This is a genomic window from Actinosynnema sp. ALI-1.44 (assembly GCF_001984155.1).
Classification (GTDB): domain Bacteria; phylum Actinomycetota; class Actinomycetes; order Mycobacteriales; family Pseudonocardiaceae; genus Kibdelosporangium.
The window spans coordinates 1-97,691 of sequence record NZ_MTQO01000027.1; the positions used below are offsets into that span (position 1 = coordinate 1).

Below are 97,691 nucleotides of genomic sequence, written 5' to 3' on the forward strand. Positions count from 1 at the left end.
CGTGGTGCAAGCAGGGGCCCGGCGGCTTACCCTGTCCAATCTGGACAAGCTGATGTACCCGGCGACCGGGTTCACCAAGAGCGCGGTCATCCGTTACTACACCCTGATCGCCCCAGCACTGCTCCCGCACGTGGCGGGTAGGCCGATCACGACTATCAGGTTCCCGGACGGTGTTGAGGGGCAGCGGTTCTTCGAGAAGAACGCGCCACGCGGCGCACCCGACTGGCTACCCACCGCCCGCCTGCCCAGCAGTGGGTCACGCGGCAGTGGCGACGTGATCGAGTATCCGCTTTACGACGAACTGGCCGCGCTGGTCTGGGCTGCGAACCTCGCCGCGCTGGAACTTCACGTACCACAGTGGACAGTAGGAGCCAATGGGCAACGGCGGATGCCTGACCGGCTCGTATTCGACCTCGACCCCGGGCCGGGCGCGTCGATTGTCGAGTGCGCGCGGGTGGCCGAGCGGCTCTACGACGTCCTCGTCGACGACGGTCTGACGCCGGTGGCCAAAACCAGCGGCTCCAAGGGAATGCAGGTTTACGCCAGCGTGCGCACCCGCACACCGGACCGCACGTCGACCTACGCGAAAGCCATCGCGCAGCGGTTCGCCCGCGAGACGCCGGACCTGGTCACCGCGAAGATGACCAAGTCCCTGCGCCAGGGGAAGGTGTTCATCGACTGGTCGCAGAACAACCCAGCCAAGACCACCATCGCGCCCTATTCGCTACGCGGCCGTGACCATCCCACCGTGTCGACCCCGGTCGCCTGGGACGAGGTCCGCGACTGCACCCGGCCAGCCGATCTCGTGTTCACCGCCGACCAAGTCATCGACCGGGTCACCGAACACGGTGACCTGTTCGCCGTGCTCACCACGACCCACGCCACACTCCCACAGCGGTAACACCCGCCCGGCAGGTGCGTGTCGTGTACCCGCCCGGGCGCATCACCGTCCGGTAGCGGGGCCGGGGTCGGTGATATGACAGGGATGCCAAGACTTACTGGCAAGGACTTCCGTACGGTCGGCCGCATTCACCAAAGTTCGGGTTTGCGGACCTGGAAGTTTCTCTGCACTCGTCAAGCGAGCGGCTGTGAATCCGTCGGATCTTGCTGGCTGAGCGTGACCGCCTTCGCGGCCGACCTCCCGACCACCGTCAACCAGATCCTGGCGGCGATGAGACACCTGACGAAGACCCCGTCCACTTGAAGCGAGTGGCTCCGTGGCGTTCGACCACCTGGCGGGAACGCAGGTCATCGCGGCGCCGCGATGACGGGTACGCCGAGGTCGACCGGCGCGACGCGGGCGAGGCGTTCGGTCTCCTCCCGTTTCTGCCTCAGGTAGGTGAGGGTGAGGTCGATGCCCTCGATCTCACCGCGCCATGCCTCATCCAACCGATGCTCGTCGTGGCCCCCCGACCAGGAACTCGGGTACCGCTCCGACGAAGTGCCCATCGGCGGTACGGCAGCCGGTGAGCTGGGCGGTCAACCTCGCCGCACTCGCGCTCCACGTGCCACAGTGGACGATCACAGTGGACGGTGTGCGCGGCACGCCCGGTCGGCTGGTGGTCGATCTCGATCCCGGTGCAGGCGACCATCTCGCCGTACTCGTTGCGCGGCCGGGCCGAACCGACCGCGGCGGCCCCGCTGACCCGGGACGAAGTCGACGGGTCCGAGGGCGAGAACGATCTTGTGTTCACCGCGGGGGACGTCGTCGAGCGCGCGGGCCGGTTCGGCGATATCCTCGCCGGGCGGTCGGAAACCAGGGCCCGTCCACCCTGACGAATCACGACACGCCGACCGGCCAGCGAAGCCTCGGCGACACACCGCGAAAAGTCGAATGTATGTTCGACCAGGGCTACGATCGATTCCATGACGATGCCTGTGACCAGCACCAACAGCCCCGCGACACCACACGGCCCCGCTCGCTACCGAACCACCGCTCACGGCATCCAAGTCGTCATCCCCACCCGCTGCCCGAACGGCGTGCACCGGCTCACCACCACCACGTGCCGCATCTACGAAACCGAGAACACGCTGCACGTCACGTGCCTGGCGTGCGCGGAAGCGGCGAACTCCGAGCACACGTGGTCGTTGTCGACCCAGGGCCGGGCCGCGCTGTCCGCTGAGTTCGACGACCAGCCGTACCTGGATCTGCTGCGCCCCCGATCGTCCTGACGAAACCCGGAGGTGGCGGGGATCGTCATGCCGGTCCCCGCCCCGCCGCGCCGAGCACCCGGCCGAGCATCCGGTCGACCAGTTCGTCGGCGAAGTCCTCGGTGAGCGGTCCCATCGCGAACAGCGAGCGCACGTAGACCGGCGCCAGTATCTGGTCGACGAGGTACGCCACGTCAGGCGCCTGCTCGCCGCGTGCCCGAGCACGCTCGAGCATCGTCCGCAGTTGACGGCTCCGCTCGGCGAGGAACTGGTCCCTCGCCCGCGCTCCCGCCTCCCCCGCCGCGCCCAGTGCGATCACCAGCCCCAGCACAGCGGGACCTTGTGGACCGTTGGCCTCCCGCACGACGTTCGCGGCGTACGTGCGCAGGTCGCCGACAAGCGTGCCCGTGTCAGGCACGGGGCAACACGTGGTCAGCCAAGTGATCACGACATCCGCCGTCAGCTCCTCAAGACCTCCCCAGCGCCGGTAGACGCTGGTGTCCGCGACACCGGCACGCGCGGCAACCTCGGCGACGGTGAACTTGCCGTAGCCGCGTTCCGCCGCCAGCTGCGTGACCGCTTCGTGCACCGCAGCACGGACACGGGCACTGCGTCCGCCCGGCCGCCGTGTCACCGTGTCCGCACCGGGTTCATCTCTGTCCACGTTGGACCAGCCTGCGGCGCATCTTGCCGCTCTCGGTGCGGGGCAGCTCGGCGACGACCTCGATCCGCCGCGGCACCTTGAACCGCGCCAGCCCGTCCCGGCAGAACTCGGTCAACCGGTCGGGCAGTGTTTCGTCGCCGAACTCCACGGGCTGGACGTACGCCACGACGCGCTGGCCCCATTCGTCGTCCGGTTCGCCGACCACGGCGGCGTCGGCGACGCCCGGGTGCGCCAGCAGCCGCGCCTCCACCTCGGCCGGGTAGATGTTCACGCCGCCGGAGATGATCAGGTCCGTCCGCCGGTCACGCAGGAACAGCCGCCCGGACTCGTCGAGGCAGCCGAGGTCGCCGACCGTGACGAACTCGTCGACCCGGGCGGCGGCCGTCTTCTCCTCGTCCCCCACGTATTCGAAGCTCGGAACCGCCAGGCTGTGGTAGATCGTGCCGACGTCACCCGACGGCACGTCCCGGTGGTCGTCGTCGAGGATCCGCAGCTGGACGCCGGGCATGGCCGTGCCGACCGTGCCGGGGGCGGCGAGCCATTCCGCCGAGCTGGTCCCCGTCACCAGGCCGCTTTCGGTGGCGCCGTAGTACTCGAACACGACGGGCCCGAGCCAGTCGATCATGTCCTGCTTGACGTGCGGCGGGCACGGTGCGGCGCCGTGCACCACGCTGACGAGACTCGACAGGTCGTAGCGGCGGCGGACCTCCGGCGGGAGCCGCAGCATCCGGTGGAACATCGTCGGGACGAGGTGCGTGGTGGTCACGCGGTGGCGTTCGACGAGCCGCAGCACCTCCTCGGCGTCGAAGTGGTCCATCATCAGCACGGTCTGCCCCAGGCTGAGGCCGCGCATGGCGAAGCCACCCGGCCCGGCGTGGTAGATCGGGCAGGCGACCAGGTGCACACCGGGACCGGGCAGGTAGCCCAGGCGCGCCGACGTCGCGATGGCGTTCGGGTCCATCGGCCGTGGCGGCCCGTCCGGCAGGCCGCGGCGGACCGCCTTGGGACGGCCGCTGGTACCGGACGTGTAGATCATCAAGCCACCGGCGGGCCGGTCGACCGGCTCGTCGTCGGCGAGGCCCGCGCCCAGCTCCTGGTAGTCGCGCCAGCCGTCGACCGGGTCGAACGCGAACCGCCGCCGCTCGGATATCCCCAGCTCGTCGAGCATGCCGGTGGTGGCGGCCGCGATGTCGGGCTCGGCGATCACCACGACGGGACGGCTGTCGGTGGCGAAGTGCCGGAACTCCTCGGCGGACGATCGCCGGTTGACCGGGACGAAGTAGAGCCCGGACTGCGCGGTGGCGGTCGTGAGCTCGAGGAAGGCGGGCCGGTTGCCCACCAGGCACAGCACGCGCGCACCCCGCCGCGCGCCGAGCTCGGCCAGCGCACGGCTGATCTGGTTCGCCCGGCGGATCAGGTCGCCGTAGGTCGTCTCCTTGCCGGACGCGTCGATCACGGCCGCCCGGTCGGGGTGGCGCCGCGCCTGGTCGAAGACCGACAGGGGCGTGTCCACATCCGCCTCCCTAAAGCAGCTAACGACTGCGTTAAGTCGACCATACGATCACTCGTGCACCACCGCAAGGCGCTACGTTGATTGCGGCGAGTGGCACACGCCCGTCCCCCTCGGCACAGTGAACGAGTCATGGTGTGACAGGGAAAGCACTCCTGCGACAACTCCCCCCGGGACACGGCCGCCGCGTGCGTGTCGCGACAGCCCGCGAAGGTCGTGAACGCTGTCGCCAGGAGGAACCATGTGGTCGCTGCCGCCCCTCGATCCGGATGGCGCCGGAGGAAGAACCGCACCCTGGTGGAAGGGACTGCGTGCCGCGCTCAGCGTGCTGGGCGCGATCGCGGCGGTCCGCGGAAACCACGAGGCCCTTGCCGAGGTGGCAAGGGCTCTCATCGCGGTAGGTGACGCGATCGTCGACGCTGGCAGGCCCAGGCGATCGTGACACCCGGCCCGGCTGCCTCGGCAGTCGGGCCGTACCGGTCCAGGAAACAACGCCGTGTGGCCGTCTGCCAAACCGCGCTCACCGACCAGCTTCGAAAAGCGCGGCACGAAACCCGTTTCGTGCGCATACCCTGACTCCCGGGGAGGTGTTGACCCGTGCCCGACTGTCCCGAATGCGGCAAACCGCTGCCCGAACCGCCCGGCGCGGGCCGTCCCCGGCAGTTCTGCTCCACCACGTGCAGGTCGGCCGCGCGCCGGACACGGGAACGGGAACGCAAGGCAGCCGAGTCGGCGCGGTCGCGACGCTGCGCGGCTGCTTTCGCCGGACGCCAGTGCGAACGGGACGCCGTCGTCACCATCACCCTGGACGGCGGGGAAAGCCGCGTCTGCCCCGAATGCCGCGACACCACCGTGTCGTTCCTCGTCCAGCAGGGCGTCCCGGCCGGGTCGATCGAGGTCTCGGCCGCCGAGGAGCGGCCGACGGCCGTCGCCGCGGCGGTTGCCCCGCGCAGGAAACCCACCAGGGTGGTGTTGATCGAGGACAACCCCGGAGTCGGCCACGCCGTCAGCACCGCGTTGGCCAGGAACGGTTACCACGTCGAGTGGAAGGAGACCGGCCGCGCCGGGATGACGGCTGCGTACCTGACCAAGCCGGACGTGATCCTGCTCGACCTCGGCCTGCCGGACATCGACGGCATCGAACTGCTGCGGCAGTTGCGCCTGGTCAGCGACGTCCCGGTGATCGTGGTGTCGGCCCGCGGCGAGATCAACGACCGCACACGCGGCCTGAACATCGGCGCGGACGACTACCTCGTGAAGCCCTACAGCCTGGCCGAACTGTGCGCCAGGATCGACAGGACGCAGGACACCCGGGGCCCGGCGAAGTGGGCGCCGGAGGTCTACGACGACGGCCTGCTGCGGCTGGACTCGGCGCGGCTGGAAGCGCGTGTGGCCGACGACCCGCTCGACCTGACGCCGTTGGAGTTCCGGTTGCTGGAGACGCTCGCCCGGCAGGCGGGCAGAGTGCAGCCGATCGCCACCTTGCTGGTGAAGGCGTGGCACGACGGCAGCGGGAAGGCCGACGACCGGGTCAAGTTCGCGGTGTCCCGGCTGCGCGGGAAACTGGCGGGAACGGCGCTGGGCAGCGAGGCGATCGTGTCGGTGCGGGGCGTCGGCTACCTGTACCAGGGGCCGGAAACCGCGGACGACCGCGTCTCGGTGCTGGAAGACCGTGAGCGGATCGCCCGGGACTTGCACGACGTCGTGATCCAGCGGCTGTTCGCGATCGGCCTCGGCTTGCAAGGGCTGACGCGCCGGGCGCCTTCGATCTCGGACGCGCTGTCGTCGTACGCCAACGACCTCGACACCACCATCCGCGAGATCCGGCAGACGGTGTTCCAGTTGCAACAGCGCAACGGGTCAGAAGGCCTGCGGGAGAAGCTGGTGCGCCAGGTGGGCAGGACCGAGAACATCCTCGGCTTCGCCCCGAAACTCGAGTTCTACGGACCGCTCGACACCGACGTTCCCCGCGACGTCGAACACGACCTGCTCGCCGCACTGGGCGAAGCGCTGTCCAACGTAGCCAGACATGCCCGGGCGCGGAACGTCATCGTCGCGGTGTGGGCCAATCGCAAGGGGCGGGAACTCGTCCTGCACGTCGGTGACGACGGGGTCGGCCTACCGGAGGACGTCGTTCGCCACAGCGGCCTCGACAACCTCGAGACGAGGGCGCGTCGGTGGGGCGGCCGATTCGCCGTGCGGCGCAGCCCAGGCGGTGGAACAACACTGACCTGGACCGTGCCGCTGGTTGCCGAACACCAGGTGTAGCCGAACTATTCGGTTCGAACGAGTCGTTGACGGCCTTGTCGGCGTGCTTGCCCGGCCAAGGCCGTCAACGACTCCCTCTTCAGTCCCGGAGGATCAGTCGCGGTGTGACTGGATCGCTTCGATGATCCGCGGCCGCAGTTCCGAGGCACGGATGACCGCGTCGACCGAACCGACCTCGACGGCGCGCTGGATGTCGTGCACGCGGTCGAACTCAGCGGCCACCTCGCCGAGTTTCTCGGTCCGGACCGACGAACGCAGTTCCTCCAGTTCGGCGGTCAGCGCAGCGCGGGCGGCACCGGAGGCAGCGGCGACGCGTGCTTCCAGGTCCCGTACGCGCAGGTCGGCCGCCGTGCGGGCGTTGACGTCACCGGCGAACACCACCGCCGCGGCCGGGGCGCCGCCGAGCACCGAGGCGAACGAGCCCTCCAGTGCCAGCACCGTCATGTTCGGGTTCAGCTTCTTCGAGAACACCACGAACGCACCGCCGTGGTACCGCGAGATCACGCAGAACACGATGGGGCCGCGGAAGTTCACGATCGCCCGGCCGATCTCGGCGCCGTACTCCAGCTGCAGCTTGCGCATGGACTCCGGGGAACCGTCGAAGCCCGACAGGTTCGCCAGCACCACCAACGGCCGGTTGCCGCTGGCCGCGTTGATCGCCCGCGCTGCCTTCTTCGACGACCGCGGGAACAGCGTGCCCGCGGTGTAGGCGTCCGGGCCGTCGGTCGGGGGGAAGCCGCGGCGCGGCACCGACCGGGACTCGATGCCCAGCAGGCACACCGGGATCCCACCGAGGTGGACGTCCTGCACGGCCGCGGTGTCCGCGTCCGCCATGCCCGCCCAGCGTTCCAGCACCGGGTGGTCCTGGTCGGACAGTGCGCGCATCACCGTGCGGATGTCGAACGGCTTCTTGCGGTCCGGGTTGAACTCCGCCGAGAAGATCTGGCCGACCGTGGTGAAGTCGCTGCCTTCGACGGTGTGCGGGAAGTCGGTGATGTCCCGGTCGACCGGGTCGTTGGTCTTCGCCCGGCGTGGCGCGGACTCGCCCGGCGCGATGTACGTGTGCTCGTAGTACGACATCAGCACGTCGCGCGCGGCGGTCAGGTTCGGCGCCCAGTACTGCGCCTGGCCGTTCGGGCCCATCACGCGGTCGTAGCCGCCGATACCGAAGTTGTCCTCGGCCGACACGCCACCGGAGAAGTCCAGTGCCTGCTTGCCGGTCAGCACCATCGCGGAGTCCGGCGTCATCACCAGGATGCCCTTGGTGTGCATGAGCATCGTGGCCTCGGCGTTCCAGTACGGCTGCGCGCCGACGTTGATGCCGACGACCACGATGTTGATCTCGCCGCCGTCCTGGGTGAACTCGACGATCCGCTTGAGCGCCGCGGCGACCCAGTCCATGTTCTCCGTACCGGACTGCATGGAGATGCGGGCGCCGGAGGACAGCGTGTACCACTCCAACGGCACCTGCATCCGCTCGGCCAGGTCGAGCGCGGCGATCACGCGACGGCACTCGGGCTCGGACAACGCGCCCAGCGACTTCGTCGGGTCACCCAACAGCACCACGCGGGTGACGCCGTCGGGGTGGCGCCTGGTCTTCGTGGTGACCACACCGGCGACCATCGCCGCGGTGTTGCGCCCCTTCGGGCGGTCGACCGGAACCAGCGCGTGGTTGTCGTCGAGGTCGTACTCGGTGAACGCGCCGAGCCTGTCGGTCAGCTCGTAGGGGTACACGGTGTTGCGGCTGGCGGCGCGCAGCACCTTCAGGCGGTAGTCGTCGAGTGGCTCGATCACGTCGTCCGACGGGTAGCCGACCTTGAGTTCCGTGCCGCCGGTGGCGTCGAACGTCAGCCGCACAGCGACTTTCGTCAGGTCACCGGTCGACTTGTCGCGCTGCCGCGCGATGAACTCGATCTCCTCGAGCCCCGCGCCCGCCGTGGTCGGCAGCACGCGCTTGACGATCATCTCCAGCTCTTCGCGGGTGATGTCGCTCGGCGGCCAGACGTACACCACGACACGGTTGGTGTTGAACCGCGTCTTGGACGACTGCCGTGCCCGCGCGCGGCGGATCGAGTCGAGGCACGCGGCGATGGCGTCCTCGGCCGTGGGCAACGCGACGAGCCTGCCGTCCTGCTCACGCAACTCGGTCAGGTCACGCACCTGCGTGAACGCCGTGAGGCGTTCGTCGGACTGGTTTCCCCGTGCCACGCAACGGAAGAGGTAGACCTCCTCGTCCGACGACGGCAGCCGGGTCAGGTCGAACTTGGTCAGCCGCTCCATCTGCATCCGCTGCGCGATGTACGGGTGCAGCCCGCGGATCAGCCGCTCCTCGGCCATTCCGGTGGTCGACGGGCGGAACGTGACGTGGTGGTGCATGACCGCGCCGCCACGGCCCGCGACGGTCGCGGTGAGCCTGCGGACCTGGTCGGGCAACGGATGCGCGCTGACGACCTCGTGCAGCGCGGCGACCATCGCGTCCGAGTCCGCCGGCTGCTTCTCCCACGCCAGGTAGATGTCCGCGTCGATGGCGTCCTCGCTGACCGTCAGCTCCGCGAGTCCGTCGAGCGCGTTGCCGAGGGCGTCGAAGCTGACCGCGGCGGACACGACACACGAGTCCGCGCGTTCGGCGACCACGAACGTGCAGTCCGCGACCCGGCTGGTGCGGACGCTCTTGAGGCCCTTGTTGCCGTAGTAGCGGCGGGTCAGGACTTCGAGCATGACCGCGTTGTCCAGGGTGTCCCGGACGAGCCGCTGGCCGAGCAACCGCACCAACGGCTCGGTGCTGCGGACCATCTCGGCGATGCGCTCGGAGCGGTCCGACGCGGCCGGGTTCGCGTCCAGGTGACGCAGGTGCTTGCGGATGTCGGCGTACACGCGGGCCCGGTTGCGGCGGAACAGCGGCTGGCCGAACCACGCGAACACCACGCCGCGGGCGAGGTCGGACACGATCGGGAACCGGACCTGGGTCGCGGCGACGAGCCGCTCCAACGCCAGGCCGACGGGCTCGCGCAGGGTCTCGTCCGGCGGAGCCTCCTGCAGCCACGAGCGCAGCAGGGTCGTGATGATCAGGACGTCGGCGGACACACGCTGCTGGGCGAGGAAGATCCGGAACACCGCGGCTTCGAGTTCCGGCGAGCGCTCCAGCTCCGTCACGCCGTAGTGGCCGAGTGCCTTGGCGAGCTTGGCCTGGAACGACTCCGGCAGCCCGGCCCGCTCGACGTCGAGGCTTTGCAGGTAGGTGTGGAAGTACTCGCGGGCGCTGTGGACGTTGCTTTCCTCGGCCGTGTCGCCGCTGGGCCGGTTACGGCTCAGCTCGGCGAGGTCGGCGAACACGTCGATGAGCTCGAGTTCCTCGGCCAACGGCCGGTCACCGTGCTCGGCGACCGCGCGCCGGGCGCCGAGGTAGTCGTCGAGCACCCGCCGCTCGTCGTGCGGGTCGACGTCGAAGCCCAGCAGCAGGCTGCGCAGGTCTTCCTGGCCGCGGGCGACTCGCCGCGCCGCCGGGACCGCGTCCGGTGCGGCGGGCAGGTCCAGCTCGACCGCCTCGGTGCCCGCGGTCTCCTCGGCCCCGTCGTCGGCCAGCGGTTCCAGCCGCAGCAGCGGCGCGCCGGTCGCGACCTGGCTGCCGACGGTCACGGCGCATTCCTTCAGCCGTGCTTTGAAGGGCGCGCGCAGCACCGTCTCCATCTTCATGCTCTCCAGGACGAGCACGGGCGCGCCCGCCTCGACCTCGGCGCCGACTTCCAGCGGCGTGGCGACGACCAGCGCGGGCGCGGGCGAACGCACGACGCCACCTTCGTCACGGCTGACGCGGTGGGTGACGCCGTCGACTTCCACCAGGTGGATCGGGCCGTGGGTGGCCGTCAGGACCCGGTAGCGGGTGCCGTCGACGACGATGCGGCCGGTGTGCCGGTCGAAGCGTTCGAGCTCCACGTCCGCGGCGCGGACGTCCTCGCCCGCTTCGACGCCGACGCGGAACCGGTCGGCCCCGACCCTGGCCACGCGCACGCGGTAGCCGACGCCGCGGAGTTTCAGGTCCAGCGGTCGGCCGCTTTGGTGCTGCACCTGGGGGCGCCCGCCGAACGCGGTGGACAGCAGCCGCTGCCGCTCGGCTCGTTCCTCGTCCTCGTAGGCCTCGATCGCGGCGGCGATCAGCGCGACGGCGGAGTGCCGGTGCGACACGAGCCTGCCTTCGCCGCGGACGCGGTCGATCCAGCCGGTGTCCGCGCTGGCGTCGATCACCTCGGGCTGGTCGAGCAGGTCGAGCACGAAGCTCTTGTTGGTCGCGCCGCCGTCGATGATGACCGTGGTCTCGGTCATCGCGCGGCGCAGCCTGGCAAGCGCCTCGTCGCGGTCACGGCCGTAGGCGATGATCTTGGCGATCATCGAGTCGAAGTCGGCGGGGATGGTGTCGCCTTCGCTGACACCGGTGTCCACGCGGATGCCCGGGCCTGCCGGGAGGTCCAGCCGGGCGATCCGGCCGGGCGACGGCGCGAAGTCGCGGTCGGGGTCCTCGGCGTTGAGCCGCGCCTCGATGGCGTGCCCGCGCTCGACCGGCGGCAGTCCTTCGAGCTTCCCGCCGGACGCCACGTGCAGCTGGGCCCTGACCAGGTCGACCCCGGTCGTCGCCTCGGTGATCGGGTGCTCGACCTGTAGCCGCGTGTTGACTTCGAGGAACGCGAACAGCTGGTCGCCGGGGTGGTAGAGGAACTCGACGGTCGCGGCGCCGCGGTAGCCGACCTTGATGGCCAGCCGTTCGGCGGACGACTTGAGCTCGGCCGTCTGCTCCGGGCTGAGCACGGGCGACGCCGACTCCTCGATGACCTTCTGGTTGCGCCGCTGCACCGAGCAGTCACGCACACCCAGCGCCCAGGCCGTGCCCTGGCCGTCCGCGATCACCTGGACCTCGACGTGCCGCGCGCCTGTGACGAGGCGCTCGAGGAACACGACGCCGCTGCCGAACGCACGCGCCGCTTCCTGGCTGGTGCGTTCGTAGGCGTCGACGAGCTCAGCCTCGCTGGTGATCACGCGGATGCCACGGCCGCCACCACCGGCGGTCGCCTTGAGCATCAGCGGGTAGCCGACCTCGGCCGCCGAGGCTTTGGCCGCTTCCAGCGTCTCCACCGCGCCGCGGCTCCACGGCGCGACCGGCACGCCGACCTCCTCGGCGATCAGCTTCGCGCCGATCTTGTCGCCGAGTTGGCGCATGGCGTCGGCACCCGGGCCGACGAAGGTGACCCCGATCCGGTCGCAGAGCTCGGCGAACGCCGGGTCCTCCGCGACGAAGCCCCAGCCGACCCACGCGGCGTCGGCTTTTGTCTCGACCAACGCGCGCTCGAGCACCTTCAGGTCGAGGTACGGACGCGACGCTGCCGGGCCGAGGTCGTATGCGACGTCGGCTTCGCGGACGAACGTGGCCGTGCGATCGACATCGGTGTACAGCGCGATGGTCTCGATCGGTGTCGCGGATTCCGCGGCCAGGTCCCGGACTGCGTGGATGAGCCGCATGGCGGCCTCTCCACGGTTGACAATGGCGACACGACTGAACACCCGACCAAGCCCTCCTAGTTCTGTGCGCGCTTCCCAGCGACGCTCCTCGCGCCCGTACAGCCTGTACCGCTACCGGTGGGTATGGATATGTCGCGAGGGGAGCATGCTAGCGCCCCCCAATTGTGGGGAACCACCAAAAGCCCACTTGCCGCCGGGTCGCTACGCTGGACCGGGTGACGCGTTTCACCCTGTTGTACAGGCCTTGCTCTGATTTTCCCGGCGTGTCCTGACCAGGGCAACCCGCGCTTGGACGTCATACCCCTACAAAAGCACCCCTAAAAAGCCCCAGTCCGCGCCGCGTGGGCCGCCGTACCGGTACCGGACGCCCCACGAGGAACCTCAGTCCACGAAGGACACTTCGCCAGACGTCCCCTTGCTGCGCTTTTGGGCGTTATGTGACGGCAAGTTGCCCCGAACAGCGTCTGGCTATGAGGTCTAGACCACTTCACACTCGGGTGCGTCAAGTTCATGGGTCGAGGCGCGACGACATCATGACCTCCCCTGCACTGGAGCACACCCATGAGAAGACTGTTCTCCCTGGCGGCGACCGTGGTCACCGCCCTCGGGCTCACGGTCGCCACCAGCACACCCGCCACCAGCACACCCGCGAACGCCGCGCCACTGCCCAGCCACGTCTTCGCCCCGTACTTCGAGGCGTGGACCGGTGAGAGCCCCGCCGCACTGGCCCAGCAGTCCGGTGCCAAGCACCTGACCATGGCGTTCCTGCAGACCGCGACCGCCGGGTCCTGCACGGCGTACTGGAACGGCGACGCCGGGATGCCGATCTCCCCCAGCACGTTCGGCGCCGACATCACCACCATCAAGTCCCGTGGCGGCGACGTGATCCCGTCGTTCGGCGGCTACACGGCCACCACCACCGGTACCGAGATCGCCGACAGCTGCACCAACGTCAGCCAGATCGCGGCCGTGTTCCAGAACGTGATCACCACGTACGACATCAGCCGGATCGACCTGGACATCGAGGCCGACTCGCTGACCAACGCGGCGGGCATCGACCGCCGCAACAAGGCGATCAAGCAGGTCGAGGACTGGGCCGCGAGCAACGGCCGCACCATCCAGTTCTCCTACACGCTGCCCACCACCACGCAGGGCCTCGCCGAAAGCGGCCTCGCCGTGCTGCGCAACGCCGTCAGCAACAACGCGCGCGTCGACGTGGTCAACCTCATGACGTTCGACTACTACGACAACCAGCCGCACGACATGGCCCGTGACACCCAGACCGCCGCCGAGGGCCTGGTTCGCCAACTGGGCGCGCTGTACCCGGGCAAGACCCAGGCACAGCTGTGGGCGATGGTCGGCGTCACCGAGATGATCGGGATCGACGACTTCGGCCCGGCCGAGACGTTCACCACCGCCAACGCGACGACCGTCTACAACTGGGCGGTGGCCAAGGGGATCAACACCCTGTCGTTCTGGGCGCTGCAGCGCGACAACGGCAACTGCCCCGGCACCGGCGGCCGCAACGACTGCTCGGGCATCGAGCAGGACACCTGGTACTTCAGCCGCACCTTCGCGCCGTTCACCGGCCAGAACCCCAATCCCGGCAACGACTTCTCGGTGGCGCTGAACCCAGGCACCGGCGCGGTGGACCCGGGCGCGGCGACCACGGCGGCGATCACCACGGCCGTCACCTCCGGCACAGCGCAGACCGTGAACTTCACCGTGACGGGCACGCCGCCCGGTGTCACGGCGACTGTCAACCCGTCCTCGGTGACCGCGGGCGGCTCGGCGACGCTGAACATCTCCACCACGTCGGCGGCACCGCCGGGGTCCTACCCGCTGACGATCACCGCCACCTCACCGGCCGCGAGCCACAACGTGGTCTACACGTTGACAGTGAACGGAAGCGCGCCGTCCGGTGGCATCCTCAACGCGGGCTTCGAGTCGGGAGCACTGACTCCGTGGTCGGGTCAGGGTGACGCCGTCGTCAGCTCGCCGACGCACTCCGGCACGAAGGCGTTGCAGGTCAACGCGACGGGGTCGTCGACCGGTCAGGCGTCGCAGGCCGTGACCCTCGAGCCCAACAAGAGCTACACCCTGAAAGCCTGGGTGCAGGGCAACTTCGCGTACCTCGGCGTCAGCGGTGGCGCGACCGCCAGCGCGTGGACGTCGTCCACCGCGTGGAAGCAGTTGTCGGTTCCGTTCACCACCGGCGCGTCGGGCGCGGTGACGGTGTACGTGCACGGGTGGTACGGCCAGGGCACGGTGTACGCCGACGACTTCACCGTCAGCTAGCCGCGTTGTCTCCCACCCGCACACCGGGTGGGAGACACCTCAACTCCCGCGGTATCCGCAGAACAGGCGATGACACGTACTCGACCGTGGCGTGCTGGAGGCGGCACCCGCGCAGCGCTTCGAGTACCCCTTCGACGATCGCGACCGCGCGTGCCTGGCCGGGACACTGATGTGGCCCGGCACCGAACGGCCGTGCGGTCCGCCTGACTCCTGACGGCGAACGCGCACTGCACGACCTCCTCGGAATCGACGCGGCCACAACCGTCGGCTAACGCCGTGTTCACCCGCAACCAATGTGGCCTTCGTTGCGTTTCGCGCAACGAAGGCCACATTGGTTGCACGGGTCAGCACGCTGTGGTGGGCGGTGGGAGTGTCCGGGTGATGAGGTAGTCGACCGTTCGAGCGTTGGCGCACTCGTTGTGCATCGGCCATGCGGTGTGACCGTCGCCGTCCCACCGCACCAGCATGCTGTTGGGCAGCTCGCGGCGGGTGTTCTCGGCCCACGGCCGGGGCGTGGCCACGTCGTGCGCGCCGGAAACCAGCAGTACCGGCGGTAGTTGTGCGGCGGGCCGCCACGGGTGTGGTTGCCATCGGGCCGGTATCGGCCAACCCACGCAGCCGGACATGATGTCCCAGAATTCCGAGTAACCCCTTAGCGCAGGCGCCGCTTCACGGACCGTGCGCCCGAGTTCCGGCAGGCGCGCGGCGATGCCCCGTGTGTCGACGTCCTGGCAGATGATCGACCGATACGCGCCGTAGCCCCAGGAATCGCTCTGGTCCAGTGCGGTGCCGTCGCCCTGTCGCGCGGCCTTCAGGGCTTGGGCCAGGTCCGGGTACAGGCCTGGCGACTGCAGGCGCGCGTTCACGCCCATCTGCACTTCCCGCGCGGTCACGTTCGCCTGTCCGGCTTTGAGCTCACCGCGGTCGGCCATGTCCTGGATCGACCGCAGGGCGTCCGGCACGTCGACACCGCACCCGTCCTGCCCGGCACACCACTCGGCGAACCAGTTCACGCTGTCCTGCACGGCTTTCGCGTCGTCGACGGCGAGTTCGTCCGCGCCCAGTGACCGGTCGACGATTCCGTCCAGCACCAGCGCGCGCAGCCGGTCCGGGAATCGTTCGGCGTAGGCACGGCCGAGCATCGAACCGTAGGACACGCCGAGGAAACTGATCTGCTGCTCCCCCAGCAACGAACGCACGGCGTCCATGTCGTGGGCCACGCTCATCGTGTCCAGGTGCTCCGCGGACGTCCCGTGGCACGATTCGGCGAACGCCACATTCGCCGCCATGAGATCCCGGACACCCTCGGCATCGCTGGGGAAGCGGTCCACCGCCGGGTCGTGGGCCGGTTCGGAGCACTGGATCGGTTCGCTGCCCGCGACCCCGCGCGGATCGATCCCGACGACGTCGAACCGTTCCATCAGGGACTTTCCGATGTACTGGTCGGCGTACTGGGGCTGGGTCAGGTACCCGACCGCGCCCGAGCCAGGCCCGCCCGGGTTGAACATCAGCACGCCCACCCGCTTGGCCTCGTCCGCCGCCGACAGCCGGGCTATCCGCAGGGTGACCTGTCCGCGCCCGGTCGACCAGTCCGCGGGCACGCGCACGGTCGCGCACCGCACCGGATGGTCCTTCGGCGCCTCCGGGCACGTCCGCCAGTCGATCGCCTCCCTGGCCTGTGCCTGCGCGCACGTGAACATCGTGCTCGCCACGACCACCGCGAGCATGACAGATTGGATCTTGGTCACCCGGCCATGGTATTCCCTACGGGACCACACGCAACGCCGCTGATATCCGCTGGTCGGCGGTCGTCCACGGCCGTGGGTGCAGGACGGGCACGCCGTGCTGGGCGGCCTGCTCGGCGAGCCACACGCCGTAGGCGAGGCTGCATTCGGCCCGTTTGCGCTGGATCCCTTCCTCGGGTTCACGGGCGGCGTAGTTGCCGACCAACTGCTCGAGGTCCGGTTCGTGCACGACGACCGCCCGTACCGCGTCGTCCCAGCCCGTTCCCAGTTCAGGAACGATGTAGTCACCTTCGATGACCACCGGCGTGGCGGTCTCGACGTGGTTGGCGATCACCGCGCGCACAGCGGGCGCCAGCACACGGGCGGTGGCGATCTGCATGTCGACGATCTCCTGGACCGAGAGCCGCCGCTCCGCGTCGGGATGGTCCTCCCAGTAGTGCAGTTCCGGCTGGTGCGCCGCTGTGGTGAGCCGCTGCGCGGCGATCACCAGATCGTCCACTTCGACCAGGGCGGCGCCCGTCCGGCGGGCGAGCGGGTAGCTCAGCATCGTCTTGCCCGCGCCGGACGGGCCACTCACGAGGAAAACCTGTGTCACCGGACCATCTTGCCGTCCGGCCGCGTCCTACCTGAGCACCCGCACGGTCAGCCGCGGGTCACGGGCGATCTCGGCGTCGGTGAACAGCCCGGTCACCCACTGTTTGCCCGCGTACAGGCGGGCTTGGTCGGTGTGGTGCGGTGACGCCTCGTCCACCGACTGGCCGTGGATCAGGATGCTGCGCATCCGCGGGCCGCCGCGGGTCAGCTCGGCGGCCATGATGAAGCTGGACCCGTGCCGGATGTCCGGGGCCTGGCCGACGGGCTCGCGGCTGTACGGGCCGTTGATGACGTTGAAGCAGCCTTCCACCCCGTTGCAGCCGTGGATCGGGATTCCCGCGTACCGCTGGACGGTGTCCAGCGGCAGATCCACCGGCACCCCGGCGGCGGCGAACGCTTTCACAGTGTCGGCAAGCGCTTGCTTGATCCGGGGGTGGTCGGCGTTGATGTCCCGCGGGGTGCGCGCCGGGTCGGCCGGGTCGAACGGCACCCGCCACATGTCGGGCCCGCGCATCCCGCTGTTGCCGTAGACACGCCAGAAGTACGCGCCTCGGCCGCGTTCACCGGTCTCGCCTTTACCGTCCCACGCGGCCAAGGCGGCGCACGCGGCGCGGACGTCGACCGGGGTGCCGTCCTTGGCGGTCAGCACCGGATTCGCCTGGCACATGGCGACGATCGCCGCACGACCCTGTTCCGCGGTCAGGTTGCGGTTGCCGAGCATGGTCGCCTGCAGCGTGGGCAGGGTGAAGCCGGGCGCGCCGAGGCCGTCGCTGCCGTCGAGCCGATCGGCGATCATGTCCAGCCCCAGCCGAGTGCGGGGCGACCGTTCGGTGCCGACGTTGCCGACGATCGACGGGTAACCGGTCAGCGGCTGCGCCGGATTGGCCAGCCACGGGCTGTTGTTCATGTTGCTGACGTGGTCCTGCCGCACGAGGCTCGGCAGCCTGCCCGGTCCCAGCCGACCGGGCACGACGGCGTCCGGGTCGCTCCCCCAGCCACACGACGAACGGCTGCCGTCGAGTACCAGCCTGCCGATCTGCGGGGTGGTCGTGCAGCGGGCTCGCATCTCGTCGGTGACGTGCGGAACGACCTGGATGTCGGCGTAGTACGCGGTTCCGCCGCTGTCCGCGGCGATGGTGTTCGTCCACGGCAGCCCCTGGTGGCGTTTGAGCGCCGCGTGCACGTCGCGGACGTTGCCGGATCGGGCGATCGCCAGCCATTGGTCCACCAGACGCAGGTTGTCGGCGTTGGCGTCGCGGAACACGTACGCCGTGCTGTCGGTCCACTCCCCTGGGCCGGGCACCTCGTAGAGCGGGCCTTCCGGTGTGCGGTAAAGGGTTCTGGTGACCGGGCGGACGCTGCCGTCGGGTTGGCGGGCCGCGACGGTCACCTGCTCGCTGGTCATCCGGTGCGTCCGGCCGTCCACGACGTAGCTCGTGGGGTCGCCGGGCACGAGCGCCAGTTTGCTCAGCGTTGTCGTTTCCGCGTCGGATGTGGTGTGACTCCACGCCATCCGGTCGTTGTGGCCGATCACGACGAACGGCGCACCGCCGATGGCTGCGCCGCTGACGTTCAACTCGCCCGGGATCGTGAGGTGCTGCTGGTAGAACCGGAAGTCGTCCTGCCACAGGAAATGCGGGTTGCCGAGCACCATCCCGGTGCCGCCGCTCGTCGCCGCCTTCCCCAGGCCGATCGCGTTGCTGCCGATGTCCTCGGGGCGGGCCACCGGTGTGGCGGGCGGCACGGGTGAGCCGGGCGGTTGTGCCGACACGAGGTTCTCGGGTGCCGACTCGCCGCCTTCGAAGGTGGCGACCTGGTAGATCCGCCGCCACATGTCGATCTCGGTGAGCGGCCGGACCCACTGCGCGCCACGGCATGCGGCGTCCGGCAGGTTCGAGGCGCCTTTCTCAGCGAGATAACGGTTGTAGCCGTCGGCGTAGCCACGCATCAGGTCACGAGCCTGGCGTGACGGGCCGTTCGGCGCGGCCAGCAGCCGTTCGACCACACGCGACTGGTTGACCCGCTGGTGGTAGAGGTCACTGACCAAGTTGTTGTCGCCGCTCAACGTGGTCGCGTCCGGGCCGTACCACCGGGACCGTTCACCGGACAACGTCACCGCGATGTCGGCGAGAGCACACGCGTTGTCCTCGGCGTACGCGTATCCGGCGCCCAGACCCAGGCCACGGTGGTCGGCTGCCTTGATGTGCGGGATCCCGTAGGACGTCCGCCGGATCACCGTCCCCTGCCCGTCCGGGCTCGCGGCAGCGGGCACACCCACGAGCAGCCCCGCCAGCAACGGCAGGACACCCCAGTATCTTTTCATTCCAGTCCTTTTCATTCGTTGTGCAGGACCGCGGCGATCGAGATCCGCGCCGCGCCCCGCGCCGGGACGAGAGCGCCGAGAACGGCGATGAGGATTCCCACGAGGGCAAGCAAAGCGAGCACAGGCGCGTGGTAGACGTCCATGATCACGTCGACCGCGTCGGCCTGCCCCGCACGTGCCATCGCCGGAGCGACGACTTGGTGGACGGCCACCCCGAGCGGCAGTCCGACCAAGCCGCCAACCACCCCCAGCGCTCCCATGGAGGTCACCAGCATCACCGTGACCTGCCGCGGGGTCATCCCGATCGACTTGAGCATGCCCAGGTCACGCCTGCGTTCACGGGCGTTGAGCAGCACGGTGTTGAACACGCCCAGCGCCGCGACCGCACCGAGCAGGACGGTCAGGATCGTGGCCGTGCTGGTGATGATCACAGCGGTGGACGAGGCACCTTCACGGGGCGGCAACGCCCGCAGGCCCGGGTCCTTGGCCGTGACGGCGGACGTGAACGCCTGCCTGTCCGTACCGGGCCGCAGCCCGACCTGGTACGACTGCGCACGGGTACCCGGCATCAGCTGCTCAAGGGTGTCCCACGCGGCGAAGATCTGGTCGGCGTTGTTGGTCAGCACGACCCCGACGATCGTCAACTGGGTCCGGTTGCCCCGCAGTTCGGCCGTGAAGGTGTCACCGAGCTTGAACCCGCGCTGGTTGAGGAACCGCGACGGGGCCGCCACCTGCCCAGGCCCGTCCGGGAAGTGCCCGGCCAGCACGCGCGGCCCGAGCGCGGCGGTGTCACCGCGGTGGAAGCCGATCTCGGCCTCCTGGGTGCCACCGGACACCTGCGTGGTCAATCTGGACACGGCGAGCACGGAGGCCGTGCCGGGCAGCGAACGCAACATCGACTCGTCCTCGGAGTCGCTGAGCGTCGCGGCCGGGAGCGGGGGTCCGCCCGGTTCCACCATCGCGGGCATGCCGGGCGGGCGTCCCGCCAACAACTCGACCCGGTTGTCGTAACTCGGCCTGACCGCGTCGTTGTACGCGATCACCGACATCGTCACGCCCACAGCGAGCGTCACGATCGTGACGCCGAGGACGACCGCGGCCATCGTCAGGAAGGACCGGGCGGGACGGGCGAACGGCATGCCGAGGCCGAGGCTGACCGAGCGCGGCAACCGCAGTCCGCTGAGCCACCGCTGAACCCGCAGAGCCCTGCCGACGCGCTGGGTGCTGCCCGCGCTGATCGCCTGGGCGGCCGACAGGCGGCGCGCCCGCAGCGCCGGGAGCAGCGCGGCCAACGCGACCAGCACGGGCATCCCCAGCACCGCGACGACGTTCACCCAGGGTGCGAAGCTGATGTTCTCGACCCCGAAGCCCTCGATGGCGTCCGCGACGACCGGCTGGGTGAAGACGTTGCCGGTGATCGTGCCGAGCACGCAGCCCGCGACGGCCGGGACCGACACCATCGCCAGGTAGACCGCCATGACCTGGTTGGGCGTGAAGCCGAGCGCCTTGAGCACGCCGATGTGCCGCAACCCCGCGACGACCGCTCCGCTGACCACGTTGGCGACGATCAGGACCGCCACCACGACCCCGAGGATGCCGAAGACCATCAGGAACGGGATGAACACGCCCATCTCGGACGTGGCCTTGTCCCGCACGGTCAGGTACGACAACGACCCGAGCACCCCGTCCATACCCGCGACCGCGGTCTGGCCCGCGCTGATGTCGGCGGCAGTTGTCGCGTGGGCGAACCGGTACAGCATCTGGTACGCCGTCGGCCGCAGGTCACGCACTTGGCCGGGTGTCACCCAGGCGTCGGCGGATCCGCTCACCGAGTACGCGAACCCGACGACCGTCAGCGCCGGGCCACGGGGAACGGTGATGCTAAGGCCGACCTTGATCCGGCCCGAGTCCGCGCCGGGTGTCCGGTTCAGCACGATCTCGCCCGGTGCGGTCGCCCACCGGCCGTTCCACACGTTCAGCCGGTCCACCGGCCCGCCGGGATCGGCACGGCCGACCGTGGTCAGCGAGCCGAGGAAGGTGTCGCTGTCGGACGTGTCGATGCTGGCCTGGCCGAACGGGCCCGCCGACGACTCGGCGTGCCGCGCGGCCTCGGTGAGCCGGGCCTCGGTCACCTTGGCCTGGTCGAACGCCACGACCAGATGCGCGCCGCTCTGCTGGGCGAACGCACGGTCGAACGGCGCGGCCGACGCGTCCAGCAAGCCGAGCGCCATCACCGTCGTGGCCGTCGCGGCCCACACCACGACGCCGATCACGATCGTCTGCAACTTGCGACGCCTGATCGCGGCCCGTGCAGCAGTCCAGACCGCGTTCACAGGGTGCGCTCCAGGCTGTTCTCCCGCGCGATCCGGCCGTCGACGACCTCGACCACCCGGCTGGCGCACCGGGTGGCCAACCGTTCGTCGTGGGTGACCAGCAACAGCGTCTGGCCGATCTGGTTGAGGTCGAGCAGCAGGTCCATCACCTGCTCGCCGGAGCGGCTGTCCAGTGCGCCGGTGGGTTCGTCGGCCAGCAGCAGCGCGGGCCGGTTCATCAGCGCCCGCGCCACGGCGACCCGTTGCCGCTCCCCGCCGGACAGCTGGGCCGGGTAGATGTTCCTGCGGCCCGCGATGCCGAGTTCGCCGAACAGCTCCACCGCGCGTTTGCGGGCCTGACCCGCCGGTGTCCCGGTCAGCTGGGCGGCGAGCGCGACGTTGTCCAGCGCGGAGAGGTCGTCGAGCAGGTTGAAGAACTGGAAGATCATGCCGATCTTGTGCCTGCGGAACACCGCGAGGCCGGTTTCGCTCAGCGTGGTCAGGTCGTTGCCGTGCACGACCACCGACCCGGACGTCGGCCGGTCGAGGCCCGCGACCATGTTCAGCAGCGTCGACTTGCCGCTGCCGGACGGCCCCATCACCGCGACCGCCTCGCCCGCCTCGATCGTCAGCGACACGCCGTCAAGCGCCACAGAGTCGCTGTACTCCTTGCGCACCGCCGTCAGTCGAACGACCGCGTCGTGCTCGTCCTCGCTCCGCATAGCGGTAATCCTGCGTGCCCGGCGGGAAACCGGCATCAGTCCGGGGAGGTAACCCGCCACGCGGGTCATCCCGGGGATGTAGGCGCTGCATCCGGGGAGTGATGCAGGGATCCGAGTCCCTCTGGGAGAGTGGTGTCATGTGGCACCTCGGGGAAGGCTGGCTGGCCGTGGCGGTCCTCGCGTGCCTGGCGGCGGTGTTCTTCGCGGTCCGGCTGGCCAGGGCCGAACGCGCCCACACCCGCGCGGTGCAGGAGCGCGGCTGGCTGCTGGAGCGGGAACGGCAGACCGCCGCGGACAGCGCCGTCGACGCCGAGCGCGCCAGGATCGCGCGGGAGCTGCACGACATCGTCAGCCACAACGTCAGTGTCATGGTCGTGCAGGCCGGAGCGGCCCGCCGGGTGCTCGCCACGGAAACCGACGAGGCCACGGACGCGTTGCTGGCGGTCGAGACCGCGGGCCGTGACACCATGACCGAGCTGCGGCACATGCTCGGCCTGCTGTCCCCCGCGGTCGAGGGCGACGAGGTGGACCGCCTGTCGCCGCAGCCGGGCCTAAGCAGGCTCAGCTCGTTGGTCGACCGGATCAGCTTCGCCGGGCTGCCGGTGGAGGTGCGCGTCTCCGGCAAGCCGGTGCCGCTGCCGTCCGGTGTGGACCTCACGGCGTACCGGGTCGTCCAGGAGGCGCTGACCAACGCGCTCAAACACGGCGACGGGCGGAAAGCCGAGGTGACAGTGCGGTACGCGGAGCACTACCTGCGCGTCGAGGTGCTCAACAGCGGGCCGAGCGTGTTGTCGGGGACGGCGGTGGAACTGCCTGCTGACCCCGGTGAGGGACGCGGGTTGCTGGGGTTGCGGGAACGGGTGGCGGTCCTCGGCGGGGACCTGGACGCGCGGCGGCGGCTCGGCGGCGGGTTCCGCGTCCGCGCCAAGATCCCGATCGAGCAGTCGTGACGGGCGCGGCGCCGCGTGTCGTCATCGCGGACGACCAAGCCCTTGTCCGCACCGGGTTCCGGATGATCCTCGCCTCGGGCGGCATCGACGTGGTCGGGGAGGCGTCCGACGGCGCCGAGGCCGTCGCGGTCGTGCGCGACCTGCGACCCGACGTCGTGCTGATGGACATCCGGATGCCCACTATGGACGGTCTGGAGGCGACGAGGCGGATCCTGCGCGACCCGGCCGCGTGCCGCGTGGTGATCCTGACGACGTTCGACCTCGACCGGTACGTCTACGACGCGCTCGCCGCCGGAGCCAGTGGTTTCCTGCTCAAGGACGTCACCCCCGAGCACCTGGTGGCCGCGGTCCGGCTGGTGGAGACGGGCGACGCGTTGCTGGCGCCGTCGATCACCCGGCGGCTCGTCGAGCGGTTCGCGGCCCGTGCCGAACCGGTGCCGAACCCGCCTGCCGTCCACCGCGACCTCGCCGCGCTGACCCCGCGGGAACGGGAAGTCCTGACCCTGATCGGGCACGGGCGGTCCAACTCGGAGATCGCCGACGACCTGACCCTGAGCGAGGCCACGGTGAAGACCCATGTCGCCCGCGTCTTCGCCAAGCTGGCGTTGCGCGACCGCGCACAGGCGGTCGTGCTGGCCTACGAGACGGGGCTCGTCTCGCCCGGCGGCTGAAGGAATTCACCACGCGGTGGCCCACGATCGGGGGCCATGACTGGACCACGCGCGCGGCGCGCGCGGCAGTAACTTGGGCGACATGCTCCCTATTGGACCGTCAAAGACGAACGAATTCGACGTCCTGTTACACCAGAACCCCGTCATCACACCGAACTCGGGCGCGATGGTCGCGACCGTCGCCGTCCCGCCCGGCGATCCCGGTTCGGGGCCGCACCGGCATTCCGGCCCGGTCTTCGGCTACGTGCTGGAAGGCGAGATCCTCTTCGAACTCGAGGGCGAGGAGCCGTACGCGATCAAGGCGGGCGAGGCGTTCTGGGAACCGGGTGGTGACGTCGTGCACTACCAGGCAGGCAACCTGCGCGAGGACATCACCAGCAAGTTCGTGGTGTTCATGCTGTGTGCTCCGGACGTGCCGATGATGACCTACCTGGACGAAGAGGAGATCGCGGGACGAGCTCACCTAAGGCATCCCAGTACCCAGGCTGTTCCACAGTAGACACAGCGGTGACGCCGGCGGCGCGTGCGGCGGCGAGGTCGGCCGCACGGCTGCCGACGAACAAGCTGACGTCGGCCGGGATCGCGCTCGTCCGGATCGCCGCCGTGATCAGGTCCGGCGCGGGCGGGACGAGTGCGCGGTCCCCGGGGCCGGAGCGCGCGGCCAGGTAGCGCACGTACTGCTCGAGGTCGTGGAGCACCAGGAACGACCGGATCGCCGCGACGGCGAACCGGCCGACGACGGTGATCTTGACGGCCGCCGCGGTCAGCGTGTCGAACGCCTCGCCGACGCCGGGCGTCACCCGCGCGGCGAGCAGTGCTCCCTGTTCCATCCGGCACAGCTGGTCGTGCACCGCGCGCTCGGTGGCCGGGCCGATCGTGGCGGCGTAGTCGAGGACGACGAAGGGGTCTTCGGTCCTCGCCACCTCCGGCGGCAGCCCGCCTTCGGCGACCATCACCCGCAGCGCCTCCGCGCTCGGCAACGCAGGCGGCAGTTCGGCGATCGGGCCGTCGAACGCGACCAGCACGTGGTCCAGATCGCCCAGCCATTCCTCGACGCGCATGGTCCCCCCAACGGTGCCGAACCCCGAGAATACGCGGCGGAACGCCTGGTCGGACCCGAGAAATCGGGAAGAAAGGGCAGCCGGTGCCGCCCTGGGTGGGCAGCACCGGCTGACGCCCCCGAAAAGGGATCGCTCAGCGTCTGCCACGCAGCGAACCCGACCCCCGGTGAAGCGAACCCCCAGGCCGCTTCAGCGAAACTGTACAACACAGTTCCAGTTCAGCGCTACGCTGGAGCGTGACGGAGTGCGCGAGTAGCGCCTTCGGGGGACGCTATGCTGTGGTGTGTTGTTTTCACCCCCGAAGCGGTGCTACTCATACCCGGGGAGACGACATGACACACGACGACGCCAGCCTGAGTGAGCAGCTCAACCGCCTGTTCGACGTGCTGCGCCCAGCGCACTCGCCGGAGCGGTCCTTCACCAACCGCGAGGTCGTCACGGCGTGCCGCGCCGAGGGCTGGGACCTGTCGGAGTCACACCTGAGCGAGCTGCGCCGAGGAGTCAAGCAGAACCCGACGCTGCGCACGCTGAAGGCGGTCGCGTGGTTCTTCGACGTACCGGTCGGCTACTTCACCGACCCGGCGGCGACCGCGGCTGTCGAGCGCACCCTCGCCGAACGGGAGCAGCGGCTGCGAACGCAGCTCACCGAGAGCCGCGAAGCGCGGGACGACCTGCGTGACGCCGCCCGCGAGCTGCAGGACGCGCTGCGCGCCTCCGGTGTCACCCGGACCGCGCGCCGTGACTCGGCCGGCGACGCACGCACAGCGCGGGAGCAGGCCTCGATGATGAGAGCTCTGGCAAAGGCCTTGGTGGAGGATGACGACGAGGAGGGCGGGCCCTCCGCGTGACCACGTGGTCTGTGGCGGAGCGGTTGAACTGGCTGTTCGAGGTCCTCGTCGAGTGGGACGCGGACGGCTGGCGGCACCGGACCGACGCCGAAGCCGGGCAGGCCCTCGCCGACCTGGGCGGACAGCAGGCCGTGGAGCTGCTGCGCGCCGGTGGCACCCCGATCGCGGACCAACTGGCCGCGCTCGGCCGGTTCTTCGGCGTCGACCCGGCATTCTTCGGTGACGACCCGGCCGAGGTCGACCGCATCCACGACGACGTCCTCGCCGGTGCGCTGCGTGATTGCGGCATTCACGCGTACCAGATCTGCCGGGTGCCCCTCCCGCTCGTCATCCTGCGCAAACAGTTACAGACCGCACTGATCCGCGAACGCGCCGCCATCCTCGTCCCGCGAACGTGGCATGATGATCCACGGATCGACGGGCCGATTCGCGACGGCGGGACAACACCGATGACAGTGACGCCGATGAGCCTGGCGCAGCTGCGGGCGCTGTGCCGAAAGCTGGTGGACGACCTCGGCATGCACCCGCCCTTCGAGGCGTACGAGTTCTGCGCGCGGCTCGCCGAGCACCGCGGCCGCCGGATCAAGGTCCGCGCGACGGATCTGGGCGCCACGTCCGGTGTCGGGCACCTCGCCCCGACCGCCGACGTCGACCGGATCTTCGTCGAACGGGATTCCCCGGCGCCGCAACAGACACTGGTCATCTACCACGAGGTGATGCACATCGTGCGCGATCATCTCGCCACTGGCGACACCGTGACCTGCGGTGTCGGCCCGGCGGAGGATCCCGAGGCAGGCGCGTACACCGACTGGCGGGAATGGGAGGCCGAGGCCGGGGCGCGTGAGCTGGCGCGGCTGGCGAGCCAACGACCGGCGCCGAACAGGCTGACGCAGGCGGCGGGCTCCGTCGAGCACAGCATCGCGGCGGCGTTCGGGTTCACGCATGGACGTTGAACTGGCCATCCGATGGGCCAAAGCCGCCGTCGTCTGCGCGGTGACCGCCTGGGAGGTCGTTCAACTGACCCGCAGGCCCAAGGACGTCCCGCTGCGGGTCCTGGTCGTGGGCCTGATCCTGTTGTCCATCACCGCCACCATCGGCATCCGCACGCCGCTGCTCGACCCGATCCAGGACTTCTTCGGCTCGTCGTGGATCCACATCATCAACGGCTGCTGGATGTCCATGGCGTACTGCTGGTCGGTGTACTTCCTGCTGGTCAACAACGACCTCACGGCGAAGCTGCGCCAACGCAAGGCACTCATCGAACTCGGCATCCTCGTCACCGCCATCGTCGTCATGGTGGTGGTCAAGCACATCTCGATCGACGGCATCCAACGACCGGCCAGGAACCCCGCCCGGTTCCACGACTGGGAACGCACGGCCTGGTACGTCTCGGTCGCCGGGTACGGCCTGTTCGCGTGGTTCCTCGGCGCGTGGCGCGCGATGGCGATGCGGCGCAAGCTGACCAATCCCTGGGCGCGCGCCGCGTTCTGGATCGTCGTCGCCGGTGCCGTGGCCATGGCGCTCGGCGTCGACGCCGTGGTACTGACCCGTCAGCTCGCGCGCCAGTTCGACACCAGCTTCGACCCGGACTGGCTGACCCAGGCGTACTCCATCGGCCAGCTCGGCGGGCAGTTCACCCTGGCTCTCGGCCTGGCGCTGGCGCCGCTGGCGGCGATCGCCGCGGGCGTGCGCGCACGGTACGAACGACGGCAACGCGCCCGCTACACCCAGCGGATGCTGCCGCTGTGGCACACCCTGACCACGGAATTCCCTTACGTGGCGCTGGACGGCGAGCACGACTTCGACCGCGTCAGCACGGAGATCACCGACGGTCTCAGCGAGCTGGCCAGGGACTGCCCACGGCCGGACGGTGACCCCGGCGATCCCCACGTGGCCGCGGACGCCATCGCGACCGGGCTGACCCGGCGGGCAGAACAGCGGCGGACCAGGGAAAACGCGCAGTGGGCCGGAGACGGGGACACCACGCACGAGCCGCCGTACCCCCGGCTCGAACCCGACTTCCCGGACTGGCGCCGCCGCGCCGAGTGGATGGCCGCTGTGGCCGACGACCTGCGCACCCGGGGCGTGATCGGTGAGGACAAGCATGAGTCAGCTCGCACAGGCTGAAGTACGCCTGTCGGTATTGGACACGTCGCCGATCGTGGCCGGGTCCACCCCACGGCAGGCGCTGCACAACACGGTCGACCTCGCGCGACTGGCCGATTGCCTTGGCTACCACCGCTATTGGGTGCCCGAGCACCACAGCATGCGCGGTGTCGCGAGCTCGGCCCCAGCTGTGCTCATCGGCCACATCGCCAACGCCACCCGGCACCTGCGCGTCGGCGCGGGCGGTGTGCTGCTGCCCAACCACGCACCGATCGTGGTCGCCGAGCAGTTCGGCACGCTGGTGGCGTTCCACCCCGACCGGATCGACCTGGGCATCGGCCGCGCGCCGGGCGGCGCGAAACACGCGGTGGAACACGTCCGGCCGGAACGCGACCGGACGGCCAAGTCGATCCGCGAGCAACTGGAGGAGCTTCTCGGCTACCTCCACCCGCGTGAAGACGACCAGGTCAAGGCGATTCCCGTGCTCGGCGGCAACGTTCCCGCGCTGTGGCTGCTCGGCCAGACGCCCACCAGCGCGCAACTGGCCGGTGAGCTCGGCCTGTGCTACGCCTACGCACACCACCTCAGGCCGGACGGCGTGGCGGACACCATGCGGGCCTACCGGGAGCACTTCCGGCCGTCGGCGGCCGTGTCCCACCCGACCGCGCTGGTCAGCGCGTCGGTGATCGCCGCGGACGACGACGAACGAGCCGAATGGCTCGCCGGGTCCACCCGGCTGAAGGTGCTCAGCCGCATCCGCGGCACCCGCATCCGGTTGCCCAGCCCCGAGGACGCGGCGGCCTACCCGTACACCGAGGACGACCGCGCGGAGATCGCCAAGCAGACGGGCCGTGTCCTGGTCGGCGGACCGGAAACCCTGACCGAACACCTGCAGAAGGTCCTCGACGACACCGGCGTCGACGAGCTGATGGTGACCACGCCGGTCTACGAGCACGCGGAGCGCCGCCGTTCCTACGAGCTGCTGGCATCCATAGCCACCAAGCTGACGCCCCCCTCGTACAAGGTGTCCACGGCCGCGCGGTAACCGGGATAGGCGGCGGCTACTTCGGCGTAGGCATGACCCGGCAGACCCGCAGCCGACAGCAGGGCTTGGGCTGTGCGAGGGTCGCCGATCGGCGGGCGGCCGGGGTGGCGCGGGGTCACCGGGTCCGTGCCGGGCTTGTTCGGTGGCGTGCGCAGGTGCCAGTCCGTGTCCTGTTGGAACGCGTCGCCGACCCGCAGGACGACTGCCTCGCCGAAGGCCGGACCGGCGATCTGGCAGGACAACGGCAGCCCCCGCGCGGTGAACCCGATGGGCACGGCGAGAACCGGGTTCACGAGCGTGCTCCAGTACAGGGTGTGCACCATCGGGAAGATGGCGGAACTGTCCAGTGCGCCGTGGAATTCGTCGAACAGCGGGGCGCCGATCGCCGCTGTCGGCGAGACGATCACGTCGACATCCTCGAACAGGCGGGTGACGGCGCGCTGAGCGACCTGCCGCAGCCGCTGGGCCTGCACGTAGTCGGCGCCGGACGACATCGCGCCGAGCGCGAGCAGGCCTCGTGTACTGGTGAAATAGTCCTCCCAGCGTGCGATGAGGTCGCCGCGGTGGTGGGCGAACGCTTCACTGGCGACGGTGACGTAGGCGGCTGTTGTCATCTCGTCCAGGTACGGCAGTGAAACGTCCACAGTAGATGCTCCACGCCTCACCAGTGCCGCGACGGCTCCGTCGAAAGCGCCTGCCAGGGCGGGGTCGGTACCGTCCGGGAAGTGACCGGCGCGAACGACTCCGACATGCAGTCCCGACAGATCCGAGTCGAACACCGGACGTTCGGCCCGCCGGTCCGCGATGACGTCGAGCACGGCCGCGCAGTCACGGGCGCTGCGCGCGAGCGGACCGACCCGGTCCATGCTGTGGCTCAACGGAAGGCAGCCGTCCACCGGGACCAGGCCGTACGTCGGCATCAGGCCGGTGATCCCGCAGAACGCCGCGGGCATCCGGATGCTGCCGCCGGTGTCCGAGCCGATCGCCGCCGGGACCAGGCCCGCAGCCACCCCGCTGGCGCTGCCGGAACTGGATCCGCCCGCCCACGCCCGGGTGTCCCACGGGTTGCGCGGGATCGGCAGCGGTTTCGCCGGGTCCGGCACGCCGAAACCGAACTCCATCAACGTCGTCTTGCCCGTGATCACCGCGCCAGCCGCACGCGACCGCGCCACCACCAGTGCGTCACGACCGGTGTCCCGCCGCGGGTCGCGGACCAGGCTGTGTGCCGTGGTAGGTCCCTCGGATGTCATGATCATGTCCTTGACTGCCACGGGAATCCCGTGCAGGGGCCCGCGATCGATCCCGTCGGCCATGTCCCGGTCGGCCTGGCGCGCGGCCCGCAGCGCATGCTCGTCGAACCGCGCCAGGTAGACGCCTAGCGTCTCGTCGAGGCGGTCGGCCATGGCGAGCGCCTGTTCGACGAGGTCCACACTGGTCACCTCGCCGGCCCGCAACGCCGCTGCCGCATCCGTCAGTGTCCGCATCGATGGTTTCCCCTCTCCTGGACGAAGATCACCCGGCGACGATGTTGCCCGCTCAACCCGAGTTGAGGTCAACTGGCGGGTATGGACGCGCTCACCCCGATCCGCGTGGTCGCCGACCACTTCTCGATCCCGATCTCGACGCTGCACTACTGGGAGCGGCGCGGCCTGCTCAGCCCGCACCGCCGCTCCGGCAGGCGCTGCTACGACACCGACCAGGTCTACCGGATCGCGTTGATCCAGCTGTGGCGGCAAACCGGCACGATGAGCATCGACGAGATCGCCGACGTCCTCTCCCGACAATCCACAAAGGACAAGTGGCGGACCACCGTGCACAGCCGCGTCGGCGCGATCAAGGCGCACATCGCCGAACTCGACACAGCCTTGACGTACCTGACCCACCTGCTGGCCTGCCCGCACGGGCCCGACCTCGAGCGGTGCCCCGACTTCCGCGCACAGACAGCGATCCCGTGAGACCGGGTCACACGAGGGTGTTCGATCGCGGCGCACACGGTGAAGTGGGTGGGTACCGCCGGTTACGATTCACCCGTGACGACGATCCGGGACGTGGCGGCCGCGGCAGGGGTGTCGATCACGACCGTCTCCCACGTGCTCAGCGGGCAGGGCCGGATCCCGCAGCACACCAGGGCCCGCGTGCTCCAGGTCGCGTCCGATCTCGGCTACCGCGCGAACGTCCACGCACAGCAACTGGTCACCCGGCGCAGCCGAACCCTGGCCGTGCAGATCGCCAACTCGGTGGACCCCAGCGCGGGCGCGGTGCTCGTGCCCAACTCCGAGTACTTCCTCGAGGTGCTCAACGGCGCGGCCGAAGCCGCCGCGCAGCGCTCGTACGCGACCATCCTCGTGCCGCCGGATGCCGGGCTGGACGGTTTGGCGGCGTTCGGCGTCGACGGCGTGCTGCTGGTGGACCCGCGAGGCGACGAGCCGTTCTTCACCGGGCGCTGGCAGCGGCGGCCGTTGGTCACCATCGGCCGCCCGATCAGCCCGGCCAGGGAGGTGCCCGCCGTCGTGGACAACGACCTCGTCGGCGCGGCGGTGCGGATGGTGGATCACTTGTGGCAGCAGGGATACCGGCGACCGGCCCTGATCACCACGGACACCGCCCGGTCATACACGCACGACATCACCGCGGGTTATATCCAGGCCGTCCGGCAGCGCGGAGCGGACCCGCTGGTCGTCGAGATCGGTGAGCCGTCCACTCCGGAGGGCGCGGCCGAGGCCTTGACCAGCCTGCTCGACAGTGCCGAGCCGCCGGACGCGGTGTTCACAAGTTCGGAGATCCTCGCGCTCGGCGTGCTGCAGGAGGCGACCAGCCGGGGCATCGACGTTCCCGGCAGGCTCGGTGTCTGCAGCGCTGTCGACAGCTGCTCCCTGCGGCTGACCTCACCGCAGATCACCGGCATGTCGGTGCACCCGCGGCAGGTCGGGCACACCGCGGCGACCAAGCTGATGTCGTTGGTGGAGAACGGGATCGCGCAGGCCCAGCGGACCGAGGTCCCGGTCCGGCTCAACCCGCGCGGCTCGACGGCCCGGTCATGACGTGACCCAGACCCGGTTGGACCGCTCGGTGTCGATCCGGTAGTCGGTGACGCGGATGTCGAACAGCCGTCGCCCCAGGTCAGCGGCTTGCTCCAGCGGCGACGACGGGTCGCACCGCACCTCTCCTCTGCTGTTGCCGACCCCGATCGCCACCCCGACGAGGTCCTGGTGCAGGTAGCGGGCCAGCTCCTGGAACTGCGCGGTGAGCCCGAGCGTAGCGCCCCGGTAGCTCTCCTCGCACGAGATCAGCAGCGCCACCTTCTTGCCGGTGAGACCGGGCACGACCGCGTCACCATCCGGCGCGCTGCCGGAGGTGTAGCAGAACAGCCTGTCGTAGAAGGTTTTCAGCGCGCCGGACATGCCGTACCAGTAGAGCGGCGTGGCCACCACGAGCCCGTCGGCGGGGACGACCTTGTCCAGCAACAGTTCGTCGTAGCGGTCGCCGACCGTGCACGCCCCTGCGGCGTCACGGCAGGTCCGGCAGTCGCGGAACAGCCCCTGCACGTAGTCGTTGAGGTGGACGAGTTCGACGTCGTGGCCTGCCGCACGCGCACCCTCCGCCGCGGCGTTCGCCATCGTCCACGAGTTGCCGTCACGTCGTGGGCTCGAGCTGAGCACCAGGACCTTCTTCATGCTGGCGTGCCTTTCCCACGGGACCGTGCAAAAACGGTTTTGCACGGCAGTGTAGCCCACCGTGGAAGCCTTCGCCCGCCCCACTCGTCCATAGCCGGGCGTTATCGCTGATTGACATGTCCGCCGTCGGCACGAGATCCGATACCGTTTTTGGTCTATACCAATCCGGATCCCCCTGCTACCCCGGAGACTCAAGATGAACTGGAAAGACGCGTGTCGATGGGCGGTGGCGTCGTCGATCGTGGCGACAGTCGCCTCATCGGTTTTCGCCTTACCCGCCACCGCGGCGCCGATTCCGGGCCCGAAGCCGACTGTCGCGCCGGAAATGCTGGCCGCCATGCAGCGCGACCTCGGGCTGACCGCCGATCAGGCCCTTGCTCGCCTTGACCGCGACCGGCGCGGCGCGACGCTCGAGCAGGCACTCGCCCCGAAGCTCGGCGAGAGCTTCGCCGGTGCGTGGCTCGCCCCCGGCGCCGACCGGCTGACCGTGGCCACCACCGACCCGGCGAAGACCGACCAGATCCGTTCCGCGGGCGCGGAGGCCCGCGTGGTCGGCTACAGCTACCGGCAGCTCGACCAGACCAAGCGCAGCCTCGACGGCCTCGGCTACGCCGCGCCGAAGTCGGTGCCCGGCTGGCACGTCGACATCGTGACCAACACCGTCACCGTCCTGACGCACCCGAACGCACGCGACGCCGCGCGCTCGTTCGTCGCGTCCGCCGGTGTCAACCCCGCCACCGTCCGGTTCGTGGACTCGGACCTGGCCCCGCGTCCGCTGTACGACGTGCGCGGCGGCGACCAGTACGGCATCAACAACCAGTCGCTGTGCTCCGTCGGTTTCTCGGTCAACGGCGGTTTCGTCACCGCAGGCCACTGTGGAACGGTCGGCTCGTCGACCGTGGGCTCCAACGGAGTCGCACAGGGCACGTTCCAGATCTCGTCGTTCCCGGGCAACGACTACGCGTTCGTCGCGACGAACTCGCAGTGGACCCCCAAGGCCGTGGTGAACCGCTACGACGGCAGCACTGTCGGCGTGGCGGGCTCCCAGGAGGCCGCGATCGGCGCGGCGGTGTGCCGTTCCGGCCGGACCACCGGCTGGAAGTGCGGAACCATCCTCGGCAAGAACGAGTCCGTGACCTACCCCGAGGGCACCATCACCGGCATGACGCGGACCAACGCGTGTGCCGAGCCCGGTGACTCCGGTGGTTCGTGGCTGGCAGGCCAGCAGGCCCAGGGCGTGACGTCCGGCGGTTCCGGCAACTGCTCGCAGGGCGGGACGATCTGGTTCTACCCGCTCGGCGTGATCCTCGCCAGGACCGGCAAGACCCTGATCACCGAAGGCGGCGGGGAACCCCCGGTCGGCTGCGAGGGCATCGCCGCGTGGAGCGCCACCACCGGTTACGCCCCCGGTGACGTCGTGGGACACGCCGGGCACAAGTGGGAATCGACCTACTGGTCGACCAACGCGGAACCGGGCGACCCCCGCTCGTGGGCCGTGTGGAAGGACGCCGGCGCCTGCTGAACGCCGGTGAACCGGCGGGGACCCGTCGCAGGGAGACAGGTTAACTGGTGGGACTCCGCCACTGGCCATGCCGGTGATCGTGCAGATCACCGGCATGGCCGCTTCGGGGTGTCTGAAATCCAGTCGCCTCCGGTCCTGTCCGTGGTCGATCATCCCTGGGAAACACTGTCGTGCTGGAAGTGGAGACCCATGGGGATCAGGTCGGTGACGGTACCCGCGCAGAGCGGTCGTGCGGTGGACGCGGTGGAGGGCGATCTCCTGCACATCGTCGATCTCGACGGGCACCAGGTCGGCGACCTCTGGCTGATCGACGCGAAGGACCACACGCGCTGGCTCTCGGTCGGTCACACCCGTGATCGGGGCGAGCGGCTGTTTCCTCTGGTGGGTCAGCACTTTCTCGACCGTTTCGGTGATCCGATCGCCGAACTGGTCGCCGACGACTCCCCGGGCAAGCACGACATGCTGTTTCCTCCTTGCGACCGTTCGCTCTACGAGAGCGAAGGGTTGGTGGATCACCCGAACTGCTATGACAACTTCGTTTCCGCGACCGCCTCGGTCGGTCTGCGGCTGCCGGTCGTGCCCGACCCGGTCAACGTCTTCCAGAACTCCGCTCCTGAGGCTGACGGCACCCTGATCGTGGGCACCGCCGCGTCCGAGCCCGGGGACTCGATCACCTTCCGGCTGATGCGCGATGTGATCGTCGTGCTGACAGCGTGTTCGGTCGACTACTGGCCGACGAACAACATGGAGTGCACTCCCCTGCTCATGCGGATCGAATCGGCCTGACAGCCACGCCCGTCTCGGTGTGCCATCCGGGCGCACAGTGACCAGCGCACCGAGTTCTCGGATCAGTCGAGCGGACCGGGAAGGGTCCCCGGACACCCAGGCCAAGCTGCCCCGCAACCACAGGAGGGGCACATGGACTGGAACAAAGTCGCGCTGGCTGTCGCGGCCACGGTGGCAGCGGGCCTGACGACGGCGGCAGGAGCGGCATCTGCGGACGTGCCACCGCCGGTGTCGGGGCGGACTCTCACGGTCGGGCCCGGCGGGCAGTACTCGACTGTCCAGGCAGCCGCCGACGCGGCACGGCCCGGCGACAACGTGCGGATCGCCCCGGGCGTCCACACCGGCGGCCTGTCGATCAGGACCAGCGGATCACCCGGCAAGTACATCACCTTCTACAGCGAGGGCGGGACCGCCGTCGTCAAAGGCAGAGGCGGCTCGAAGGGCCTGCTCGCCCTCGGCAACCACTCGTGGCTGCGGTTCCACAACCTGACCTTCGCCGGGTCACGCGGGTTCGGCGCGTACGCCGACGGCGGGCATGACCTGGTCTTCGAGAACTTCGGGATCGACGGCTCGCAGGACGGCGGACTGGTGCTGCTGAACACGTCCAACGTCCTGGTGGACGGCTGTGAGATCAAGGGGACCAACGCCGAGGGCACGTCAGCGGACCACGAGGCGCTCAGCCTGGGCCACGGGACACGGGACGCCGAGGTCAGAAACTGCCGCGTGCACGACAACGGTGAGGAAGGCATCGACGTCAAGTACACCGAGAACGCCCGGATCTCCATCCACGACAACGTGTCGTCGAACAACCGCGGCCCGAACATCTACGTGGACTCCGCGTCCGACGTCCAGGTCTACAACAACGTGGTCAGCGGCGCGAAGGGCGAGACCAAGGCGGGGATCGCGCTGGCCGTCGAGGACTGGTCGGAAACCCGGGAACTGGACAACGTCAAGGTGTACAACAACGTCTCGTACGGCAACGCACAGGCGGGCCTGAGCATCTGGGTCGAGTCGAGCGGCACGCTGTCCAACGTGCACATCGTCAACAACACGTTCTACGGCAACAAGAAGGGCGCCATCTCCTTCGACGGCGACGAGTACGCCGGCGTGAACATCCTGCGCAACAACATCTTCGCGGAGGGCCCCGCGGCCAACACCGGCTTTGTCAGCGACCACAACGTCACCGGTGACCCCGGTTTCGCCGATCCACGCGCGGGCGACTTCCACCTCACGGCAGCGGCGGCGAAAGCCATCGACAAGGGATCCGCGGCGTACGCCCCTGCCTTCGACCGGGACAACAACCCCCGCCCGGCGTGCGCGGGCCACGACATCGGCGCCTACGAATACAAGGAGGGACGATGAGCGGCGACGACGGACTCGGCGACTGAGCGGCGGGCACGGCGGGGGTATTCGCCGCCGTGCCCGTCAAATCGAAATCACGTGTAGTGGCCGTTGTAAAGCGCCCACCCAGCGTGCCGGTCAGGCGGATAGCAGCGATGGGTGTCCGCCTCGCGATCGGCTGCCGCGTGGCATTCCGCTTCGGTCGGGTAGTAGCCGCCGAATTCCCATTCGTAGATTCCCCGCGCACCGGCCGCGGTACCGGCGGCTGCGGCCGGAGCCACGATGACCAGCGCGGCAACGGCAGTGAAGACCGTTCTCAGCAGGCTTCTCATTCTCACAGCAACCCCCTCTGACGGGTTTCGCCATACCAAATATTCTGCCTCATAAGCGTTTTCCCGAATCGATCCGCCGCCAAGTTAGCCGACCTCGGCCGCGATCGGCTGGTTCCCCGGCGGAAACACCTGAATCGCGTATTCACTGACCGTAGGACAGGCGAAGCCGCTCGTTGACCAACACGTTGAGCCGGTGACGCATGTGCCCCAGTTTTGCTGTCGTCCGGAGCAGGGCCCGTGGTGGTGAGAGTCCAGCGCAACGCACATACACCCCGGTCGTCCGTGTGCAGGTCGAACCGGATGCGGTCGTTCGGGCGGTCCGGCCACAGCGAGGTCCACACCACCGTGCTTGGGCGTACCGCTTCCAGCACCCGGGGTTCGACTTCGTCGTCCAACTGGTCGAGCCAGGGCCGCGCGGCCTCTGCCCGTGGCTCGGTCAACGAGTCCCAGACGACGTGCGGCGGGGCGGGCGGGAGCCGCTTCCTGCTGCCGAGTTCGCGCACAGTGCCAGGCTAGGTGCTGGACTTCGCTGAATTCGCCGGGTAGGTGTACGACTCAACGTCTTCACCACCGCCGACAGTTGCGCCGTACCAGAGTGAGGTAGCGGTTCTCATGGCGATCACTTTCAAGGTCTTCGGCCAGCTCACCCTCTGGTTTGCCTATGTCGGTGCCATTCACTGGTTGCTGTACCTGCTCGCGGCTAGTTCGGTGTTCAACCTCGCTCGACTTCGCCACCCCCATGACTTCGCCGATCAAGAGCCGGACTCCACCAAACCGTGGGCCCGCCGAATCGGCGTCGGCTGCTCCGTCGTGGCGGTGCCGCTGGCCATCGGCCTTGGGCTCTGGGCTTTCACCCAGAAGTCCGGCGCCTCTCCAGCGGTCCAAGGGATTTCCTTGGTCATACCACTGACCTTGGCCGTTTTTTGCACACACGAAGGCGTAAAAAGCTATCGAGAGATGCGCAACGATCCCACCCTGTCATCGCCGCGGACCGAGATACTCGGCCGTTACTACAGCCGCCTGATCAACGACATCATACTGATGATCGCCAATCGGCAGATGGCCAGCATCTACTGGAGCAGCGTCATATTGACGACGATCCTGATCACGTTCGAGTCACCGACACTCCAGCCACTGTTGAAGGAGGCACCCGCAGGTGGGACGAGCACCGATTCGAACTGGGCCGGCCTGGGAGTCATCACGTTCTTCGTCGTCCTCAAAGTGGTGACCAAGATCCGTGAGGTGACCAACGCCCAGGTCCGCTTCCTGGAGACCTACCTCCAGCTCTACCGGAGGCGGGCGCTGCACGACACGGCACAATGGCGCTTCCGAACAGGGGCCCGCGCTTCTCGATGGCGAAGTCCCGAGCACAAAACGGGGATGGAACTTGCTGTCATCCTTGAGCGGTGTGTGGCTGACACACAACGCCGCCTGGAGGCGCGTGATGCCGCGATTGTGGGCAACACGTACTATCGGCTGGCCACTCTGCTCCGCCGAGCGTCGATCCGCGGCAGGGATTCACGCGCAGCGGGCGACTATTTCGATGGCCTGGTCGCCGTGAGTTGCACATTGTTGCTCGAGGGCAACCCAGTGGCGGCCGCTCAAACCTTTGAGCATGTGACGGCTGACGAGCCGGAACCGACGCCGCCAACCGCAGGCCGCTTGCGCAGACTGCTCAGCAATCTGGGTGACAACCTGGAACGACACGAGAAGACCGTCAGGAGTCTCGGTTTCCTGGCTGTACTGCTCGTGCTGATCGCCACCGGCCAGTTCGGACGGCTTGCCGAGATTTTCACCAAGTAGCCAGTCACTTTCACAGCGGATCGCTCGGGTCACCCGCGCTGTCGGCTGTCACGGCTCTGTGCCAGGTCGAGATCGAGCGGAATGCCGAGGTCGGCAGGCGGCCCCGGCATCGCCGGCTGTCAGATGACTACGCGCTCGCCGCGGCGGCGGCGCGACCGGCTTGTCTGCCGGAGAACAGGCAGCCGCCGAGGAACGTCCCCTCCAGCGCGCGGTACCCGTGGACGCCACCGCCGCCGAAGCCCGCCACCTCGCCCGCGGCGTACAGGCCGGGGATCGGTCGGCCGTTCGCGCCGACCACCCGGCCGGACAGGTCGGTCTGCAGTCCACCGAGGGTCTTGCGGGTCAGGATGTTCATCCGGATCGCGATCAGCGGACCGGCCGCCGGGTCGAGGATCTTGTGCAGCGAGGCCGTGCGGGCGAGGCTGTCGCCGCTGTAGGCCAACGAGTTGCGGATGCCCATGATCTGGCCGTCCTTGGTGAACGGGTTGTCCACCTGCTGGTCGCGCATGACGATCTGCTTGCGCAGCTCGTCGAGCTCGACCAGGTTCGTGCCGGTGAGCCGGTTCATGCCTGCGACGAGGTCGGGCAGCGAGTCGGCGATGACGAAGTCCGCCCCGCGGTCCATGAACGCCTTGACCGGCGGCGGTGTGCTGGTGAGCAGGCGCATGGCCAGGTAGCCGATCAGGTCCTTGCGGGTCAGTTCCGGATTCTGCTCGGAGCCGGACAGCACGAACTCCTTGTCGATGATCCGTTTGTTGAGCACGAACCACGAGTAGTCGTGCCCGGAACGGCCGATCAGCTCCAGCGTGCCGAGGGTGTCGTAGCTGGGCACGCCGGGGTTGGCGAACCGGCGTCCTTTCGCGTCGAACCACATCGACGACGGCGCGGCGAGCACGCGGATGCCGTGGCCGGGCCAGATCGGGCTGTGGTTGATCATCCCTCGGTGTAGTGCCACATGCGGTCGCGGTTGACCAGCCGCGCCCCGGCCGCCTCGCTGATGGCCAGCATCCGGCCGTCGACGTGCGCGGGCACACCGGTGATCAACCGGGCGGGCGGTGGGCCGAGGCGGGCGGGCCAGTTGCGGCGCACGAGCTCCTGGTTGCCGCCGATGCCGCCGGAGGTGACGATGACGATCGGCGCCCGCAGCTCGAAGTCGCCGACCTTGGTGCGGGAGCTGGGTGTGCCGCGGGCGGCGCTGCTGGGTTCCAGGATCGAGCCGCGCACACCGCTGACGGCGCCGCCTGCCATCGTGATCCCGTCGACCTGGTGGCGGAAGCGGAAGCTCACCTTGCCCTGGGCCACGGCGGTCCGCACGAGCTTCTCGAACGGCTCCATCACGCCGGGGCCGGTGCCGAGCGTGAGGTGGAAGCGCGGGACGGAGTTGCCCGGCCCGTCGGCCAGTTGCCCGCCGCGTTCGGCCCAGCCGACGATCGGCACCCACGTCACCCCGAGCCCGGCCAGCCACGCCCGTTTCTCCCCCGCGGCGAACTGCAGGTACGCCTCGGCCCAGCGGGACGCCCAATAGTCCTCGCCGAGCGGGTCGTCGACGCCGCGGTCGAAGCCCGCGTTGCTGAACCAGTCGTTGCGGGCCAGGTCGATCGAGTCCTTGATGCCCGCGGTGCGCTGCTCGGGCGAGTTGACGAAGAACAGCCCGCCGAGCGACCAGAACGCCTGTCCGCCGAGGCTGGCCTCCGGCTCCTGGTCGACCAGCAGGACCCGGCGACCGGCGGCGGCGAGCTCGGCGGTCGCCACGAGCCCGGCCAGCCCGGCACCGACCACGATCGCGTCCGCGTCGGCCCGCGGGCCGGCGACGGCGGATTCGCCCAGGCCCAGCATGCCCAGTGCGGAACCGGCGGCGACACCGCTGCCCGTGGCGAGCAGATGGCGGCGGCTCATGCTGTAACTGCTGTCCGGCCTCGTCATCGAGCCTCCCTGACCGCGTTGTTACTCATCGGTAGTCAGCCAACCAGGGGTGCCCGCGCGGGCGATAGAGGTGAGTCGCCAACCCCGTTCGTGTCCGTTGTGCCCGTTGCACAACGAAGGCGGATATTCGGTGGTGGACCTCGATAAGTTGCCCTTATGGACTTCGGCGGTGGCTGGGACAGCGTGGCGACCCTGGTGGACGGTCGGTGGGTGGAACGCCGTCCACGCCGCCCGGAGGTGGTGGACCTGCTGCTGATGGAAACGCGGGTGATGCCGTGGCTGGCTCCGCAGTTGCCGTTGGCCGTGCCACGGCCGGAGGTCGCGCAGTTGGAGCCGTTGGTCGTGCGGCACGAACTGGTCCCCGGCGAGCCGATCGAGGACTTCAGCGAGGACAACGGACGGCAACTGGGCGAGTTCCTGCGGGCACTGCACGGCGTCGACGCGGCCGACGCCGTGGCACACGGGCTGGCGAAGTCTGACGATCGAGCCGAGACAGTCGCGCGGTTCCGTGCCGACGTCGTGCCGCTGGTTCCCGACGCCCTGACAGCGCGTGCCACGGCTCTGCTGGACGCCATCGCCGACCTGCCGTCCGACGCGGTGGTGCACGGCGACATCGGCCCGGAGCACATCCTGTGCGTCGGCGACCGGGTGACCGGCGTGATCGACTTCTCCGACGCGCACACCGGGGACCCCGCCATCGACCTGGCCTGGCTGCTGAACGGGACACCGGAGCACTTCGCACGTGCCGTGGCCAAGGAGTACGGTGTCTCCCCCGAGGTCCGCGACCGGGCGTTGCTGTGGCACCAACTGGGCCCGTGGTACGAGGTCACGTTCGGCATGGACAACGACGAGCCTGACGACGTCGAATCCGGGCTGGCCGGAGTGGTGAGCAGACTCGACCTCGGCTGAAGGCCTTGACCTCAAGTCAAGTCGAGATATCACGCTGGTCCGCATGACCACGACACACGACGGGCGGCGGCAAGGTCGCCTGTCAGAACACGGGTGTGCTCGACACGTAACCGCCAATGCCACGAGCGGTTCGTTCAAGACCAGGACCCGGTGCGCGGCCGACACTGCCGTGCATGAGCGAGACCGCATTCACCCCCGCGCTGGGCCGCTTCGCACCTACCCGGTTCTACGACAACGCCATCACGCTGACACGTGAGCGCTTGTGGCGCGCTCTGGTCGCGATGCACGTGGCACCGCGGCCCGACGACGTGATCGTCGACGTCGGCTGCGGCACCGGCTCGCTGGCGCTGTTGTTGAACCGGGTGGAACCGATGGCGCGGGTCGTGGGCGTGGATCCGGACCCTGACGTGCTGGCAGTGGCCAAGGGCAAGCCCGGGGCGGCCGGTGTCCGGTGGTTGACCGGGATCGGCGACACGCTGACGCAGACGCTGGGCCCGGCCTCGGCGGACACTGTCGTGTCCAGCCTTGTGCTGCACCAGTGCCCGGTCGCGGTGAAACGGTCCGTGCTCGCGTCGATGTTCGCGGTGCTGAGTCCCGGTGGCAAACTGGTGATCGCCGACTACGGGCTCCAGCGGACGCCGCTGATGCGCCTGGCGTTCAGGATCGTGCAGTTCGCGGACGGCAAACAGGACACCCAGCCCAATGCGGACGGCGTGCTTCCGGAACTGATCACCGAAGCCGGGTTCCGTGCCGTTCGTGAAACCGAGGTGGTGCCGACGGTCAGCGGCTCGATCTCGATCTACACGGCCCGGCGGGATTGACCACGCAGGACGGGCAGCACGGCTGCGGGTGTCACGCCCATCATCTCGCGCATCTGACGAGTGAGGTGGGCCTGGTCGGCGAAGCCCGCCGTGACGGCCGCCTCAGCCAACGAGCAGCCGTCACGCAGTTCCTCCGCTGCCCGGCGTAGCCGCGCCCATATCCGCCACCGGGTCAGCGGCATGCCGAGTTGTCGCTGTGCCAACGCACGCAGCCGCTGCGGCGACAGGCCGACCGCCGCCGCCACGTCCGGCATGGGGACGCTGCGATCCGCCACCATGGTCAACGCCCGCACCAGACGGGGATCCACCTCAGTGGACGGTTCACGAGTGATCTCGTCCACACTCAGGTCCGCCAAGTCGGGCGCGGCGGTGAGTGCGTTGCCGCCGGGGCGCTCGCGCAACCGGTCGGCGAACGCGCGGTGCGGCTCGACGAAGAAGGTGAGCAGGTCCGCCGCGGCGAGGATGCGGTGCCGGACCATCGGCGGCACCAGCAGCGCCACGCTCTGGTGCCTGACCGCCGCCGCGTCCACCATGGCCACTTCGCCGCGGGGCGCGATGGCGATCTGGAACGCGGCGTGCCGGTGTACGCCGCTGTCCGTCACCGGGCCCCGGTAGACGGCGTACCCCGCGCCGATCTCGAAGCTGGGCACGGTCACCTGATGATCGTGCCACGGCAGGTGTTGACTACGTGTTGGTCACGTGGTGACCAAGTATGGCCAGGCAGTGCCATTTCCAGGCATGCTGGTCACCATCGTGATGAGTTCTTCTGTCGAGATCAACGTGCTCGGTCCGTGGCAGGCTTTCGTCGGCGGCCGTCCCGTCGTGGTGCAGGCCGGGCACCAGCGGACGTTGCTGTCGTCGCTCGTGCTGTCAGCGGGCCAGCCCGTCATGGCCGACACGCTGGCCGGGCAGGTCTGGGGCGACCAGCAGCCGGTGAACGTCCGCGGCGCCTTGTCGACGTACGCCACCCGGTTACGCGCAGTGTTCGGAAAGGACGCCATCGTAGCCAATCCCGGCGGGGGTTACTGCCTGTCGGTCGACCAGGACAATGTGGACCTGCACCGCTTCCGCAGGCTGCTGCGGCAGGCGCGGGGCGCCGACAGCGCCAGGACCGAGCTCGGGTTGCTGCGGGAAGCGCTTGGCCTGTGGCGTGGCCGCCCGTTCACCGGTGTCGAGTCCGACTGGCTCGACATGGACGTCGTGCCGTCGCTCACCGAGGAGTGGTTCACCGCGACCGAACGCCGGATCGACCTGGATCTGGCGGTTGGCGCGTCCTCGGCGGCCATCGCCGAACTGTCCGGGTTGACCACCCAGTTCCCGCTGCGGGAGTCGTTGTGGCTCCGGCTGATCGACGCGATGTGGCGCACGGGACGGCGTGCCGACGCGCTGTCCGCGTACCGGCGTGTCCGTTCTGTGCTGCGGGACGAACTCGGCGTCGAGCCGGACGTGGACCTGCAGCGGCTGCACCGGGAACTGCTGCGCGACATCGCCGACGAGCGGGTGACGCCGTTGCGCGCGAGCGCCGCGCCCGGCCCGCACGAGCTTCCGCCTGACAACGTCAGGTTCGTCGGCAGGCGTGCCGAGCTCGCCACACTGGACGACCTGGTCGCCACGATCACCTTCGCCACGGGTGCGGGCGAACCGCCGACGATCGTCGTGGCCATCGACGGCGCGCCCGGCACCGGCAAGACGGCACTGGCTCTGCACTGGGCGCACCGGATGGCCCACCGGCACCCGGACACCCAGCTGTACCTGAACCTGCGCGGCTATTCCGCGGAGGATCCCGTTCGCCCGGCCGCCGCGGTCGAGACCATGCTGCGATCGCTCGGCGTACCCATCGAACGCATCCCCGCCGAACTGGACGAGCGGTCAGCGCTGTTGCGCAGCACGCTTGCCGGACGCAAACCGTTGATGCTGCTGGACAACGCCCGCGACGCCGCCCAGGTGCGCGCGTTGTTGCCGGGCGCGGGTGGGCTGGTGATCGTGACCAGCCGCAACCAGCTGCGGTCACTGTCCATCCGGGATGGCGCGCAACGGCTGAGCCTGCAACGGCTCAGCCACGACGACGCCGTGGAGTTGCTGGGGTCGACGGCCGGGACGGCACGGGTCGCGGCCGAGCCGCAGGCGGCCGGGCAGCTCGCGGAGCTGTGTGAGGGGTTGCCGCTGGCGTTGGCGATCGTCGCCGAACGGGCCCAGCGCACGGACACCCTCAGCCATGTCGTCCAGGCGCTGACCGACGAGATGGGTGAACCGGCGGCGTTCCGGTCCGGGATGGGCAGCGAGCTGTACGCCGCGTTGTCGTGGTCCTACCGGGCACTCGACCCGCTCGCGGCCACGATGTTCCGCAAGCTCGGTCTGCACCCCGCCAACGACATCAGCACGGATGCCGCGGCCGTCATCGTGGACCTGCCGTCCACACGGGCCAGGCAGGTCCTCGATCAGCTCCACGACGCGCACATGGTCGAACAACTCCGGCCCAAGCGGTACGAACTGCACGACCTCATCCGGCTGTACGCGGCCGAGGAGGCACATCGCACCGACAGCCCCGATGCCAACACCGCGGCGATCCGCCGGGTCCTCGACTGGTACCTGCACACCGCGGTGAGCGCCGAGTCCGTGCTGCAACCACGGCGGCGATTCGACTTCGTGGCACCGCTGACCCCGGCCGTGCCGCCGGTCGTCTTCGCCGACCAGGCCGCGGCGACGGGCTGGTTCGAGCGGGAGTTCGACTGCCTGCGGTCGGTGGTCCGCTGGGCCGCCACGCACGGGTGGGGCGGTCACGCGTGGCGCATCGTGATCGCGATGACCACGTTCCTCGACCGGCGGGTCGCGTGGCAGGAAAGCGTCGAACTGCTGGAGACCGCGCTGGCCGCGGCGCGGGCGGCCGAGGACCGCGTCGGCGAGGGGTACGCGTTCAATTCGCTGTCCTGCCAGCAGATCGACAAGAACGAGTTCGCCGGGGCAAGGCGCAACCTGGAACAGGCCATCGACTGCTTCGTCGACACCGGCCACCAGGCAGGCGAGACGATGGCGCTGTCCAACCTGGGGCTGGTGCACGGGCAGGCGGGCGAGCCCGAACGTGGACTACAGGTCTGCGCGAGCGCGCTGGCACTGGCCGAGACACTGGGGTATCAGCGCGGTGTCGCCAACAACCACAACAACATGGCCACCGCCCACGTCGCACTGGGCGACTACGACAAAGCCATCGACTGCTTCCGGCGCGCCGACCGGTTGTTCGCCGAGATCGGGGACATCGAACCCCGGTCGCTCAACCTCCAGGAGCTGGGACGCGCCTACGCCACCACCGGCCAGCACACCAAGGCGATCCGCGCGTTGCGCCGGGCCGCGGCGGGGTACGGCCAGCTCGGCAACCGGCGCTGGCAAGCGATCGCGCTCTACGACCTCGGCAACGCGATCGCGTGCACCGGCCATCCCGGGTGGGCACGGCACTGCTGGCACGCGGCTCTCGTGGTGATGCGGGAACTTGCGGATCCTCGAACGGCGGAGCTGGAGGAACTGCTCGAAGCGGGCTGAGCACGGGGTGGGCCCCTCGACCCCACCCCGTGGCGTGAACCGGCTCAGCCGCCGGTGACTCCGAAACCGCAGGCGAAGTACCCCTTGCCTTCCTTGACGACCTTGACCGTGATCGGCGAGTCACCCGGCATCTCCACCGGCACTGTCCACTCGTCACCGTCCTCCCGCGGCTCGCCGGGAGTCCCCTTCGGGAACGCCTTCTGCGCGGGCGGGTCGAGTTCCTTCTCCAGTGCGAACTTGCCGGTCCTGTTCACCGGGCTCGACCAGTGCTCGCACACCGCGGCTTCGATCTTGTCGTCGTCGCCTGCCTTGACGCCGTCGATCAGCGCCTGCACAGCGGCTTTCGGGGACTTCGCACCGGGCCTGGCCGATGATTGCGCCGTAGTTCCCTTGTCACCGGACGACCCGTCGGAAGATCCGACAGGGACAGCGCTGCCGTCCGTCGAACTGCCGCATGCCGTGACCAGACCGGCGATCACCACAGCCGCCCCCAGTACCCCGATCCGCATCTTCCTGTCCACTCCCGTTGTCCTGTCTGCCCCTGTGCCGAGCAGTGAAACAGGACTCGCGTCGGGGCACTACATGATCAACGGGAAATACCGCGACAGTTGACCCGTCTACCGCAGAGGTTTACCACCTGGCGGCCCACGGCTCGCGTGGCAGGTCCGCGGCGCCGATGACGAACGAGATGACGTGGTACCAGCCTGCTGTGACAACGAGTTCGAGGATCTGGGCGTCGGTGAGTTCACCGGCGAGGGACGCGAACGTGGCGTCGGTCAGCTTGCCGGTGTCGTGCAGTTCGTCGGCCAGGCGGAGGACCGTGCGATCCAGGTCGCTCCACGACGGGTGGTCCGGATCGACCGCGGCCGTGGCGGCGAGTTGCTCGGGCGTGAACTCGGCGGCGGCGGCGAAAACCGTTGCGTGGACGCCCCATTCGTACTCCGCGCCGCAGCGGGCACAGGTGCGTTGGATGACGAGTTCACGCAGGCGTGTGGGGACGGTGCCGTGGCCGAGGATGCCCGCGCCGAGCGGACGCATGCGGGACGCCAGGTCCGGGTGGCGCACGAGGGTGCGGAACAGCATCAGCGGCTCCATGCCCGGCGTGGTCAGTTTGGCGAGCACGGCCGCGGCGGCGTCGTCGTAGGGCGGCTGTGCGGGAGCGATACGTGGTCCGGTCATCGAATGGACTCCCGTCTCGAATTTCGAAGCACACGATAGCGCTTCGAAATCAGAATCACAAGCGGGCGGGCCGGTGGGCCGAGCGGAGTCAGGCAGGCGAGTCGTAGCGCGCCCGCGCGTCGTTGACCTCGTTGATGTGCACCTCGGCCCAGTCCCGGATCGCCGCGAGCGGGACGGTGAGGGTGTGCCCGAGATCGGTCAGCGTGTACTCCACTTTGGGTGGGACGGTCGGGTGCGTCGTGCGGGTGAGCAGGCCGTCCCGTTCGAGGCTGCGCAGTGTCTGGGTGAGCATCTTCTCGCTGACGCCGTCGATGGCGTGCCGGAGTTCGCTGTAGCGCTTGGTTCCCGTGGACAAGCAGCCGACGATCAGCGCGGTCCACTTGTCGGCGATGCGGTCGAGGACCTGCCGTGACGGGCACGGCGCGCTGTAGACGTCGGCAGGGCGTCCGTCGGGCAGCCAGGCCAACACCCGGCCAGGCGTGCCCGGCCGGGGCCTGCGGGTGCGAGGTGCGGGCATGATCGTGACGTTATGCGATTTCCGGCCCGCCGGCCCAGACTCGCCGTGAGACGGGCGGCAGGACCCGGCCGAACACCTGCCCCGCGAAATGGCCGCCCGCGAGGATCGTGCGCCCGTCGGCCACGTCGTCGAGCAACCGCTCGCGCGTGTCCACCCCCGCCTCGGCGTCCACGTCGAACGCGAAACTCCAGTGGCTTTCGGCGACCTGGACCTGGCAGTGCATGACGTCACCGAGGACGACCACGCGCCGCCGGTCGTCGCCGCCGCCGGTCACCTCGATGCTGTGGTGGCCCGGGGTGTGCCCGGGTGTGGCCAGGACACGGATCCCGGGCGCGATGACGTCGTCGTGGTCGACGAAGCCGATCACGTCCGCCAACGGCTGCTGCACGGTCTCCGGGTCCGGGCCGACGAGTTCCTCGGTGCCCCACCAATGGGTCCATTCGGCCTTGCCGACCAGGTGCTTGGCGTGCGGGAAGGTCAAACCTCCTCCGGGGCCGGTGGTCCAGCCGACGTGATCGTGGTGCAGGTGGGTGTAGACGACGGTGTCGACGTCACCAGGCGCCAGGTCTTCGGCGGCGAGGGCGTCGAGCAGGCCGCCGCCGTGGAACTCGGCCTTGCCGGGCAGGTCGAACTCGACCGGGCCGAGACCGAGATCGACGAGCACGACCCGGTCTGCCGTGCGGATCAGGAACGACCCGATGCTGACCGGGAACCAGCCGCGCTCGTCGAGGAACGCCGCGTGCGCCGCCCACTCGCTGGACGGGAAGAACACGGCGGGGTTGAGCCAGGCGTGCCCGTCGGGCAGATAGGTGACGGTCGTGTCGCCGAGGCGGACCTGGGCGCGGGAAGCGGGGTGAGCCATGCTGTCTCTCCTTTGTGGAACGGTGATCCCCACTCACCCTGGGAGAGCCACGGTCCAAAAGGAAGTACGCACTTGCAAGTGCGCCGCCCGGGTCCGGCGGGACGATCTCCTACCCGAGGTCGCTCGAATCCGTGTTGCCGCCCGAAAGCACGACGACGACGCGTTCGCCCGGCTGAGGTGTGTAAGCCCCGGACGTCAACGCCGCCAGCGCCACGGCGGCCCCGTGCTCGACGGCGACCTGCCGTTGATCCCACAGCAGCTTGCGGGCGGCGACGATGTCGCTCTCCTCGACCAGGACGGACCGCACGCCCGTGCGAACGGCCACGTCGTAGGGGACCTGGCCGAGGAGCGTGGCACCGAGCGAGTCCGCGGCCACACCGGAAACACCGACCTCGACGGGCTTTCCGGCGACCAGGGCGGCGTTGAACGTGGGGCACTCGACCGGCTCGACACCGACGACCCGCGCCTTGCCCTCGGTGGCCGCGGCGATCCCCGCCATCAGCCCTCCCCCGCCGACCGCGACCAGGATCGTGTCGACCCGTCCGCCGGTCTGCTCCAGGATCTCGGTGCCCAGCGTGCCCTGGCCCGCGCAGACCTCCGGCTGGTCGAAGGCGTGGCAGAACAGGGCGCCGGTCTGCTCGGCGTGCCTGATCGCCGCTTCGTACGCGTCGTGGTACTTGGCCCCCACCTGCTCGATCTCGGCGCCCATTTCGCGCAGCTTCCGCACCTTCACGGCGGGCGCTGTGCGTGGCACGAACACCCGGGCGTGGGTGCCACTGCGGGCCGCCGCGTAGACGACACCCAGCGCGGCGTTGCCGCCGGACGCGCCGACCACACCCGCGTCGGGCAGCCCGCCCTGTTCAGCCGCGGTGAGGATGCGGTTGACCATGCCGCGAGCCTTGAACGACCCGGTGTGCTGCGCCAGTTCCAGTTTCAGGTGGAGGGCCGTCTCGACCTGGATGAGCGGGGTGGTCCTGATGTGGGGCTGGATGCGCCGCCGGGCCGCGGCGACGTCGGATGCGTCGATCACGACCCCAGCCTGGCAAGTGACTGCCTTAAGCACCAGCTAGATCTACTATGGCTCGTTAAGCAGTGCTTAAGCCAGGGAGGTGCGCGTGCTGGACGTCAACCGGCTCGCCGTGCTGGTGCAGATCGCCCACCACGGCTCGATCACCGCCGCCGCCACCCAGCTGTCGATCACACCCGCGGCCGTGTCCCAGCAGCTGGCCAAGCTCGAACGCGAGGTCGGCTGCCCCTTGGTCGACCGGCACCCGCGCGGGGTGCGGCTCACCACGGTCGGCACCGCGTTGGCCGCGCACGCCGAGACGATCGTTGGCCAACTGCGGGCCGCGGAACAGCACGTGCAGGTGCTGCTCGACCAGCAACCGACCCACCTCGCGGTCGGCACGTTCGCCAGTGCCGGGCAGACGCTCGTACCTCCGGCCTTGGCGCGGTTCAGGCGCGAGTACCCGGATGTCGCGCTGGCTCTGCGTGACCTCGAACCGCCGGACGGCTACGGGCTGGTGACCTCACGGGAACTGGACCTGCTGATCACACACGGCTACCCGGGTGGCACCATGCCCGACGCGCAGGGACTGCGCCGGTTCCTCCTGCTGACCGACCCGTTGCGCCTGGCACTGCCGGCGAGCGACCCGATGGCCACGCGGCAGCGGATCGCGTTGAAGAACCTCACGGGCCACGAGTGGATCTCCGGCGGCCAGGGCATCCCCAACCGGGTCTGCCTGGAACACCTTGCCCGGCAGGCGAAAGTACGGGTCCACGTCGCCTACGAGACGGCCGACTACCAGGTCACCCTCGCTCTCGTCGCCGCAGGGCTCGGCGTGGCGCTCGTACCGTCGAGCCTCCTGGACGGGCCGCCCGACCGCCGGGTCGCGGTGCGCGCGCTGACCGGCGAACCCGTCACCCGCGGCATCTACCTGGCGCACCACAAACAACCCAATCCCCTGGCACACGCGATGATCGGGTTCCTGACACGGGCGGCGGGCGCGCGAACCCGTTAGGACGGTCAGAACTTGGGTTCCACCTCGAAGGTGACACGAGACGTCTCGTTCGCCCGTACCCCGGCGTGGGACACCGTGCCGCCGCGAACCAGCCACCAGCCCTCGGGCGCCCGCACACGGATCTCGTACTCGCCTGCCGGGAGGTCGGCGATGGAGAACTCCCCGTCCGCACCGGTGACCGCGGTCGCGATCCGTTCGATGTCACGCAGCCCGACCAGGGTCACGCGGACGTACTGCAACCCTTCACCCGGGTCGCGCTGGCCATTGTGGTCGCGGTCGTAGTAGCTGGCACCGGTCATGATGCCCTTGCCGCCGGGAACTGACGCTCCCGCGAGGGCCCGGTTGTTCGATTCGTCGGAGTCGCCGTTGTCCGCGCCGAAGCCGTACAGGAACGTCACACGGCCCGAGTTGACCGCACCGCTGGGCACCACCCCCTGGATCCTGACGTAGACGGTCTTGCCCGCGGGCACCGTGACTCCCTTGTCACTCCAGTCGACCCCGCCCCAGTCCTTCACCTTCAGCTCGTCCGACTCCCCGGTGCCCCCTTCGACGATCTTGACGCCGACCGCGTCGACCGGGCCGTGGTTGTGCAGGGTGATCGTCACGGCCGCCGCGTCACCTGCGGCGTACTCGTACCTGTCGAAGCGCGTTGCCGTCACCGCGACGTTGGGAACGCTGGATTCGGTGTCCGCCGCGAACGCGGCACCGGACACTGTGGGCAGGGCGACCGCGGCGGTGAGCGCGGTGACCACCGCTGCTCCGCGTACCCGAGCGTGTTTCGACATCGAGACCCCCAAGTCAAGTGGAGCGGGCGACCGGATCGACCCGCCGCGCCACCTTCCCCCGAGTGGCTTGCGGATTCCTTGCGGAATCGTTGCGGTGGCCGGAAATCGTTCAGCAGCAAGCAAAACGAACCGCGGAGTACGCGCTCTTCGGCCGATTGCCGCACACCGTTCACGCGAACGGCGAAGAATCCACCCGTTTCCCGGTGGCCGGGCGAACATGTCCGGTTCTGTCAATGACAGTGATCATCGGCTCCCCCTACGCTCCGAGGCTGGATCGATCCACCTGTTGCTGTCCCTCCTGCCAGGGAAGGCGGATTCCCCTTGCACAGATCCAGAATTCGCGCTGCCGTGATCGCAGCGCTCACCGGTGCCGCTTTGGCGGCGCCGATCTTCGCGGCCGACGCCGCCGCACCTACCTCACCGGTAGACAACCACCGGGACCAGCGCGATCGAGGCGCGTCCATAGCGGTGGACCTCGGTTCCTACGCCATGCCTCGTCCAGTCGCCTGCGACGGCGACGGGACCAGCGGCAAGCGGGTGCAACTGGTCTACGCGTACGGCGAAGGCCAGACCAGCCGCCTGCAGCAGGTCCGCGGCGCTTTCCAGAGCCAGGCGGCCGAGACCGACGACGCCTTCGTGGAGGCGTCCCGCCGGTTCGGCGGCCAGGTCCGGCACCTGCGGTGGGTGCACGACAGCTCGTGCCGCGCGACGGTCGCCGAAGTGCAGGTTCCCTTCGCATCGCTGAACAACTGGTATAACCTGAACAACGAACTGCGGGCCCGTGGCTACAACCGCGCTGACCGCAAGTACGTGGTCTGGGGTGAGGCCAACAACAACGGCGACACCGGCTGCGCCGCGATCGGCGGCAACGACGACCGGCCAGGTCCGGAGAACAACAACAACACCGGGCCGCACTACGCCCAGCTCGGCCCGAACTGCTGGGTGGGCTGGGACTTCGTGGGACACGAGTTCCTGCACACGGTCGGCGCCGTGCACGGCAGCGCCCCGCACGCCGCGGGCGGCGGCCACTGCTACGACGACGAGGACATCATGTGCTACGGCCCGGAGATCCAGAAGATCTGCCGTGGCGCGCAGGCGTTCATCATCGACTGCAACGGTGACGACTACTTCAACACCAACCCGCAGCCGGGCAACTACCTGACCAACCACTGGAACATCGCCAACAGCGAGTTCCTGATCAGGGGCGGCAGCAGCTACGGCGTCGGCGAAGTGGTGACGTCGCTGGCCAACAAGTGTCTCGACGTCCAAAACGGACGGACAGTGAACGGCACCGTGATCCAGATCCGCGGCTGCGACGGCCTGAACTCCCAGCGGTGGGCCAGGATCGGCACCACGGTGACCGCGCTCGGCAAGTGCCTCGACGTGGACGGCAGCGGCACCGCCAACGGAACCAAGATCCAGCTGTGGGACTGCAACGGTTCGGGCGCGCAGGTCTGGGAGGGCGCGGGCACCGGCACCCTGCGCAACCCGCAGTCCGGCCGTTGCGTCGACGTCCGCTACTCCAATTCGGCCGACGGCACGCCCGTTCACCTCTGGGACTGCCACACCGGCGACAACCAGCGCTGGCGACTGCCCGCCTGACCGGTGAGACGAAAGCGGCGGGTGGGTCATCAGTGGACCCACCCGCCGCACTCCTATCGATGCCGTCCTAGATCCCAGCGCTGCCACGACGGACGGGTCCGTACGTTCCATTTTCCCGCCGATGAGCGAGAACATCCCGTCGTAGTCCTGCTCTCCCTTGCGTCGGCAAAGCAGCACCCGCTCACCGTCGTCGCTGAGCACAGCGATGATCCCGGGATCGAAGTGCGCGCGGCGTGCATGAACTCCTCGTTCAGGTCGACGGAGATGTTGAAGTGGACGATGTCGTCGTACCGAGTCTTGACGGTCACGAAGTCCAGGACTTTCGGGTGCGTGATGTGCGTATGCGCGATATTGCCGACATACCGCTCACAACTGCCGGATGATTCTACTTTCTCGGCGTGATCGTTGAGCCGTCGGAGCGTGTCGCACGGATCGTCGGCCGCGGTGAACTTGTTACCACGTGGTGGTATTCACGAAATCCACCGTGGACAGCCGGGAAGACCGGACCTATAGTTACTCGCGAGTAGCAATCGCACCGAACGGGTGAGGACAATGGTCTGGTTCCGGTCGACACCGATCGCCGACGAGAGCGTGTTCACCACCGCGTCGCACGTCTACAGCTACACCATGCACCTCAAGGCCGACCCGGACGAAGTGTGGGCGGGGCTCACCGCCGACCGCCCGCTGGCGTGGTGCCGCCCGATTTCCGTGCACTACACGTCACCCCGGCCGTTCGGGGTGGGCACCACACGTGAGGTGCGGTCGATGGGCGTGGCCTTGCGCGAGCGTTTCTTCATCTGGGACGAGCAACAGCGCAGGCACGCGTTCACCGTCGAGCAGGCCAACGTGCCAGGGCTCGGCACGCTCGCCGAGGACTACCAGGTCGACCCGGCCGAAGGGGGCGCACGCTTCCTGTGGCGGTTCGCCCTCAACGGCGCGCCCCGCCTGTCCGCCGGGATGAAGGTACTCGCGCCGGTCCAGCGCAAGGTCGTGTTCAACCGGCTGATCCGGGACACCGAACAGCACTTCGGCACGCTGCGCGCCACCGAAGCCGCGTAACAGGTCGCTCTGCGCCTGACCGGCGTCATCCCGTCGATCGAAGACGGGCACGGACCCGGACCAGCGCGGCCATCGTCGCCACGCCGACCGCCGCGGACAACGCCGCGAGCACCGGTTGGCCGTCGCCGCGGAACACTCCGGTCGTGACGGCGAGGACGTGGATCGACCCGAACACCACGATGAGCCCCACCAGCGCGGTTGTCGTTCCCGCGGCGACCGCCCTGGATTGCGAAGTGCCACGCGCGAAGCCGATCAGCCCGGCGGCCAGCAACGCACCGGACACCGCCAGGTAGCCGTACCAACTGAAGGTGGCGATGTCGACGTACATCTCGTCGCCGTGCCTGGCCCCGTTGACGTCCGGCCGGACGAACAACCCGGTCACAGGCGTCCCCAACGCACCGAACACCAGCAGTACCAGGACCATGACGGCGGATGGTACCGACTTCCCTCACGCCACAGCGCAGGTTTCGGCACTCTGGACCAGGTCGCGGGCCGCATCCGGCCAGACCGGGGAAGTCGAAGGTGAACCCGGCTTCGACAAGGCGGCCCGGCACGTCATGCCCCGCCGCCGTCAGTGCGCGAGTCAGCAACCGGCCGATGTGCCCCGTCCCTCCCGGTATCACGATCTTCACCGAATCCTCCTCCCGTTGAGCAGTCGCTCAAACAGGTGATCGGCTCCGAGCGGGGGCCGTTCGGCCTAACTTTGGCTAGAACTGAACATACTTTCGTTGACGAGAGACAAAAGTCTTCGTACGTTCGCGGGACTGCCTGTGGAGAACCCTGCCTCCCGCAAGGAGCAAAGATGCTTCGAGCCGTCCACGAACGATGCCGTCAGTCGCTCGTCGCCGCGGTCGTCCTGTTCACGTTCCTGTCCGCCTTCGTGGCGGCACCGGCGCACGCGGCGATCCCGCCGCAACAGCCCGGAGTCACCCTGCGCGTGTTCGACATCCAAGCCGACCTCGCCAAGCTCTGCACCGTCAAACCGGGGCAGACACCCAACGTCGACAAGCTCATGCCGGTGATCAACTGGTCGAGCACGGCCGACTTCGGGATCGGCGACCGGTTCGTGTCCGAGGTGAGCGGCAACATCAACATCTCCGCCGCTGGCACGTACCAGTTCCGTCTGACCAGCGACGACGGGTCACGGCTGAGCATCGACAACCAGCTGGTGATCAACCACGACGGGCTGCACGGCGCCACACCGGTGACCGGCTCGGTCCACCTCGGCACCGGCTACCACTCGTTGCGGATCGAGCACTTCGACAACCTCTACGACCAGCAGATCACGCTGGAGTGGCAGCCGCCGGGCGCGGCGGCGTTCGCGCTCGTGCCGAACTCGGTGCTCAGCACCGACGCCGACGTCGTGCGGGTGACCTCACCGGGGCGCAAGGAGTGCGAGGGCACCGCCGACTCACCCGGCGACGGGCTGCCGCTGACCTCCGTGCACCCGGGCTTCACGCTGACCAACCTGCGCCCCAACGGTTTCCAGCCGCAGGTCACCGGCATGGACTGGCTACCTGACGGCAGGCTCGCGATCGCCACGTGGGGCGGCTCGAACAACGTGCTCGGCGAGGTCTACCTGATGAGCAATGTCGCAGGCAACACGGACCCGTCGCGTGTCCAGGCGCAGCGCGTCGCAAGCGGCTTGAAGGAGCCGATGGGCATCAAGTACGTCGACGGCAAGCTGTACGTGTCCGAGAAGGCGCGGCTGGTCGAGTTGAACGACACGAACGGCGACGGCGTCACCGACGACTACCGGACCGTGGCCACGTGGCCGTTCAGCGACAACTTCCACGAGTTCGCGTTCGGGTTGCTGTACAAGGACGGCTTCTTCTACGCCAACCTGTCGGTGGCGATCAACTACGGCGGCGCCACGACCGACCCGCAGCCCTCGGCCAACCGCGGCACAACCATCAAGGTCAACAAGCGCACCGGCCAGGTGTCGTACGTCGCGGGTGGCCTGCGGACGCCGCACGGCATCGGCTGGGGCCCGGAAGGCGACATCTACGTCACCGACAACCAGGGTGGCTGGCTGCCCGCGAACAAACTGGTCCGGGTCAAGCAGGACCGGTTCTTCAACCACTACACGAACCCGGCGGGACCGTACGACGCGAAACCGGTCACCGCACCGGTGTTGTGGCTGCCGCACAACGAGATCGCCAACTCCCCGAGCAACCCGATCACGTTGACGAAGGGACCGTTCGCCGGGCAGATGGTGTTCGGTGACGTGACCTACGGCGGTGTCCAGCGCGCGTTCCTCGAGAAGGTCAACGGCGAGTACCAGGGCGCCGTCTTCCGGATGACCCAAGGGCTCGAGTCCGGTGTCAGCCGGATCAGCCTCGGCCCGGACGGCGCGATCTACACCGGCGGCATCGACGGCGGCGGCAACTGGGGCCAGCCGGGCAAACTCGCCTACGGCCTGCAGAAGCTGACACCGAACAGCACCAGCACGTTCGACATCCTGGCCATGCGCGCCGTCCAGGGCGGGTTCCAACTGGAGTACACGCAGCCGTTGTCGGACCAGACCGTGCAGAACCTCGCGACGAAATACCAGGCATCCCAATGGCGTTACAAGCCGACGCCGACGTACGGCGGCCCGAAGATCGACGAGCAAACGCTTTCCGTGAGCGGCGCGTCGGTATCCGCCGACCGCAAGAAGGTCACCCTCCAGATCCCCGGTCTGCAGGCGGGGCGTGTGGTGCACATCCGTTCGCCCCGACCGTTCTCCTCGACTTCCGGCGCGCCGTTGTGGAGCACGGAAGCGTGGTACACGCTCAACTCCGTCGTCGGCGGGCCCGCCGCGGCCGTGACCTACGAGGCCGAGCGCGCGACGCTGGCCGGCGGCGCTGCCGTCAACACCAACCACACCGGCTACGAGGGAACCGGTTTCGTCGACGGCTACTGGAACAAGGGCGCGAGCACCACGTTCTCGGTCAACGCCCCCACGGCCGGGACGTACAACGTCGCCCTGCGCTACTCCAACGGCCCTGATCCGAGTCCCGGCGCCAAGACTGTCAGCGTCTACGTCAACGGGGCGAAGGTCCGGCAAACCCGGCTGGCCAGCACGGTCACGTGGGAGAACTGGGCGTCGCAACCGGAAGCGTTGACGCTCAGGGCCGGCGCCAACTCGATCTCCTACCGGTACGACGACGGCGACAACGGCAACGTCAACTTCGACAACATCACGGTCACCGCGGCCCAGCGGATCCCGTTGTTCAACGGCAGCAACCTCAACGCGTGGGAACTCAGGTCGGGTGGCGCGGCGACGTGGCCGATCGCCGGTGGCTCGGTGGAAACCCTCGGCGGCGACATCCGGACCAAGCAGAAGTTCGGGGACTTCAAGCTGCACGTCGAATGGTACGAACCCCAGTACCCGTCGAACGTGACCGGTCAGGCACGCGGCAACAGCGGCATCTACCTCCAGGACCGCTACGAGGTCCAGGTGCTGGACTCCTACGGCGACACCACGCTCGCCAACGACGAGGCAGGCTCGATCTACCTGAAGAAGGCACCGGACGTCAACGCCGCGACAGCACCGCTGACCTGGCAGACCTACGACATCACCTTCCGCGCGGCCCGCTTCGACTCGTCGGGCAACAAGACCGACAACGCCCGTGTGACGCTTGTGTGGAACGGCAAGACAGTGCACAACAACGTGGAAGTCAACGGCCCCACGGGCGCGGGCGACCCGGAGACCACGTCGCCGGGCTCGATCCGCCTGCAGGACCACGGCGACCCGGGCCAGAACCCGAGGTACCGCAACATCTGGATCGAACCGATCCTCTGACCGCACACCCGAATGCGGGGCTCCCGGTCAAGGAGCCCCGCATTCGTGGTCCGGTCAGGCCCGCCAACCCCCATTGGCGGCGGTGGACTCGGCGAACTCGGCGAACGTCCGTGCCGGGCGGCCGAGTGCACGCGGTACACCGTCGGACACGTGCTCGTCCTTGCCATCCCGGAGCGCGATGATGATCTCGGCGAACGCCTCGGCGTCCGCGGCAGGCAGTCCCTGGCGCGTGAGCTCGGCGACGTACTCGTCGACCGACAGCGGGACGTAGCGGATCTCGCGGCCACTGGCCTTCGAGATGGTGGCGACCGCCTCGGCGAGGGTCACCGCCCGTGGGCCGGACAGCTCGTAGATCTGCCCCGAGTGCCGGTCCTCGGTCAACGCGGCGACCACCACGTCGGCGATGTCCTCGGCGTCGACGAAGGTCGCGGCGCCGTCACCCCCGGGAAGCCGCAACTCACCGGCACGGATGGCGTCGGCGAAGAAGCCCTCGTCGAAGTTCTGCGCGAACCACCCCGGCCTGCTGATCGTCCACTCCAGACCGCTCTGCCGCACGGCGGCCTCGCTGTCGACCATCCCCGCGGCCATCCCGCTGGGGTCCTTGGCGTAATCCGGATTGTCGATCCCCCGGCCGGAAGCCAGCACAACCCGCCGCACCCCGTGCCGGACCGCGCGCTCGACGAACGGACGCACCAACTTCGTGCCGTCCAACTGCACGATGTAGACGGACCGCACGCCGTCAAGGGCGGCGTCCCACGTGGCCGAGTCGTTCCAGTCGAAGACGTGCTCACCCGTCCGCGCGGCGGCCCGGACCGGCAGCCCTCGAGCACGCAGCTTGCCGACGACACGGCGGCCGGACTTCCCGGTCGCCCCGGTGACCAGAATCGGTTGTTCAGACATGACCCCAGTCAACAGTCAGCACGTGAGACGATCCATGGCTGAAAAGCTCTGCTTGATGTCTGTACGTCTAGACTGGGGTCATGGACGCTGTATCGGAGCTGTTGGCGGACGTCCACGCACACGGTGCCGTCTTCCAGCAGGCGATCATCCGACCGCCCTGGGCTTTGCGGATGTCCAGCGGCGCCCCGCTGACGCTGGCGATGCCGCTGCGGGGCCACGCCTGGATCGTCGCCGACGAGCTGGAGCCGGTCCGCATCGAACGCGGCGATGTCGCCGTCGTCCGCGGTGACGTGCCGTACACCGTGGCCGACGACCCGGCGACCACGCCCACTCGCGTGATAACCAGCGAAGACTACTGTGTCAACGACACGTGCGGAACGCCCGCAGCGGACGCCTCGGTGCTGGTGAGCGGGGCGTTCGAACGCCGCGGCGACCTCAGCGAACGGCTCCTGCGCTCCCTGCCCGCAGTGCTGGTGGTCCCGGTCGCGGACAGCCCGTACCCGTCGGTGGAGACGGTGGTTGCGGAGATCTCCCGCGACCGCCCTGGACAGCAACTGGTCCTGGACCGACTGCTCGACCTGATGCTGGTGTCGGCACTGCGCAGTTGGTTCGACGCCCCGGACACCGACGCCCCAGCCTGGTGCCGTGCACTGGACGACCCGTTGTTGGGCCTGGCATTGCGCCTGCTGCACGACAACCCGGCGCATGCGTGGACGGTGGCGGACCTGGCCGCCAAGGTGGGTGTGTCGCGGGCGGGGCTCGCCCGGCGGTTCACCGCGCTGGTCGGCGAGTCGCCGATGGCGTACCTCACCGGCTGGCGAATCACCCTCGCCGCCGACCTGCTGCGGACAACCGACCACACCGTGGCCACGATCGCCCGGAAAGTGGGCTACGCCAACGCTTTCGCGTTGAGCGTGGCGTTCAAGCGGTTGCGCGGCGCCAGGCCGAGCGACTACCGGAACGAGCGGTAGTGCGCGGTCAGCTCACCGCCTTGCGGACGAGGGACGTGATGCGGTCCGCCACCTCCGCGGTCATCTCGGTCAGGGCGAAGCTCGTCGGCCACATCGCGCCGTCGTCGAGGGTCGCCTGCTCCTCGAACCCGAAGGTCGAGTAGCGGGTCTTGAACTTGCTCGCGGCCTGGAAGAAGCAGACGACCTTGCCGTTGAGCGCGTACGCGGGCATTCCGTACATCAGTTTCGGGACGACCTCCGGGATGTTCTCGGTGACGATCACGTGGATGCGTTCGGCCATGGCGCGTTCGTGGTCGGGCATCTCGTCGATCTTGGCGAGGACGTCCCGCAGTGCCGCTGCCTGCTTGTCCATGCGCATCCCCGGCTCCTTCCGCTGGTTGTGGTGTGGTGGCATTCGGTTGTGGCACATCAGGATTCGGCTGCCACTGTGGAGGTGTGCCAGACGAACCCGTCCGGGTCGGCGCACGGTTGCGCGGCGCCGCCGACCACGATCCGGTGTGAGCCGGTGCCCTCCACAGCGACCCCGGCGACCTTGGCGAGCGCCTTGCGCCGGTACAGCGACAGTTTGAACGGGCTCGACTCGGCTGCGAACTCGACGTACATGGGGCCGAAGCTCTTGGCGACGGTGAAGCCCATGTCGGTGTAGAACTGCTTGCTGGCGGCCACGTTGCCGACTCCCAGCAGCAACACGATGGCGTCGATCTGCCCGGTCGCCGGGCCGGTGTCCTTCTTCGCCGAGGTCGCCACCTGCCAGATCGTGCCGTCCGGGGCCTGGACGACGCCGCCGTAGCCCCACATCGATTTCGTGGCGGGCTTGAGGGTCGTCGCCCCGGCCTTCAGCGCGGCGTCGACCAGGGTGTTGACGTCGGCCGGTTGGGACACGATGAGCGACAGGGTGAATCCCCGGAAACCCGTGCTGGGTTCCTGCGTGGCGCGCAGGCGGATCCGGGTGGCCAGGCCGATGGCGGCGTAGAAGCGTTCGGCGGCCGGGAGGTCGGCGACCTCGATGGTGATCGTGTCGATGTTGGTCATGGCCGCAACGCTAGGCGCGGCGGGCTGACCGGTGCTTCTTGATTCCTGACCGGTGTCAGCCGCGCATGTGTTCCCGCGCCCACTGCTCGAAGGAGGTGAGCGGGAGGCCGAGGTCTTCGGCGAACCGCGGGCGAGCCGGTTGCCCGACGACGTTGAGCCACTCGTGGGTGGCGCCCATGGGGGGCATTCCGGCGGCGATGGCGTCCTGCTCGGTCATGTCCGGAGCGGACAGTCGTGTCCCCAAGACGCGGGACAGGATCTCGGCGATCTCGGTCATCGACAGGTACTCGCCCGCGAGTTCCAGTTCGATCCCGTGGAACCGCTCGGGCTCGGCGATGGCGGCCGCGGCCGCGGTGCCGATGTCGTCGACCGCCACCATGGACAGCCGTGTCTCCGGCTTCACCACGCTGACCAGTCCGCCCTCGATGCCGCGTGGGAAGAGGAATGCCATGGACGGCAGGAAGTTCTCCATGAAGAAACCGGGCTTGAGCAGGGTCCACCGCGGAAAGCCCGCGGCGCGGAGGTGATCCTGGATCGCCTTCTTGGCGTTGAGGGTCGGCGCCATCTCCGGCCAGCGGCCGTCCGCCCAGCCCGGCGCGTCCGTGTGCTGACCGGCACCGGAGACAGAGGTGTGCACGAACTGCTCCACTCCGGCGGCCTTGGCGCCCTCGATCAGGTTCACACCCTGCGCCACCTCGCCGTCGAAGTCGAAGCCGTCCCCGGTCGGGGTCATCCCCGGCATCTGCACGGAGAAGACCGCACGGACACCCTGCGCGGCCCGGACCACGGAGTCACGGTCGTTCAGGTCACCCGTGACGAGCTCGACGCCGAGCCCCTGGGCCTTCGCCGGATCACGCACCAGGGCCCGGACGGGAACACCCGCCGCCCGCAGGGCACGAACGGTGGCGCCGCCCTGCCGACCGGTGGCACCGGTGACCAGAACAGGCGTGGAAGCTGGGGACATGACACACTCCTCGTTTAAGTGGCGGGGCCCGCCGTTTATCCGAGGCTACAATATGACGGGGCCCGCCACTTAGCAAGGACGGAGGCAGCCATGACCGACCGGCAACGCGCGGACGCGCGGCGCAACTACGCACGCATCCTGGCCGTTGCCTCGGACGAGGTCGCCGCTCATGGCGCGGCGGCGTCACTGGAACAGATCGCCCGCGTGGCGGGAGTCGGCTCGGCAACCGTGCGCCGCCACTTCCCCACCCGCCGAGCCTTGCTGGAAGCGGTGTCCCAGGACCGGATCGACGCCCTGGTCGCCCGCGCCGCCGACCTGATCGACACCGACGACAGCCGGGCCGCACTGCTGCAATGGCTGGACGAGCTTGTCACGTACTGCGTCTCAGCCCGGGGCCTCGCGGCCGCACTGACCTACGACGGCACCGAGATCGGGAATGTGCACGAGAACTCCTGCTCAGCGGCGATGGAGAACGCCGCAGGCCCGCTGCTGCACCGCGCCATCCGGGACGGCGTGGTCACGACGGGCGTCACAGTCACGGACCTGATCACGTTGATCGTCGGCATCGTGCTGGCCACCGAGCACTATCCCGACCCGGCCGGCGAAGCCCACCGGCTGTTCGGCCTGGCCGTGACCGGCCTGACCGCACCCGCACCCGTCTGATCAGAGATCCCGCATGTGCAGCAGGGAGCGGACGGTGAGGCGGCGGCGGGTTTCGTTGCTCCTCAGGGCGTCGACGACGGTCGCCACGCCCAACCACGTGGCTTCGGCGTCCCGCACGAGCAGTTGGACTCCCGACGCCTGACCGCCCGTGGCGATCCAGTCGTCGACGACGAGCACCCGGTCCTTGGGGCTGACCAAACGCTTGCGGAAGGCGAGAGTCCGGTGGCGGTCGCTGTAGTCGGGCGGACTGGTCCGTTCCCGCCATGCGTCGCTGTCGACGACTTGCTCCCGGCGCTTGCGCACTTCGACGAACCCGACGCCGAGGTCCAGCGCGACGAGCGGCCCCAGCAGGCAACCGCTCGACTCGACGCCGAGCACCACCGTGGGCCGGTCGTCGCGGAACAGCGATGCGAGGGCCGGACCGAGTGAGCGCAGCAGCGTGGGGCTGCGCCACCAGTTCGTCACGTCGGCGTACCAACTGTCGTCGGTGCGGTCGCCGTGCCAGAAGAACGCGTGGCGCAGTCGATCCCGCGTTTCGGAGGAGTCAGCGCGCATGAGCGGATGATCGCGGCACGGACGCGATGGCGCGAGTGAATTTGATGCTCACCCGGTTATGGATTTACTTCGTTAGGAGTCTTGCCGAAACTTCTTCACCGGGGCACAGTGCGTTGCATGATCGGACGCCTGTTCACCGTCGTGCTGGCGCTGTCCCTGCTCGCGGTGCCCCCTGCCGCCGAGGCTGGCACACCAGCGGTGCCGCTGGTCCCCGGCAAGGTGACGACCGTGCCTGGGTGGCGGATGCAGTCGTCGGCCGTGGCCACCCAGGGCGGGGCGGAGATCTCCACGCCGAGGTTCGGCGACCGGTCCTGGTACGCCGTCCCCGCGAGGTCGACCGTGATGGCGGGCCTGATCGCCAACCGGAAGTACCCGGACCTGAACTACTCGACCACCCTGCGCGACGCGGTCGATCCCGCCGACTTCGCCGTTCCCTGGTGGTACCGCCATGAGTTCACGGCCGCGCAGGCGCCGGGCAGGCACACGTTCCTGCGGTTGACTGGCGGTGTCATCGCGCGGGGCGAACTGTGGGTCAACGGGACCATGATCGCGGGCACGGACCGCGTCGCGGGCGCCTATCCCCGCTACGAGTTCGACGTCACCGGCCTGCTCAAGCACGGCCGCAACGCGATCGCGATCAAGGCGATGCCCGCCGACCCGTTCCGCGACTTCACGGTCAGCTTCCTGGACTGGAGCCCACCCGCCCCGGACAACAACATGGGCGTCTGGCGTGACGTCCAGATCGCCACCACCGGCCCGGTCTCGGTCACCGACGCCCGTGTGCTGACCGCACTCGACCTACCGGACCTGCGGTCCGCGACGCTCACCGTGAAAGCCGAGCTGCGCAACAACACCGACAACCCTGTCACCACCGCGCTCATCGGCACAGCCGCCAGCAACCCGCTGTACCAACAGGTCTCACTCGCACCCAAGCAGACCCAGACCGTCACCTTCCCGCCGATCACCGTGCACAAGCCGAAAGTGTGGTGGCCCGCGCAGTTCGGCGACCAGCCGTTGCATCGGCTGGACCTCACCGCGTGGACCGGGCGCGGCCTGTCCGACCGAGCGGACATCTCGTTCGGCATCCGTGACGTCCGGTCGGAGCTCACCGCCGCGGGAGCGCGGCAGTTCTACGTCAACGGCAAACCGTTCGGTGTCCGCGGCGGCGGCTGGGCGTCGGACCTGTACCTGCGCGCGCAGCCCGAGCGGCTCGCCGCCGAACTCCGGCACGCCCGTGACCTCGGCCTGAACACGCTGCGGATGGAAGGCAAAGAGGAGGACCACGAACTGCTCGACCTCGCCGACCGGCTGGGCATCATGCTGCTGCCGGGCTGGGAGTGCTGCACGAAGTGGGAGAAGTACAGCGGGTGGACCGAGGAGGACTACCGCGTAGCGGGCGAGTCCACGTCGGCCGAGGCCAAGCGGATGGTGAACCACCCCAGCGTGCTCGGTTTCCTCATCGGCAGCGACAACGCGGCGACCGCGCGCGTGGAACAGGTCTACGTGAACGCGTTGCGGGGCGCGGACTTCCAGGCCCCGATCATCCCGTCTGCGGCCGCGAAAACCACACCGACGCTCGGCAAGTCCGGCATGAAGATGGACGGCCCCTACTGGTGGGTCCCGCCGAACTACTGGTACCAGGACAAGCTCGGCGGCGCGGCCGGGTTCGCCTCCGAGGTCGGCCCCGGCCCCACCATCCCGGAACTCGACACCCTGCGGCGGTACCTGTCACCGCAGGAGATCGACGACCTGTGGCGCAACCCGGACAAGCCGCAGTACCACCTCGCCAAGAAGGAAGTGTTCTCCAAGCTGACCGTCTTCTCGGCCGCCTTGGCCCAACGCTACGGCACGCCCACGGACCTGCGCGACTTCCTGCGCAAAGCCCAGTTGGCCAACTACGAGGCCAACCGCGCCCAGTTCGAGGCGTACGGACGGGACTTCGCCGACCCGGTCAACCCGTCCACCGGCGTGATCTACTGGATGGTCAACAACGCCTGGCCCACGCTCTACTGGCACCTGTGGAGCCACGACCTGGCGTCGGCGGGCTCGTTCTTCGGTGCGAAGAAAGCACTGCGGCCCTTGCACGTCCAGTACTCGTACGACGACCGGTCGGTGGTTCTCGCCAACACGGGCCTCGCCGCCGTGCCCCGGTTGACTGTGCGCGCCACGGCTTTCGCACCGGACGGCCGAGTGCTCTCCGACAAGTCGGCCCCTGCCACAGCGGATGCCAACACCTCCCGCCGCCTGCTGGACGTCCCGAAGCCGGACACACCAGGAACGTACCTGGTCCGATTGCTCCTGCACGACGCCTCGGGCCGAGAGGTCGACCGCAACACCTACTGGTTGTCCACTTCGGACGACGTGCTCGACTTCCCGAAGTCCACCTGGTGGTACACGCCCACCACGGCGTCGGCTGACCTCACCGGCCTGCAGAACCTGCCGTCGGCCCAGGTGACCAAGTCGGTCACCTACCAGCACAACGGCCTGGATGTGGTGCTGCGCAACGACTCACCCACGGTCGCACTGTCCATCCGGGCCGATCTGCGTACCGCGCCGGGTGGTGCGCAGGTCCTTCCGGTCAGCTGGTCGGACAACTACGTCACGCTGTGGCCAGGCGAATCCATCACCCTGCACGCGTCGTACCAGGGCGTGCGGCGGCCTCACGTGGAGATCAGCGGGTTCAACCTCTAGGGGGTCAGCCCCCAGGGGCTGGCCCGGTGGCCTCGGGCGGACGCGGTCAGAAGACTGAGCCACATGAGGACGATCATGGCTGGCACCGCACTGTGTCTGCTCGCCACTGCGACACCCGCATGGGCCGACAGCCCCGTGGACGGCGTATGGCAGACCGACGGCTACGGTTTGGTCATCGAGGTCGCGGGCGGCCATGCGCAGTCGTACGAGACCACGCGGATCAGCTGCGTCAAGGGGACGGACTCGAAGCAGACCGGGCCGGACCGCTTCGTCAACGAGGACTATGAATTCACCCTGCGCCCCGACCGGCGAGGGCAACGCGCGACGCTGCGAATCGACAGCTCGGTCGGTGCACGGCACCTGCGACGGCTGCCAGCGCTCCCGGATCTGTGCCGCAAGCCCGGCCCCGCAGACCGGCTCGCGAGCTTCGACGTGTTCTGGACGACCTTCGCCGAGAACTACCCGTTCTTCGCCGCCAAGAACGTGGACTGGGCCGCTGTCCGCGCCCAGTACCGCCCGAAGGTCCGGCCGGACATGTCCGACGACGAGTTCTTCGCCCTGCTCACCGACATGGTCCGGCCGCTGCGGGACGCACACGTCGTCCTTGGCGCGGGCGACCGGAGGTTCGCGGCGCTCAAGCCGGGAACGACGTTGCCGACGCCGGACCAGGAACGCGAGGTGCGGTCGTTCATCGTGCGGCGTGACCTCGATGGCATGCCGCTGCGGGAGTTCGGGCGCGGCCGGATCGGGTACGCGGAACTTCCCGGGCGCATCGGCTATCTGCGGCTGATCGCGTTCACCGGCTACACCGGGCAGGGCTACGCGGCCGATGCCGCGGAACTCGACCGCGCGCTCGACACCGTGCTGACCAAGCAACTCCGTGGGCTGATCATCGATGTCCGGATCAACGTCGGCGGCGACGACCCGCACGGCATCCGGATCGCACAACGCCTGACCACCAGGCCGTACCTGGCCTACACGAAGCAGGCCCACGACGACCCCCGCCGTCAACCGCTGTGGGTGCTGCGGGGCTCGACGGTCCACACCGGACCGGTCGCCGTGCTGACCGGCGGGTCGACGTTCAGCGCCGGAGAGACGTTCACCCAGGCCCTGATCGGCCGGGCACCGAGCCCGCTGCGGATCGGCGAGAACACCCAGGGCGTGTTCTCCGACAAGCTGGAACGCACCCTGCCCAACGGCTGGTTCTTCACACTGCCCAACGAGAAGTACCTGACCCGGTCCGGGCAGACCTTCGACGGCACCGGCATACCGCCGCACATCCGGACGCCGGTCTTCACCGAGGAGGAGTTCGCCGCCAACCGCGACTCCGCGTTCGACCAGGCGGTCACGCTCCTGCGGTAGGACGCGTGTGCCGGAACGCGTCCCTGATCTCGGTCACCAGGAGGTCCGGGTGTTCCAGGCCGGGGAAGTGCCCGCCGCGGTCCATGTCGTTCCACGAGCGGAGATCGAGGTACCGCCGCTCCGCCCAGCGCCGCGCGGTCGGCCACGGATCGGCCGGGAACAGCGAGCACGCCGTGGGCACCGTGACAGGCCGCGCATTCTCCTCCTCCGCGCCGCGCGGCATCCACCGCATCGCCTCCCAGTACCACCGGGAGCTGGAGGCGCCCGTGCCGGTCAGCCAGTACAGCGCGATGGTGTCCACTTGCTGCGCCAGGCTGACGCCGTCGGAGTAGGCGGCGAACTTCTCACCGAGCCACGCGGCCAGCCCGGCGGGCGAGTCGAGCAACGAGTAGCCGATCGTCTGCGGGCGCGTGCCCATCAGCATCCCGAAGCCGTAGCCGTCCATCAGGTGGACGTCACGCTTGTCCAGCACGCGCTGTTGCGCCGGGTCCGGTGAGATCCGGTCCTCCGGCAGCGGCGACGCCAGCGGCATCGTCAGGTGCAGGCCCGCGACCCGTTCCGGGGCGACAAGGGCCAATTCCGTGCTCACCGCCGCACCCCAGTCCCCGCCGTGCGCGCCGAAACGCTCATAGCCGAGCACCGTCATCAACTCGGCCCATGCCCGTGCGGTGCGGCCAGGATGCCAGCCCTGCTCACGGGGACGATCGCTGAAGCCGAAACCCGGCAACGACGGGACGACCACGTGGAAGGCGTCCCGTGCGTGCCCACCGTGAGCCACCGGATCGGTGAGCGGCCCGAGCAGGTCCTCGAACTCCAGCACCGAGCCGGGCCAGCCGTGCGTCAGCAGCAACGGCAACGCCGTCGGCTCAGGCGAACGAACGTGCCAGAACGCGATCCGCAGCCCGTCCAGGAGCACTCGGTACTGCGGAATCGCGTTCCACCGGGCTTCCCGTGCGCGCCAGTCCTGGTCCCGCCATGTGGCCAGCAACGCCGACAGCTGCCGCAGGCCGAGTCCCTGCGTCTCGTCGGGCACTGTCTCCGGCTCGGGAAGCCGGACCCGGTCCAGCCGGGCACGCAGGTCGGCGAGGTCACTGTCGGCGACATCGACAACGAAAGACTCTGTCACAGGCACCGAACCTAAGCCGACGCGGCTCGCCCGCGCCATGCCCGGGATTGCCGTCCGTCGATCAGGAATTGCGGTACGCCGACGGACGAGTTCCGGTGTGCCGCAGGAAGGCGGTCGACAGCGCGCCGGGGCTGGCGAAGCCGCACCGCTGCGCGATCCGGGCGACCGGCAGGTCCGTCTCGCGCAGCAACCGTTTGGCTTCGTCGATCCGCAGGCCGGTGAGCAGCCGGTACGGCGTCATCCCGGTGGCCTGTTTGACGACCCGGACGAGGTGGAACACGCTGAGGTGCACCTCCGCGGCGATGTCGGCCAGGGTGATCGGGTCGGCCAGCCGCTCGCGCATCACCTTGACGGCCGTGCGGACACGGGCGTCCTCCCGCGCGGGCATCCCCGGCTCCGGCATTCGCGAGTGGCGGGTCAGCAGGTGCGTGGTCAGGAAAGCGGCCGCGGACTCGGCGTAGAGGTCATTGGCTCCGTCCACCGAGCCGAGGGCCTTGACGGTTTCCTCGAGCAGCGGGTCCCCGGCTGCGACGGACACGGCCATCGCCTCGAAATCCACCTCGTGGCCGCCCAATCGCGCCGCGGTCGACTCGACGGTGTCCCGTGGGATGTGGACCTGGACGCTGCGCATCTCGCCGTCCCCGCGGTAGCTGCGCAGGAAAGGCGAATTCGGCAGCACCAGCTCCAGCCGACCGGGGACCCACTTGTGACGGCTGACTCGGCCGCCGTGGCGTGTCTCGACCACGGCCTGTCCGGCGACCGGCAGGACCAGGTGCAGATCCGCCGCCCCTGGCATCGGCATGTCCTCGGCGGCCCGCGCGTGGTCGAACCGCTGCACCAGCAAGGACTCCCACCCGGCGTCCGCCCAGCTGCAGTGCGTCCGCGTGACGTACCGGTCCATGTCGAACCCGGCATACGGCCGTAGGTCGAAACGCGCGGAGTCGAACACCATGCCCCGAGGGTAATACCGGTGTCAGAGCCATGCTGGAAGCGCGGGCGGTGGCGCCCCGGTCGCGGTGCGCAGCTGTGGCGAGAAGTCGCCGCGGCCGGTGAGCCAGCGCGCCAGGTCGGCGGGTGGTCCGTCGACGTCCACCACGATTTCCTGCGTCGCACGACGGGCCAGCGCGTCGTCGATCAGCGCTTCGAGGAAGTCGCGGGGAAACGCGGTGAAATCCCCGCCCGCAGGCAGATCGCACGCGTGGATCCACAGTTCACGGCTGCGCAGCCACGGAATCGTCGTCGCCGGAACGGCCCGGCCCTGCGCGGTGACGACTTCGTTGCGCCACATCGTGTCGGTCAGCCCGTCGAGCGCATCGGCCAGTCGCTCCTGCTCCTCCTCGACGAAGCCGCGCAACCGCTGCACAGACCACGAAGCACCCGCGTCGATCTCGTCAGCGCGTGCCTGTGTGCTCGCGTACATGGGCGTCGGTTCCCCGGTTGCCGCCCAGTGCGCGAGCCGTCCCAAGGCCCGGGCGTTGTGGCCGACATGGGAGAGCAGGGTCCTGCCGGACCAGCCAGGCAGACGGCTGGGCCCTGCCACGGTCGCGTCGTCGATGGCCGCAAGGCACGAGGCGAAATACTCGTGGCCACTGACCATCCAGTCCACTGCGGAGGTCATCCCCGCCGGACCTCGTTGACCATCTCACCGATGCCGTCGATAGCGGTGCGCAGGGTCTGTCCTTTTTCGAGGTAGCGAGGTGGTTTGCGGGCGTGCCCCACTCCCCCGGTCGTTCCGGTGGCGATCACGTCGCCGGGGTTCAGCGTGACCATCGTCGAGACGTAGCCGACCAGGTCGGCGGGGCTGAAGAGCAGGTCGGCGATGGTGGACGACTGCACGACCTCGCCGTCGACCGCGCAGGTGATCGCGGCGTCCGGGGCGAGCTCGTCCGGCGTGGCCAGGTACGGGCCGAGCGGCGTGGTGGCTTCCCATGTCTTGCCCTGCAACCATTCCCGGGTGCGGAACTGCCAGTCGCGCAGTGAGACGTCGTTCATCACGGTGTACCCGCCGATCGCCGCCTTGGCCGACTCCGCGTCGGCGCGGCGCACCCGGCGTCCGACGACAACGACCAACTCGGCCTCCCAGTCGACCGTGTCCGACTCCGGTGGCAGGTCCAGATCGTCGTACGGTCCGATCAGGACTTCCGGGAACTTGGCGAACAGCGTGGGGTACTCCGGCAGGTCGCGGCCCATTTCGGTGATGTGCGTGCGGTAGTTCAACCCGACGCAGACGAGCTTGCCAGGCCGGGGGATCACCGGGGCGAGATCGGCGGAACCGGTGGGAACGTGCTCGCCGACGGCCGTCGCCGCGTGCTCGGGCCAGCCGGGCTCGGCCAGCAGGCTGCCCACGTCCCCGGGGCCCAGGTCGGCGTATCCGCCGTCTTCGACGCGCGCGACGTGGAACCCGCCGTCCACGCGCAGGGTGGCCAGTTTCATGCCCTGCCTTCCAGGTTCAGCCGTTCGAAGATCGGCGCGTCGCCGAACGTGAACAGGTCCATGCCGGTCTCGGTCGCCAGGGTCAGCGGGTGCCATGACGGCACCACGAACAGGTCGCCCCGGTCGACCGTCCAGCGTTCGGTGCCGACGGTCACCTCGCCCGTACCGTCGAAGACCTGGAACACCGACGAGCCGACCGCACGGCGTTGCCCGGTCGACGTGCCCGCGGCGAGCCGGTGGAACTCGGTCCGGATCGTCGGCAGGACGTCGCCGCCGGTGGTCGGGTTGGTGTAGCGCACGGCGGCGTGACCGGGTTCGACGGTCGCCGGGTATCCCTCGGCCTCCATGGCCAACTGCTCGGCCAGTGCGCGATCGGTGTGCTCCCACCGGTAAGCCAGCAGCGGAGTCGCAGGCGTCGGCCGCAGGTGTGTCAGCGGACGCAACCCCGGGTGGGCCCACAGCCGTTCCGACCGGGACAGCGCCGGGTCGTCCCGGGTGTCGACCTCGTCCGGGCCGAACTCGAAGAACGTGGCGTCGCCGTAGTACTGGAACGGGATGTCCAGGCCGTCGATCCACGCCATCGGGCCGTCGCTGCGGTTGTGGTGCCCGTGCCAGTGCCATCCGGCCTGGGGCAGGAAATCACCACGGCGCATCGCGACCGGATCGCCGTCGACGACCGTCCACACGCCCTCGCCTTCGACGACGAACCGGAAAGCGTTCTGGGTGTGCCGGTGGACGGGCGCGTCCTCACGCGGGTTGAGGTACTGGATCGCCGCCCACAACGTCGGTGTCACGAACGGGCGCCCCGCGAGCCCGGGGTTCGCCAACGCGATCGCGCGGCGCTCACCGCCACGGCCGACCGGCACCAGGTTCCCGGCCTGCTCGGCCATGGGCAGCAAGGCGCGCCACCGCCACCGGTGCGGCAGTGCCCTGGAGGCGGGCTGCGACGGCATCAAGTCGCCGATCTCGGTCCACAGCGGCACGAGCAGTTCCTCGGCGAAACCGCGGTACAGCGCCTCCAGTTCGGGCGTCCGATCAGGCTGGTCGGGGGCATCGGTCGCCGCGATGCGCACGGGTGAGTCCATGCTCCGAGCGTGCCCCGCACCCCGTGCAGTGGCGGACGTTTTTCTACTGTGCAGAAATCGACGCGCCGCGTTCGATCGCGGACAAGGTCACGCCCAACGCGCTGACCCACCCGGCGACGCGGTCGCGGTGGAAACGCACGCTCGGCATGGCGATCGCCAGCGCGGCGATCGGCGCACGCGCGGAATCCCTGACCACGACACCGATGGCGGTCAGCCCGGCCTCGGTGCGCTGGTCGTTGATGGCGAACCCGCGTTTGCGCACCAGCGACAACTCGCGCTGCAACCGGGGCAGGTCCACCTCGGCGGTGGCGGAGTGCAACGCGGCGACCTCGGCGGGCGGCATCGCCGCGAGAATGGCCTTGCCGCCGGAACACAGCCGCGCGGGCAGCGTGCGGCCGACTCTGGTGCCCACCCTGAGGACCTGCGAGCACTCGGCGCTGGCCACGAACCGCGCCTCGGTGCCCGCGAGCACCATGAGGTTGACCGATTCCCGCACACGATCGACAAGGTCGTACATGTGCGGCAACGCCACCTGGCGCAGCAAGGCCACCGGCGCCATGGACGGCGCGGCCGGGCGGAGCACGTCTCCCGCCTGGTAACGCCGGTCCGGCCGCTGTTCGGCGAAACCCCGGTACACCAGCATCGCCAGCAGTCTGTGCGCTGTGGACGGTGCGACGCCGATGCGTTCGGCGGCGTCGCTGACCCGCAGCGGTCCCTCTTGCTGCAGCAGGATCGCCAGGTGCAGCGCGTGGTCGACCGACGTGATGGGGTACGGCGGCTTGTTCTGCATAGCAGAAAAGAGCATACCCGAGACCGCAGTGGACGGCATGCTGCCCGATGTGCATACGCCGCAACGGGATTCACACCGCCAGGGTGCGCGGACCTCGATCCTGATCACCGCGCTCTGCGGGGTGATGGTGGTGATCGAGGGCTACGACCTCGTCGCGTACAGCGTCGTCCTGCCCGTCCTGACCGAGAACCCGGCATACGGGTTCACACCGGGCAACGTCGGCTGGGTCGCCGCGGCGGTCTTCGTCGGCGCGCTGGCGGGCGCGCTCACCTCCGGCTGGTTCTGCGACCACTACGGACGGCGTCCCGTCGCGATCGCCGCACTGGCCGAGTTCACCCTGTTCTCCGGGCTGTGCGGGTTCGCCGCGGGGCCTGTCTCGCTCGGCCTGTTCCGGCTGCTGGCCGGGTTCGGCATCGGCGCGCTCATCCCGGCGGCGTCGGCGCTGACCCTGGAGTTCGCCGTCCCCCGGCACCGCACGCTGGCCTACACGGTCATGCTCGGCGGAGTACCCATCGGGGGCGTGCTCGCCGCGCTCACGGCCATCCCGGTGCTGGCGAACCTCAGCTGGCACTGGATGTTCTTCATCGCGGTCATCCCCGGCGTGATCGTGCTGCCGATCGTGGTCAAGGCCCTGCCCGAATCGGTCGCGTTCCTCGAATCGGCAGGCCGCGCGGACGAGGCCGCCGCGGTCAGGACGCGGTTCCAGCTCGCCGAGACGACCGGGCAGGACGACACCCCGGCGTCGGTCGGCGGTGGCCTGTTCAGCCCGGGGTACCGGACCGCGACGATCCTGTTCGCCGCCGTGACCTTCTGCGGGCTGCTCGCGTGGTACGGCCTCGCGACGTGGCTGCCGGGCATCATGCGCAGATCCGGGTACGAGCTCGGTTCGTCACTGGTGTTCCTGCTCGTGCTCAACCTCGGCGCCGTCGCCGGGTCGCTGTTCATCGCGGCGGCGACGGACAGATGGGGGAACCGGAAAGTCGTCGTCCTCACCTACATCGGGATGGCGATCGCGCTGGTGGTCATGCAGTACAAGCTGCCTCAGCCGCCGCTGCTGCTGGCCATCGCCCTCGCGGGCGTCGGCGGCCACGGCGGGCAGATCCTCATCAACGCCTTCGTCAGCAAGTCGTATCCGACGCACTGGCGGGCACGGGCGCTGGGGTGGAGCCTCGGGGTCGGCAGGCTCGGCACCATCGTCGGCCCCGTCCTGATCGGCTGGATCGTCGCGGGCGGCGATCCACGGCTCGGCTTCGTCGTGTTCGCCGTCGCCGCGGTCGTCGCGACGATCCTGCTTTCGCTGGTGCCGCGGACGCCCGCGTTCAAGGAAGCTAGTGGCAAGGCGGGGTGAAATCGATGCCCGGCAGGTACTGCTCCCACTCGTCCTCGGTGATGCGCGGGTGGGCAACCGCGCAGATCTGGGTGACGGCGCGTTCGATGTCGGTTTCCCGCAGTGCGGCGATCTGGTCGTCGGATCCGGTGACGAGGGTACGGCCGTTCGCGCTGTAGGCCACTGACCACACCTGGCCGCCGTTGCTGGTGAGCTTCGCCGACACCTGTGGCCGGTGGAGATCCGTCACGTCCCAGAGGCGCACCGTGTCCGGGCCGCTGGCCGTTGCCAGTGTGCGCCCGTCGGTGCTGAAGTCGATGGAGTACACCGGCCCGGCGTGGTCGCTGAAAGTGGACAGTGCCCGTGGCCGGGCGGGATCGGCGAGGTCCCACAGCTTCACCGTGTGATCCGCACCCGCGGTGGCCATGGTCCGGCCGTCCGGGCTGAAGTCGACCGCCAGGACCCGGTCGACATGGTCGGTGAGCACCGCCAGCCGCTTCGGCCGCTCGGGATCTTCGACATCCCACAACCGAACCGTCCGTCCCGCGCTGCCCACCGCGACGATCGTGCCGTCACGGCTGAACGCGACGACGTTGATGACGGCCGCTTCGTTGGCAGCCAGCGGTTGCAGCAAACGGGGCTGGCGCGGGTTGCTGATGTCCCATCGGACCACGGTGTTGTCGCTGCTGCCGCTGACTATCGTGCGCCCGTCGGGACTGATCGCGATCGAATTGACCGCTCCGAAGTGGCCGGGGAGCGTGGCGACGGGAGTGGACTGCTCCTGCGGGCCAGCGGTGTCCCACAGCCGGATGACGTTGTCGTTGCCCGCGGTGGCGGCCGTTCGGTGGTCGCTGCTGAGCGCGACCGTGCGGATGCCGCTGGCGTGACCGGTGAAGCTGGACACCAGTTCGGGCTTCTGGGGGTCCTTGACGTTCCACAGTCGCGCGGTTCTGTCGTTGCTCCCGGTCAGGACCACGGGCTGGGACGGATCGCTCGCCACGGAGTACACGGCGTCGGTGTGCCCGGCCAGCTTCACCGACACCGGCGGGCCGTCCGCCCCCACGATGGAAGTCTCGTACAGCAGTCCGAACAGACCGGCTTTGGCGAGGCCGTGTCCTTCGGCGCTGATCGTGCTCTGGGTGAGCCCGTGCCCGGCGATGGAGCCGATCATGCGTGGCCGTCTCGGTGTGGTGACGTTCCAGAGCCGGACGGTGCGGCCCTCGTCGATGGTGGCCACGGCGTTGCCCGCGGGGTTCATCACGATCGAGACCATCCGGTTGGACTCCCCGAACAGGACGCCCAACTGGTACGGCCGCTGCGGGTCGGCGATGTCCCAGAGCCGCGCGGTCCGGTCCCAGCTCGCCGTCGCCACCAGGCGTCCGTCCGAACTGATCGCGACGGACCGGACTTCGTCGATGTGCCCCGGCAGGACGGCGAGTCTCCGGATCGATCGTGGTTCGCCTGTGTCCCACAGGCTGGCGGTGTGGTCGGCGCTGGCGGTGACCATCACCCGGCCGCCCGCCGCGAACGCGACCTCGTGGATGCGGCCGCCGTGCCCGTTCGGCACGGTGGATATCGGTTGGCGGGGATCAGCGGTGTCCCACAGGCGGACAGCCCGGTCTTCGCCCACGGTCGCGATGACGCGCCCGTCCGGGCTGAACGCCAGCGAGTAGGTCCGGCCGATGTCGGCGGTGGCCGTCGGGAGGGGGCTCGGCTGGCTGGGGGTGGACAGGTCCCACACGTGGAACCTTTCACCGTTGGCGGCGGCGAGGAACCGGCCGTCCGGGCTGAACGCCGCGGAGTACAGCGCATCGTTGGAGCGGATCAACTGCGCCAGTCGCTGTGGCCCGCCCCGGCCGGTCAGGTCCATCAGAACGAAGCCGTCGGGGTCGGGGGCGGTCACGGCCAACCGGCCGTCCTGGCTGTAGGCGACGGCGTTGGGGGCATCCTTGCGGTCGGGCGCTTGGGGTGCGGACGCCGACACGTAGCTGTTGAGCACGCTGCTGCGGGATTCGAACGTCGGCGCCAGCCGGTAGGCGGCGAGGGCGAGTTGGGCGGCCAACGCCGGATTCCCGTTGCGAATCGTGTCGCTCTGGGTCGCCAGCCGTTGGGAGATCGCCGCGTTCCGCTCCCCTGCCGCTGTTTCCTGCGCTCTCAGCGCGTAGACGAACGCCGCCACGGCGATGACAGCGACGACTGCGAGAACAGCGACCAGCTGACGCAATCGTCGGGTGCGGCGGCGGGCCGTCGCACGCTCGGCGGCGTCGGCGGCCTTGCTGGCGTCGAGGAAGTCCTGCTCCTCCGCGTTGAGCTGGTCCGCGTTGCCCCTGCCCGGAGTGCCCGCCCAGGTCGTGGCCGATTCCAGCCGGAGTCCCCGGTACAACGCGCTGGGGTCGCGGTTGAGCGCGTCCCACGCCCGGGCGGCTTCGGTCAGTTCACGGTGGATCCGCAGGCCCTCGCGGTCCTGGGAGAGCCAGCCGCGCAACCGGGGCCACGCCTTGATCAACGACTCGTGCGCCATCTCGACGGTGTCGGTGTCCACCGTGATCAGCCGGGCGTCGGCCAGTGCGGCCAGCACGGTGTCCAGCCGTGGGTCGGCACCGAGTTCCGCGCGCCGGATGCGCCGCTTGGTGTCCTCGGTGCCCTCGCCCAGTGCCGTCAGCCGCAGGAACAGGTCCCGCGCGACGGCCTGCTGCTCGACGTCGAAGGAGCTGTAGAGGTCCTCGGCCGTCTTGGCCAAGGCGCCCTGGATGCCGCCCGCGGCGTGGTACCCGGCGAGGGTGAGGGTGTTGCCGCGACGGCGGCGCCAGGTCTCCCGCAGGACGTGCGACACCATCGGCAGCAGCCCGGCCTGGCCGCTGGCGTGTGCGACGAGCTCCGCGACCAGCGCGCCTTCGACCGCGCACTCGGACTTGACCGCGGGCCGGGTGATGGCTTCACGCAGGTCGCTCGCGCCCATCGGCCCGACCAGGACCTGGGCGTCGGACAGCATCTCGCGCAGCTCGGGGTGGTCGGCGCAGTGGGCGTAGAAGTCCGCCCGGACACTGATGACGACCCGTGCCCGGCTGTTGTCGACGGTCAGCGCGGTCACCAGCGAATCGATGAAGTGCGCGCGTTCCGTGCGGTCGGCGCACAGCGTGAAGAGTTCCTCGAACTGGTCGACCACGATCAGCAGTTCGGTGTCGTCGGACTGCTCCGCGACGATCTGCCGGACCGTGCGGTGCAGGTTGCGGGTGTCGGCGCGGAGGCCATCGCAGAGTTGCCCGGCAGCCGTCGTGAGGTGGGCGGCGAGCTGGATCGCGCATTCCTCGACCGGGTGCTCGCCCGGCGTGAACAGGATCGGGATCTTCCTGCCCGGCTGGCAGCTCAGGATCGCGGGCAGCAAACCGGCGCGCACCAACGACGATTTCCCGACACCGGACGGACCGAAAACAGCGAGCAGACGACGGCGCCGCACCCTGGCGACGAGGTCTTCGACCATTCGTTCACGGCCGAAGAACCACTCGGCGTCCTCGACCCGGAACGGCGCCAGCCCGACATAGGGTGCCTCGGCGGAATCGTCGTCCCGACTGGTCGACGACACTTCGGCAGCGACTTCGTGCCACCTGCGTTCCCAAAGATCCGTGTCGCCCGCACATCCCCGGACATAGGCGAGGGTGACCGCGAGGGTCGGCAGCTTGCGTCCGCCCGCGGCGTCCGACAGGGTGCCCGCCGAGTAGTGCACGCGCTGCGCGAGCTCGCGATACGGCGGGCTTCCCGCCTCGTGCCGCAACTGCCGTAACCCGGCTGCGAACTGCGACAACACCGCGTTCTCGGTGTCGAGAGGACGTTCGCGCCGGACCATGAGGCTCCCCTTCCTCGCTGACCGGCTCCATTGTTCGGACCTTGTCGTTCGGCGTCCAGCCACCGACACCGAACAACACGGAAGCGGTACAAATCAGCTCGTGGCCGCCGAACCAGCCCCAGGGAAGTCCCCAAACGGCCACGTCCAGTCGGTCGGTCGCTCGTGGATTGCCAAGGGGGAGCCACGAGCGACCGACATCCCACATTTTCGGACACCCTTTCGGGCATCTTTTCGGACTCAGCGGCTGAGCGCGGTTTCCCGATCCATGTGCGACAGCTTCTCGGGATTGCGAACGGCATAAAGACCGGTGATTCGCCCATTGTCGACACGCACCGCGACAACGGTGTCCATCTCGCCGTCCAGGTGGACGGCGAGCGCCGGGCAGCCGTTGACCTGGACCGGGTAGATCGCCAGCTTGGTGGCGAACTTCTCCAGCCCCCCGACCGTCAGGCGGGCGACCTTGTCGGCGCCGACGATCGGGCGCGGCACGGCCTGTTTGACGCCGCCGCCGTCGCCGAGCAGCACGACGTCCGGGGCGAGGATGTCGAGCAGGCCCTGCAGGTCGCCGGTTTCGACCGCTCGTTGGAACGCGTCCAGCACGCCTCGCGTCTGAGTGGGGGAAACGACCTCGCGGGGGCGGCGCGCGGAGACGTGGGCCCGGGCCCGGTGTGCGATCTGGCGGACCGCCGCCGGGGACTTGCCGACCGCTTCGGCGATCTCGTCGTAGCCGACGTCGAACACCTCCCGCAGCACGAACACCGCGCGTTCAGTCGGCGCGAGCGTCTCCAGCACCAGGAGCATGGCCATGGACACGCTGTCGGCCAGTTCGACGTCCTCGGCCACGTCGGGCGTGGTGAGCAGGGGTTCGGGCAGCCAGGAACCGACGTAGGACTCCTTGCGGCGGCCGAGCACGCGCAGCCGCGTGAGGGCTTGGCGAGTGGTGATGCGCACCAGGTACGCGCGCTGGTTCTCCACCGTGTCCAGGTCGACCCCCACCCACTTGAGCCAGGTCTCCTGCAGGACGTCCTCCGCGTCGGCAGCGGAGCCGAGCATCTCGTAGGCGACCGTGAACAGCAGGTTGCGGTGGGTGAGGAACACCTCTGTCGCTGGGTCAGGACGGTCTTCTGGCTCCATGGGCGTGCCTCCTTCTGCGTTGTCAGCAGACGCCATGGGCCGCCGGTTTGTGACACCGGGGTGGTGTGGGGCCTGTCACTGTCACAGGTTTCCGGGCGGCGGCGTCTGGTGGGCGTTCGGTTCTCAACTTCAAGGGAGTGCGTCGTGAACGCTCGTTTCGACATGTTCGGCAATGAGGTCGCCATGAAGTTCAGCAAGCGGTTCGCCAACGCCGCCATGGTGATCGGGCAGTCCTCGTTGCCCAAGGCCACTCAGGAACTGGTCTCGTTGCGCGCCAGCCAGATCAACGGGTGCGGGTTCTGCGTCGACATGCACACCAAGGACGCCGCTGCGGACGGCGAGAGCGCCGTGCGGCTCAACTTGGTCGCTGCTTGGCGTGAGGCGACGGTTTTCAGCGATGCCGAGCGGGCCGCGCTGGCTTTGGCCGAGGAGGGGACTCGGCTTGCCGATGCTCACGTCGGGGTTTCCGACGAGACTTGGGCTGAGGTGCGCAAGCACTATGACGACGATCAGGTCGCTGCTTTGGTCGCGGCGGTTGCTTTGATCAACGCCGCCAACCGGATGAATGTGATCGTTCGCAATCCGGCTGGGTCTTATCAGCCTGGGATGTTCGACGGCGTGAAGAGTTAGTGCTCTTGGTGCTCTTGGGCATGCTCGAGTTCATGGGCTCATGGTGGGCCGGGGCGGCGCCGATTTGACATGGGAACCCCGGGGGTGGCCTCTTCGAGCGTAAAGGAGGAGCCCCTCTCTGCAGGCCAAAGCGCAGACCTTGCCAAACTGACGGGGCTCTCCGCGCCAGAAAGCTTACGGCCACCCCCACCCCATGTAAAATCGGCACCGCTCTCGGGTTTTCGGGTTTTCGAGGTTTGGGTTTGGGGTTGGTCATCGATGGGGTTTGTTGGCTACCGGTATGCCTCGATCGCTGTTGCCGCGAAGGATCTGATCAGCTGGTCTTCTCGTGCTGTCAGCCATGCGACCACCAGTGGGCTCAGTGGCATGTCTTTCAGTGGCACGCAGAGCAGGCCTTCCGGTTGGGGGTGGGTTACGGGGGCGATGCCGACGTTTCCGTTCCACAGCACTGCTTGCGTGCACTCTTGGACGGTGCGCACTACTGGTCCTTGCGGCCTTTCTCCTGCTGGCTTCGCTCCGTTCCAGTAGGCGCGCCAGACCGGGTCTGTTCCCTCCGGCAGTTGGAACCATGGGCGGTCTTCCAGGTCTGCCAAGGTCAGCATTTCTTTGGTGGCAAGGGGGTCGTCTGTGCGCAGGACGGCCCCTACCGGTTCCTGGCGGAGTGTTCTCGTGCTGATTCCCGTGTCGTTGAACGGGAGTCTGGTGAGTGCCACGTCGACCACGCCGTTGCGCAGGCCTGTGGTGGGGTCTGCGAAGTCTGCTTCGCGGAACCGGATTGTCACGTCTGGGTGGTGCCGTCTGAATGTCGCGGCCAGTCTTGTGCCGCGCTCCCCTGCGCTGTCGCCGAGTGTGCCGACCGTCAGCGTCGTGGCCGCTGTTACTCGGGCTCGGGCTTGCTCGGCGTGTTGCAGCAGTGCGGCGGCTTCCTTGTACAGGGTGTTTCCTGCTGCGGTGAGGTCCACTCCGGTTGCCGAGCGGTTCAGCAGGACCACGCCCAGGTCTGTTTCCAGCTGTTTGATCGCCCGGCTCAGGGGTGGCTGGGTCATGTGGAGTCTGGTTGCCGCTCGTCCGAAATGTCTTTCTTCGGCGACCGCCATGAAGTAGCGCAACAACCGGAGCTCCACGACCAGTGATGATACCTGCTCGGCATCGTTGCTGCTCAGCCGGTGTTGGACGGGGGTCTGGTGGTCACAGCACAGTGGAGTCATGCCTTTCGAACCGCTTACCCACGATCCGGCCGTCGAGGTCAGTCAGGCCACGGACGTCGCCCGTGACGTGGTGGTCATCGCCAATCGCGGGGTTGAGCTCGTGCCCAACATCGGTGTCATCGGCGGCGCCCACTCCGTTCTCGTCGTCGACACCGGGATGGGGCCGCGCAACGCCGAGAAGGTGCTCGCGTTCGCCGCCGAGTACGCCGAGGGCCGCAGGCTTTACCTGACCACCACGCACTTCCACCCTGAGCACGCGTTCGGCGCCCAGGTCTTCGCCGGTGCGGCGACGTACCTGATCAACCGTGCGCAGGCCGCCGATCTGGCCGACAAGGGGCCGAGCTACCTGGACATGTTTCGCGGATTGGGCGCGCCGGTCGCCAGGCAGCTGGAGGGTGTCGAACTGGTCTCGCCGGACACCGTCTACGACCACGACTACGAGCTGGACCTCGGTGGTCGGGTCGTGCGGATGACGGCCACGGGCCGCGCGCACAGCAAGGGTGACCAGGTCGTGACCGTCCCCGACGCCGGTGTGCTGTTCACGGGTGATCTGGCCGAGGCGGGCCAGTTCGCGATCTTCCCGTGGTTTCCGCCGTACGACACCGACGTCTCCGGGTTGCGGTGGATCGAGGTGATGCGACGCCTCATCGCAGGCGAACCGCAGGTGGTGGTGCCCGGCCACGGCGATGTCTCCGGGCCGGGGCTGCTCGCCGACGTGCGTGACTACCTCGAACTGCTGCGGGACGAAACGTGGGCGCGGCGTGACTCCGCCGTGTCGACCGACACCGTCGTCGCCGAGGTCGAGGCGCTGATGATCGAGCGGCACCCGGAGTGGGCGGGCCGGGACTGGATCGCCAAGGGCGTCGGCTGCCTCTGCGCGGAGCACGCCGACAGTCCACAGTAGATGTCAAGGTGTTCTTTCGTCGCAACGTGGTGAAAAGCCCGGGTGCGTGACGGAGATTTGGTTTGTTCGGAGCAGAGCGGAGCGCGTTCGCGACAGTACGATGAGTGACACACTGCGGCGCGTTGCAGGCGTTCTCGAGAACAACTGGCCACTCCCGACTCACTAGGGGCAGAAGTGTTCTTGCAGCGGAGAAAACTCAGCGTCACTGTCTTGGCCGCCATCACCGCTTTACTTGTCGGCGGTACCGCAGCCGCCGACAAGGAGCCACTGGGGCACCGGTTCGGCGACTGGCCGACCTGGCAGGGCGACAGTTCCGGTTCGCGGTTCAACGCGGCCGAGCACACGATCACCCCGCGCACCGTCGGCAAACTGCGCCTGAAATGGGCATTCGCCTATCCCAAGAACGGTTTCCCCGCCAAGAGCCAGCCCGCTGTCGTCGACGGCGGCATCTACTTCGGCAGCCCGGACGGCAAGTTCCACGCGCTGGACGCCAGAACCGGTGCCACCAGGTGGACGTTCGAGCTCGGCACTGTCCACCCCGGAGCCGTGGTGATCGACGGGCCCGCCGTGGCCCGCGGCAAGGTGTACTTCGGCGACAACCAGGGCCACATCTACGCACTGGAGCAGCGGACCGGGCGTGTGGTGTGGAACAAGGACACCGAACCGCACCCGGCCGGGATGCACACCAGTTCCCCGCTCTACTACCGGGGGAAGATCTACGTCGGGGCGTCCAGCGGCGAGAACGTCAACCCCGACCGCAACTACCCGTGTTGCACGTTCCGCGGGCACATCGACTCGCTCGACGCGGACACCGGCGAGCTGACCTGGCGCTACTACACGGTTCCCGAGCCGCAGGCAATCGGCACGTGGCCGAGCGGTGCGACCAGGTACGAACCGTCGGGCGCGGGCGTGTGGAGCTCGCCGGTGATCGACGAGCACACCGGCACGCTGTACGTCGGCACCGGGCAGCTCTACTCCGGCACCACCGGCGACTTCGACACCTTGCTGGCGTTGGACGCGCGAACCGGCGCTGTGCGGTGGAAGCAACAGGTGACCAAGGCCGACACATGGCGGCTGCTGTGTTCCTTCCCGAACTCCGAGGGCTACTGCCCCGGCCAGAAGGACGGCACCGCACTGGACTACGACCTCGGTGCCACGCCAACCCTGTACCGCGTGCACGGCCGCACGATGGTCGGCATCGGCCAGAAGAGCGGCGTCTTCCACGCGTTCGACGCACGCACGGGCGAGGTCTCGTGGCGGCGGCAGCTGTCCGTGCCGATGCCAGGCGGTGGGCTGTCCGGGATCCAGTGGGGCAGCAGTTTCGACGGCAGAAACCTCTACATGGCCACGAACTGGGGCAACCCCGGTACCGTGTTCGCGCTGAACCCGGCCAACGGCGACATCGTGTGGCAGACGCCGAACCCCGTCGACGGCTGCACAACCGGTGGCGCGGCGCAGCACCCCACCGTGTGCATGCGCGCTCACACACCGGCCGTGAGCACGACGCCTGGGCTGGTGTACGAAGGCAGCGTGGACGGCAAGATGCGTGTCTACGACGCCCGGGACGGCGCTGTCCGCTGGGAGTTCGACACCATCCGTGACTTCACCGGCGTGAACGGCCTGACCGGCCGGGGAAGCGCGATCTCCGGCAACGGCGGCGCGGTGATCGCGGGCGGCATGCTCTACGTCCAGTCGGGCTACTGGCCGTCCTACCCCAGCGACCACGGCAACGTCCTGCTCGCGTTCGGGCTCTGATCCGGTCAGGAGTATCCGGCGTCAACTTCTCGGCCCTGAACGGTCGAGCGTGGGGCTCGGTGCCGTTCAAGCCGGGTCGCGTTCTCCGTGCGCCACTGGGTGTGGCGTGCGGGACGCATCCACCCACGGGTTTACGCGGGTGCGGGTGCGTTGACCAACACCCACGCTCGCCGCGCCCTATCACGGACGTTCACGGCGGCGACGACATCAGCGGGCCCAGCGAGGCCACACCGACAACACAAGAAACGGTCCCGATCCGACCGGTTGGCGCGGGCGACATGCCCGCACCGCGGACACGTCTGGGAGGTGTAATGCGCGTCCACTACCACCACCGGCACCCCAGCCCTGCGGGCCTTATAGGCGAGCACCTCACCGAGATGGTGAAACGGCCAGGAAGTGTGCGTGGCCCGCTGGTCGCGACGAAGCCGGACCCGATCCCGGATACCACCCAGCTCTTCCAGGGCGATCCCGCGACCGGTGCGTTGCGCGACGGCCACCACCTCCTTCCCCACCGTGTGGTTCACCTGCCGCGCATACCGAGACTCACGCCGAGCAAGCCGCTTCAACAGCCGGGTCGCGGACTTGGTCCGCTTCGCCTGCAATTCTTGGCGTTTCCGCGCCTGCCAGCGCCGATACCGAGACAACCCACGACCCGAGAAGTTCACGGCGTCGGAGGTGGTGGCGAGGTTGACGATGCCACGATCGACACCGACCCAATCCACAGGCTCGAACGCCTCCGGCTCAGCCACCTCGCACGTGGCGATCAGCAACCACGTCCCGTTCCGCCAGATGAGGTCCGATTCGCCCTGTCGGTGTCTGGCCAGCAGGGTGAGTTGGTCGGGATGGCCCGTGAAGCGGATGTCCTTCAGGCGGCCGGTGGTGGTCCAGATCGACACCGTCCGCGCGTCATACTTCCAGGACAGCATCCGGTCGTCGAACGGCTGCGCGCTGTCCGGCCGAAACGTGATCGGTTTCGACTCGGCCTTCACCCGACGTCGCGACCCGGCACGCCCGAGGTTGCCAGCCCGCAGGTTCGCGCGCAGCGTCGTGTACGCATCGACGACCTTCTTGATCGTGCGCACCGCGGCCTGCGCACCCAACCCACCGGCCCGCAACTCTGGATACACCAGCCTGTGCAGGTCGTTGCGGGAGAACACCTTCCGCTCGAACGCCACCACCGACACACGATCAGCGGCCGTGTTACACCCCCGCAGAGTCGCCGCCAACGCCGCCGCCTGCGCGGGCGTCGGCAGCAGCTTGACCTGCACCACCACCTTCACATTCCGCATTCTGGAACACCAGTGCGAGCACCCTTTGCCGGGTCAAGGCATCGGCTTCCTCCCGACCGTGAACAGCCGGGTTCCCACCGACAGGAGCACAGATGAAGTTTCGGTTCGCCCGTGCGGCACTCGTGTGCGCGGCGGTCACCACAGTGGCGATCGTGCCAGCGCCTGTAGTCAGCGCGGAAACCAACACGGTCACAGTCACCGTCACCGAAGGCACCAACTTCGCGGTCACGGCGTCCCCCAAGGACGGCAGCATCGTGATGGACCTGCAAGGCCAGCTGTTCACGCTGCCGCGTGGTGGCGGTACGGCCACCCGGCTCGGCGACGGCTTCCTCGACCCGTTCTGGCCTGTCTTCTCCCCCGACGGCAGCCAGATCGCCCTGCAGTCGTTCGCAGACGGCATGTTCCACATCCGCACGATCACACCGGACGGCCGCTCGGTGCGGCAGCTCACCGACGGCGAGTACGACGACACATATCCGGCGTGGTCCCCGGACGGCACACGGATCGCGTTCACGTCCGACCGCGGTGGCAGCGCGGACATCTGGACAGTCGACGTCCGCACCCGTGAACTGAACCGAGTCACCACGGCGGCCACCCAGGAAACACAGCCGACCTGGGCGCCGGACGGGCGCAGCATCGCGTACGTCCAGGGCACCACGGTCGAGAGCGTCGACCTGGGCACCTCGGCGGTGCGGACGCTCGTCCCGGCCGACCGGGGCTTCGTCTCAGCGCCGTCGTGGTCGCCGGACGGCAAGCGGATCTCGTTCGTGCGCAACAATTCCCTCCAGGTGTTCGAGTCCGGCGCGGTACGGCAGGTGGGCTCGTACCGTGACGTGTTCCCGTTCCCGGCACGCTGGTTGTCGCCCACCGAGCTGGTCTACAGCGCGAACGGGCGGATCGCCGTGACCGACGTGGTCGCCAACACGTCCCGGACCGTGCCGTTCTCGGCGACGTTCACGCTGAAACGGGATCAGTACCGCCACAAGTCCTACGACTTCGACACGCGGCGCCCGCAGCCGGTGCGCGGTATCGACGGACCGGCGCTGTCGCCGGACGGCCGGTCCGTGGTGTTCAAGGCGCTCAACGACATCTGGCTGCTGCCGATCGGCGCCAGCCCGAAACGCCTGACGTCGGACGGGTTCTTCGAGGCCGATCCCACCTGGTCGCGCGACGGCAAGCAGATCGCCTACGCCTCGGACAAGGCAGGCACCGAAGACCTGTACGTCCTCGACGTCGCCAGCGGGAAAGAGCGACGGGTCACCACGTTGCCCGGTGCCGAGACAGCACCGGTCTTCTCGCCGGACGGTCGTCAACTCGCGTTCCAGGACCAGCTCGGTCAGACGTCCTCCGTGGACCTCGCCAGTGCGGCTGTGCGGCGTGTGCTCGGGCCGTTGAACGCACCGGGCAAGCCGAGCTGGTCACCGGACGGGAAGTTCCTCGCGCTCACGGTGTCCGACGCCGAACGCAACCGGATCCTGCTCGCCGACGCGGCCACCGGCGTGACCAGGACAGTCGACCCGGCGCCGTTCGGGTCGGTGTCCACACGCGGCAGTGACGGCCCGGAGTGGTCGCCGGACGGCAAGCTGCTCGCGTTCTCCATGAACAGCACGATCCACGTTCTCCCGGTCGACCCGACCGGAACGCCGACGGGACCGGCTCGTCAGATCACCACCGAGGCGAGCGACTCCCCGACGTGGAGCGGTGACGCGAAGACGATTCTGTACCTGCACAACGGTCATCTCCGGACGACCACACTGGAGGGCAGATCAGGCGCTGTGCCGAACGGGCTGACGTTCACCCAGGACAAGCCGGACACGCGACTGGTGATCCACGCGGGCAGGCTCTGGGACGGACGGCACGCCGAACCGCGCACCAACGTGGACATCATCGTCGTGGGCAACCGGATCCAGCGGGTGGAGCCGCACCGGCCGGACCGCGACCGGCGCGGCTGGCAGTTCGTGGACGCGTCCAAGCTCACGGTCACGCCCGGTCTCGTGGACATGCACATGCACCAGCAGATGCGCTCGAAGTTCACCGGGGACCGCCAAGGCAGGCTGTTGCTGTCGTACGGGATCACCACCACCCGGTCCACCGGTGACCCCGCGTACCGGGCGGTCGAGGAACGTGAGTCACTCGCCGCCGGGACGCGGGTCGGGCCCCGGTACTTCATGACCGGTGAGATGCTCGAAGGCTCTCGCGTGGGTTGGGAGTTCGCGCGGCCGGTGCGTGACGAGCGGCAGTTGGAGCTGGAGCTGTCCCGGGTCCGTGGCCTGGGCTACGACCTGATCAAGACCTACGAGCGGTTCCGGGTCGACTGGCAGGCGCAGGTGACCGGTCGTGCGCACGGCCTTGGCATCGGCACCACGTCCCACTACCTGAGCCCGGCGGTCGCCAACGGCGTGGACATGAAGGAACACCTGTCCGGGCCGACGAAGTGGGGCTTCGGGTTCTCCCGCGAGTCGTCCGCGGGCGGCGTGTACGAGGACGTCATCCAGCTCGCGGCACGCGGCAAGATGCCGTTCAGCACAACGATGTTCAGCGCGAGTTCGCTGCTGGCCGACGATCCCGGCATCGTCGACGACCCACGGATCAAGGCGCTCTACACGACGCAGGAGCAGCAGGCGTTGCTCGCCAAACTCCGGTGCGCGCAAGGGACAGGCCCGTGCGGGTTCCTGGACGGGTCACCGGAGCAGGCCCGCCGCAACGTCGAAACGATCAAACGGCTGCTGGACGCGGGTGGCACGGTCCTCGCGGGTACCGACGCCCCGCTGGACAGCACGGCGGTGAGCCTGCACCTCAACCTGCGTGCGATGACCAAGTACGGGCTGACGCCGTTCACGGCGTTGCAGAGCGCCACCCTGCTGCCCGCGCGCCAGCTCGGCGTCGAACGCGACCTCGGCAGCGTCGAGGCGGGCAAGCTCGCCGACCTCGTGGTCACCGGCGGTGACCCGGCCAGGGACATCACCGGGCTCGCGGACGTCCGGATGGTCGTCAAGAACGGGCGTGTATCCACTATAGACAGCTTGACCGGGCCGTTCCGCAGTTGATTCCCGAGCTCACGCGTCCTCGCCGCGGTCCAGGCTGACCTCGACCGCGGTGAGGACGCCGTCCTTCGCGTGACCGTCGACGGCGTCCACCGACCAGGCTGCCGCCGTCCACCCTGGTGACATCCATTTTCGCTCGCCCCCCGGCGGGGGTCGATGCTCGGCGATCGACCGCTACGGCCCCGCACTCGGCCTACCCGAGGTCCATACGGCTGAACCCCTGCGGCTGCGCCACAGCAGGGCGACCGCCGCCAAACCGGCGACACAGGGCAACACACCCGTCATCCCCAGCAGGGTGGGCAGAATCGTCTGCCCGTACTCCTCCATCACGAGGTTCATGACGGCGACGCCACTGCCGAGCACGAACACGGTGGTGGCAACGGGCCGGACCCAGCGTTTGCCTCGTTTGACCGCCCACACCAACCACAGCCACGAAACGATCCCCAGTGCTGACAAGGTCAGCAGGTACGTGAGCACAATGGACTGGCTTTCGCTCGCCTTGTCGTGGCCGATCCAGGCGTCCTCGATGGCGTGCAACTGCTGGGCCAGGCTGTCACTGCCGATGATCGCGGTCAGTCCCGCCAATACGGTGAGCGCCAGTCCGACGTACATCGCCACCACTGCCTTTTTCGCGTTCGCGGCATCAGTCATGCCGTACCCCCTCTTCAGGTCCGCGCCAGCCGTCCGATCACTGCCGTTCATGGCAACTAGGATGCTGGTAGCTAGTATTTGAAATACGAAACTTGAGACACTGTATCCCAAGTCTGGAGAGTGGGCAACGTTGACCGAACCACCCCCGAGCACAGGCCTGACCAGGCGACGTCGCAGGCTCTCCGACGAGGAGACCGGGCAGCGGATGCTCCAGGCCGCGTTGGCCATGGTCAACGCGGCGGGGCTGACCGTGAGCCTCGACCACATCAGCTTCGAGGACGTGATCCGCGACGCCGGTGTGTCCCGCAGCGCGGTCTACCGCCGCTGGCCGTACAAGGATTTGTTCTTCAGCGACCTGCTGATCGAACTCGCCAAGGGCGCGAGTCCGGCCATCCTCGGCGCGAACCCCGAAGCGGTCAACGCGGTCAAACGCGTGATCCTCGACCGGCTCGACTGGCTCGTGACCCCGCGGTTGCGGCGCGCGCTGGCCGCGGAGGTGCTGCGCACCGGAGCGCTGAGCGAGTTCGAGATCTTCCACGGTTCACCGGAGTGGCGCACGTACTTCGCCCTGCACTCGACATTCCGCAGCCTGAACGACGGTGAACTGCGTGACGAGGTGCAGCGCAGCCTCTCCGAGTCCGAGCGGATCCTCATCGCGGGGGTCGCGATGGCCTACGAACGCGTGACGACCCTGATCGGCCTGCGCCTGCGGCCGGAACTGGGCGCCACCTTCGACACGGTCGCGAGCCTGGCCAGCGCCACGATCCGCGGCCTCGTGCTGATGGCTCCGGCGAACCCCGACATCGCGACACAACGCTTCCACGCCAACCCGTTCGACGCCCCCGAAGCAGCCGAATGGTCTCAACCCGCGCTGGGCATCGCGACCATCGTCCTGTCGTTCCTCGAAAACGACCCGGCCGTCAAGTGGACGGACAACCGGGTCGCGGAGGTCCGCGAGACCCTGACGTCGGAGAGTTGGCCGGAGACGTGAAAGGGTGGGTCCGGCCGAAGCCGGGCCCACCCCACCCGCGCGGACCGGAAAGATTCCCCGGCGATCAGGACAGGACCCGGCGGGCCGGACCCTGTCCCGTCGACCGGGCCGCTACCCGCGGGTGCGTTGGAACGTAAGCGCGTACAGCTTGCCTGCGAAGTCGTCGACCAGGTAGAACTCGCCCCTGTTGTCGACACCGATCGCGCTGGAGTCCATCGGGAACGTCCCGATCGGCGCGCTGGCGTAGGTGCCGTCGCGGTTGGGTCGCACGGCGAACGCCGTACCCGAGCAGTAGTCGGTGGCGAGGTAGACGCCACGGGCCAGGTTCGCGAACCGCTGACCCCGGTACACGTGACCGCCGATCACCGCACAGCCCTCGGTGCCGGACAGGTAGTTGAACACCGGTCCGGTGTAGCGGGTGTTCGGGTCGCACCGGGTCTCGTCGAACACGCTCGGCCCCTCCATGCAGGGCCAGCCGAAGTTCACGCCGCCCTGGCGCGCGCCGATGTGGTCGACCTCCTCGAACCGGCCCTGGCCGACGTCCCCGATCCACAGCGAACCGTCGGCGGGGTCGAACGAGAACTTCCACGGGTTGCGCAGTCCCCATGCCCAGATCTCGGCACGCGCGTTGGCGACGCCGACGAACGGGTTGTCGCGCGGGACGCAGTACGCGAGCGGGGCGCACGCCCGGTTCACGTCGATCCGCAGGATCTTGCCGAGCAGCGTGTTCTTGTTCTGCCCGCTGTTGAGCGGGTCGCCGCCACCGCCGCCGTCGCCGATGCCGAAGTAGAGGAACCCGTCCTTGCCGAAGGCCAGGTTGCCGCCGTTGTGGTTGCCGAACTCGGTGTGCTGCTGCGCGAGCAGCACCTCTTCCTTGCCGGTGGCGAGGCGGAACCGGGACAGGGTCACGGCCTCGTCGGACTTGCGCGTGTAGGCGACGTAGATCGTCCTGCTCCGCGCGAAGTCGGCCGGGATGGCGACGCCGAGCAGGCCGCGCTCGTTCTCCGTCTCGCTCACCCGGTCCTGGATGTCCAGCACCGGCTTGGCGGCGAGGCCGGTCCTGCGGTCGTACGCGCGGATGGTGCCGCGCTTCTCGGTGATGAGCAGCCGGCCGTCGGGCAGCGCGGCGATCGAGTTCGGCCGGGACAGGCCGGACGCGACCTCGGTGTTGACTACTCGCAGTTCGTCGAGCGGAACCTCACGGGTTTGTGCCGCGCTCGCCGAAGGGATCACCGACCACAGCGTCGCAGCGGTGGCAACAGGTAGAACGAAAGACAATGCGCGCCGCAGGGTAGGTCGCGACATGTCAGCTCCAATCGTCTTCGAATGGTCTGGTCCAATTCAACCAGGAGAACGGCACCGAGCGGTACCTATCGACATCTGACCTGGTCACGGCCACCGGACATGGATGGCAGGCCAGATGTCCTGTCCCCGCGACCGGCCCGAACCCCATGATCGGCCGCCGCGCGCATTTGCCGCGCGGTACTCGATGTCGATGGAGGGGGTCATGGCTCCACGCGCTATCGCATTCGTACTGACACCGTTGGTGGTGGCTTCGCTGACACAGGTGGTGGTGTCGCCGCCGTCCTCAGCGGCGCCACCCGCCGCACAGGTACCCCGAGATCTACCGCTGCTGTCCGTGCCGACAGCCGAGGTGCAGAAGCCGCGCCAGGCGGCCGAGCCGCACCAGCCGAAGGCCGATTTCAAGCCCCTGCTGGCACGGGCCGACGCGCGAAGATCCGCGGGCGACCCGCCGGAGACCACTCTGGTCAGCCCGGTCGACGGCGCCGTCGTGGCCACGGAGACACCCGCGTTGCAGGTCGCCGAGGTCGGCGACGGCGTTCTGTACTGCTTCAAGGTGTCCACCGGGTTCGACGGCCGCTCGGGCAGCGTGGTGGACTCCGGGTGCCTGCCCGAGCCGACGTGGACCGTGCCCAAGCACGTGTTGCACGACGGCGGCCGGTACACGTGGACGGCGGGCACCGCCGTGCCCGGCGGGACGACCATGACGCCCGCCAAGTGGGTCGGGCACTTCACGGTCAACCAACGTGTGGGTGATCCGGGCCCGGCGCCGACCGACCGGCTGAGCCCGGTGACGGTGAACCTGTTCAACGGCAACGCCCACATCGAGGCGGCCGGACCGTCTTTCCCGGCGGTCGGTGGGCCTGCGGGCGTGACCTTCGCCTACAACTCACGCCAGGGCGCGCCACGCGGCGTGCGGGCGTCCTACTTCAACGACTCGCGCCACACCGGGACACCGGACCCCATCCCGGTGATGACGCGCGGCGAGTCGCAGGTCAACCTGGACTGGGGCATCGCGTTCAGCGGCAACCCGGACAACTTCCCGTGGCGCGACAACCCGCTCCCCCAGGCCCTGAACTCCGACTGGTTCGTCGTGCGGTGGGAGGGCCACTTCAAGGCGCCGGTCAGCGGTGACTTCCGGTTCGGCGGCGGGCACACCGACGGCGCCCGGATCTGGGTGGACGGCAAGCTCGTCCACGACAACCCGAACGCCGCCGAGGTCGGTGACGACTTCCTCCAGCCGGGACCCAAGCTGGACAGGGACGTCGCGCTGAAGGCCGGGCAGCGGGTGCCGATCAAGGTCGAGCTGTACCACCACTCGGCCGAACGCCCCCGGATGGTCCTGTGGGCCAAGAGCACAGTCGGTTCGGGCACCGAGCGAACCCACAACCTCGAACCGCGGATCGTGCCGACGGAGTGGCTGTACTCCGCCGACACGCAGTCGCTGCCGGGTGGCTGGACCCTGGCCACGCAGGCCGGTGGTTACAGCAGCGCCGAGATGCTGGACGGCTCGGTGGTGCTCACCGACAGCGCGGGCGGCAAGCACACCTGGGCGAAGGCGTCCACCGGCGGCTACACACCGCCGCCCGGCGAGGACGGCGTGCTCGCGTTCGACTCGACCGGCCGGATCACGGTGACCGAGACCGACGTCGTGTCGGTGTTCAACCCGGACGGCACGTTGGCCTCGGTGGCGACCGTGCTGGACAGCAAGAAACCCGCGACCCTGCAGCACACCTACAGCGGCTCACCGGCACGCCTGACGCAGATCAAGGACCCTGTCTCCGGCCGCGCGCACACGCTGTTCTACAACACGGACAACAGTGACAGCTGCTACGGCGGTGTGTCCCGTCCGCCCGGCGCGGACCCGGTGCCGCCGCACATGCTGTGCCGTATCCGCTACTGGGACGGCACCGAGACCCGGCTGTGGTACCAGCTGGAAACCCTTGCCAGGATCGAGAACCCGGGCGCGGACATCCGGGACTACGACTACCAGGGCAGGGCGACGGCCAGGCAGCGCTACGACGAGGCCGGCGACGACGAGGAGCAGAAGCAGAAGGCCATCGACAGCATCGGCCCGCTGACGACACTCCGCAGCGGCCTGGCCTACGACTGGGTCGCCCGGCAGGCACCGTCAGCGGGCAACGGCTGCACCAACACCGATGACGTCGCCGCCGCCTGCACGGTGATCGGGTACGACTCGGTGATCGAGCAGCCGCAGGAGCCACCGGCACTGCGGGCGGTCCAGGTCCTGGCGCCGTCCCCGGACGGCCGTCAGGCGGCGCGCGCCGAGCACTTCTACCAGTACTACCTCGAACGCAAGCAGGCGACGGTCGCCGTGGCCGGGGTCTACGACGCGACCCGGTCCCGCACGGTGACCTACGACGACGCCGGGCGCACGCTGAACACGACCGACTTCACCGGCACTGTGATCAGTGCGGAGTGGAACGCCAAGGACAAGGCCGTTGCCGCCGTCGACAGCGCGGGCCGTCGTTCGACCACGGTGTACGACCACGCCGACCGCCCGATCGACCGTTACGGGCCCGCACCGGCTTCGTGTTTCAACGGCGTGACGCCGACGCCCGCGTGCGCGGCGAGCATGCCGCATGTCCGTTCCGCGTACGACGAGGGCTTGGCCGGGCTGTCAACGGCGTACTACGACAACCCGTACCTGTCCGGTATCCCCGCGCTGTTCGCCACCGGCGTCGGCACCGCGGATGGGACGTTGTCGCAGGCATGGCGGTCCGCCGCGCCGGTCGCGAACACCGGCGGCTGGTCAGGCCGGTTCACCGGGGAGATCCAGTTCCCCGCCACCGGGGAGTACGGCCTCGGGTTCACGGTCGTCGACGGCGTCCGGCTGTGGGTCGACGACGTCCTGGTGGTCGACAGCTGGGGCGACAAGGCCTCCACCGCTGTGTCCGGCAAGGTCAAGAACGCCACGCCGGGCAGCTGGCACCGGATCCGGGTCGACTACTACAACCGTTCGGGCACAACGGGAGCGTTGAACTTCACCTGGACCCCGCCTGGCACGGGCGCCCCGGTGACCGTGCCGGGCTCAGTGCTGCGACCGCGATACGGCCTGGAGACGAGCACGATCACAGAGGACAGTTCCGGCGGCACAGTGGAGCGGGCGCCGTCACGGCGTACGGTCACCGCGTACGGCGATTCGGCGGCGGGGATCGACCCGGTGCTCGGGCTCGCGGTGTCCAAGACGTCGGACCCCGGTGGTCTCAACCTCACCACCCGTTCGCTGTACGAGCGGCCAGGCAACGGGTACCTGCGCAAACTGGCGGAGTCGTTGCCCGCCGGGGACATCACCAACCCCGTCAAACGCAACACCACCACCTTCTACGGCGACGCCGAGACCCGCGGCAACCCGTGTGACGCGGGCGCTCCAGCGGCGAACCAGGGCGGCATGCCCAAGATCGTCGTCGACGCGAAGCCCGACAACGGGCCACCGCTCACCACGGAGACGGTCTACGACGCCGCCGGACGCACTGTCGCCAGCCGCATCGGCGACGAGCCGTGGACGTGCAGCTGGTACGACTCGCGTGGCCGGGTGGTCAAGAAGACCCTCCCGGCGTACGGCGGCAAACCGGCGCGCACAGTCCTGACCGACTACGCCGTCGGCGGCGATCCGCTGACCTCGAAGGTGACCGACGAGAGCGGGTCGATCACCACCGTGATCGACCTGATCGGCCAGGAGGTCGGCTACACCGACGTCAACGGCGTGACGTCGAAGTCGACCTTCGACCAGGTCGGCCGGTTGGTGAAGGACACGACCACGGTCAAGGGCGTGACCAGCACGGTCGACTACAAGTGGAGCGAGGCTTCCCAGCTGACGGAAGTCAAAGTGGACGGTGTCCCGGTCGCCAAACCGGCGTACAACGCGGCGACCGAACTGGCGAGCGTGGTCTACGGCAACGGTTCCCGCCTCGACCAGGTCGCGTACAACGGGTCGGCCAAGCTCGCCTCGATGACGTGGAAGACGTCAGCGTCCACTGTGGTCGACGCGGTGGCTCGTTCCCGTGACAACCGGGTCATCGACGACGTGGTCACCGTCGACGGGAAGGCCGCGGCGACGTACTCGTACACCTACGACACCGTGGGCCGGTTGACCGCCGCGACCGTCCCGCACCACGCCCTCACCTACCGGTACGACGCGGCCGGTGGTTGCGGGTCCAACAAGGCAGCGGGACAGAACACCAACCGCACGGCGTCGACTGACAGTCTCAACGGCGGTCCTGCTGTCACCACGGGCTACTGCTACGACGGCGCCGACCGGCTGTTGTCGACCAGCGGCGGCACCGCCCTCGCGTTCAGCTACGACAGCCGTGGCAACACGGTGAAAGTCGGCAGCGACACGTTGGGCTACGACGCCGCGAACCGGCACATGTCCACGACCACGGCGATCGGCACGTCGATCAGCTACACGCGGGACCCGCAGGACAGGTTGACCGCCAGGACCGTGACCGGCGCCGGTGACTCGTCGAAGAACGGCAACACCCGCTACTCCTACAGTTCCAAACAGGACACCGCCGACCTGGTCCTGGACAGCACCGGCAAGCTGCTGCAACGGATCGTGCCGCTGCCCGGCGGAGTGCTGCTGACCAAGAACTACGACAAGCCGACGACCAGCTGGGCCTATCCCAACATCCACGGCGACCTGCTGTTCACCGCGGACGGCAGCGCCACCCGGACCGGTCCGATCCACCTGTACGACCCGTTCGGGCAGAACATCGATCCCGGCACGGGCGCGTTCACCGCGATCCCGGTCGCGGGGACCGTGGCTGGCGGGATGGACTTCGGCTGGCTCGGCCAGCACGAACGACCGGTCGAGCACCTCGGCGGCCAGCAGGCCATCGAGATGGGCGCCCGCGTCTACCTGCCGGTCCTCGGCCGGTTCCTCCAAGTCGACCCGGTGTCGGGCGGCTCGGCCAACGACTACGACTACGTCGACGCGGACCCGGTCAACGGCCTGGACCTGGCCGGGACGTTCAGCTGGAAGTCGGCGGTCAAGGTCGCCACGAAGGCGGCCGAAGTCGTGTCCTATGTGCCCGGTCCTGTCGGGACGGTCGGCGCCGGTGTGGCCGTGGCGGGGCAGCTCGCGCAGGGCAACTACAAGGCGGCCGCGGCGAACGCGGTCGGCCTGGTGCCGGGCGGGAAGCTGGTCAGCAGCGTCGCCAAGCAGGCCGCGAAGCAGGCGCCGGTGGTCGCCAAGGCCGCACAGGCGGTGGAGAAGTGCAACTCGTTCGCGCCGGACACCTTGGTGGTGATGGCGGACGGCACCGCCAAACAGATCAAGGACGTCAAGGTCGGTGACCTGGTCAAGGCGACCGATCCGGCCACCGGCGTCACCTCCGCACAGCCCGTCGCGGCGGTGATCGTCGGGTACGGCGTGAAACACCTGATCGACATCGGGGTCGAAGGGTCGCAGGCGGGCACGATCACAGCCACCGCCGAACACCCGATGTGGGTCGACGGTCGTGGCTGGGTCGACGCAGGCGACATCAGAGTCGGCGACCGATCCGGCGCGGGCCGTGTCACGTCGGTTCTCGACCGCGGCCTGGTCGACAACCAGACCGTCCACAACCTCAGCATCAGCAACGTCCACACGTTCCACATCCGGTCCGGTGACAAGGACTTCCTCGTCCACAACGCCGCGTGCCCGGTACACGGCGCCGCCGGGTACCCCGGCCCGGGCCGGAGTTGCACCTGCCCGGCGAACATGGGCGAGCGACGGGCGGAACTGGGCCACACGGACACGAAGCTGCGGTTCGAACAAGGCCACAACAGGGAGCAGTCCACGGCCAAGGCCGTCGACAAGGCCGTCCACGCGGACGCCGACAACCCGGGAACCTCGATCGTGATCGGCGTCGCCGTGGTCGCGGGCGGGATAGCCAAGAAGGTCCGCAAGAAATGACACTCACACCGTTTTGCAGGGAAAGGAACACCCCAGTGGGAAGATTATCGTGGAAGGGCGCCGTGACGGCCGCCGCGGCGCTGCTCGCGGCCGCCGGGCTCACCTCGGCCCCGGCTGCCGCCCAGGACAGCACAGCGGCACCGATGGCGTTGATCCAGCTGTCGTTCACGTCCGTCGGCAGCGGCGAACGGCTGGACGTCAAGAAGAGCGGCAGCTTCGACAACGGGACCGTCGTGGTCGCCCCGGCTCCCGGCTCCGCCCAGTCGTGGCGGATCAACACCGCGGCGGGTGACGGCGCGTTCGCGATCGTCAACGAGACCGCCAACAAGTGCCTCGACGCCCGGCTCAACACCACGACACTGCAGGCGTGCGACGGGCGCGCGAGCGAGAAGTGGTACTTCCAGCCGGTGAACGGCTCGGCGCAGAAGGCGTTCATGCTCCGCCATGAGGCGGACGGCCTGTGCCTCGGCGTGAAGACCGACTTCATGAACAACAAGGCCGGTGCCACCGAGGCCTGCAACGGTTCGCCCACACAGCAATGGGTTCTGCCCGAGGACGTCTACTCGGTGGCGTACCACTCGGCCGTCGACTTCGCGGCTGCCCGGTGCGCCAAGGACCGCGCGACCTGTTCGTGGTCCACCGGTGTCCAGACGCCGCCGTTCCTGATGCCCGCGACCTGCGTGTCGCCGGTGTGGTTCAACGGGACGTCGACGTCGATCCCGTGGACGTTCTCGCTCACCACCTCGACGGGGTGGAAGAACACCATCGGCTTCAGCCTGCAGGCGAAGCTGACTGTCGGCATGGAGCCGCTGCAGGCCGAGGTCTCCGCGACCGTGCACGGCGAGATCTCGATGGATCTCAAGCAGGACTTGGGCAACAGCCTCGTCGTGACCGTGCCGCCACGGCAGTACGGCTGGGTGGCGTTGTCCGAACTGGCGACCAAGGTCACCGGCAAGTGGACCTTCGACACCCAGGGCTTCCCGTGGACGGCGGAGGACGAGATCACCGTGCCGCTGAAGTACGACCCCAACGGCGGCGCGAGCATCTACAGCGCACGGACCAGCCCGACCTTCACCTCCTGTGACGCACAGACATAACCACACCTGACGGCACGACGGCCTCGTCCAGCCTGGGCGAGGCCGTCGTGCCATTGCCAGAACGGGGATTTCGATCGCGATGCGGTTCTTCCGGCGACGCACCACAGGCCCGGCAGGAGCCTGCCCGAACTGCGGCTCATCGCGGTTGGTGAAGGAGAAGCACTCCTTCTCGGCGATCCACCTGCTCGACGACGAACGCAGCGTCTCGTGCAGCCACTACCGGACCCAGGTGTTCTGCAGGAAATGCGGGTTCATGGTCAACGACGACCTGAACAACGACGCCCAGCACGCCTACGCCCAACTCGCGGAGCAAGTCGGCGCGTCGCGGGTACGTCCCGCCGACGTGGCCAAGGCTGTCGAGGAAGCCAGGAAACTGCCGACGCTCCCCGACGCCGCGCGACAGCGGGACTACGACCTCGTGCGTGAGTTCTGGGGATGTGCGGGCATGCACGTGATCCCCGCGGACCAACTCGAAGACGCTCTGGCCAAGGTCGTGCGCGGGTATTTCGCCGAAGGGGCGTACCGGGTCACGGTGGAGACCCTGGAGCAGGGGGTGCTCATGCTGTCGTTCTCCACGGCGACCGGGTTCCGGCCGGTGCGGCTGGCCCGCGGCACGGGCGGCGACTTCGTCGTGTACGGCCAGATCCAGCTCTACCGGATCCTCGGCGTCGTCTAGCTGCCGGTGTTGGCAACCAATGTGGGGTGGATTCATGCGGTCGTCGCAACATGTTCTTATGTGGACAGTAGCATGTTGAGTTTCTCTTGGGGGGTCAGCCAGTTCAGGGTTTTG

The 97,691-nt window shown here is 68.9% G+C and carries 77 protein-coding genes and 1 pseudogene; 39 read left to right on the plus strand and 39 right to left on the minus strand.

The window, feature by feature from the left end; genetic code table 11:
* Nucleotides 1-901, plus strand: a 901-nt coding sequence (gene ligD, locus ALI144C_RS03380) for a non-homologous end-joining DNA ligase (RefSeq protein WP_237773948.1), incomplete at its 5' end; no start/stop codon positions are given.
* 347 nt (nucleotides 902-1,248) lie between these two features.
* Here the strand turns inward: ligD (ALI144C_RS03380) and ALI144C_RS03385 are convergent.
* Nucleotides 1,249-1,449: a hypothetical protein gene (locus ALI144C_RS03385; protein WP_076985515.1), complete on the minus strand. Its 201-nt coding sequence runs from the start codon at nucleotides 1,447-1,449 to the stop codon at nucleotides 1,249-1,251.
* 84 nt (nucleotides 1,450-1,533) lie between these two features.
* Here ALI144C_RS03385 and ligD (ALI144C_RS55260) point away from each other — a divergent pair, with 84 nt between their 5' ends.
* Both ligD (ALI144C_RS55260) and ALI144C_RS55265 read left to right on the plus strand, forming a co-directional pair.
* Entirely contained in the window at nucleotides 1,534-1,776 is a 243-nt protein-coding gene (gene ligD / locus ALI144C_RS55260) for a non-homologous end-joining DNA ligase LigD (protein ID WP_076985516.1), read from the plus strand.
* A 90-nt stretch (nucleotides 1,777-1,866) separates the two neighbouring features.
* On the plus strand, nucleotides 1,867-2,172 hold the full coding sequence (locus ALI144C_RS55265; protein ID WP_076985517.1) for a hypothetical protein: 306 nt from the start codon (nucleotides 1,867-1,869) through the stop codon (nucleotides 2,170-2,172).
* A 25-nt stretch (nucleotides 2,173-2,197) separates the two neighbouring features.
* On the opposite strand, the gene ALI144C_RS03400 is transcribed toward ALI144C_RS55265, so the two are convergent.
* A complete protein-coding gene (locus tag ALI144C_RS03400) occupies nucleotides 2,198-2,815 on the minus strand; it encodes a TetR/AcrR family transcriptional regulator (RefSeq protein WP_237773949.1) in 618 nt (205 codons plus the stop codon).
* Complete coding sequence (locus tag ALI144C_RS03405; RefSeq protein ID WP_237773950.1) at nucleotides 2,802-4,328, minus strand: AMP-binding protein; 1,527 nt, start codon at nucleotides 4,326-4,328, stop codon at nucleotides 2,802-2,804. The genes ALI144C_RS03400 and ALI144C_RS03405 overlap by 14 nt, the downstream gene beginning before the upstream one ends.
* 238 nt (nucleotides 4,329-4,566) lie before the next feature.
* On the opposite strand from ALI144C_RS03405, the gene ALI144C_RS03410 reads away from it, so the two are divergent.
* Together ALI144C_RS03410 and ALI144C_RS03415 are read left to right on the plus strand one after the other, a co-directional pair.
* On the plus strand, nucleotides 4,567-4,767 hold the full coding sequence (locus ALI144C_RS03410; RefSeq protein WP_076985519.1) for a hypothetical protein: 201 nt from the start codon (nucleotides 4,567-4,569) through the stop codon (nucleotides 4,765-4,767).
* Between the two features lie 155 nt (nucleotides 4,768-4,922).
* Entirely contained in the window at nucleotides 4,923-6,593 is a 1,671-nt protein-coding gene (locus ALI144C_RS03415) for an ATP-binding response regulator (RefSeq protein ID WP_076985520.1), read from the plus strand.
* A gap of 93 nt (nucleotides 6,594-6,686) precedes the next feature.
* Here the strand turns inward: ALI144C_RS03415 and ALI144C_RS03420 are convergent, their stop codons facing one another.
* Nucleotides 6,687-12,143 (minus strand): ATP-binding protein, encoded by a 5,457-nt coding sequence (locus ALI144C_RS03420; RefSeq protein WP_076985521.1) that lies wholly within the window; start codon nucleotides 12,141-12,143, stop codon nucleotides 6,687-6,689.
* A gap of 519 nt (nucleotides 12,144-12,662) precedes the next feature.
* Between ALI144C_RS03420 and ALI144C_RS03425 the strand changes: the two genes are divergently transcribed.
* Entirely contained in the window at nucleotides 12,663-14,399 is a 1,737-nt protein-coding gene (locus ALI144C_RS03425; RefSeq protein WP_076985522.1) for a glycosyl hydrolase family 18 protein, read from the plus strand.
* 344 nt (nucleotides 14,400-14,743) lie between these two features.
* On the opposite strand, the gene ALI144C_RS03430 is transcribed toward ALI144C_RS03425, so the two are convergent.
* Genes ALI144C_RS03430 through ALI144C_RS03450 form a run of 5 tightly spaced genes read right to left on the minus strand, consistent with a single transcriptional unit; the run spans nucleotide 14,744 to nucleotide 22,095 of the window.
* Nucleotides 14,744-16,147 carry an alpha/beta hydrolase gene (locus ALI144C_RS03430; RefSeq protein WP_083752672.1) on the minus strand — a complete coding sequence of 468 codons (1,404 nt, stop codon included), beginning with the start codon at nucleotides 16,145-16,147 and terminating at the stop codon, nucleotides 14,744-14,746.
* 16 nt (nucleotides 16,148-16,163) lie between these two features.
* Nucleotides 16,164-16,739, minus strand: coding sequence for a hypothetical protein (locus ALI144C_RS03435; RefSeq protein ID WP_076985523.1), 576 nt, complete (start codon nucleotides 16,737-16,739; stop codon nucleotides 16,164-16,166).
* Nucleotides 16,740-16,766: 27 nt separating this feature from the next.
* A complete protein-coding gene (locus tag ALI144C_RS03440; RefSeq protein WP_083752673.1) occupies nucleotides 16,767-19,061 on the minus strand; it encodes a penicillin acylase family protein in 2,295 nt (764 codons plus the stop codon).
* Between the two features lie 11 nt (nucleotides 19,062-19,072).
* The gene (locus ALI144C_RS03445; RefSeq protein WP_083752674.1) at nucleotides 19,073-21,394 is read right to left on the minus strand and encodes an FtsX-like permease family protein; all 2,322 of its coding nucleotides are present in this window, start codon (nucleotides 21,392-21,394) and stop codon (nucleotides 19,073-19,075) included.
* Complete coding sequence (locus ALI144C_RS03450) at nucleotides 21,391-22,095, minus strand: ABC transporter ATP-binding protein (protein WP_076985525.1); 705 nt, start codon at nucleotides 22,093-22,095, stop codon at nucleotides 21,391-21,393. Before ALI144C_RS03450 ends, ALI144C_RS03445 begins: the two co-directional genes overlap by 4 nt.
* Before the next feature lie 137 nt (nucleotides 22,096-22,232).
* Between ALI144C_RS03450 and ALI144C_RS03455 the strand changes: the two genes are divergently transcribed.
* From ALI144C_RS03455 to ALI144C_RS03465, 3 genes are all read left to right on the plus strand, one after another.
* On the plus strand, nucleotides 22,233-23,045 hold the full coding sequence (locus tag ALI144C_RS03455; protein WP_076985526.1) for a sensor histidine kinase: 813 nt from the start codon (nucleotides 22,233-22,235) through the stop codon (nucleotides 23,043-23,045).
* On the plus strand, nucleotides 23,042-23,716 hold the full coding sequence (locus ALI144C_RS03460) for a response regulator (RefSeq protein ID WP_076985527.1): 675 nt from the start codon (nucleotides 23,042-23,044) through the stop codon (nucleotides 23,714-23,716). The genes ALI144C_RS03455 and ALI144C_RS03460 overlap by 4 nt, the downstream gene beginning before the upstream one ends.
* Nucleotides 23,717-23,798: 82 nt before the next feature.
* Complete coding sequence (locus ALI144C_RS03465) at nucleotides 23,799-24,215, plus strand: cupin domain-containing protein (RefSeq protein WP_076985581.1); 417 nt, start codon at nucleotides 23,799-23,801, stop codon at nucleotides 24,213-24,215.
* Here the strand turns inward: ALI144C_RS03465 and ALI144C_RS54070 are convergent.
* The gene (locus ALI144C_RS54070) at nucleotides 24,109-24,777 is read right to left on the minus strand and encodes an HAD hydrolase-like protein (protein WP_143230376.1); all 669 of its coding nucleotides are present in this window, start codon (nucleotides 24,775-24,777) and stop codon (nucleotides 24,109-24,111) included. The genes ALI144C_RS03465 and ALI144C_RS54070 overlap by 107 nt on opposite strands.
* A 332-nt stretch (nucleotides 24,778-25,109) precedes the next feature.
* Between ALI144C_RS54070 and ALI144C_RS03475 the strand changes: the two genes are divergently transcribed.
* From ALI144C_RS03475 to ALI144C_RS03490, 4 genes are read left to right on the plus strand one after another with little or no spacing between them, the layout of a single operon-like run.
* Nucleotides 25,110-25,625, plus strand: a complete 516-nt coding sequence (locus ALI144C_RS03475) for a hypothetical protein (protein ID WP_076985529.1) — start codon at nucleotides 25,110-25,112, stop codon at nucleotides 25,623-25,625.
* Entirely contained in the window at nucleotides 25,622-26,578 is a 957-nt protein-coding gene (locus ALI144C_RS03480) for an ImmA/IrrE family metallo-endopeptidase (RefSeq protein ID WP_076985530.1), read from the plus strand. Before ALI144C_RS03475 ends, ALI144C_RS03480 begins: the two co-directional genes overlap by 4 nt.
* Nucleotides 26,568-27,752 (plus strand): MAB_1171c family putative transporter, encoded by a 1,185-nt coding sequence (locus tag ALI144C_RS03485; protein ID WP_076985531.1) that lies wholly within the window; start codon nucleotides 26,568-26,570, stop codon nucleotides 27,750-27,752. The genes ALI144C_RS03480 and ALI144C_RS03485 overlap by 11 nt, the downstream gene beginning before the upstream one ends.
* Nucleotides 27,730-28,776 carry an LLM class flavin-dependent oxidoreductase gene (locus ALI144C_RS03490; RefSeq protein WP_076985532.1) on the plus strand — a complete coding sequence of 349 codons (1,047 nt, stop codon included), beginning with the start codon at nucleotides 27,730-27,732 and terminating at the stop codon, nucleotides 28,774-28,776. The genes ALI144C_RS03485 and ALI144C_RS03490 overlap by 23 nt, the downstream gene beginning before the upstream one ends.
* Here ALI144C_RS03490 and ALI144C_RS03495 read toward each other — a convergent pair.
* Nucleotides 28,704-30,260: an amidase gene (locus tag ALI144C_RS03495; RefSeq protein ID WP_076985533.1), complete on the minus strand. Its 1,557-nt coding sequence runs from the start codon at nucleotides 30,258-30,260 to the stop codon at nucleotides 28,704-28,706. The two genes, ALI144C_RS03490 and ALI144C_RS03495, sit on opposite strands and share 73 nt — an antisense overlap.
* An 81-nt stretch (nucleotides 30,261-30,341) precedes the next feature.
* Here ALI144C_RS03495 and ALI144C_RS03500 point away from each other — a divergent pair, with 81 nt between their 5' ends.
* Together ALI144C_RS03500 and ALI144C_RS03505 are read left to right on the plus strand one after the other, a co-directional pair.
* Nucleotides 30,342-30,731, plus strand: a complete 390-nt coding sequence (locus tag ALI144C_RS03500; RefSeq protein ID WP_076985534.1) for a MerR family transcriptional regulator — start codon at nucleotides 30,342-30,344, stop codon at nucleotides 30,729-30,731.
* A gap of 75 nt (nucleotides 30,732-30,806) precedes the next feature.
* On the plus strand, nucleotides 30,807-31,817 hold the full coding sequence (locus ALI144C_RS03505; protein ID WP_237773951.1) for a LacI family DNA-binding transcriptional regulator: 1,011 nt from the start codon (nucleotides 30,807-30,809) through the stop codon (nucleotides 31,815-31,817).
* On the opposite strand, the gene ALI144C_RS03510 is transcribed toward ALI144C_RS03505, so the two are convergent.
* A complete protein-coding gene (locus ALI144C_RS03510) occupies nucleotides 31,812-32,450 on the minus strand; it encodes a flavodoxin family protein (RefSeq protein WP_076985535.1) in 639 nt (212 codons plus the stop codon). The genes ALI144C_RS03505 and ALI144C_RS03510 overlap by 6 nt on opposite strands.
* A 196-nt stretch (nucleotides 32,451-32,646) precedes the next feature.
* On the opposite strand from ALI144C_RS03510, the gene ALI144C_RS03515 reads away from it, so the two are divergent.
* The 3 genes from ALI144C_RS03515 to ALI144C_RS03525 all read left to right on the plus strand — a co-directional run bounded on the left by ALI144C_RS03515 (nucleotide 32,647) and on the right by ALI144C_RS03525 (nucleotide 36,120).
* Nucleotides 32,647-33,972, plus strand: a complete 1,326-nt coding sequence (locus tag ALI144C_RS03515; RefSeq protein WP_076985536.1) for an alpha-lytic protease prodomain-containing protein — start codon at nucleotides 32,647-32,649, stop codon at nucleotides 33,970-33,972.
* 189 nt (nucleotides 33,973-34,161) lie between these two features.
* Nucleotides 34,162-34,758, plus strand: a complete 597-nt coding sequence (locus ALI144C_RS03520; protein ID WP_076985537.1) for a DUF1989 domain-containing protein — start codon at nucleotides 34,162-34,164, stop codon at nucleotides 34,756-34,758.
* Nucleotides 34,759-34,890: 132 nt separating this feature from the next.
* The gene (locus ALI144C_RS03525) at nucleotides 34,891-36,120 is read left to right on the plus strand and encodes a right-handed parallel beta-helix repeat-containing protein (RefSeq protein WP_076985538.1); all 1,230 of its coding nucleotides are present in this window, start codon (nucleotides 34,891-34,893) and stop codon (nucleotides 36,118-36,120) included.
* A 74-nt stretch (nucleotides 36,121-36,194) separates the two neighbouring features.
* Here ALI144C_RS03525 and ALI144C_RS03530 read toward each other — a convergent pair whose 3' ends face one another.
* Complete coding sequence (locus tag ALI144C_RS03530; protein WP_076985539.1) at nucleotides 36,195-36,431, minus strand: hypothetical protein; 237 nt, start codon at nucleotides 36,429-36,431, stop codon at nucleotides 36,195-36,197.
* Between the two features lie 612 nt (nucleotides 36,432-37,043).
* Here ALI144C_RS03530 and ALI144C_RS03540 point away from each other — a divergent pair.
* Entirely contained in the window at nucleotides 37,044-38,234 is a 1,191-nt protein-coding gene (locus tag ALI144C_RS03540; protein WP_143230378.1) for a hypothetical protein, read from the plus strand.
* A 127-nt stretch (nucleotides 38,235-38,361) separates the two neighbouring features.
* On the opposite strand, the pseudogene ALI144C_RS03545 reads toward ALI144C_RS03540, so the two are convergent.
* Nucleotides 38,362-40,070, minus strand: a pseudogene (locus tag ALI144C_RS03545) (FAD-binding dehydrogenase).
* Nucleotides 40,071-40,313: 243 nt separating this feature from the next.
* On the opposite strand from ALI144C_RS03545, the gene ALI144C_RS03550 reads away from it, so the two are divergent.
* Together ALI144C_RS03550 and ALI144C_RS03555 are read left to right on the plus strand one after the other, a co-directional pair.
* Nucleotides 40,314-41,066, plus strand: a complete 753-nt coding sequence (locus ALI144C_RS03550; RefSeq protein ID WP_076985541.1) for a phosphotransferase — start codon at nucleotides 40,314-40,316, stop codon at nucleotides 41,064-41,066.
* Between the two features lie 173 nt (nucleotides 41,067-41,239).
* Nucleotides 41,240-41,887: a class I SAM-dependent methyltransferase gene (locus ALI144C_RS03555; protein WP_076985542.1), complete on the plus strand. Its 648-nt coding sequence runs from the start codon at nucleotides 41,240-41,242 to the stop codon at nucleotides 41,885-41,887.
* Here ALI144C_RS03555 and ALI144C_RS03560 read toward each other — a convergent pair.
* A complete protein-coding gene (locus ALI144C_RS03560) occupies nucleotides 41,866-42,543 on the minus strand; it encodes a helix-turn-helix domain-containing protein (protein ID WP_237773952.1) in 678 nt (225 codons plus the stop codon). The genes ALI144C_RS03555 and ALI144C_RS03560 overlap by 22 nt on opposite strands.
* 100 nt (nucleotides 42,544-42,643) lie before the next feature.
* Here ALI144C_RS03560 and ALI144C_RS03565 point away from each other — a divergent pair, with 100 nt between their 5' ends.
* Nucleotides 42,644-45,421 carry an AfsR/SARP family transcriptional regulator gene (locus ALI144C_RS03565; RefSeq protein WP_168211160.1) on the plus strand — a complete coding sequence of 926 codons (2,778 nt, stop codon included), beginning with the start codon at nucleotides 42,644-42,646 and terminating at the stop codon, nucleotides 45,419-45,421.
* A 44-nt stretch (nucleotides 45,422-45,465) separates the two neighbouring features.
* Here ALI144C_RS03565 and ALI144C_RS03570 read toward each other — a convergent pair whose 3' ends face one another.
* The 5 genes from ALI144C_RS03570 to ALI144C_RS03590 all read right to left on the minus strand — a co-directional run bounded on the left by ALI144C_RS03570 (nucleotide 45,466) and on the right by ALI144C_RS03590 (nucleotide 49,009).
* Nucleotides 45,466-45,942: a hypothetical protein gene (locus tag ALI144C_RS03570; RefSeq protein ID WP_076985544.1), complete on the minus strand. Its 477-nt coding sequence runs from the start codon at nucleotides 45,940-45,942 to the stop codon at nucleotides 45,466-45,468.
* Nucleotides 45,943-46,051: 109 nt separating this feature from the next.
* Entirely contained in the window at nucleotides 46,052-46,600 is a 549-nt protein-coding gene (locus tag ALI144C_RS03575) for a carboxymuconolactone decarboxylase family protein (protein WP_076985545.1), read from the minus strand.
* An 88-nt stretch (nucleotides 46,601-46,688) separates the two neighbouring features.
* The gene (locus ALI144C_RS03580) at nucleotides 46,689-47,117 is read right to left on the minus strand and encodes a winged helix-turn-helix transcriptional regulator (protein ID WP_083752676.1); all 429 of its coding nucleotides are present in this window, start codon (nucleotides 47,115-47,117) and stop codon (nucleotides 46,689-46,691) included.
* A 10-nt stretch (nucleotides 47,118-47,127) separates the two neighbouring features.
* Entirely contained in the window at nucleotides 47,128-47,979 is an 852-nt protein-coding gene (locus ALI144C_RS03585; RefSeq protein WP_076985546.1) for an MBL fold metallo-hydrolase, read from the minus strand.
* A 109-nt stretch (nucleotides 47,980-48,088) separates the two neighbouring features.
* A complete protein-coding gene (locus ALI144C_RS03590; RefSeq protein ID WP_076985547.1) occupies nucleotides 48,089-49,009 on the minus strand; it encodes a threonine/serine dehydratase in 921 nt (306 codons plus the stop codon).
* A gap of 85 nt (nucleotides 49,010-49,094) precedes the next feature.
* On the opposite strand from ALI144C_RS03590, the gene ALI144C_RS03595 reads away from it, so the two are divergent.
* The gene (locus ALI144C_RS03595; protein ID WP_076985548.1) at nucleotides 49,095-50,000 is read left to right on the plus strand and encodes a LysR family transcriptional regulator; all 906 of its coding nucleotides are present in this window, start codon (nucleotides 49,095-49,097) and stop codon (nucleotides 49,998-50,000) included.
* Nucleotides 50,001-50,005: 5 nt separating this feature from the next.
* On the opposite strand, the gene ALI144C_RS03600 is transcribed toward ALI144C_RS03595, so the two are convergent.
* Nucleotides 50,006-50,785 (minus strand): carboxypeptidase-like regulatory domain-containing protein, encoded by a 780-nt coding sequence (locus ALI144C_RS03600; RefSeq protein ID WP_168211161.1) that lies wholly within the window; start codon nucleotides 50,783-50,785, stop codon nucleotides 50,006-50,008.
* A gap of 348 nt (nucleotides 50,786-51,133) precedes the next feature.
* On the opposite strand from ALI144C_RS03600, the gene ALI144C_RS03605 reads away from it, so the two are divergent.
* On the plus strand, nucleotides 51,134-52,387 hold the full coding sequence (locus ALI144C_RS03605) for an RICIN domain-containing protein (protein WP_237773953.1): 1,254 nt from the start codon (nucleotides 51,134-51,136) through the stop codon (nucleotides 52,385-52,387).
* A 552-nt stretch (nucleotides 52,388-52,939) separates the two neighbouring features.
* The gene (locus ALI144C_RS03615) at nucleotides 52,940-53,446 is read left to right on the plus strand and encodes an SRPBCC family protein (RefSeq protein WP_076985551.1); all 507 of its coding nucleotides are present in this window, start codon (nucleotides 52,940-52,942) and stop codon (nucleotides 53,444-53,446) included.
* 25 nt (nucleotides 53,447-53,471) lie between these two features.
* Here the strand turns inward: ALI144C_RS03615 and ALI144C_RS03620 are convergent, their stop codons facing one another.
* A complete protein-coding gene (locus ALI144C_RS03620; protein ID WP_076985552.1) occupies nucleotides 53,472-53,870 on the minus strand; it encodes a hypothetical protein in 399 nt (132 codons plus the stop codon).
* 378 nt (nucleotides 53,871-54,248) lie between these two features.
* Here ALI144C_RS03620 and ALI144C_RS03625 point away from each other — a divergent pair, with 378 nt between their 5' ends.
* Nucleotides 54,249-57,233 carry a family 16 glycoside hydrolase gene (locus tag ALI144C_RS03625; protein WP_076985553.1) on the plus strand — a complete coding sequence of 995 codons (2,985 nt, stop codon included), beginning with the start codon at nucleotides 54,249-54,251 and terminating at the stop codon, nucleotides 57,231-57,233.
* Nucleotides 57,234-57,287: 54 nt separating this feature from the next.
* Here ALI144C_RS03625 and ALI144C_RS03630 read toward each other — a convergent pair whose 3' ends face one another.
* Nucleotides 57,288-58,133, minus strand: coding sequence for an NAD(P)H-binding protein (locus ALI144C_RS03630; protein WP_076985554.1), 846 nt, complete (start codon nucleotides 58,131-58,133; stop codon nucleotides 57,288-57,290).
* A gap of 80 nt (nucleotides 58,134-58,213) precedes the next feature.
* Between ALI144C_RS03630 and ALI144C_RS03635 the strand changes: the two genes are divergently transcribed.
* A complete protein-coding gene (locus ALI144C_RS03635; RefSeq protein WP_076985555.1) occupies nucleotides 58,214-59,104 on the plus strand; it encodes an AraC family transcriptional regulator in 891 nt (296 codons plus the stop codon).
* Between the two features lie 7 nt (nucleotides 59,105-59,111).
* Here ALI144C_RS03635 and ALI144C_RS03640 read toward each other — a convergent pair whose 3' ends face one another.
* Genes ALI144C_RS03640 through ALI144C_RS03650 form a run of 3 tightly spaced genes read right to left on the minus strand, consistent with a single transcriptional unit; the run spans nucleotide 59,112 to nucleotide 61,100 of the window.
* A complete protein-coding gene (locus tag ALI144C_RS03640) occupies nucleotides 59,112-59,462 on the minus strand; it encodes an iron chaperone (protein WP_076985556.1) in 351 nt (116 codons plus the stop codon).
* 50 nt (nucleotides 59,463-59,512) lie between these two features.
* Nucleotides 59,513-60,136 carry a glyoxalase gene (locus ALI144C_RS03645; protein ID WP_076985557.1) on the minus strand — a complete coding sequence of 208 codons (624 nt, stop codon included), beginning with the start codon at nucleotides 60,134-60,136 and terminating at the stop codon, nucleotides 59,513-59,515.
* Nucleotides 60,137-60,191: 55 nt separating this feature from the next.
* Nucleotides 60,192-61,100, minus strand: a complete 909-nt coding sequence (locus ALI144C_RS03650) for an NmrA/HSCARG family protein (RefSeq protein WP_076985558.1) — start codon at nucleotides 61,098-61,100, stop codon at nucleotides 60,192-60,194.
* A 90-nt stretch (nucleotides 61,101-61,190) separates the two neighbouring features.
* Between ALI144C_RS03650 and ALI144C_RS03655 the strand changes: the two genes are divergently transcribed.
* Complete coding sequence (locus ALI144C_RS03655) at nucleotides 61,191-61,763, plus strand: TetR/AcrR family transcriptional regulator (protein WP_076985559.1); 573 nt, start codon at nucleotides 61,191-61,193, stop codon at nucleotides 61,761-61,763.
* Here ALI144C_RS03655 and ALI144C_RS03660 read toward each other — a convergent pair whose 3' ends face one another.
* Entirely contained in the window at nucleotides 61,764-62,318 is a 555-nt protein-coding gene (locus tag ALI144C_RS03660) for a phosphoribosyltransferase family protein (RefSeq protein ID WP_076985560.1), read from the minus strand.
* Between the two features lie 117 nt (nucleotides 62,319-62,435).
* On the opposite strand from ALI144C_RS03660, the gene ALI144C_RS03665 reads away from it, so the two are divergent.
* Both ALI144C_RS03665 and ALI144C_RS03670 read left to right on the plus strand, forming a co-directional pair.
* Nucleotides 62,436-65,009 (plus strand): glycoside hydrolase family 2 protein, encoded by a 2,574-nt coding sequence (locus ALI144C_RS03665; protein ID WP_076985561.1) that lies wholly within the window; start codon nucleotides 62,436-62,438, stop codon nucleotides 65,007-65,009.
* A 63-nt stretch (nucleotides 65,010-65,072) separates the two neighbouring features.
* Nucleotides 65,073-66,371, plus strand: a complete 1,299-nt coding sequence (locus tag ALI144C_RS03670; RefSeq protein ID WP_076985562.1) for a S41 family peptidase — start codon at nucleotides 65,073-65,075, stop codon at nucleotides 66,369-66,371.
* Here the strand turns inward: ALI144C_RS03670 and ALI144C_RS03675 are convergent.
* The 6 genes from ALI144C_RS03675 to ALI144C_RS03700 form a co-directional block, all read right to left on the minus strand.
* Nucleotides 66,355-67,497 carry an epoxide hydrolase family protein gene (locus tag ALI144C_RS03675; RefSeq protein WP_330359563.1) on the minus strand — a complete coding sequence of 381 codons (1,143 nt, stop codon included), beginning with the start codon at nucleotides 67,495-67,497 and terminating at the stop codon, nucleotides 66,355-66,357. The two genes, ALI144C_RS03670 and ALI144C_RS03675, sit on opposite strands and share 17 nt — an antisense overlap.
* Nucleotides 67,498-67,558: 61 nt before the next feature.
* Nucleotides 67,559-68,449, minus strand: coding sequence for a helix-turn-helix domain-containing protein (locus ALI144C_RS03680; protein WP_076985563.1), 891 nt, complete (start codon nucleotides 68,447-68,449; stop codon nucleotides 67,559-67,561).
* 21 nt (nucleotides 68,450-68,470) lie between these two features.
* Nucleotides 68,471-69,115, minus strand: coding sequence for a maleylpyruvate isomerase family mycothiol-dependent enzyme (locus tag ALI144C_RS03685; RefSeq protein WP_076985564.1), 645 nt, complete (start codon nucleotides 69,113-69,115; stop codon nucleotides 68,471-68,473).
* A complete protein-coding gene (locus ALI144C_RS03690; protein WP_076985565.1) occupies nucleotides 69,112-69,930 on the minus strand; it encodes a fumarylacetoacetate hydrolase family protein in 819 nt (272 codons plus the stop codon). Before ALI144C_RS03690 ends, ALI144C_RS03685 begins: the two co-directional genes overlap by 4 nt.
* Nucleotides 69,927-71,015, minus strand: coding sequence for a cupin domain-containing protein (locus ALI144C_RS03695; protein WP_076985566.1), 1,089 nt, complete (start codon nucleotides 71,013-71,015; stop codon nucleotides 69,927-69,929). Before ALI144C_RS03695 ends, ALI144C_RS03690 begins: the two co-directional genes overlap by 4 nt.
* 43 nt (nucleotides 71,016-71,058) lie before the next feature.
* Nucleotides 71,059-71,805 carry an IclR family transcriptional regulator gene (locus ALI144C_RS03700; RefSeq protein WP_076985567.1) on the minus strand — a complete coding sequence of 249 codons (747 nt, stop codon included), beginning with the start codon at nucleotides 71,803-71,805 and terminating at the stop codon, nucleotides 71,059-71,061.
* A 37-nt stretch (nucleotides 71,806-71,842) separates the two neighbouring features.
* Here ALI144C_RS03700 and ALI144C_RS03705 point away from each other — a divergent pair, with 37 nt between their 5' ends.
* Nucleotides 71,843-73,153, plus strand: coding sequence for an MFS transporter (locus ALI144C_RS03705; protein WP_076985587.1), 1,311 nt, complete (start codon nucleotides 71,843-71,845; stop codon nucleotides 73,151-73,153).
* Here ALI144C_RS03705 and ALI144C_RS03710 read toward each other — a convergent pair.
* Together ALI144C_RS03710 and ALI144C_RS03715 are read right to left on the minus strand one after the other, a co-directional pair.
* Nucleotides 73,134-76,976 carry an nSTAND1 domain-containing NTPase gene (locus tag ALI144C_RS03710; protein WP_076985568.1) on the minus strand — a complete coding sequence of 1,281 codons (3,843 nt, stop codon included), beginning with the start codon at nucleotides 76,974-76,976 and terminating at the stop codon, nucleotides 73,134-73,136. The genes ALI144C_RS03705 and ALI144C_RS03710 overlap by 20 nt on opposite strands.
* A gap of 237 nt (nucleotides 76,977-77,213) precedes the next feature.
* Nucleotides 77,214-78,110, minus strand: a complete 897-nt coding sequence (locus tag ALI144C_RS03715) for an RNA polymerase sigma-70 factor (RefSeq protein WP_237773954.1) — start codon at nucleotides 78,108-78,110, stop codon at nucleotides 77,214-77,216.
* Nucleotides 78,111-78,254: 144 nt separating this feature from the next.
* On the opposite strand from ALI144C_RS03715, the gene ALI144C_RS03720 reads away from it, so the two are divergent.
* Nucleotides 78,255-78,740 (plus strand): carboxymuconolactone decarboxylase family protein, encoded by a 486-nt coding sequence (locus tag ALI144C_RS03720; protein ID WP_076985570.1) that lies wholly within the window; start codon nucleotides 78,255-78,257, stop codon nucleotides 78,738-78,740.
* A gap of 272 nt (nucleotides 78,741-79,012) precedes the next feature.
* Here the strand turns inward: ALI144C_RS03720 and ALI144C_RS03725 are convergent, their stop codons facing one another.
* The gene (locus ALI144C_RS03725; RefSeq protein WP_076985588.1) at nucleotides 79,013-79,864 is read right to left on the minus strand and encodes a LysR substrate-binding domain-containing protein; all 852 of its coding nucleotides are present in this window, start codon (nucleotides 79,862-79,864) and stop codon (nucleotides 79,013-79,015) included.
* 82 nt (nucleotides 79,865-79,946) lie between these two features.
* Here ALI144C_RS03725 and ALI144C_RS03730 point away from each other — a divergent pair, with 82 nt between their 5' ends.
* Both ALI144C_RS03730 and ALI144C_RS03735 read left to right on the plus strand, forming a co-directional pair.
* Complete coding sequence (locus ALI144C_RS03730) at nucleotides 79,947-80,852, plus strand: MBL fold metallo-hydrolase (protein ID WP_076985571.1); 906 nt, start codon at nucleotides 79,947-79,949, stop codon at nucleotides 80,850-80,852.
* A 219-nt stretch (nucleotides 80,853-81,071) separates the two neighbouring features.
* Nucleotides 81,072-82,607 carry an outer membrane protein assembly factor BamB family protein gene (locus ALI144C_RS03735; RefSeq protein ID WP_441297529.1) on the plus strand — a complete coding sequence of 512 codons (1,536 nt, stop codon included), beginning with the start codon at nucleotides 81,072-81,074 and terminating at the stop codon, nucleotides 82,605-82,607.
* Nucleotides 82,608-82,738: 131 nt separating this feature from the next.
* Here ALI144C_RS03735 and ALI144C_RS03740 read toward each other — a convergent pair whose 3' ends face one another.
* Complete coding sequence (locus ALI144C_RS03740; RefSeq protein WP_193441148.1) at nucleotides 82,739-83,896, minus strand: RNA-guided endonuclease InsQ/TnpB family protein; 1,158 nt, start codon at nucleotides 83,894-83,896, stop codon at nucleotides 82,739-82,741.
* 92 nt (nucleotides 83,897-83,988) lie between these two features.
* Between ALI144C_RS03740 and ALI144C_RS03745 the strand changes: the two genes are divergently transcribed.
* Nucleotides 83,989-86,943, plus strand: coding sequence for an amidohydrolase family protein (locus ALI144C_RS03745; RefSeq protein ID WP_083752680.1), 2,955 nt, complete (start codon nucleotides 83,989-83,991; stop codon nucleotides 86,941-86,943).
* Nucleotides 86,944-87,114: 171 nt separating this feature from the next.
* Here ALI144C_RS03745 and ALI144C_RS56575 read toward each other — a convergent pair whose 3' ends face one another.
* Nucleotides 87,115-87,591, minus strand: coding sequence for a hypothetical protein (locus ALI144C_RS56575; RefSeq protein WP_202818843.1), 477 nt, complete (start codon nucleotides 87,589-87,591; stop codon nucleotides 87,115-87,117).
* Nucleotides 87,592-87,721: 130 nt separating this feature from the next.
* Here ALI144C_RS56575 and ALI144C_RS03755 point away from each other — a divergent pair, with 130 nt between their 5' ends.
* On the plus strand, nucleotides 87,722-88,582 hold the full coding sequence (locus ALI144C_RS03755; RefSeq protein ID WP_076985573.1) for a TetR/AcrR family transcriptional regulator: 861 nt from the start codon (nucleotides 87,722-87,724) through the stop codon (nucleotides 88,580-88,582).
* 111 nt (nucleotides 88,583-88,693) lie between these two features.
* On the opposite strand, the gene ALI144C_RS03760 is transcribed toward ALI144C_RS03755, so the two are convergent.
* The gene (locus ALI144C_RS03760) at nucleotides 88,694-89,815 is read right to left on the minus strand and encodes a PQQ-dependent sugar dehydrogenase (protein ID WP_237773956.1); all 1,122 of its coding nucleotides are present in this window, start codon (nucleotides 89,813-89,815) and stop codon (nucleotides 88,694-88,696) included.
* A gap of 274 nt (nucleotides 89,816-90,089) precedes the next feature.
* Between ALI144C_RS03760 and ALI144C_RS03765 the strand changes: the two genes are divergently transcribed.
* The 3 genes from ALI144C_RS03765 to ALI144C_RS03775 all read left to right on the plus strand — a co-directional run bounded on the left by ALI144C_RS03765 (nucleotide 90,090) and on the right by ALI144C_RS03775 (nucleotide 97,577).
* On the plus strand, nucleotides 90,090-95,804 hold the full coding sequence (locus ALI144C_RS03765) for a PA14 domain-containing protein (protein WP_076985575.1): 5,715 nt from the start codon (nucleotides 90,090-90,092) through the stop codon (nucleotides 95,802-95,804).
* Nucleotides 95,805-95,839: 35 nt separating this feature from the next.
* A complete protein-coding gene (locus ALI144C_RS03770; RefSeq protein WP_168211162.1) occupies nucleotides 95,840-96,901 on the plus strand; it encodes an RICIN domain-containing protein in 1,062 nt (353 codons plus the stop codon).
* Nucleotides 96,902-97,049: 148 nt separating this feature from the next.
* On the plus strand, nucleotides 97,050-97,577 hold the full coding sequence (locus ALI144C_RS03775; protein ID WP_076985577.1) for a hypothetical protein: 528 nt from the start codon (nucleotides 97,050-97,052) through the stop codon (nucleotides 97,575-97,577).
* Nucleotides 97,578-97,691 lie beyond the last annotated feature (114 nt).

Coding starts and splice junctions, on each gene's coding strand:
- ALI144C_RS03385 (WP_076985515.1), bottom strand. CDS start 1,449: ATGGGCACTTCGTCGGAGCGGTACCCGAGTTCCTGGTCGGGGGGCCAC.
- ALI144C_RS55265 (WP_076985517.1), top strand. CDS start 1,867: ATGACGATGCCTGTGACCAGCACCAACAGCCCCGCGACACCACACGGC.
- ALI144C_RS03410 (WP_076985519.1), top strand. CDS start 4,567: ATGTGGTCGCTGCCGCCCCTCGATCCGGATGGCGCCGGAGGAAGAACC.
- ALI144C_RS03425 (WP_076985522.1), top strand. CDS start 12,663: ATGAGAAGACTGTTCTCCCTGGCGGCGACCGTGGTCACCGCCCTCGGG.
- ALI144C_RS03440 (WP_083752673.1), bottom strand. CDS start 19,061: ATGAAAAGATACTGGGGTGTCCTGCCGTTGCTGGCGGGGCTGCTCGTG.
- ALI144C_RS03450 (WP_076985525.1), bottom strand. CDS start 22,095: ATGCGGAGCGAGGACGAGCACGACGCGGTCGTTCGACTGACGGCGGTG.
- ALI144C_RS03455 (WP_076985526.1), top strand. CDS start 22,233: ATGTGGCACCTCGGGGAAGGCTGGCTGGCCGTGGCGGTCCTCGCGTGC.
- ALI144C_RS03465 (WP_076985581.1), top strand. CDS start 23,799: ATGCTCCCTATTGGACCGTCAAAGACGAACGAATTCGACGTCCTGTTA.
- ALI144C_RS54070 (WP_143230376.1), bottom strand. CDS start 24,777: ATGCGCGTCGAGGAATGGCTGGGCGATCTGGACCACGTGCTGGTCGCG.
- ALI144C_RS03475 (WP_076985529.1), top strand. CDS start 25,110: ATGACACACGACGACGCCAGCCTGAGTGAGCAGCTCAACCGCCTGTTC.
- ALI144C_RS03485 (WP_076985531.1), top strand. CDS start 26,568: ATGGACGTTGAACTGGCCATCCGATGGGCCAAAGCCGCCGTCGTCTGC.
- ALI144C_RS03490 (WP_076985532.1), top strand. CDS start 27,730: ATGAGTCAGCTCGCACAGGCTGAAGTACGCCTGTCGGTATTGGACACG.
- ALI144C_RS03495 (WP_076985533.1), bottom strand. CDS start 30,260: ATGCGGACACTGACGGATGCGGCAGCGGCGTTGCGGGCCGGCGAGGTG.
- ALI144C_RS03500 (WP_076985534.1), top strand. CDS start 30,342: ATGGACGCGCTCACCCCGATCCGCGTGGTCGCCGACCACTTCTCGATC.
- ALI144C_RS03510 (WP_076985535.1), bottom strand. CDS start 32,450: ATGAAGAAGGTCCTGGTGCTCAGCTCGAGCCCACGACGTGACGGCAAC.
- ALI144C_RS03515 (WP_076985536.1), top strand. CDS start 32,647: ATGAACTGGAAAGACGCGTGTCGATGGGCGGTGGCGTCGTCGATCGTG.
- ALI144C_RS03520 (WP_076985537.1), top strand. CDS start 34,162: ATGGGGATCAGGTCGGTGACGGTACCCGCGCAGAGCGGTCGTGCGGTG.
- ALI144C_RS03525 (WP_076985538.1), top strand. CDS start 34,891: ATGGACTGGAACAAAGTCGCGCTGGCTGTCGCGGCCACGGTGGCAGCG.
- ALI144C_RS03530 (WP_076985539.1), bottom strand. CDS start 36,431: ATGAGAAGCCTGCTGAGAACGGTCTTCACTGCCGTTGCCGCGCTGGTC.
- ALI144C_RS03540 (WP_143230378.1), top strand. CDS start 37,044: ATGGCGATCACTTTCAAGGTCTTCGGCCAGCTCACCCTCTGGTTTGCC.
- ALI144C_RS03550 (WP_076985541.1), top strand. CDS start 40,314: ATGGACTTCGGCGGTGGCTGGGACAGCGTGGCGACCCTGGTGGACGGT.
- ALI144C_RS03555 (WP_076985542.1), top strand. CDS start 41,240: ATGAGCGAGACCGCATTCACCCCCGCGCTGGGCCGCTTCGCACCTACC.
- ALI144C_RS03565 (WP_168211160.1), top strand. CDS start 42,644: ATGAGTTCTTCTGTCGAGATCAACGTGCTCGGTCCGTGGCAGGCTTTC.
- ALI144C_RS03575 (WP_076985545.1), bottom strand. CDS start 46,600: ATGACCGGACCACGTATCGCTCCCGCACAGCCGCCCTACGACGACGCC.
- ALI144C_RS03580 (WP_083752676.1), bottom strand. CDS start 47,117: ATGCCCGCACCTCGCACCCGCAGGCCCCGGCCGGGCACGCCTGGCCGG.
- ALI144C_RS03585 (WP_076985546.1), bottom strand. CDS start 47,979: ATGGCTCACCCCGCTTCCCGCGCCCAGGTCCGCCTCGGCGACACGACC.
- ALI144C_RS03600 (WP_168211161.1), bottom strand. CDS start 50,785: ATGTCGAAACACGCTCGGGTACGCGGAGCAGCGGTGGTCACCGCGCTC.
- ALI144C_RS03615 (WP_076985551.1), top strand. CDS start 52,940: ATGGTCTGGTTCCGGTCGACACCGATCGCCGACGAGAGCGTGTTCACC.
- ALI144C_RS03620 (WP_076985552.1), bottom strand. CDS start 53,870: ATGGTCCTGGTACTGCTGGTGTTCGGTGCGTTGGGGACGCCTGTGACC.
- ALI144C_RS03625 (WP_076985553.1), top strand. CDS start 54,249: ATGCTTCGAGCCGTCCACGAACGATGCCGTCAGTCGCTCGTCGCCGCG.
- ALI144C_RS03630 (WP_076985554.1), bottom strand. CDS start 58,133: ATGTCTGAACAACCGATTCTGGTCACCGGGGCGACCGGGAAGTCCGGC.
- ALI144C_RS03635 (WP_076985555.1), top strand. CDS start 58,214: ATGGACGCTGTATCGGAGCTGTTGGCGGACGTCCACGCACACGGTGCC.
- ALI144C_RS03640 (WP_076985556.1), bottom strand. CDS start 59,462: ATGCGCATGGACAAGCAGGCAGCGGCACTGCGGGACGTCCTCGCCAAG.
- ALI144C_RS03645 (WP_076985557.1), bottom strand. CDS start 60,136: ATGACCAACATCGACACGATCACCATCGAGGTCGCCGACCTCCCGGCC.
- ALI144C_RS03650 (WP_076985558.1), bottom strand. CDS start 61,100: ATGTCCCCAGCTTCCACGCCTGTTCTGGTCACCGGTGCCACCGGTCGG.
- ALI144C_RS03655 (WP_076985559.1), top strand. CDS start 61,191: ATGACCGACCGGCAACGCGCGGACGCGCGGCGCAACTACGCACGCATC.
- ALI144C_RS03660 (WP_076985560.1), bottom strand. CDS start 62,318: ATGCGCGCTGACTCCTCCGAAACGCGGGATCGACTGCGCCACGCGTTC.
- ALI144C_RS03665 (WP_076985561.1), top strand. CDS start 62,436: ATGATCGGACGCCTGTTCACCGTCGTGCTGGCGCTGTCCCTGCTCGCG.
- ALI144C_RS03670 (WP_076985562.1), top strand. CDS start 65,073: ATGAGGACGATCATGGCTGGCACCGCACTGTGTCTGCTCGCCACTGCG.
- ALI144C_RS03680 (WP_076985563.1), bottom strand. CDS start 68,449: ATGGTGTTCGACTCCGCGCGTTTCGACCTACGGCCGTATGCCGGGTTC.
- ALI144C_RS03685 (WP_076985564.1), bottom strand. CDS start 69,115: ATGACCTCCGCAGTGGACTGGATGGTCAGTGGCCACGAGTATTTCGCC.
- ALI144C_RS03690 (WP_076985565.1), bottom strand. CDS start 69,930: ATGAAACTGGCCACCCTGCGCGTGGACGGCGGGTTCCACGTCGCGCGC.
- ALI144C_RS03695 (WP_076985566.1), bottom strand. CDS start 71,015: ATGGACTCACCCGTGCGCATCGCGGCGACCGATGCCCCCGACCAGCCT.
- ALI144C_RS03700 (WP_076985567.1), bottom strand. CDS start 71,805: ATGCAGAACAAGCCGCCGTACCCCATCACGTCGGTCGACCACGCGCTG.
- ALI144C_RS03705 (WP_076985587.1), top strand. CDS start 71,843: ATGCTGCCCGATGTGCATACGCCGCAACGGGATTCACACCGCCAGGGT.
- ALI144C_RS03710 (WP_076985568.1), bottom strand. CDS start 76,976: ATGGTCCGGCGCGAACGTCCTCTCGACACCGAGAACGCGGTGTTGTCG.
- ALI144C_RS03715 (WP_237773954.1), bottom strand. CDS start 78,110: ATGGAGCCAGAAGACCGTCCTGACCCAGCGACAGAGGTGTTCCTCACC.
- ALI144C_RS03730 (WP_076985571.1), top strand. CDS start 79,947: ATGCCTTTCGAACCGCTTACCCACGATCCGGCCGTCGAGGTCAGTCAG.
- ALI144C_RS03740 (WP_193441148.1), bottom strand. CDS start 83,896: ATGCGGAATGTGAAGGTGGTGGTGCAGGTCAAGCTGCTGCCGACGCCC.
- ALI144C_RS03745 (WP_083752680.1), top strand. CDS start 83,989: ATGAAGTTTCGGTTCGCCCGTGCGGCACTCGTGTGCGCGGCGGTCACC.
- ALI144C_RS56575 (WP_202818843.1), bottom strand. CDS start 87,591: ATGACTGATGCCGCGAACGCGAAAAAGGCAGTGGTGGCGATGTACGTC.
- ALI144C_RS03765 (WP_076985575.1), top strand. CDS start 90,090: ATGGCTCCACGCGCTATCGCATTCGTACTGACACCGTTGGTGGTGGCT.